General features: G+C 45.5%; 84 protein-coding genes. 59 read left to right on the forward strand and 25 right to left on the reverse strand.

The window, feature by feature from the left end; genetic code table 11:
• Positions 1-146: 146 nt before the first annotated feature.
• A complete protein-coding gene (locus ADIAL_RS04125; RefSeq protein WP_034300449.1) occupies positions 147-1,202 on the forward strand; it encodes an aldose epimerase family protein in 1,056 nt (351 codons plus the stop codon).
• Positions 1,203-1,427: 225 nt separating this feature from the next.
• Here the strand turns inward: ADIAL_RS04125 and ADIAL_RS04130 are convergent, their stop codons facing one another.
• On the reverse strand, positions 1,428-2,174 hold the full coding sequence (locus ADIAL_RS04130) for an NAD-dependent epimerase/dehydratase family protein (protein WP_034300451.1): 747 nt from the start codon (positions 2,172-2,174) through the stop codon (positions 1,428-1,430).
• A gap of 124 nt (positions 2,175-2,298) precedes the next feature.
• Positions 2,299-2,487 (reverse strand): CsbD family protein, encoded by a 189-nt coding sequence (locus ADIAL_RS04135; protein WP_034300453.1) that lies wholly within the window; start codon positions 2,485-2,487, stop codon positions 2,299-2,301.
• 166 nt (positions 2,488-2,653) lie between these two features.
• Here ADIAL_RS04135 and tsaB point away from each other — a divergent pair, with 166 nt between their 5' ends.
• From tsaB to tsaD, 4 genes are read left to right on the forward strand one after another with little or no spacing between them, the layout of a single operon-like run.
• Positions 2,654-3,382, forward strand: a complete 729-nt coding sequence (gene tsaB, locus ADIAL_RS04140) for a tRNA (adenosine(37)-N6)-threonylcarbamoyltransferase complex dimerization subunit type 1 TsaB (RefSeq protein WP_034300455.1) — start codon at positions 2,654-2,656, stop codon at positions 3,380-3,382.
• On the forward strand, positions 3,369-3,980 hold the full coding sequence (gene rimI, locus ADIAL_RS04145; RefSeq protein WP_155849176.1) for a ribosomal protein S18-alanine N-acetyltransferase: 612 nt from the start codon (positions 3,369-3,371) through the stop codon (positions 3,978-3,980). Before tsaB ends, rimI (ADIAL_RS04145) begins: the two co-directional genes overlap by 14 nt.
• A complete protein-coding gene (gene rimI, locus ADIAL_RS11025; protein WP_051503706.1) occupies positions 3,973-4,476 on the forward strand; it encodes a ribosomal protein S18-alanine N-acetyltransferase in 504 nt (167 codons plus the stop codon). The genes rimI (ADIAL_RS04145) and rimI (ADIAL_RS11025) overlap by 8 nt, the downstream gene beginning before the upstream one ends.
• Positions 4,448-5,458, forward strand: coding sequence for a tRNA (adenosine(37)-N6)-threonylcarbamoyltransferase complex transferase subunit TsaD (gene tsaD / locus ADIAL_RS04155; RefSeq protein ID WP_034300457.1), 1,011 nt, complete (start codon positions 4,448-4,450; stop codon positions 5,456-5,458). The genes rimI (ADIAL_RS11025) and tsaD overlap by 29 nt, the downstream gene beginning before the upstream one ends.
• 233 nt (positions 5,459-5,691) lie before the next feature.
• Here tsaD and ADIAL_RS04160 read toward each other — a convergent pair whose 3' ends face one another.
• Positions 5,692-6,138, reverse strand: a complete 447-nt coding sequence (locus tag ADIAL_RS04160; protein ID WP_034300459.1) for an Lrp/AsnC family transcriptional regulator — start codon at positions 6,136-6,138, stop codon at positions 5,692-5,694.
• Positions 6,139-6,195: 57 nt separating this feature from the next.
• A complete protein-coding gene (locus tag ADIAL_RS04165) occupies positions 6,196-8,160 on the reverse strand; it encodes an ABC-F family ATP-binding cassette domain-containing protein (protein ID WP_034300461.1) in 1,965 nt (654 codons plus the stop codon).
• A 413-nt stretch (positions 8,161-8,573) separates the two neighbouring features.
• Here ADIAL_RS04165 and ADIAL_RS04170 point away from each other — a divergent pair, with 413 nt between their 5' ends.
• A complete protein-coding gene (locus tag ADIAL_RS04170) occupies positions 8,574-9,263 on the forward strand; it encodes a redox-sensing transcriptional repressor Rex (protein WP_034300463.1) in 690 nt (229 codons plus the stop codon).
• 56 nt (positions 9,264-9,319) lie between these two features.
• Here ADIAL_RS04170 and ADIAL_RS04175 read toward each other — a convergent pair whose 3' ends face one another.
• Positions 9,320-9,523: a DUF4305 domain-containing protein gene (locus ADIAL_RS04175; protein WP_034300465.1), complete on the reverse strand. Its 204-nt coding sequence runs from the start codon at positions 9,521-9,523 to the stop codon at positions 9,320-9,322.
• 23 nt (positions 9,524-9,546) lie between these two features.
• A complete protein-coding gene (locus tag ADIAL_RS04180; RefSeq protein ID WP_034300467.1) occupies positions 9,547-10,209 on the reverse strand; it encodes a CPBP family intramembrane glutamic endopeptidase in 663 nt (220 codons plus the stop codon).
• Positions 10,210-10,458: 249 nt separating this feature from the next.
• On the opposite strand from ADIAL_RS04180, the gene groES reads away from it, so the two are divergent.
• From groES to ADIAL_RS04195, 3 genes are all read left to right on the forward strand, one after another.
• Complete coding sequence (gene groES, locus ADIAL_RS04185; protein ID WP_034300469.1) at positions 10,459-10,743, forward strand: co-chaperone GroES; 285 nt, start codon at positions 10,459-10,461, stop codon at positions 10,741-10,743.
• A gap of 47 nt (positions 10,744-10,790) precedes the next feature.
• The gene (gene groL, locus ADIAL_RS04190) at positions 10,791-12,416 is read left to right on the forward strand and encodes a chaperonin GroEL (protein WP_034300471.1); all 1,626 of its coding nucleotides are present in this window, start codon (positions 10,791-10,793) and stop codon (positions 12,414-12,416) included.
• Between the two features lie 216 nt (positions 12,417-12,632).
• Complete coding sequence (locus tag ADIAL_RS04195; RefSeq protein ID WP_034300473.1) at positions 12,633-13,415, forward strand: carbon-nitrogen family hydrolase; 783 nt, start codon at positions 12,633-12,635, stop codon at positions 13,413-13,415.
• A gap of 205 nt (positions 13,416-13,620) precedes the next feature.
• On the opposite strand, the gene ADIAL_RS04200 is transcribed toward ADIAL_RS04195, so the two are convergent.
• Positions 13,621-14,334, reverse strand: a complete 714-nt coding sequence (locus ADIAL_RS04200) for a CAP domain-containing protein (protein WP_034300475.1) — start codon at positions 14,332-14,334, stop codon at positions 13,621-13,623.
• Between the two features lie 189 nt (positions 14,335-14,523).
• On the opposite strand from ADIAL_RS04200, the gene ADIAL_RS04205 reads away from it, so the two are divergent.
• From ADIAL_RS04205 to ADIAL_RS04280, 15 genes are all read left to right on the forward strand, one after another.
• Positions 14,524-15,930, forward strand: a complete 1,407-nt coding sequence (locus tag ADIAL_RS04205; RefSeq protein WP_051503707.1) for an MATE family efflux transporter — start codon at positions 14,524-14,526, stop codon at positions 15,928-15,930.
• Between the two features lie 328 nt (positions 15,931-16,258).
• Positions 16,259-16,708, forward strand: coding sequence for a PTS sugar transporter subunit IIA (locus ADIAL_RS04210; protein WP_034300477.1), 450 nt, complete (start codon positions 16,259-16,261; stop codon positions 16,706-16,708).
• On the forward strand, positions 16,656-17,501 hold the full coding sequence (locus tag ADIAL_RS04215) for a nucleoside/nucleotide kinase family protein (protein ID WP_197017762.1): 846 nt from the start codon (positions 16,656-16,658) through the stop codon (positions 17,499-17,501). Before ADIAL_RS04210 ends, ADIAL_RS04215 begins: the two co-directional genes overlap by 53 nt.
• Positions 17,464-18,903, forward strand: a complete 1,440-nt coding sequence (locus ADIAL_RS04220; RefSeq protein ID WP_034300479.1) for a PTS mannitol transporter subunit IICB — start codon at positions 17,464-17,466, stop codon at positions 18,901-18,903. The genes ADIAL_RS04215 and ADIAL_RS04220 overlap by 38 nt, the downstream gene beginning before the upstream one ends.
• Positions 18,904-20,160, forward strand: coding sequence for a zinc-binding dehydrogenase (locus ADIAL_RS04225; protein WP_034300481.1), 1,257 nt, complete (start codon positions 18,904-18,906; stop codon positions 20,158-20,160).
• Positions 20,161-20,304: 144 nt separating this feature from the next.
• Positions 20,305-22,365 (forward strand): BglG family transcription antiterminator, encoded by a 2,061-nt coding sequence (locus ADIAL_RS04230; RefSeq protein WP_034300483.1) that lies wholly within the window; start codon positions 20,305-20,307, stop codon positions 22,363-22,365.
• Positions 22,366-22,461: 96 nt separating this feature from the next.
• A complete protein-coding gene (locus tag ADIAL_RS04235) occupies positions 22,462-22,950 on the forward strand; it encodes a hypothetical protein (RefSeq protein ID WP_034300485.1) in 489 nt (162 codons plus the stop codon).
• Between the two features lie 336 nt (positions 22,951-23,286).
• Entirely contained in the window at positions 23,287-23,940 is a 654-nt protein-coding gene (locus ADIAL_RS04245; RefSeq protein WP_331279800.1) for a glycosyltransferase family 32 protein, read from the forward strand.
• Positions 23,941-24,136: 196 nt separating this feature from the next.
• A complete protein-coding gene (locus ADIAL_RS04250; RefSeq protein ID WP_051503708.1) occupies positions 24,137-25,747 on the forward strand; it encodes an amidohydrolase in 1,611 nt (536 codons plus the stop codon).
• Positions 25,747-26,652: a YitT family protein gene (locus ADIAL_RS04255; protein WP_051503709.1), complete on the forward strand. Its 906-nt coding sequence runs from the start codon at positions 25,747-25,749 to the stop codon at positions 26,650-26,652. Before ADIAL_RS04250 ends, ADIAL_RS04255 begins: the two co-directional genes overlap by 1 nt.
• A 47-nt stretch (positions 26,653-26,699) precedes the next feature.
• A complete protein-coding gene (locus ADIAL_RS04260) occupies positions 26,700-27,380 on the forward strand; it encodes an ABC transporter ATP-binding protein (protein ID WP_051503710.1) in 681 nt (226 codons plus the stop codon).
• Positions 27,377-28,141: an ABC transporter permease gene (locus ADIAL_RS04265; RefSeq protein ID WP_034300492.1), complete on the forward strand. Its 765-nt coding sequence runs from the start codon at positions 27,377-27,379 to the stop codon at positions 28,139-28,141. Before ADIAL_RS04260 ends, ADIAL_RS04265 begins: the two co-directional genes overlap by 4 nt.
• A 229-nt stretch (positions 28,142-28,370) precedes the next feature.
• Positions 28,371-29,528: a 3D domain-containing protein gene (locus tag ADIAL_RS04270; protein WP_051503711.1), complete on the forward strand. Its 1,158-nt coding sequence runs from the start codon at positions 28,371-28,373 to the stop codon at positions 29,526-29,528.
• An 869-nt stretch (positions 29,529-30,397) separates the two neighbouring features.
• Positions 30,398-30,631, forward strand: coding sequence for a hypothetical protein (locus ADIAL_RS04275; protein ID WP_034300494.1), 234 nt, complete (start codon positions 30,398-30,400; stop codon positions 30,629-30,631).
• 62 nt (positions 30,632-30,693) lie between these two features.
• A complete protein-coding gene (locus ADIAL_RS04280; RefSeq protein ID WP_034300496.1) occupies positions 30,694-30,939 on the forward strand; it encodes a hypothetical protein in 246 nt (81 codons plus the stop codon).
• 80 nt (positions 30,940-31,019) lie between these two features.
• Here the strand turns inward: ADIAL_RS04280 and alr are convergent, their stop codons facing one another.
• Complete coding sequence (gene alr, locus ADIAL_RS04285; RefSeq protein ID WP_034300499.1) at positions 31,020-32,192, reverse strand: alanine racemase; 1,173 nt, start codon at positions 32,190-32,192, stop codon at positions 31,020-31,022.
• A gap of 195 nt (positions 32,193-32,387) precedes the next feature.
• Here alr and ADIAL_RS04290 point away from each other — a divergent pair, with 195 nt between their 5' ends.
• Positions 32,388-33,725, forward strand: a complete 1,338-nt coding sequence (locus ADIAL_RS04290; protein WP_034300502.1) for an aminopeptidase C — start codon at positions 32,388-32,390, stop codon at positions 33,723-33,725.
• A gap of 75 nt (positions 33,726-33,800) precedes the next feature.
• Here ADIAL_RS04290 and ADIAL_RS04295 read toward each other — a convergent pair whose 3' ends face one another.
• Together ADIAL_RS04295 and ADIAL_RS04300 are read right to left on the reverse strand one after the other, a co-directional pair.
• A complete protein-coding gene (locus ADIAL_RS04295; protein ID WP_034300504.1) occupies positions 33,801-34,082 on the reverse strand; it encodes a hypothetical protein in 282 nt (93 codons plus the stop codon).
• 126 nt (positions 34,083-34,208) lie between these two features.
• The gene (locus ADIAL_RS04300; RefSeq protein ID WP_034300506.1) at positions 34,209-35,744 is read right to left on the reverse strand and encodes an AbgT family transporter; all 1,536 of its coding nucleotides are present in this window, start codon (positions 35,742-35,744) and stop codon (positions 34,209-34,211) included.
• Positions 35,745-36,068: 324 nt separating this feature from the next.
• On the opposite strand from ADIAL_RS04300, the gene ADIAL_RS04305 reads away from it, so the two are divergent.
• The 4 genes from ADIAL_RS04305 to ADIAL_RS04320 all read left to right on the forward strand — a co-directional run bounded on the left by ADIAL_RS04305 (position 36,069) and on the right by ADIAL_RS04320 (position 40,766).
• The gene (locus ADIAL_RS04305; RefSeq protein WP_034300509.1) at positions 36,069-36,827 is read left to right on the forward strand and encodes an acyl-[acyl-carrier-protein] thioesterase; all 759 of its coding nucleotides are present in this window, start codon (positions 36,069-36,071) and stop codon (positions 36,825-36,827) included.
• Entirely contained in the window at positions 36,828-37,817 is a 990-nt protein-coding gene (locus ADIAL_RS04310) for a LacI family DNA-binding transcriptional regulator (protein WP_034300512.1), read from the forward strand. It begins immediately after the preceding gene.
• A 118-nt stretch (positions 37,818-37,935) separates the two neighbouring features.
• Positions 37,936-39,306 (forward strand): PTS transporter subunit EIIC, encoded by a 1,371-nt coding sequence (locus ADIAL_RS04315; RefSeq protein ID WP_034300515.1) that lies wholly within the window; start codon positions 37,936-37,938, stop codon positions 39,304-39,306.
• A gap of 14 nt (positions 39,307-39,320) precedes the next feature.
• The gene (locus ADIAL_RS04320) at positions 39,321-40,766 is read left to right on the forward strand and encodes a glycoside hydrolase family 32 protein (RefSeq protein ID WP_034300518.1); all 1,446 of its coding nucleotides are present in this window, start codon (positions 39,321-39,323) and stop codon (positions 40,764-40,766) included.
• A gap of 149 nt (positions 40,767-40,915) precedes the next feature.
• On the opposite strand, the gene ADIAL_RS04325 is transcribed toward ADIAL_RS04320, so the two are convergent.
• Both ADIAL_RS04325 and ADIAL_RS04330 read right to left on the reverse strand, forming a co-directional pair.
• Positions 40,916-41,887 (reverse strand): asparaginase, encoded by a 972-nt coding sequence (locus ADIAL_RS04325; RefSeq protein WP_034300521.1) that lies wholly within the window; start codon positions 41,885-41,887, stop codon positions 40,916-40,918.
• 16 nt (positions 41,888-41,903) lie between these two features.
• Positions 41,904-42,539, reverse strand: coding sequence for an MBL fold metallo-hydrolase (locus ADIAL_RS04330; protein WP_034300525.1), 636 nt, complete (start codon positions 42,537-42,539; stop codon positions 41,904-41,906).
• Positions 42,540-42,858: 319 nt separating this feature from the next.
• Here ADIAL_RS04330 and ADIAL_RS04335 point away from each other — a divergent pair, with 319 nt between their 5' ends.
• From ADIAL_RS04335 to ADIAL_RS04350, 4 genes are all read left to right on the forward strand, one after another.
• The gene (locus ADIAL_RS04335; protein ID WP_034300528.1) at positions 42,859-45,273 is read left to right on the forward strand and encodes a S8 family serine peptidase; all 2,415 of its coding nucleotides are present in this window, start codon (positions 42,859-42,861) and stop codon (positions 45,271-45,273) included.
• Between the two features lie 258 nt (positions 45,274-45,531).
• On the forward strand, positions 45,532-45,996 hold the full coding sequence (locus ADIAL_RS04340; protein ID WP_034300531.1) for a Dps family protein: 465 nt from the start codon (positions 45,532-45,534) through the stop codon (positions 45,994-45,996).
• A gap of 165 nt (positions 45,997-46,161) precedes the next feature.
• Entirely contained in the window at positions 46,162-46,626 is a 465-nt protein-coding gene (tsaE, locus tag ADIAL_RS04345) for a tRNA (adenosine(37)-N6)-threonylcarbamoyltransferase complex ATPase subunit type 1 TsaE (protein WP_034300534.1), read from the forward strand.
• Positions 46,613-47,143 carry a GNAT family N-acetyltransferase gene (locus ADIAL_RS04350; protein WP_034300537.1) on the forward strand — a complete coding sequence of 177 codons (531 nt, stop codon included), beginning with the start codon at positions 46,613-46,615 and terminating at the stop codon, positions 47,141-47,143. The genes tsaE and ADIAL_RS04350 overlap by 14 nt, the downstream gene beginning before the upstream one ends.
• A 45-nt stretch (positions 47,144-47,188) precedes the next feature.
• On the opposite strand, the gene ADIAL_RS04355 is transcribed toward ADIAL_RS04350, so the two are convergent.
• On the reverse strand, positions 47,189-47,713 hold the full coding sequence (locus ADIAL_RS04355; RefSeq protein ID WP_034300624.1) for a 3'-5' exonuclease: 525 nt from the start codon (positions 47,711-47,713) through the stop codon (positions 47,189-47,191).
• A 150-nt stretch (positions 47,714-47,863) separates the two neighbouring features.
• Entirely contained in the window at positions 47,864-50,491 is a 2,628-nt protein-coding gene (locus tag ADIAL_RS04360) for a calcium-translocating P-type ATPase, PMCA-type (RefSeq protein WP_034300539.1), read from the reverse strand.
• A 590-nt stretch (positions 50,492-51,081) separates the two neighbouring features.
• On the opposite strand from ADIAL_RS04360, the gene murB reads away from it, so the two are divergent.
• The 7 genes from murB (at position 51,082) to rpiA (ending at position 57,950) form a co-directional block, all read left to right on the forward strand.
• Positions 51,082-52,098, forward strand: a complete 1,017-nt coding sequence (gene murB / locus ADIAL_RS04365; protein ID WP_081757657.1) for a UDP-N-acetylmuramate dehydrogenase — start codon at positions 51,082-51,084, stop codon at positions 52,096-52,098.
• A 90-nt stretch (positions 52,099-52,188) separates the two neighbouring features.
• Positions 52,189-53,115: a Gfo/Idh/MocA family protein gene (locus ADIAL_RS04370; protein WP_034300542.1), complete on the forward strand. Its 927-nt coding sequence runs from the start codon at positions 52,189-52,191 to the stop codon at positions 53,113-53,115.
• Between the two features lie 224 nt (positions 53,116-53,339).
• Positions 53,340-54,473, forward strand: coding sequence for an ABC transporter ATP-binding protein (locus ADIAL_RS04375; protein WP_034300545.1), 1,134 nt, complete (start codon positions 53,340-53,342; stop codon positions 54,471-54,473).
• Complete coding sequence (locus tag ADIAL_RS04380; RefSeq protein WP_034300548.1) at positions 54,466-55,275, forward strand: ABC transporter permease; 810 nt, start codon at positions 54,466-54,468, stop codon at positions 55,273-55,275. The genes ADIAL_RS04375 and ADIAL_RS04380 overlap by 8 nt, the downstream gene beginning before the upstream one ends.
• Entirely contained in the window at positions 55,272-56,105 is an 834-nt protein-coding gene (locus ADIAL_RS04385) for an ABC transporter permease (RefSeq protein WP_034300551.1), read from the forward strand. The genes ADIAL_RS04380 and ADIAL_RS04385 overlap by 4 nt, the downstream gene beginning before the upstream one ends.
• Positions 56,105-57,175, forward strand: coding sequence for an ABC transporter substrate-binding protein (locus ADIAL_RS04390; protein WP_034300553.1), 1,071 nt, complete (start codon positions 56,105-56,107; stop codon positions 57,173-57,175). The genes ADIAL_RS04385 and ADIAL_RS04390 overlap by 1 nt, the downstream gene beginning before the upstream one ends.
• Positions 57,176-57,272: 97 nt before the next feature.
• Entirely contained in the window at positions 57,273-57,950 is a 678-nt protein-coding gene (gene rpiA / locus ADIAL_RS04395; protein WP_034300555.1) for a ribose-5-phosphate isomerase RpiA, read from the forward strand.
• A gap of 157 nt (positions 57,951-58,107) precedes the next feature.
• Here rpiA and ADIAL_RS04400 read toward each other — a convergent pair whose 3' ends face one another.
• Entirely contained in the window at positions 58,108-59,565 is a 1,458-nt protein-coding gene (locus ADIAL_RS04400) for an amidase (protein ID WP_034300556.1), read from the reverse strand.
• A 388-nt stretch (positions 59,566-59,953) separates the two neighbouring features.
• Between ADIAL_RS04400 and ADIAL_RS04405 the strand changes: the two genes are divergently transcribed.
• Positions 59,954-60,823, forward strand: a complete 870-nt coding sequence (locus tag ADIAL_RS04405; RefSeq protein WP_081757663.1) for a transporter substrate-binding domain-containing protein — start codon at positions 59,954-59,956, stop codon at positions 60,821-60,823.
• A 4-nt stretch (positions 60,824-60,827) separates the two neighbouring features.
• Positions 60,828-61,511, forward strand: coding sequence for an amino acid ABC transporter permease (locus ADIAL_RS04410; RefSeq protein WP_034300559.1), 684 nt, complete (start codon positions 60,828-60,830; stop codon positions 61,509-61,511).
• Positions 61,512-61,687: 176 nt separating this feature from the next.
• Here ADIAL_RS04410 and ADIAL_RS04415 read toward each other — a convergent pair whose 3' ends face one another.
• Together ADIAL_RS04415 and ADIAL_RS04420 are read right to left on the reverse strand one after the other, a co-directional pair.
• Positions 61,688-62,650, reverse strand: a complete 963-nt coding sequence (locus ADIAL_RS04415; protein ID WP_034300562.1) for an L-threonine 3-dehydrogenase — start codon at positions 62,648-62,650, stop codon at positions 61,688-61,690.
• Positions 62,651-62,719: 69 nt separating this feature from the next.
• The gene (locus tag ADIAL_RS04420; protein WP_034300564.1) at positions 62,720-63,913 is read right to left on the reverse strand and encodes a glycine C-acetyltransferase; all 1,194 of its coding nucleotides are present in this window, start codon (positions 63,911-63,913) and stop codon (positions 62,720-62,722) included.
• Between the two features lie 190 nt (positions 63,914-64,103).
• Between ADIAL_RS04420 and ADIAL_RS04425 the strand changes: the two genes are divergently transcribed.
• Together ADIAL_RS04425 and ADIAL_RS11440 are read left to right on the forward strand one after the other, a co-directional pair.
• Positions 64,104-65,405 (forward strand): pyrimidine-nucleoside phosphorylase, encoded by a 1,302-nt coding sequence (locus ADIAL_RS04425; RefSeq protein ID WP_034300566.1) that lies wholly within the window; start codon positions 64,104-64,106, stop codon positions 65,403-65,405.
• A 378-nt stretch (positions 65,406-65,783) separates the two neighbouring features.
• Positions 65,784-66,080, forward strand: a complete 297-nt coding sequence (locus tag ADIAL_RS11440; RefSeq protein ID WP_034300568.1) for an AzlD domain-containing protein — start codon at positions 65,784-65,786, stop codon at positions 66,078-66,080.
• 297 nt (positions 66,081-66,377) lie between these two features.
• On the opposite strand, the gene ADIAL_RS04435 is transcribed toward ADIAL_RS11440, so the two are convergent.
• The 5 genes from ADIAL_RS04435 to mvk are packed head-to-tail and all read right to left on the reverse strand — an operon-like array spanning position 66,378 to position 71,023.
• Complete coding sequence (locus ADIAL_RS04435; RefSeq protein WP_155849177.1) at positions 66,378-66,875, reverse strand: hypothetical protein; 498 nt, start codon at positions 66,873-66,875, stop codon at positions 66,378-66,380.
• Positions 66,876-66,927: 52 nt separating this feature from the next.
• Positions 66,928-67,977, reverse strand: a complete 1,050-nt coding sequence (gene fni / locus ADIAL_RS04440; protein ID WP_034300573.1) for a type 2 isopentenyl-diphosphate Delta-isomerase — start codon at positions 67,975-67,977, stop codon at positions 66,928-66,930.
• A gap of 23 nt (positions 67,978-68,000) precedes the next feature.
• On the reverse strand, positions 68,001-69,074 hold the full coding sequence (locus tag ADIAL_RS04445) for a phosphomevalonate kinase (RefSeq protein WP_034300575.1): 1,074 nt from the start codon (positions 69,072-69,074) through the stop codon (positions 68,001-68,003).
• A gap of 4 nt (positions 69,075-69,078) precedes the next feature.
• Positions 69,079-70,077: a diphosphomevalonate decarboxylase gene (gene mvaD / locus ADIAL_RS04450; protein WP_034300577.1), complete on the reverse strand. Its 999-nt coding sequence runs from the start codon at positions 70,075-70,077 to the stop codon at positions 69,079-69,081.
• A 1-nt stretch (position 70,078) separates the two neighbouring features.
• A complete protein-coding gene (mvk, locus tag ADIAL_RS04455) occupies positions 70,079-71,023 on the reverse strand; it encodes a mevalonate kinase (RefSeq protein ID WP_051503713.1) in 945 nt (314 codons plus the stop codon).
• Positions 71,024-71,229: 206 nt separating this feature from the next.
• On the opposite strand from mvk, the gene coaA reads away from it, so the two are divergent.
• The 10 genes from coaA to ADIAL_RS04505 all read left to right on the forward strand — a co-directional run bounded on the left by coaA (position 71,230) and on the right by ADIAL_RS04505 (position 80,809).
• On the forward strand, positions 71,230-72,153 hold the full coding sequence (coaA, locus tag ADIAL_RS04460; protein ID WP_034300579.1) for a type I pantothenate kinase: 924 nt from the start codon (positions 71,230-71,232) through the stop codon (positions 72,151-72,153).
• 18 nt (positions 72,154-72,171) lie between these two features.
• Positions 72,172-72,465: a DUF3221 domain-containing protein gene (locus ADIAL_RS04465; RefSeq protein ID WP_034300582.1), complete on the forward strand. Its 294-nt coding sequence runs from the start codon at positions 72,172-72,174 to the stop codon at positions 72,463-72,465.
• A gap of 130 nt (positions 72,466-72,595) precedes the next feature.
• Complete coding sequence (locus ADIAL_RS04470) at positions 72,596-73,582, forward strand: sensor domain-containing diguanylate cyclase (protein WP_051503714.1); 987 nt, start codon at positions 72,596-72,598, stop codon at positions 73,580-73,582.
• 80 nt (positions 73,583-73,662) lie between these two features.
• On the forward strand, positions 73,663-74,403 hold the full coding sequence (locus ADIAL_RS04475) for a WecB/TagA/CpsF family glycosyltransferase (protein WP_034300584.1): 741 nt from the start codon (positions 73,663-73,665) through the stop codon (positions 74,401-74,403).
• Positions 74,400-75,482, forward strand: coding sequence for a glycosyltransferase family 4 protein (locus ADIAL_RS04480; RefSeq protein WP_051503715.1), 1,083 nt, complete (start codon positions 74,400-74,402; stop codon positions 75,480-75,482). The genes ADIAL_RS04475 and ADIAL_RS04480 overlap by 4 nt, the downstream gene beginning before the upstream one ends.
• Positions 75,483-75,787: 305 nt before the next feature.
• On the forward strand, positions 75,788-77,272 hold the full coding sequence (locus ADIAL_RS04485; RefSeq protein ID WP_034300587.1) for a nicotinate phosphoribosyltransferase: 1,485 nt from the start codon (positions 75,788-75,790) through the stop codon (positions 77,270-77,272).
• A 41-nt stretch (positions 77,273-77,313) separates the two neighbouring features.
• Positions 77,314-78,141, forward strand: a complete 828-nt coding sequence (gene nadE / locus ADIAL_RS04490; protein ID WP_034300640.1) for an ammonia-dependent NAD(+) synthetase — start codon at positions 77,314-77,316, stop codon at positions 78,139-78,141.
• Between the two features lie 90 nt (positions 78,142-78,231).
• Complete coding sequence (gene nagA, locus ADIAL_RS04495) at positions 78,232-79,365, forward strand: N-acetylglucosamine-6-phosphate deacetylase (protein WP_034300589.1); 1,134 nt, start codon at positions 78,232-78,234, stop codon at positions 79,363-79,365.
• Complete coding sequence (locus ADIAL_RS04500; RefSeq protein ID WP_197017763.1) at positions 79,355-80,077, forward strand: glucosamine-6-phosphate deaminase; 723 nt, start codon at positions 79,355-79,357, stop codon at positions 80,075-80,077. Before nagA ends, ADIAL_RS04500 begins: the two co-directional genes overlap by 11 nt.
• Positions 80,078-80,098: 21 nt before the next feature.
• On the forward strand, positions 80,099-80,809 hold the full coding sequence (locus tag ADIAL_RS04505; RefSeq protein ID WP_034300592.1) for a GntR family transcriptional regulator: 711 nt from the start codon (positions 80,099-80,101) through the stop codon (positions 80,807-80,809).
• Between the two features lie 112 nt (positions 80,810-80,921).
• On the opposite strand, the gene ADIAL_RS04510 is transcribed toward ADIAL_RS04505, so the two are convergent.
• Entirely contained in the window at positions 80,922-82,007 is a 1,086-nt protein-coding gene (locus ADIAL_RS04510; protein WP_051503716.1) for an LCP family protein, read from the reverse strand.
• 131 nt (positions 82,008-82,138) lie between these two features.
• Here ADIAL_RS04510 and ADIAL_RS04515 point away from each other — a divergent pair, with 131 nt between their 5' ends.
• Positions 82,139-83,224, forward strand: a complete 1,086-nt coding sequence (locus ADIAL_RS04515; protein ID WP_197017764.1) for a glycosyltransferase family 4 protein — start codon at positions 82,139-82,141, stop codon at positions 83,222-83,224.
• 150 nt (positions 83,225-83,374) lie between these two features.
• Here the strand turns inward: ADIAL_RS04515 and ADIAL_RS04520 are convergent, their stop codons facing one another.
• Both ADIAL_RS04520 and ADIAL_RS04525 read right to left on the reverse strand, forming a co-directional pair.
• A complete protein-coding gene (locus tag ADIAL_RS04520) occupies positions 83,375-84,451 on the reverse strand; it encodes an LCP family protein (RefSeq protein ID WP_081757661.1) in 1,077 nt (358 codons plus the stop codon).
• Positions 84,452-84,572: 121 nt separating this feature from the next.
• Positions 84,573-85,217, reverse strand: coding sequence for a YigZ family protein (locus ADIAL_RS04525; RefSeq protein WP_034300594.1), 645 nt, complete (start codon positions 85,215-85,217; stop codon positions 84,573-84,575).
• A 123-nt stretch (positions 85,218-85,340) separates the two neighbouring features.
• Here ADIAL_RS04525 and ADIAL_RS04530 point away from each other — a divergent pair, with 123 nt between their 5' ends.
• From ADIAL_RS04530 to hpf, 4 genes are all read left to right on the forward strand, one after another.
• On the forward strand, positions 85,341-86,198 hold the full coding sequence (locus ADIAL_RS04530) for a DegV family protein (protein ID WP_034300597.1): 858 nt from the start codon (positions 85,341-85,343) through the stop codon (positions 86,196-86,198).
• A gap of 129 nt (positions 86,199-86,327) precedes the next feature.
• On the forward strand, positions 86,328-87,674 hold the full coding sequence (locus tag ADIAL_RS04535; RefSeq protein WP_034300599.1) for a DEAD/DEAH box helicase: 1,347 nt from the start codon (positions 86,328-86,330) through the stop codon (positions 87,672-87,674).
• A 266-nt stretch (positions 87,675-87,940) separates the two neighbouring features.
• On the forward strand, positions 87,941-88,363 hold the full coding sequence (locus tag ADIAL_RS11445; RefSeq protein WP_197017765.1) for a ComF family protein: 423 nt from the start codon (positions 87,941-87,943) through the stop codon (positions 88,361-88,363).
• 149 nt (positions 88,364-88,512) lie between these two features.
• Positions 88,513-89,079: a ribosome hibernation-promoting factor, HPF/YfiA family gene (gene hpf, locus ADIAL_RS04545; protein ID WP_034300604.1), complete on the forward strand. Its 567-nt coding sequence runs from the start codon at positions 88,513-88,515 to the stop codon at positions 89,077-89,079.
• The last annotated feature ends 42 nt before the right edge of the window (positions 89,080-89,121 follow it).

Here is an 89,121-nt window from a genome sequence, read left to right on the forward strand (position 1 = left end):
GAGGAATAGCAGTCTAAGAAGGTGTTTTATTAGTGTCTCAAATCAGCAGGTCAGTCTAGAAAAAAGTAAGCGTTTTTATTTTTAGCTGGACGAAAGCTTGAAGGTGTACTACACTAAGAAAGAAAAGCATTTTTTTGGAGGTAAACATGAAAATATCATCAGATTTTTATGGAAAGTATGAAAATAAAGACATCAAAGAGTATACACTGACCAACACACAGGGAGTTTCAATCAGCGCCATCCCATTTGGGGCGGTACTCACAAAAATCGTTACACCGGATAAAAGAGGCAATAGGGCTGCCATCACACTGAACGTAGACAATATTGAAGACATGATCAATTACAGGCCCTTTTATGGCGCTGTTATTGGCAGAACAGCCGGCAGAATCGCCCAGGGAAAATTTCAACTGAGTGGCCGTACAGTCCATGTTGATACAAATGAGGGGGGGAACCAGCTTCATGGTGGCCCTCAGGGACTGGATACCCAGCTATGGGCTATAGAGACAGAAGTAGAAGCTGACGGATCAGCTGGCCGTCTTATTTTCCGCTATAACAGTCCAGCCGGTGAAAATGGATTTCCAGGAAATATGGAGATAAAAGTCACGTATACGCTGACAGAAACCAATGACTGGATTATTGATTATTCCGCCAGTACAGATGCAAGGACACCATTCAATCCAACCCATCACGTCTACTTTAACTTAACAGGAGATGTCAGTCAGTCTGTTTTAAATCATGAACTAAAGCTGAATAGTCAGCAGTTTGCTCCTTTGACCCAGGATAATTTGCCGACAGGCAAGCTGGAGAATACCGAAGGGACTCCTTTTGACTTTAGTGAAGCTAAGTCCGTTGGAGAGGCTGTGCTGTCTGCTCATCCTCAAATCAAACCGTTGAATGGGCTGGATCATCCTTTTGTGATCAAAAAAAATGGAAAAAACAAAGTTGATGGGAGTCTGTACGATCCAATGAGCGGGCGTGAAGTGCAGTTTCAAACAGACCGGGACAGTGTCGTCATCTTTACCCATAACGAAGCAATCAATGATTTTAGTATTGAGGGTAGACCAGTCCGGCAATATGCAGGTATTACGCTGGAAACTCAGCAATTACCGGACGCCTTAAACCAGCCCGGATTTGGGAATATAGTACTGGAGCCGGGAGAGACTTATCAGTCACGAACGATTTATTCTTTCGGTCTGAGATAGAGCAACGAGCGTCAGCTGATATCTGGCTTCTGCTTGAGTGATCAATACAATACATAAAACCATGCATAGCGGGCCTTCATTTATTGCAGAAGGGCAGCTGCATGGTTTTATGTGTTGTGTAAAGGGCTGATCAAAGCTGGTCAGCTTGTTTCTTGTTATTCAGTTTAAGCAAAGCACAGGTATTCAGGCCCCGTTTCTGATGTCTCGCCCCTCAATAAGAAAAGCTTAAACCTTACCACATTTTTCAAAGGCATTATCCACAGGTGTATAACCTAAATGAACTCTGGCAGAATCGATATCCAGACGGGGGAAGCTGTTATTTGAGACACCATTGACCAAAAGGTAAGGTTCTGTCAGCTCAGCTTTTAAACAACAGTCAATCAGGTGATTCATGTCGCGAGCCGAAAAGTACATGCTCATGCCATAAAAGTCACTATCCGGATCCAGTTCAGAATCATCGGACTTGTAGTCCCCGATCCGAATGCCAATGGATTCTATACCCTTTTTGAAAGCGTAGTAGCTGCCGAGTGCTTCCAAATAGGCTTTGGAGACGCCATATAAGTCGTCAGGCCGGATCTGATCTGTTGTTTTGACTTGTACATTGTCTGGATAGGCGTCACTGGCATGAATCGAACTGGCAAAGATGATTCGCTTGACTGTGGATGATTCGGCAGCCTTTTTATACAGGTTTTGAGGCAGGACGTAATTCAAATCGACCAGGTCATCGTAAAAATCTGCATCCGGATCAGGGTTTCCAGCCAGTTGAATAACATACTCTACTCCGTCTAGGGCGTCTCCCCAGCTATCTAGCTTGGACAAGTCAGCTTCGACAATTTTTAAACCGTCTTTCAGTTCCTGTGGAAAGTCAGAAAAGTCAATGTCGCTCAGAACCAGCTCATGGCGGCCTTTTAAATGTCGGGTCAAGTTAGTGCCGATTGCACCGGTTGCTCCTGTAATCAATACTTTGCTCATAGTCTGTTTATCCCCCTGTTTCTTAATAGAATGATTATAATACTAGGCCCATTCTCAGCTACTGCTGAAAATGGGCCACTGTTTTTATATCAGCTCAACTGTCTGACAGCCAGCTAGTCTTTTTCTAGTCTTTTCTGTCTTCCTTTAGTTCGCCAACCTTTTCGTGACCGTGCCCTTTAGCTTTTTGAGCCTTCCCTTCGGCCTGTTTCGCTTTATCGTCGACTGCATCACCATATGCATCTTTGGCTCCTCCAACGACTTTATCTTTCAGCCCTTTGGCTTTCTCTTTCATACTTTCTTTATTTTCACTCATACTAAATCCGCCTTCCATATAATATATTTATTACGTTCAAAATTATTGTAAGACGGATAGGTAAATAAAGCAAAAGAAACGCCTGTAAGTCGCTCGGATTTCTTTCTCAAAAGCCTGCAAATATGCTAAACTGAAACCATATAGATAAACAATAAGGAGTACATGTATGAAAATTCTTGGGATCGATACATCCAATCAGGCCATGTCTATTGCACTGGTTGATGAGGATGGTCTAGTTATCGAAAAGACGGTCAATATTAAAAGAAACCACAGTATCCAGCTGATGCCATCGATAGAAGCACTTTTTGGGGAAGCAAACTGGGTTCCCAAGGATATAGACCGTGTAGCTGTAGCCAGTGGGCCTGGATCTTATACAGGTGTGCGTATTGGGGTCACGGTTGCCAAAACACTGGCCTATGCAGTGGGAGCTGAGCTTGTAGGAGTATCCAGTCTTCATGTTCTGGCAGGAAACGGGGAGCAGATTCCTGGGTCCTTTATTGTTCCGCTATTTGATGCGAGAAGAGGAAATATTTATACCGGTCTTTACCACTACCAGCAGGGTGTATGCCGACCGGTTCAAACAGATACTCATATTGCGATCGAAAAATGGGCTGATTTTTTAGAGGGACTGCAAGCTCCCGTTCAGCTTGTAGGTACCGATGTAAATAAACATATGGATGTACTGAATAATCGTCTCGGGGACCGTCTGCTTCTGCTGGCACCTTCACAAACGCTTCCGAGAGCAAGTGTGCTAGCTGAACTAGCACGGGATAAGAAGCCAGAAGTCGTGCATACTTTTGAACCCAGCTATCTCAAGCTGGCCGAAGCGGAACAGAAATGGATGGAAACACAGACAGAGGAGTCTCTAGGAGGCGGGTGGATTGAAAAACTTTAAAGAATGGTTTTCTGACAGGGTAGCAAAGACTACAACTAAAACCTTTGTACCGTTGACTTCAAGAATCAGGCTGGAACAGAGCATCTTCCCACTGTCCGACGAACAGTTTCTGCACACAAAGGTTGCTGCAGAAGCGGACGTCGACGGGATCCTGGCCGTCGAACGGGCTTGCTATGACGGGCTGACCCCCTGGAACCGCTCAGCGATCCTACATGAAATCCGTTTCAACAAGAATGCTTTTTATCTGATTGTTTACGACCATAAAGAACCCGTCGCCTTTATCGGGTCATGGTTTGTAGCCAAAGAAGCACATATTACCAATATTGCAACGATTCCAGCCTATCAGAAGAAAGGTATTGCCACTTATATGCTGAAAGAAATCATTAATATTGCAGAAAAAGAGGACATCAAAGAAGTCACACTGGAAGTTCGTGTATCCAATAAAACAGCCCAGAGCCTGTATGAGACGATCGGTTTTGAACGAGGAAGAATCAAAAAGGACTACTATGCTAACGACCATGAAGATGCACTGGAAATGCGGTATGAGCTTGATGTGCAGCAGGCAGAAAGAGAAGCATTGGATTCAGGCTATGAATAGTAAAGTGTTGACGATTCGTCCGTTTCTCCAGGCAGAAGAGCGGGCTCAAGATTTTTTTGATATGGCTGACCGAGCTTTTAAATATGGCTCTCCCTGGTCCCTTGAGCAGTTCAGTGAGACGCTTGTTCGAACCGATCTTATTTTTTTTGTAGCCGAGCAGAATAAACGACTACTGGGGTATATAGGCGGACAGCTGCTCGGAGAAGAGGCAGAACTTTATCTGCTAGTTGTTGATCCCCCTCATCATCAGCAGCAAGTAGCAAGTCAGCTGATGGAGGCGTACAAGTCCTGGTGTATATCAGAAGGAGTAAAGCTGATTTTTTTAGAGGTCAGAGCTTCTAATAACCGCGCACGCCGCTTTTATTCCAAGCAGGGCTTTTCGGAAATAGCTAGCAGAAAACAGTACTATACTAAACCGGCTGAAGATGCCATCATTATGAAATGTACCATTGGAAAGAAGGACCAACATGTCATCAAGAAAAATATTAGCAATTGAAACAAGCTGCGACGAAACGAGTGCAGCTGTAATCGAAGAGGGCAAAGTGATTTTGTCGAATATTGTGGCGTCACAGGTTAAAAGCCATCAGCGTTTCGGCGGAGTTGTTCCGGAAATAGCCAGCCGTCACCATGTAGAACAGATTACACTGATCATTGAAGAGGCGATGCAGGAGGCAGGTATAGCGTATGCTGATCTGGATGCCGTAGCGGTCACAGAAGGTCCCGGACTGGTTGGCGCTCTGTTGATTGGAGTCAATGCAGCAAAGGCCATCGCTTTTGCTCATGGCCTTCCGCTGATTGCAGTCAACCACATCAAAGGGCATATTTTTGCGAATCGGCTGGTGTCCGATATGCAGTTTCCACTGCTGTCGCTGGTCGTCAGTGGAGGGCATACAGAACTGATTTACATGTCAGCTCCAGACTCCTTTGAAGTGATTGGGGAGACCAGAGATGATGCTGCTGGTGAAGCGTATGACAAAATCGGACGCGTACTCGGGGTACCTTATCCTGGGGGCAAACATATAGATGAAATGGCGCACAAGGGTGCAGATACGTATCATTTCCCTCGAGCCATGATTCGGGAAGATAATTATGATTTCAGTTTCAGCGGCCTGAAAAGTGCGTTCATCAATACTGTTCATAACGCAAAGCAAAAAGGTGAACCCATTCACACAGATGACCTGGCTGCCAGTTTTCAGGCAGCAGTTGTGGAGGTACTGGTCGACAAGACCATTCGAGCCGCTAAAGACCGGCCTGTCAAGCAGCTGGTACTGGCCGGAGGCGTAGCTGCCAATCGGGGGCTGCGGAGCGCCCTCGAGAAAGCTGTGGCAGCTGAATTACCAGAGGTCAAGCTGCTGATTCCTCCACTGGCTTTATGTGGAGACAATGCTGCAATGATTGGAGCTGCGGCGCAAGTCAAGCTAGCTAAAGCAGAATTTTCAGATTATGCTTTGAATGGTCAACCGGGACTGTCCGTATAAAATCTGCTCATCCCAGATACTCGCGCCGATTGATATGTAAAGACTAGTGTAATCGGAGGTAGGCTCATTTTTCAAGTGCAAGGTAAAACAGGCTGTTTTGAGCAATACCTAGCTAGAGTAGAGGATACAAAAAAGGGTGGGGAACCGTTCCCCGCCCTTTTTTGTACGCTTTTGTTTTAATGTCTGATGTTCTAGCCACTCCTGAGATCAATGGATACGGCTACTTTTTTTCGTCAGTTTTCTTCACCATCAAGGGTCACCCCTCGGGCAGAAACAGGAGTGGAGAAAATGATTTGAGTATAGGTTTTTCCGAACTGCTGCAAGTCATTGATGAAATCATCCAGTTCAGTTGTGGTCGGATAAGCCACTTTGATTAGCATGGAAAATTCTCCGGTTACACAGTTGCATTCAATCACATTCGGGATGGCATCGATGTAAGGATAGAATTCTTTTTTCTGTCGAGGCTGCAAGTCCAGCTGAATAAAGGCCTGGATATGGTAACCCAGTTTTTTCAGATTCACTTGAGTCAAGTATTTTTCGATATAGCCTTCTTTTTCTAGCTTAGTTATACGATTGGAAATTGCCGGGGAAGACAAATACGTTTCACCTGCAATTTCCTTTAATGAAGCACGGCTGTTCTCCTGTAAAATCTGCAGTATTTTTAAGTCCATCTGGTCCATAAGTGTCCTCATTTCTATTATGTGAAAAAAGTCAAAGTAAGGTGATGTATGAGCTGTCTATACGTTATCAAGTTCGTCTTGTAGCGCTTCCCATTCATTTAAAAGCTCTTCCTGCTTTGAGGAAAGTCGGTCATTTTCTTTAGCCAGTATTTCTGCTTTTTCCACATCAGAAAACACATCAGGCTGACTCAATTCAAACTGCACCTTCTCCAGTTCAGTTTCGAGCTTTTCCAGTTGCTGTTCACAAGACTCAATTGCCCTGGAAAGCTTGCGTTCCTGCTTTTGCTTTTCTTTTTGCGCTTCAAAATCTAGTTTGTTCTGGCTGCTTGCCTTAGTACGGAAGGTGTCTTGTAGGCCAGTTTCTGACGCTGCATTTTCCTCATCTTCCAGCAGACGGAGCGCAACGAGCTCTGCTTTTTTTTGTACATAGTAGTCATAGTCACCAAGGTAAACCGTTGCACCATCTTCTGACAGCTCAATAATTTTGGTGGCCAGCCGGTTGATAAAATAACGGTCATGTGAAACGAACAGGAGTGTCCCTTCAAAATCAATCAGGGCATTCTCAAGTACTTCTTTGGAATCAATGTCCAGATGATTTGTCGGCTCATCCAGCAAGAGAAGATTGTTTTTTTCCAGAGCTAGCTTAGCCAGGGCCACACGGGATTTTTCTCCTCCGCTGAGGGAGCCTACGGTTTTATCCACATCGTCCCCACTGAAAAGAAATGAGCCTAGCAGAGTTCGGACCGATTGTTCAGACATAAGCGGGTGATCATCCCATACTTCGTTCAAGACTGATTTTTGCTCATTCAGTGTCAGCTGCTCCTGATCGTAATAGCCGATATCAACTTTGGCACCGTAACGGATGTCTCCTTCAAGTGGCGACAGATGACGAATGAGAGTCTTAAGCAAGGTAGTTTTACCGACTCCATTGGGGCCCACGATGGCTATAGATTCTTCTTTTCTTACATCCAAATCTATCCCTCTAGACAAGGGGGTATGCTTATAGCCGACGGCAAGTTCTTCTGCCTGCAAAACGACTTGACCGGAGTCACGCTCCACTTCGAACTGGAAGTGGGCACTTTTTTCATCTCCCTGAGGCTTGTTTAGCGGGTCCATTTTTTCCAGTTGCTTGCGTCTAGCTTGTGCACGCTTTGTAGTCGAGGCGCGAACGATGTTGCGGTTGACAAACTCTTCAAGTTTAGCCACCTTTTTCTGCTGCTTTTCAAATGTCTTCCATTCCGTCTTGATTCTCTCTGATTTTTCTTTCAAATACTGAGAATAGTTTCCGTGATAATGAGTGACGGATCCTCTAGAAACTTCATAAATTTCCTGCACAACTTTATCCATAAAATAGCGGTCATGAGAGACAATAAGCAGCGCTTTGGAATAGTTTTGGAGGTAGGTCTCGAGCCAGGACAGGGTATCGATATCAAGGTGGTTGGTTGGCTCATCTAGTATTAGCAGATCTTTTTTCTGCAACAGCAGCTTTGCCAAAGCCAGCCGTGTTTTTTGTCCTCCAGACAAGTTAGCGATCGGCATATCATAGTCTTCTTCATAAAAGCGAAAACCATGCAAAACCGAGCGGATTTCGCTTTCTATCCCGTATCCATTTGCTTGTTTAAATGTCTGCTGCAGGCGGTCGTAACGGTCAAGAAGGGAGCGGTAATCATTTTCTTCCTTGTCGAGTGTGTGATCAGCCAGTCGATGTTCGATTGTGTTCATTTCAGCTTCTAGCATGCGTGTGTGTTCGGTCAGTTTCGCCATTTCTTCCCAGATAGTCAGGTCCGACTCCAGGCCAGTGTGCTGATCCAGATAGCCGATGGAGCATTCTTTTTTCATGTGGATGGCGCCCTCATCAGGCTCTTCTTTGCCGGATAAAATATTAAGCAGGGTCGATTTTCCGGCTCCGTTTCTCCCGACCAAACCTATGCGGGATTTTTCCTGAATTTCAAGAGAAACATTGTCGAATAACTTGTCTGCCCCAAAGTAGCGGGCAATTTTCTGTGTCTGTAGAAGTATCATCTCTGGTCCTCATCTTTCTCATCATGATAAAAATAGTCTGCGACTAGATGTTGTCTTGTTTGATCATGGTTCTCTTCCAATAGTTTAGCATAGACACAAGGGCAGCTGACAGTCAATTTAAAATCTCCCTTTAGCTGAAAGAGAGAGGGTGTTCATGACACTTTTTAACTCTTTGTTCAAATTAGAGCCAATGTTCAGCTGCAAACATGGAATTGTTTAAAAAATTGATGATTATTTTTAGTATACAGCCTTATATACTTTATTTTCATAGGGATAATGGTATAATATGAAATGGTATCTTTCAACAAGTTTGTGAATGCACAAGTATGAATATACACGTGTTCTTTACAGGATTATAGTCAAACGGAGAAGATATGTAAGTTAAAAAAGTTAGATAACAAGGAGAATGAAAAATGGCTGACAAAAAAATTCCTAAAGCTACTGCGCGGCGACTACCGCTATATTACCGCTATTTGAGATTCTTGTATGAAGCCGGAAAAGAGCGCGTATCCTCTGCTAAGCTGAGCGAAGCAATCAAAGTGGACAGTGCTACTATCCGTCGTGATTTTTCATATTTTGGTGCTCTCGGTAAAAGAGGGTACGGTTACGATGTTGAAGCCCTCATGAATTTCTTCAGTAAAACGCTTAATCAGGATCGGTTGACTAACGTTGCCTTAATTGGTGTAGGAAACTTGGGACAGGCGCTTTTGAACTACAACTTCCGACGAAACAACAATATCCGGATCAGTGCCGGCTTCGATGTTAAGGAAGAGCTGATTGGAACCATTCATCAAGGCGTGCCGGTTTATGATATCAATGATATGGTTGAACAGCTAAAAATGCAGCAGATTGACGTAGCAATTTTGACCGTACCTTCGGAAATCGCTCAGGATATGGCAGACAAACTGGTCAAAGGCGGAGTAAAAGGTATTATGAATTTTACTCCTATCAGAGTTACCGTACCGAAAGAAGTGCGTGTGCATAATGTAGACCTGACTAATGAGCTGCAGACTCTTATCTATTTTATCAATTACTACCAGGATATGGACAAGGACAGTTTAGCAGCTAAGGATGACGATTCAGTAGATAATTTCGTCTTATAATACTTCAATATAAAAACGGTATTCACCTCAAGTGTAAGGTGGATACCGTTTTTTGTTTATTCGTCATTTTTCTTTTTGATTCGATAGTAGGCTTCCGCCATGCGAGTACCCTGAACAAAATCCTTGGTTGCAAAAACGGCAAAGAGGAAAGAGAAGAACCCCCATCCGCCGGAACCTACAGAATCAATAGTAAAAAACAGGAAAAGCAAAAAAAAGATGTATTTGAAGCCGATTTGAAACATAATTTGTTTTTCTGTCATAGTGTTTCCTTTCTTTAAGCTGATTACAGCAGATAGATATTAGCAAGCACCGCAAAAATATTCATCAGACAATGGGCAATGACCGGTGTCCAGATATTTTTGGTATGCATGTAAAGCCAGGCAAAGACCAGTCCCATGGATGAATAGACTAGAAACAGGCCATCCATGTGAATGAAAGCGAAGAGAAGAGAGCTAATCACTGCTGCACCGACTCCACCAATTTTACTGACCATCAAGCCAAAAAGGGCCTTACGAAAGACAAATTCTTCCATTACAGGTCCAGCTACACCAGCGACAAGAAGAAAGATAGGGTAGCTTCTAACGACTTCCACAATCATTTGAGTATTTTGAGACTCAAGGGTAGAACCGAGAAAGTTGAACTCAATAATGCTGGCTAAAGTCTGGACCACAATGGCCAAAACCATGCCCAGCAGTCCCCATGACAGCACACGCAGTCTTTGTTGCTTGAAAGGCGTCTCGAATTCAAAAACCATACCGTTTTTCTTTTGGAGCATGATCATGCCGGCTGCTCCAAGCGTAAACAGCAGCACTGAAGGCAGTATGAAGGCCAGTGTACCAAGTGATTCAGGCAGCAGCAAAGGCGCAACAGCAGCAAGAAGCTGAACAGCGATAAATAATCCAATCATCTGCAAAGCGATTTTCTTATTATTTTCAGTTGTAGACATTCGTTTCATCCTTTGATTTATATTCCCACAATACTAGTAATTTAACACAAAAACCATACGCTTTCCACAGCGGGAAAACATCCAAAAAAATTTGTACTAAATACTTGCAAGAAATTCTACTTTTGAATATACTAGGTAATGGAGTTAGCACTCAGGTGCTTAGAGTGCTAAGTCTCTGTTTCCCGCTGATTGAAAAGCGGAAGAGCAGTCAAATACAATAGTGATTACTTATTTTGGAGGGATTACATCATGTTAAAACCTTTAGGAAATCGAGTACTTCTTGAAGTGAAAAAAGAAGAAGAAAAAACAGCAAGCGGACTGGTACTGCCGGATTCTGCTAAAGAGAAGCCGCAGACAGCTAAAGTGATTGCTGTTGGTGACGGGAAGCTTCTTGACAATGGAGTCAAGGCAGCTGTATCTGTGGCAGTCGGAGATGAAGTGCTTTTCGAAAAATATGCGGGCTCTGAAGTAAAGTATGAGGGAACAGAGTATCTGGTCGTCAAAGACACCGATATCATTGCAATCATCGACTAATTCACTTGGCATCTAAATCATTACATTTATAAGGAGCGATTATTGATATGGCAAAAGAGATTAAATTTTCTGAAGACGCACGTGCAGCAATGCTTCGCGGAGTAGATAAGTTGGCGAATACCGTAAAAGTCACATTGGGACCGAAAGGCCGAAACGTTATTTTGGATAAATCTTTCGGAGCGCCTCAAATTACCAATGACGGAGTGACGATTGCGAAGGAAATCGAATTTGAAGACAAGTTTGAGAACATGGGAGCTCAGCTGGTTGCTGAAGTAGCCAGCAAGACCAACGAAATCGCTGGAGACGGGACAACAACGGCAACTGTTCTTGCTCAGGCTATTGTGAATGAAGGAATGAAAAATGTAACCGCTGGAGCCAATCCTGTGGGTATCCGCCGCGGAATTGAGCTAGCAACGAAAAAAGCAGTGGAGTCTCTACATGAAGTTTCTACAAAAGTGGAAGACAAAGAATCCATTGCTCAGATTGCTGCTATTTCATCCGGTGATGAAGAAATCGGAAAACTGCTGGCAGACGCTATGGAGCGTGTTGGAAGTGACGGAGTCATTACCATCGAAGAGTCTCAGGGCATCGAGACAGAGCTGGATGTGGTTGAAGGGATGCAGTTTGACCGAGGATATCTGTCTCAGTACATGGTAACGGATAATGAGAAGATGGAAGCCAACCTGGATAATCCATACGTACTGATTACAGACAAGAAAATCTCTTCTGTCCAAGAGATTCTGCCAGTTCTTGAAAACATCATGCAGCAGAACCGTCCGCTGCTAATTATTGCTGATGACATCGAAGGGGAAGCGCTACCTACACTGGTCTTGAACAAAATCCGAGGAACGTTGAACGTGGTTGCAGTCAAGGCTCCCGGCTTTGGTGACCGCAGAAAAGGAATGTTGGAAGACATTGCGATCCTCACAGACGGTACGGTCATTACAAGCGACCTGGGTCTGGATCTGAAAGATGTGACCATCGACCAGCTGGGTACTGCCGGCAAAGTAGTGGTGACTAAGGATGATACGACCATTGTTGAAGGTGCTGGTGAAAAGACGCATCTGGATCAGCGTGTAGCCATGCTTCGTTCGCAGGCAGAAGAAACCAATTCTGAATTTGATCGCGAAAAACTGCAGGAGCGTATTGCGAAGCTTGCCGGTGGTGTAGCTGTGATCAAAGTGGGTGCCGCTACTGAAACGGAAATCAAGGAGCGCAAGCTGCGTATTGAGGATGCTTTGAATGCAGCCCGTGCAGCTGTAGAAGAAGGCATTATCGCCGGTGGTGGTACAGCCTATATCAACATCCTGGACAAACTTGAGGGAATCGAAGTAGAAGGTGACGAGGCAACCGGTGTTAAAATCGTCCTTCGTGCGCTGGAAGAACCTGTACGTCAGATTGCGTCAAATGCCGGTCTGGACGGCAGCGTGATTGTTGAACGTTTGAAACATGTTGAACCAGGTATCGGATTCAATGCAGCTACAGGAGAAATGGTCAACATGGTACAGGCAGGTGTTATCGATCCAACTAAAGTGACCCGCTCTGCACTTCAGAATGCTGCATCAGTTTCTGCGTTATTACTGACAACAGAAGCAGCTGTTGCGGACATCCCATCAGAAAACGATGGACCAGCAAGTGGAATGGATCCAAGTGGCATGGGCGGTATGATGTAACCCATCTGACCTCAAATATTGAAACGTCAATACTTTAAAAGAACCTCTGAACCGGACTCACCCATTTCCTGGTTTCAGAGGTTTTTTGTCACAAAGCGGCGTCTGCTATTTTTCTGAAAAACTCTAGGAAGCAGAAACAATGAGATTTTTTCGTAATGGACTTCGGTTACTGTTACACTAAGAGGAGAAAAGATAAGTGAGAGGGGCATAAAAACGATGAGAGTGTCAGTTTTACAGTTGGATCTGCATTATAATGATCCAGACAAAAATTTTAGTGCCATCCTTAATAAAATCGTAGATTGTGCACAATCAGAAGAACCGGATGTGATTGTGCTCCCGGAAATGTGGAATGTTTCCTTCTTCCCAAAAAATTTGGAGAAGACAGCTGATGAAGACGGACACCGGACCAGAAAGTTCTTAAGTGAGCTTTCACGAAAATATCGCATCAATATTGTCGGAGGATCTGTAGCCGTCAAAGCAAGAAATGGTTTTTACAATACAAGCTATACGTACAATCGTCAAGGTGAACTGGTCCACACCTACAACAAAGTTCATCTGTTTTCCCTTGCTGAAGAGGATCGTCATTTTCAGGTAGGTGAGAGTTTAGGTGTTTTTGAATTGGATGGAGTTAAAGTCGGTGTGGCCACCTGTTATGATCTAAGGTTTGTTGAATGGATCCGCATGATGGCTCTGGAGGGGATTGAGATCCTTTTCGTGCCAGCAGCCTGGCCGCATCCCCGTCAGAAACCCTGGAAAACGTTACTTGAAGCACGGGCCATTGAAAATCAGATGTTCGTTGTGGGCGTAAACAGCAGCGGCAGAACAAATACACTTGATTTTTGTGGTCATTCTGTCGTTATCGACCCTCTCGGAGAAGTTCTTAAAGAAGCGCAAGAAGAAGAGGCAGTCTTGACTACAGACTTGGATCTGATTCGCCTGAAAGAAGTAAGAGAAGAGATAGGCATCTATCAGGACCGTCGGCCGGACTTGTACAGATAAAGGGTACAGTCTATGCTGTATAAAGGGGGACACCAAGGCCCTAAGCGGGCGAACCGAGTAGTGTTTGGACCATAAGTAAGCTAGCACGCTGTAGCCTCGTATAAGTACTTCAGCAGATCGCCATTGTTGAGTACTGCTTCAAGTGAATAAAGTAAAAAGGCTGGGGAAGGAACGTTCCAGCCTTTTTACTATGATTCGTTAGGTATCAGCGTTGTGTACCGAACAACTGAGTTGCATAAAGGAATTCCCCGTCAAAGTGCACACCAATTCCAATTTCCTCGTAATCAGGGCGAATCATGTTCTCATAATGGCCCTGGCTGTCGACCCAGCCATTAAAGAGCAGCTCGGCCATTGCTTCGTCTGACAAATGGTAGGTGGCCATACCTAGGTTTTCTCCTGCGATACGGTAAGGATAATGAATACCGTCTTCTTCAAATACAGTAAAGGCATCTGACCCGTCCGGGCGCGTATGCGAAAATTTTTCTTCCGTTTCGATAGCGCGGATGGTTGCTGCTGACCGAAGCATATCATTTGAAGCAACAGTCTGCACACCCTGTTCTTCACGCAGATCATTGACGAGTCTGATAATAGTCTGTTCGATCAGTTCGACATCGACAGCATCAGATTGTTCACTGTAAATGTTCGGCGCGGGCTGATCAGAATCAGCTGCTGAGTTTTCACTGGGGGACTCGGTCTGTGTATCGGGAGTGCTCTCATTTAGAGGCGGCTCACTAAAAAAAGTAGGCGTTTCAAAGGGCAGATTCAGCTGATTGAAGTCTGTAGAAGAGGAGGGAAGATAGCTGGTGATCGTTTCCAGCCAGTTTCCGGGGGTGGTTCCTGTCAATAGGCCGGTTGAACCTAGCCAGAAGCCGATAATCAGAGTCAGGATCAGACTGAGCAGTCTACTGATAAATTTCATTTTTTGTCCATCCTTTCTTTTCTATGGGTATTGTATCAGAAAGGTTTCCTCAGAAAAAGAATCAAAGTTCGAAGACTTCATGACTTTAATTAGGTCAAAGTGCTTCAAATTCATAGTACGGTTTTGTATAATGATATAGTTACTTACAGATAGTTAGTTAGCTAGCTAAGTCAGCTTAGGAGAATGTATATGAAAAATATGAACTCAGAACAACTGGGCAAAATGCCCATGAATAAACTGGTCCTGACCATGTCGCTTCCGATGATGTTGTCCATGTTTATTCAGTCGCTTTACAGTGCCATTGACAGCATGTTTGTCGCCCAAATCAGCGAGGAGGCTTTGACGGCTCTTTCTTTGGCTTTCCCGGTTCAGATGCTGATGATTGCCATTCAAATCGGTTCAGCTGTCGGGATGAATACAGAAATGTCTAAGCGCTTAGGAGAAGGAAAGCGGGGGATGGCAAGCGCTGCAGCCAACAATGGGGTCTTTATCTCTTTTTTCCATTATTTCCTTTTTCTGCTTTTCGGTTTGTTTCTAGTTCGTCCATTTTTTGAAATGCAGACCAGCAATCCTGAAATCGTGAATTACGGTATGGAATACACGGTGATTGTTACGACATTTTCTATCGGAAAAACAATGCAGATCATGTATGAGCGGATTCTGCAGTCATCCGGACGGACGTTTTATACCATGATTACCCAGGGTACAGGAGCAATTTTGAATATTATCCTGGACCCCATTTTAATTTTCGGCTGGTTCGGCGTGCCGGCACTGGGTGTGTATGGAGCTGCGATTGCTACTATAATAGCTCAGGTTACTTCAGCCATCATGGCAATTGTGATCAATGCAAAAGTAAATAAGGACGTGGACATGCAGTACCGTGGGTTCCGTCCAGACTTCCAGGTGATCAGACGTATCTATGCGGTAGGCATACCATCTATGGCGATGATTTCGATTACTTCCCTTGTGTCACTTATTTTCAATAATATTCTGATCCAGTTTTCTTCGACTGCCACAGCTGTGTATGGAGCCTATACCCGGCTTCAAGGATTTGCCTTTATGCCTGTATTTGGTCTGAACAATGGAATGATACCAATCGTTTCCTACAACTATGGAGCCAAGAATAAGGAAAGAATGCTGAAGGCCATCAAGATTTGCCTGATGTACGGAGTAATCGTCATGTTTACATGGATGGTCATTTTCCAGATTTTTCCTGAACAGCTTTTGGTTCTGTTCAATGCTTCAGATGAGATGGCTTCTTTGGGAGTAGCAGCACTTCGGACAATTAGTCTGAGCTTTGTATTTGCCGGTATAAGCTTTATGCTGGGAACCGTCATGCAGTCACTGGGCAATGCTGTACTAAGTTTATGGGTCCAGGTTATCCGTCAGCTCATCGTACTGGTCCCCGTTGCTTATGCCTTGTCGTTGACGGGAGATGTCAACATGGTCTGGTGGTCCAAGTTGATTTCAGAAGGGGTTACCGTCATTTTTGCCTTGTTGGCTATCCGCTATGTGTACAAGAAAAAAATCGAGCCGATGGCCAATCAGGTGGAGCCGAAGCACGCACAGCTGAAAAACCAGGTCGTGACTAAATAGGCCGGTACTTTAATGGAATGGGTGTATTGAATTGAGTGGAAAGTAAACAGCAGGATTAAATCAATAGGCAGCTGGTCTTTTCCGGCTGTCTTTTTTTGCTTGAAAAAAGCTGCAAAATATAATTAAAATCTATCTTTGTTGAAAAAGGAAGAGGCGAAGCTGATGAGCAGTTGCAGCAATAGCTATGCAAGCGTCTCTTTTGCCTTAAAAATAGCCTCAAAAATCTTGAGGGATATTTGAAATTTAAAATAAGCTGAGAAGAGGCTACAATAAAACCATAAAGAAAACGCTTACTAAACAGACGCATATAAACGAAAGGTGGATATTTATGATTAGTGCATATTTAAAAGATAATACAAGGTTTGCTGATGAGGTAGAAAATTGGGAAGAAGCCATCGCTCTCGCATCACAGCCATTAATCGAAAAAAACTACATCTCACCCCTCTATATAGAAGAAATGATTGAGAACGTCAAAGTCAATGGTTCCTATATCGTTATCGTACCGGGGTTGGCCATGCCGCATGCCTCCTCTGAAAAAGGCGTGCTGGAGACAGGGATTGCCTATCTGAATCTGAAGAAACCGGTCATGTTCCCTGATAATCAGGAAGTGAAAGTTCTGTTGGTGTTGGCAGCTAAAGACAGCACAACTCATCTCGATATTTTATCTGATGTCTCTTCTATTCTTATCGAAGATGAATTCAGTGACAAGCTGAAGGAAGCCACTAGTGAAGAGGAAATCATGGAGCTGGTTGAAACGGTTGAGATCTATGAAGGTTGAACTGGAAGTTAACGGCTTTAAGATGGAAGCTAGTTATACCGATAAAGAAATCGAGCAAGTATTTCAACCGCTACTAAAAAAGCTGACTCAGAAAAGGCAAGACAAGGGTAGCCGGCTGGTCGTCTACCTTGCGGCTCCTCCCGGAACAGGCAAAACAACGCTAAGTCTTTTTCTGGAAAAAATTTATCAAGAAAGTCAGTCGCCCTTCACTTTTCAGTCGATTTCTCTTGACGGCTACCACCATAGACGGGAGTACCTCCTGAATAATCATTTGACTCAAAATGGAAGAAAAGTGCTTTTGAATGACGTAAAAGGCTGTCCTGAGACTTTTGATTTAACAGCGCTTACACATAATGTGCAGGCTCTTCATAGTCAGGCAGTAGATTGGCCCGTCTATGACCGTAGGCTGCATGATGTCAGTGAAGAGACACTCAAAGTCGATGCAGATATTGTACTGGTGGAAGGAAACTGGCTCTTGCTCGATGAAGACAACTGGCGGCAACTTCAAAAGTACTGTGACTTCAGTATTTTTATACATGCCGAAGAAAAACTGCTTAAAAACCGTTTAATTGAAAGAAAAATGAGAGGAGGACTCAGTAGAGAGGAAGCCGAAGCTTTCTATAAGTCAAGCGATCGCATGAATGTCCTGCGGGTATTAAGTCACAATCTAGCAGCAGACTGGCCCCTTGAGTTGAGCAAAGATAAACAGCTAGTCCATAAAACTATAACCCAAAACAACACTGTAAAAGGAAAGGATGATTACATTGGAAAGCGTACACAATCAACACCTTAAATCGTCTAATCGTGCAAAAATTCAGGCATTTGGAGGATTTCTAACCAACATGGTCCTGCCTAATATCGGAGCCTTTATCGCCTGGGGGATTCTGACTGCCCTGTTTATCCCTACTGGCTGGCTCCCCAATGAGCAGCTTGAAACAATTGTTGGTCCTGCCATCACCTTTCTACTGCCTCTGCTGCTGGCCCATACCGGCGGGAAAATGGTCGGCGGACAAAGAGGAGCCGTCATGGGAACAATTGGTACAATCGGTTTGATCGTCGGTTCTGATATTCCAATGTTTTTGGGGGCCATGATTATCGGGCCATTTGGAGGCTGGCTGATCAAGAAGTTTGACAAGCTGATCGAAGATAAGATTCCGGCTGGCTTTGAAATGGTCATCAACAACTTTTCGATTGGCATCCTTGGTTTTCTGCTGATGCTGTTTTCCTTCCTGTTTATTGGACCTGTTATTGTAGTAGCGAATAATGGGGTTACTGTCGCCATTGAAACACTTGTTTCCACCGGCTTTTTGCCTCTTTTGTCACTGATCAATGAACCGGCTAAAGTATTGTTTTTAAATAACGTTATCGATCAGGGAATATATTATCCACTTGGTTTGCAGGAAACGCTGCAAGTGGGTCAGTCCATCTACTTTACCGTCGCATCCAATCCTGGACCGGGACTAGGTCTGTTACTGGCTTTCACATTTTTTGGAAAGAAAACAGCTAGACGAACAGCACCTGGTGCCATCATTATTCACTTCCTGGGCGGGATTCATGAGCTGTACTTCCCGTTCGTTTTGATGAAACCGATTACGATACTGGGAATGATTGCCGGCGGCATGTCCGGTATTGCGACCTTCCAGCTGTTTGATGCCGGACTAGTTGCCGGACCAAGTCCGGGGTCAATCTTTGCCTACCTGGCTTTAACACCGCGCGGAAGCTTTATCGGAATCATTGCAGGTGTAACCGTCGCCACCCTTGTTTCCTTTGTGGTCACTTCCATTATTTTGAAGGCAGACAGACGCAAGGAAGATGACTTTGAGGACTCTCTAAAAAAATCCAAGCAAATGAAAAGTGAAGGAAAAAATCTGAACAAAAATCAAGCGGTCAGTGTAGCTGAAGTGCCCACGAAAGTCAGTAAAATTTCTTTTGCCTGTGATGCCGGGCTGGGAAGCAGCGCTTTAGGTGCGACAACCTTCAAAAAGAGACTGAAGAAAATCAATGTCGAAGATATCGAAGTGAAAAATTACCGCATAGAAGATGTACCGAAAGATGCTGATATCATTGTCGTGCATAAAAATCTGCAGGATCGGGCCAAAAGGGCTCATCCCGATACGCGTATCGTAACCATCGACAACTACATCAATGATCCAAGTCTGCAGACTTTATTAAATGACTTGGAGAGGGAGGAATAAATGAAAACGAAAGCGGTCGCCTTATATGGAAAGAAAGATTTGAGAGTGAGGGAATTTGACCTGCCGGAAATAGGAGAAGAGGAACTGCTGGTAGAAGTTGTGAGCGACACCGCCTGCCTGTCTACGCTGAAAGCGACACTGCTAGCCGAAGAGCATAAGCGGGTGCCGGACAATCTGATGGAGCATCCGGTCATGATTGGCCATGAGTTTGGTGGCTATATCAGAAAAGTAGGCAAGAAAATTCAGGATCAGTTTACCGAAGGGGACAAGTTTGTCTTGCAGCCCGCTATGGGTCTGGAAAGCGGCTACTCGGCAGGCTACAGCTATGAGTATTTTGGAGGGAATGCCACGTACTGTATCATTCCCAAAGTAGCTATCGACCTGGGCTGTGTGTTGCCATACAATAAAAATTATTTCGCCAATGGGTCGCTTGCTGAGCCAATGTCAACGATTATCGGAGCCTTCAATGCAAACTATCATACCAGACCATATGTCTACACTCATGAAATGGGGGTAAAGAAAGGAGGTCAGCTGGCCTTGCTGGGCTGCGGTGGCCCAATGGGAATCGGTGCTTTGGATTACGCGGTCAATGGAGATCTGGGAATCCAAAGAATTGTTGCCACTGAAATCGACGAAGGACGACTGAACCGTCTGAAAAAACTGATTCCACCTGAAGTGGCTAAAGATAAAGGAATTGATCTTGTCTATGTAGATGCCTCTAAATCAGACGACCAGATCAAAGACTTGATGACCTTATCTGAAGGGAAAGGCTTCGACGATGTCTTTGTCTTTGCAGCGGTAGAGCCCTTGCTGGTACTTGGAGACAGTATTCTGGGTAACGACGGCTGTCTGAACTTTTTTGCCGGTCCGACTGACAAGCAGTTTAAGGTTCCGGTCAACTTGTATAATGTGCACTATGCCTCAACGCATTTTGTAGGCACGTCCGGAGGCTCAACAGATGATATGAGAAAATCGCTGGAGCTCACCGAAGAAGGAAAAATTAATCCGTCCATTATGATCACGCATGTTGGTGGATTGGAGTCTGTTCCAGACATGATACTGGGCATGCAGGACTCCTTGGCGGGAAAAAATGCCATATATCCGGGGGTTTCCTTGGAACTGACTGCTTTGGAAGAGTTCAGGGAAAAAGGAAAAGAGGATAAGCGGTGCAAAGAGCTGTACAGTCTGATTAAAAAACACGACGGAATCTGGAATGAAGAAGCAGAACAGTATCTGCTGACACATTTTACAGATTAAATAGCAGTTAGACGATAGACAGCGCTGACTCAGGAGGGTCCTATCAAGGATCCTCCTGTTCAGCTGCCTTATTGAAATCACAGCCTCACACTGATTTTTTATGATACACTCATCTGAAGAGTATTGAGAAAAGGGGGAGAAGCATTGCTGACATTAAGAGAAGTTATGGTAGCGCATCAGATTGCGACAAAACCGGACGTGACTCTGGAGGATCTGGCAGACCAGTTTGAGTTAAGTAAACGAACTATTCGGTATGATCTTGAAAATATTGAAGAAAATCTCTTCGCGCGTAAAGTCTTCCCTGAGTATATTGCGATACTCAAAGATATGGATGAACAGAAGCGAGTCAGTTTGAGGAGCTATATTGAAGAGCTGCATTTGTCAGAGGTCACTCTGGCGCCCCAGGAACGGTATCTGATCCTCAAATATACGCTTATTTTGTTAGGCAAGCTGAACTTGACAAAAATAAGTAAAGAACTTCAGGTTAGCCGAATGACGGTGAAAAATGATTTCAATCAGCTGCTCAAAGAACTGGCGAAAAGTCAACTTTCTACAAAGTTGAAATACAAAGATGGCTACATTCTTACTGGTAAAGAAGAGCGTGTTCGTCAGTTTCAGCGAGATATACTGGAGAATATTTCAAGTCATTCCTTTTATAATGAACTGCTTTTTTCCGACTTGCTGGACAAGTTTTTAGCTGAGCTGGACTTGTCGGGGATAACAGAGTTTTTGTATAATCTGCAGCAACAACTGAGAGGTATTTTTACAGATAGCTCCTATGCCCGCATGAAAAACAGTCTGATGGTTACCGTGATCAGAAACAAAGCCGGTAAGCAGCTCACAGCCGGTAACAGAACTGTTTCCAGCACGGATGAGCAGCTTGAAGCTTTAAAAGAGCTGAAAGTTGGACTGGAAGAAGCCTATGCCATTACAATAAGTCATGAAGATATTGAGGAGACGTGGGCCGTTTTAAAGCAATGCCGCTTTGTCCGTTCAGAGATCTTTGAAAAAGACTATTCGATTGAAATCGATCGGCTAGTCTACCAGCTGGTACAGGCGTTCGGTTACCGTTATGGTGTGGATTTAACGAAGGATAAAGAGTTGTTTGATGGTTTGAATAATCACTTGAAACCCCTAATGCGGCAAAGCAGTTTTGACGACAGTAGCAGCATTATGTTCGAGGAAATCCAAAGCGAGTATCCAGGTGTTTATGAAACGGTAGCCGAGGTTTTGCAGGAAACTCCACTGTCTGCCGGAGCCTGCCAGCTTCCTCAGCAGGCCGTTCCGCTGATTTCCGTACACTTTGCGGCTGCCCTGCATCGGCAGTCTGTCTACACAGGAGTATCCAAAAAAGTGCTAATTGTCTGCAGTCAGGGAATTGGGGTATCAAAACTGCTGGAGGAACAGCTGTCAAGCCAATTTAATGTGGACGTACAGGATGTCATTCCAGCACATTATCTGAAACATTATTCTGAAAAAGCAAATGTGGATTTGATCATTTCGACCGTTGACTTGAATGCTGATGAAAATCACGCTCCTGTGCTTAAAGTCAGTCCGTTACTGACTCAAAAGGACCTTAAGCAACTGGAAAGTGAAGGGATTATTCGGCACAGCAAGAAAATCGAATTGTCAAAGCTGCTTGCTATCCTCTCTGAAAATCTGAAAGAAGGGGACAGTCAAGATTTGATAACTGCCCTTAAACACAACTTTGGACGGTTTCTTGTAGATGATTTGTCAAATAGAGAAGTCAGAGAGTCACAACAGGTGAAGGAAGCGTTTGTTCAAGTAGCCGATCGGGCAGATTCTTTCAAAGAAGCCATCAGTCTGGCTCTGAAACCTCTTGTAGACCATAAATACATCGAGCAAGCATACGTCAGCGAAGTGATCCATGCATTTGCAGAAAACGGGTCTTACATGTTCGTAGCTGAGGGTATAGCCATTCCTCATGCCCGGTCTGAACAAGTCAAAGAAACGGGGTTTGGTATTTTGAAACTGCATGAACCGGTCCGTTATTCAGACAATCAGACTATCGACATGCTTATCTGCTTCTCTTCCAGAGATAATCTAGGACACTTGGATGCACTGATCAATATAGTTGATTATGTAAAGACACCGGAGTTTCTTTCAGCACTCCGGTCGATCCGGACAGCGGATGAACTGGCTCGTCATATTCTTTCTATAAATATAGAGACTGAGGAGTTATAGGTGATCAGTCAGTTAAAGAAGACAAGAGAAGGTCAGTAAATAATTTAGGAAAGGCCGGTCTGTAAGAGGCAGACAGGAAAATAAAGGAGGAAACCGATGGATAATTTACAAATAAATTTCAAACTGCTCGAATCAGTCATCAGTAATGTCATCAGAAGAGAAATCGATTGTTTTACTGATGAAGTGTATAAAGCCAAAGAGGTGTACCTGACAGCGGAGGAAGATCTAACAGAGTACATCAGACCCTTTATGCATAAACTAAATGCTAATGAACTGGATCTTCATGCGCTAAAAGAGGTATCCGATGAAGCCTTGCTTATTTGTGTAGCTGATAAGAAACTGAGTAAAGAAAGGGTTGAACATATTCAGCGTTTCAATTTAAAAGGACGTGTCACTCTGATCACAACTGATTATGAGTACGGTGAAGTCCTGAACAGCAGAGAAACAATCGGTATCAGTCTGCCGACTACTGTATCTTCGGATCGTCAAAGGTGTACGCTGTTCCGGCAAGCAGTCACCATGATCTTAGATGATGTCCTGCTGAAGCTTGACAGCAAGGGAAGCAGCCGATTAATCAGTTATTAGTTATCATGAAAGAAATGGACAGGCCACATAATCAATCATAGGGATCAGTGCTTGCAGCCGGCACTGATCCCTATTTCTTTGCAGGTCTAGGTAATCCTGTCGGTAAGAAGGCTGCGGGCACAACTGGTAAGGAAGACAGAACGGAAAGTGTGATTGAGCACAAGAAGGATCAACTATCTCAGCGCCTTGATGTAAAGACAGACAGTGAGGATACTTTGCGTTTTAAGAGGGAAAAATTGTGGCGGCTGTACTAGTTGAAAGGCAGCGATAGTTGCTCAGTAGCTATCAATCGTTTTTAGTTCTATCTTTTGGTACACTTAAAAAGAAGTCTCATAAATATCTAATCAAAAGGGGAGAGAGGATATGATACCAAAAATTATTCATTACGCTTGGTTTGGCGGCAATAAACTAGGTGAGCTGGAGCAGAAGTGTCTGGAAAGCTGGCAGAAATACTGTCCTGACTGGGAAATAAAGCGCTGGGATGAGTCCAACTTTGATCCGAAAGACCATGGCATCTATACAGAGCAGGCATATGAAAGAGAAGAGTGGGCCTTTGTATCGGATGTCGCTCGACTTTACGCGCTTAAGGAATACGGGGGCGTTTACTGTGATACAGATATGGAGCTGATCAAGCCTATCGATAAATTTCTTGAGCACCCGGCCTTCTTCAGTTTTGAAATCGAAACTGAAATTTCTACCGGAATCATCGGAGCGCAGCCGCATCATCCGTTTGTTGAAGAGTTGTATAAGGATTATGATGGGCGTGAATTTATTCTACCTGACGGATCCAGAGATGAGAAAACCAATGTATTAAGGATAACTGAAATCATGATTGACAGAGGGCTCAAACCAGACAACACATACCAAGAAGTCGAGAACTGTATCATCTATCCGAGAGAGTACTTTTCGCCGAAAGACTACTACACAAGAGAAGTAGACGATACACCGAATACACATGGTATTCACCAGTTTACTGGAAGCTGGCTGTGATCTATCAAAAGAAGTCAGGACCCTGTGTTCTGACTTTTTTCCGTCCTGGCCTCCTTTTACTTTCTGTATGCGATAGACAATCAAGGGAGGGCCTGTTTTTTTTTTGAGTAATTGACTGGGTGGGGTGTTAACAGTTGATGGGTATCGGTATAATATGCAGTGACGACACTAAACACACAGAAACGAGCGATGTAAAATGAAATGGTTTAAAAACGGCAAAATATACTTAGAAGAAGGCCAGTTTGTTGACAGTATGATTGTGGATGCCAACACAATCATATGGACGGGTGAGTCAGCGGCATGTTCCTATTCAGTGGCAGACAGTGAAATCATTGATTTAGAGGGGCGTACTGTCCTTCCGGGGCTGATTGATTCCCACCTGCATTTTCTGATGACAGCTGAGCACTTGTCGATGCTTCCAATTACAGGAGTGACGGCTTTAAATGAACTGGTTAAGCGCTGCGAGGAATACATAAAAGACAGGCAGCTGACTGCTGGAGATATTCTGTACTCAGAGGGTTGGAATCACACCCTGTTTACTGACAAACAGAAAATACCGGACCGTCACGACTTGGACCGGGCTTCTACAGAAGTCCCCATTGTACTGGTAAGAGTTGATCGGCACATGATGAGTTTAAATTCAGCAGCACTCAAATATTTTGAGATCAATGAAACAACAATCCCGGAAACGGGGGGAGAAATTTATAAGGATTCCAGCGGTCAACCAACAGGGGTTTTGACTGAAGGAGCACTGGATCTTATCAAGGCCAAGCTTCCTGAAGCCAGCAGAAGTGAACAGAAAGCGGCTCTCAAGAATGCTATGGCGCTGGCCAATCAATATGGGATTACATCGATGCACACTAATGACGCCAAGGACGACCGCTGTAAAGAAACCTTGTCGCTATACGAAGAGCTGGAAGCAGAGGGACAGTTGACTGTGCGTTTTTATCAGCAAATCTGGTTCAATAACGGTAAATATTTACCTGCTTTTCTTGCCAGTGGCTACCGTTTTCAGTCAGGGTCGGACTGGAATAAGATCGGGCCAATTAAGTTCTTTATTGATGGAACACTCGGATCCCGGACAGCAGCTCTGAGAGCTCCCTACACGGATGACCCGACGACCAGTGGTGTCCTGACTAAATCTCAGGAGGAACTCACGGCAGAAGTCAGGCAGGCGGTTGAGCATGGATATCAGGTTATCACTCACGGTATTGGAGACAGGGGAATCGACTATATCCTCAATGCCTATGACACGGCTCTTAACAACCAGGCCAATGACTTGAGACTGGGCATCAATCACATGCAAATCACGGACAAAGAACTGATTGACCATGTAGCTGAAAGAGGATATCTGACCTATGTTCAGCCGATTTTTCTGGATGATGACTTGCTGATTCTGGATGATCGTGTTGGAAAGGAGCGGGCTCGACAGTCTTATTTGTTCAAATCCATGATCAACAAAGGTGTTCACCAGTCATTCAGCAGTGACGCACCGGTTGTGTCATTTGATCCCTTTAAAAATATCCAGTGTGCCGTCACAAGAAACAGGCTGACAGCCCCGCTGTCAAAGCCTTATTTGCCAGATCAGGCAGTATCGGTAGCTCAGGCCATTGATGCCTATACTTATGAAGGGGCCTACGCCAGCTTTGACGAGCATAAGAAAGGCCGGTTGAAGCCTGGATTTTTAGCTGACTTTTGTGTACTCGACTGTGACATTTTTACTGTCAGTCACGACTGCATCAAAGATACTACGGTCCATTCAACATACGTCGATGGTCAGCTGGTTTATGCTAAAGGAGGGAGATGATGAAAAAGATGATTCTGACTAGAAAAAGAATAGAGAATTTAGTGTTGATTATTATTGGTTCTGTTCTATATGCAATAAGTGTCAATGTCTTTACCTTGCCCAATGATTTGGCAGAAGGGGGACTAACAGGATTCTCGCTGATCCTGTTTTATCTGATTGACATTCCTCCATCATACACAATATTTATTGTGAACATTTTTATTCTAGCCATCGGCTACAAGTTTCTGGACAAGCGGACACTCTACTATACCTTGATTGCCAACGGTATTATCTCAGTCATGTTACTTGCGGTAAGTGGCTATGCTTTTATCCCAGAAACGACCTTACTGGCTCCAATTGGTTCTGGAATATTTATGGGGGCAGGAATCGGGCTGATTATGCTAGGACACGGAACAACCGCAGGCAGTGATATCATTGCTAAGCTGATGGAAAAGTACCTAGGCATCAATATACCGACAGGCCTCTTGATGATTGATGTTTTTATTGTTCTGCCGAGTGCCTTTATTATCGGTGCTGAAAATGCCTTTCTTACACTGATCAATCTGTATATTCAAAGTAAGGTGATTGATTTTGTTCTAGAAGGTTTGAATCCAAGAAAATCTTTCTTTATTATTTCAAAAAAACACGTGGATATTGCAGAGGCTATTGAGAATCAGTTGGGCCGAGGGATTACGATTCTGGACGGAAGAGGCTATTATACTAAGGAAAAGAAAGACATTCTCTATATCATCATCAGTCGACGTGAGGTGCTGCCAATTAAACGTATTGTTGAAGCAATTGATCCGAATGCCTTCATGACTATTTCGCATGTACAGGAAGTTACGGGAGAGGGTTTTTCCTATCTGGCGCAGGAAGTTCAGGCTGAACGGATAACTGAAGCAGAGGAAGAGTGGATTACAGATTAAATCAATTGCTATTTTGTATCTTTAGTTTATAATTATTATCATATGATATGAATTATAAAAAGGAGCGGATTATCATCGAGGAGTATCAGCTATCTATAGAGAAAGTAACGTTCAAAGCCGATGAATCGACCATACTCGATGCAGTCAGCTTTCAGGTGAAAAAAGGTGAGCGGGTTACTGTCACCGGACCCTCCGGGGGAGGGAAAAGTACATTACTTAAAATTATTGGGAGTATCCAGAAGCCGACTGAAGGACGAATTCTGTTTAAAGGAAAAAACATCGCTGAAACAGATCCGCTGGCTTACCGGCAAAGCGTTTCTTATTTCTTCCAAAATGCATCGTTGTTCGGCAAAACAGTAAAGGATAATCTTATATTTCCTTTTCAAATCAGGGAACTACCATTCGACCAAAAAAGGTGCGAGCAGATGCTTGAACGCGTTAAACTGGACCGGTCTTATATAAATAAAGCTGTCAATGATTTATCTGGGGGAGAAAAACAACGGGTAGCTCTGGTCCGCAATCTGATCTTTCAGCCTGATGTTCTACTGCTCGATGAAGTAACCAGTTCTCTGGATTCAGATAATAAAGAAATTATCTTTGACATGCTGGCAGAACTAAAAGCCAACGACCAGATTACTGTGATATCTGTTACGCATGATGAACGGGAAATCAGTCAGGCAGACCGTGTGCTGCGAATCATTGACGGTAAATTGGAGGAGTCAGTATGAATGCGAACCTTGAAATCAACAACTTTTCACTTATTTTGTCAACCGGTCTTCTGATGATTGCCATCTTTATTGACTATAAAGAAAAGCTGAATCTGGGTAATGATATATTTATTGCCGGTGTGCGAGCAGTGATCCAGCTGTTTCTGATCGGATATGTCCTCAGCTACATTATCCGGCTGGACAATGTCCTGGTAACGCTGGCCATGGTTCTCTTTATTGTTTTTAACGCCGGCTACAATGCCCATAAGAGAAGTGAAGGCATCCCCCGTTCCTTTATGATTGCCATGACCGCCATTGGACTGGGAACAGCGATTACGCTTGGGATACTAGTAGTCTCAGGTGCCATAGAGTGGGTCCCCTCGCAGATTGTGCCCATCACGGGGATGATTGCCAGCAATGCAATGGTTGCTTTAGGACTGACTTTTCAGTCGCTTAATTCTAAATTTTCTGACCAGCGACAGCAAGTGCTTGAAAAACTTGCCCTGGGGGCTAATGAGAAACAGGCTTCCATGAGCATCATCAGAGAAAGTGTTAAAACAGGCATGTCGCCCTCGATTGACCGAACGAAAACGGTAGGGCTGGTTAGTTTGCCGGGCATGATGTCTGGCCTGATTTTTGCCGGAATTGAGCCGACTGAAGCTATCCGTTACCAGATTGTGGTTATGTTCATGCTTATTGGGGTCACCAGCATCGCCAGCTTTATCGCCAGTTACCTGGCATATCGGCAGTTTTTCAACGACCGGAGTCAGCTGACCGTATAATTTGCCATACTTGTCATGAAAATGAGATATAAGCGCGCTTTGACATCTTTTTGTAAGGATATAATAGAAAGATAACAAACGTGATAAAACAAGGTAACAGTTATCTAAAACCCCTTTTCTTTTTGTAAGTCCGTGGTAAGATACTGACAGTTATCCAAGCAAGGCTTAGGATAAATAGTTTAGTATAGTTGAAACCAAATGGACAACGATAATGAAAAGGGGTATAAACTTGTTTATACAAAAGAATCATTTAATTAAAGCCGGAGTCACTTTCTCAGCAGCAGCCTTTTTACTAATGGCCAATGAGATGGAAGCTAGCGCGAATCAGTACGATAGTGCTAATTGGGAGCCGCGAACGGTATCTGAAATTGAAAATGAAATTGCGGACCAGAAAAGTGACCAAGACGGAGATCACTTAAAATATACGCTAAGATGGGGCGACACGCTTTGGGGAATTTCTGAAGCGACTGACATTTCAGTGGACAAACTGGTAAAAGTCAATGAAATTGCGAATCGAAGTCTGATTCATGTAGGATCTACCCTTCATTTAAGCAATGACTTATCTATTCTTTCCGTACAAAATGGTGATGAAGAAGTAGTCAGCTACGACGTTTCTGGAGACGAAGTCGTGGAAACAGAGACACCTGCAGAAGTGGAAGAAGCAGCCGCTGAAGAGGAACAGCCTAACGAAGAACAGGCTAATGAAGAAGCGGTTGCTCAGGCTGTAGCTGAAGCAGAAGCTGTAGCCCAAGCAGCGCTCGAGCAAAGAGCCGCTGAAGAAGAAGCTAACGCTCAGGCAGCTGCGGAAGAAGAAGCCGCTGCTCAGGCAGCTGCTGAAGAAGAAGCCGCTGCTCAAGCAGCCGCGGAAGAAGAAGCTGCTGCTCAGGCAGCCGCGGAAGAAGAAGCCGCTGCTCAGGCAGCCGCGGAAGAAGAAGCTGCTGCTCAGGCAGCCGCGGAAGAAGAAGCTGCTGCTCAGGCAGCCGCAGAAGAGGAAGCTGCTGCTCAGGCAGCCGCGGAAGAAGAAGCTGCTGCTCAGGCAGCCGCGGAAGAAGAAGCCGCTGCTCAGGAGCCAGCTCCAGAAGCTTCAGCATCAAGTAGTGAAGGACGCTGGATGTCTGTTGAAGCAACAGCTTATTCCCGTAATCAGCCAGTACTGGGGAACATTACTTTTTCTGGTATTGACTTGAGAGAAAATCCTAGAGTCATTGCAGTCGATCCTGATGTTATTCCTCTTGGTTCAACCATTTATGTACCAGGTCGTGGTGAGTATATCGCCGGAGACACAGGTGGTGCCATTATTGGCAACCGCATCGATATCCACATCGAAGACTTAGACCAAGCAATCCAGTTCGGTAGAAGAAACATCGATGTTCAAATCATCGAATAAAAAATAATTTAAGAGAGGTTGAGGCCGCGGTCTCAACCTCTCTTCTTTTAATGTCTTTGTGAGGGTTGCTGCATAGTGGAGTGATCTGACGTACCAATCAAACTCAAATGCTATAAAAGTCACCTAATCACCCGTCTGTTTAATGAATTAAGTGGGATTATTAGAAATAGTACAGAATTGATTTTTGAAAAAGAAGGGATGTCTGTACTCTATCGACCGCTGTATTCGTTTAACTGAAGTACATATTATCATGACTATAATCTGGATAAAGCAAAACACCTTACTTTCTCAGATCACTTTACGTACCAAAGAGGTGTTTCTTATAAATCTATACGGCTGTGTCCATTCTTTGTAGAAGGGACTAAAAGATGAGTCGATAAAAGAACGTATAAATCACTGCTTTGACAAAGGTTTAGTGGCGTTTAAGATTACATCAAGTAAATGACAGAAGTAAACCTTTGTAAATAAATAGTATTATTTTGTAAATGCTTTATCTTTTGAATATAGCCCAATTCATGATAGGGTATTAAGTATAAAGCGTGTGTACAAAAAATGTTCAATTAATTGAACGATTTTGTTCACCAAATACCTGATCTGTTCGTTCGTTTAAAGGTGCAAGTCTTATTACTTTTATCTTAACTGTTAATTTGGTAGTCTATCTTTAGGCAAAAGATTAGCCAGTAAAGGAGAGCGGTGGATGACGTAATGTGTAGAATTTCAATTGAGTTTCCTTTTGATAAACTTTTTTCAAAGCTATTAGGAGACAAACTGAACACACAACAGGTCATTACAAACGAGTAATTTTGCTTGAACTTTCAGCGAAGCAGACACGATCAAAAATATTAAAATAGGATAAGGGAGAGGTTTTAATGAATAAACTAGCCAAACTTACCGCATTAACTATGACAGCAGGGATGCTGCTTGCAGCCTGTGGAGATGCCGGAGATACAAATGATGATCCAGCGATGGATGAAGGAATCGAAGACGACGGCATGATGGATGACGGCATGGAAGATGATGGTATGGGCGACGACATGTATGAAGATGACATGGACGACGACGGTATGGGTGATGACTTAGATGATATGGATGAAGACGAATAGTCTTCGCAATTATTTTATGTGATTAAACTAATTAAAACTAATTTGAAGGAGAGAAAGCAAATATGAATAAACTAGCTAAACTTACCGCACTAACTATGACAGCAGGGATGCTGCTTGCAGCCTGTGGAGATGCCGGAGATACAAATGATGATCCAGCGATGGACGAAGGAATCGAAGATGACGGCATGATGGATGACGGTATGGAAGATGACGGCATGATGGACGACGATATGGATGACGACATGTACGAAGACGACATGGAAGATGATGACATGATGGATGATGATATGGACGACACTGACGAGTAATCGTTCAAGTACGTATCTAAAAAAGGATGGGACTTAGTCCCATCCTTTTTTGTTTAAAAATTTTGAAGGGTAAGAGGAGATTATCGGTCTAGAAGAACATTTTGTTTCGCTTTAACAGCCTCCCCTTTAGTATACACCCGGGGAATACGTTTTCCTATGCCACAGAGAATCTCATAATGAAAACTATCTGTTAAATCCGCCATTGTGTAGATGGAGGGGTGACCCTTGTCAGGATCGCCTATGAAGACCAACTCGTCTTCATAGGAAAAATCGGGAATATCTGTCACATTAACCATCAGCTGGTCCATGCAAATTCGTCCAACAATAGAAGCTTTGTGCTTTTTAGAGGTCAGGTACCAGCGGTTGGAAAGCTCTCTAGGAATGCCATCTGCGTAACCCAGCAAGAGGGTAGCAATGGTTTCTTCCTTTTCCGTTTTATATGTCCGGCCGTAGCCAATTGTTTGCCCAGCTGGGACAGACTTGATCATCGCAGCATGGGTCGTTAGCGTCAGAGCCGGTTTCAAATCGAGCAATTGCTTTAAAGCTGGATCAGGATGGTAGCCAAAAAGAGAAATACCTGTCCGAATCATGTCCAAATCGAATTCTGGATAAAGCATGGCTGCAGCTGTATTGCTGCAGTGACGAAGACTGAAATTGAAGCCTTTGTCCTGAAGATAATCTACCGTTCCAATAAAGGCCTTGAACTGTTTTTTTGTGAATGAAGGGTCTGCTGTGTTTTCAGCTTCAGCAAAGTGGGTAAAAATACCTTCACAAAAAATGTTGTCAGCGTTCAAAAGCTGACATAGGCGTAAAGTTTCTTCTTCGGTACGTGCACCAATCCGTCCCATTCCCGTATCGACTTTAACATGAACTTTGACGGTTTTTTTAGTAATGCGAGCAAAAGCCTGAACGGCTGCTGCGATTCTCTCCGAAAAAATTGTAAGGGTGATGTCCCAACGGACTGCAGTAGGAATTGTATCCGGTTCAATTGGGCTCAACAGCAGAATCGGACAAGTTATACCTGCCGATCTGAGTTCTATTGCCTCATCCATGACAGCTACTGCCAGGTAGTCAACGCCCTGCTTCTCCAGGTGTCTTGCAACTTCGACTGCACCATGACCGTAGGCGTCGGCTTTAATGACAGCCATCAGTTGAGTTCCTGCTGAGATATGATTCTGCATACTTTTAAAATTGAAGGTAATTTTATCTAAATCAACTTCCGCTTTAGTATATCGGTAACTTCCGTAACTCATCTTTTCCATCTCCTTTCCATCTCTTAGTTTAACATGAAGTAGCAGAGCTGTGGAACTTTGAAGGCAGAAAAAGCTAAAAGCCCTGAAGTCTTCCAGAGGAGTTCAACTATAGATAGAGAACTGGAAATGACAGCTTGTCATAGCTAGTCATTTTCTGTATGATATCTGTATTAATAAGAAAAGGATGAGAAAAAGATGAATATAACAAAAGAACTGCTGAGTCAGTTTCAACGCGCATTTGATGCCGACCCAGCTAACCATGCAGTAAAAAACGCCATTTCTAAAGTTGGGCTGAATCAGTCTGCAATAGACAACAATCTGATGCGTCGCCATTCCTTTGTTTTCTCGAATGAAACTAAAAAAGGAGAAATTACCAATCAGCAGTCCAGCGGCCGTTGCTGGATGTTTGCAGCACTAAATACTGCCCGGGTCGATACAATGAAAAAGTTGAATGTTAAAACGTTCGAATTTTCTCAGAACTACACGCTGTTCTGGGATAAACTGGAGAAGGCGAATTATTTTCTTGAAAATATTATAGAAACGGCCGACTTGCCCCTAAACTCAAGACTGGTTCAGCATCTGCTGTTTGATCCCATTCAGGATGGCGGTCAATGGGACATGTTTACGGGTCTTTTAGAGAAGTACGGAGCTGTTCCCAAATCAGTCATGCCTGAAACCTACCACTCGTCTAACACGCGGGAGCTGAATCAGCTGTTGACAGCTAAGTTGAGAGAGTTTGCAGCCAGGCTGCGACAGAGTCAGGCTGCAGGTAAATCTGCTGAAGAGCTTACGGCACAAAAAGAAGAAAATCTGGCCTTTGTCTACAGCCTATTGACTAAAACGCTAGGCGAAGTGCCTGATACTTTTTCTTATGCCTACCGTGACAATCAGGATAACTTCCATAGGCTGACAGATATCACCCCTCAGGAATTTTTTGACACTTATGTGGACTGGGATCTGGAGGAACGGATCTCACTAATCAATGCACCAACTGAAGACAAGCCCTTCGGCAAAGCTTACACAGTTAAATACCTCGGTACAGTCAAAGAAGGCAAGCCGATCAACTATGTCAATGCACCAATCGAAGCTTTAAAAGAGGCAGCTATTGCGTCCATTAAAGATGGCGAACCCGTTTGGTTCGGCTGTGATGTGGGTAAGATGCTTGACCGGAAAGCCGGGATTATGGATGATCAGGCCTACGACTATGAAGCAGTTCTGGGTGAAGGGGTGAATCTTTCAAAGGCTGAGCGTCTCGACTATGGAGAAAGCCTGCTCACGCATGCCATGGTTTTTGTCGGTGTTGACCTGGATGCTGACGGTAATCCGATAAAGTGGAAGGTCGAAAACAGCTGGGGAGATAAAGGTGGAGATAAAGGCATTTACTCCATGAGTGACAAGTGGTTTGATGAATACAATTACCAAGTGGCGGTTAAAAGAAAGTATATCGATGAACAGTGGCTCAAAGCATTGGATGAGCCAGTAACCGAGCTAGAGCCATGGGACCCAATGGGCTCACTGGCCCGTGTCCAGTAAGATATAAACAAAGGAAGTGAAAAATCCTCTTTTCAGGCGGCATCTCAAAATGCTGCGTTTGAAAAGAGGATTTTTTTAGTTTGTGTAAAGTTCGATCATCAGCACAATAGTAGAGCTGACGGCTCCACCAATGACAAAATACATCAGCATCTGGACAGGGATGAACCAGGACACATCATCCAATGAACGTTCTTTGTCGGACGCAATACCGATCAAAATGAAATAGCCGATCCCGACACCGATACCAAGAATCGGATACATCTGTTGGATCTGCTGCGGACGGATTAGACCAAATATCAGACCAGTCAGCAGGCCGACAAGCTGAAGTAGCCGGCGCTTGGTTTTTCTTGACATCATAGAATTCCTCCTTAGCGTTAAGTTTACTGGCCGCTTCGTTCTGTATCCCTATCATAAAAGATTGAAAATAAATAATAAAGAAAAAGACATGCTCCCTTTTTAGGAAGCATGTCTTGAAGTGTTTGTTTAAAGCATGACGGGTGCGCCAGGACCTAACGGCAGACCTAAGACATACCATACGACTAAAAGCAGTGACCAGGTAATCAGGAAGGCAATCGTGTATGCAAGCATGGTAGAGATAATTGTCCCGATTCCACTGTCCTTGTCGTAACGCTGGGCAAACACAAGGATCATGGCGAAATAGCTCATCAGTGGTGAAATGACGTTGGATGAAGAATCCGCAATACGGTAAGCCATCAATGTCATTTCAGGAGCAATGTTGACCTCATAAAGCATCGGTGCGAATACCGGCCCCATGATAGCCCATTTAGCTGAAGCTGACCCCATAAACAAGTTGATGAAGGCTGTCACGATAATGAAAGCCAAAATCAATGGCAGTCCCACAAAACCGATGGCATCCAGGAATTCAGCTCCGCTGACAGCCAGGATGAAACCAAGGTTAGTGTATGAGAAATAGTTGATGAACTGAGCAGCAAAGAAAGCCAGCACGAGGTAGCCGCCCATGGAGCTCATGGATTCTGTCATACCCTTAACAAAGTCATGTGACGTTTCAATTTTTCCTGTTGTTTTACCAAAAACGTAACCCGGGATGGCAAAGAGGAGGAAAATCAAGAACAGCAGACCCTGTGACAGGAAGTTGTTTAGTGTCATGGCTCCAGTTGCTTCGTCAAGCGCTCTAAATGGTGCATTTTCGGGAACCATCAGGAAAGCCATAACAGCAAGGAAGACGATTAAAGCAATTAGGGCATTACGCATTCCTTTATTTTCCAGGTCAGTAATCGGCTCGTCACTTGGCTTGTAGCTTCCAGTGTATTCACCGAGACGCGGTTCAACAAAGCGCTTGGTGACGACCGCACCAACAAAAGTCAGGACAAAAGTGGAAACAATCAGGAAGTACCAGTTAGCTGTAACGGCTACTTCATAATTGATCCCTGCAGATGCCAGGGCTTCATTGGTGATGCCGACCAGCAAAGCATCGGTCGGGCCAAAAATCAGGTTGGCAGAGAAGCCGGCAGATACTCCGGCGAAGGCAGCGGCGAGACCGGCAATCGGGTGTCTGCCTGCTGCAGCGAACATAATAGCCCCCAAGGGGACAACAACAACATAACCTGCATCAGAAGCTATGTTAGACAGGATACCGGCAAAGACAACAGTAGCTGTCAGCAGATTTGCAGGAACGTTGCTCAGCAGTTTCTTCAGTGAGACCGAGATAAGACCGGTCCATTCAGCTACTCCTACTCCGAGCATGGCTACCAGCACAGTACCCAACGGTGCAAAGCCAGTAAAGTTAGAGACGGCACTATTGAAAATGTGCGCGATCCCTTCGCTGTTCATTAGAGAAATAGCTTCAATTGTTACGTCCTCTCCAGCGTTGGCATCAAAGTAGTTTACAGTGACTCCCATGCGGAAGACAAGTTCGGATATCAGGATGACGAAGAGTGCCAGGGCGATAAAAATCATGACAGGATGCGGAAGCTTATTTCCGACACGTTCGATCATACCTAAAAATCCTTTATTTGAGCGTTCATTTGATTCACTCATAAATGGTTTTCCTCCTATATAATTATTGAGCTGAGAATAATCTTACTAATGACTAACTAATGGGATAATCATTAGTAAGATTAAAATTTGGCTCCATTAATTATTGTACTATGGAATCTATTCTAATACAAATACCATTTTTATTTCAATGGAATATAATCAATTGTATGCGATGAAGTTATTTTCTTTTTGAAGTAACGGAGCAGCAGGCTATTATGCAGGTGAACATCTCATGATCCAGCGGATAGTCAATTAAAATTGTAATTCAGCAGCTTAGAATTTATAATTCAATTATAGTATATAAAGAGAGCAGGAATATAAACCGTGAGTTTAGTATATAAAAGTGAGAAAACCATTACCCATTACATGTGCGACCGGAGTAGAAGTCTGACCCTTCCGATGCTGGTTAATCTGCTGCTGGAAGTGTCTGAAGAGCAGTCCTCAGAATTAAGTAGGGACGAGTCTTATCTGAAAGCCAGAGGGGTGAATTGGATCATTCTTCGTTATGAATTTTCTGTCAGTAGGATGCCTAATTTGAAGGAAACAATAAACATAGAAACACGTGCCTCGGAGTACAATAAACTGTTCACCTACCGTGAATTTGTTGTCAAAGATTCATCAGGAAAGGTACTGCTGACAGTCGACACGACCTTTGCTCTTATGGATTTATCTACAAGAAAGATGGTCCGGCTGACGGATGAGATAGTCTCTCCCTATCAGGCAACTGCTTCCAGACGAATCAGGAGAAGTGATAAACCGAAAGAATTGACTGATTTTGATGACTGCAAGCAACGGACTTTTGACGTCCGGTATTTCGATATTGATGGTAATGGACATGTCAATAATGCCCATTACATCAGCTGGCTTCTAGACAGTCTGCCAAGCGATTTTTTAAAAAGTCATGAAGTTAGCTGGGGAGTGATTGCCTTCGATAAAGAAGTCAGCGAACACCAGAGCATTGACAGTCTGTCGATGCGCCGAAAAGAAAGAGGGACAGCTACGGACCATCAGATTAAGTCTGAAGCTGCGGTACATTGCAAAGCCAGTTTTACATGGAAGAAGTTGAATAAGGAGGAGCATTGAATGGTCACAATCAATGACATTGCAAAAAAAGCAGGTGTAGCTAAAAGTACAGTCTCGCGTTACCTGAATAAGGGGTCAGTGAGTGCAGAAACACGCAGTAAAATAGAGAAGATTATTGACGAGACAGGGTACACACCCAACACCTTTGCGCGCAGTTTGAAAGCACAGAAAACGCACATGCTGGGAGTAATCATTCCCAGGTTAAATTCGGCATCCACGAATGAAGTGCTGGAAGGAATCGACGAGCGGGCCAGGATGCTCGGCTATCAACTCGTCATCACCAATTCTGACCAGGATACAGACCGGGAATTTGAAAATATCAGCATGCTTGCCAGACAGAAAGTGGAAGGAGTGATTATGTTTGCCCGAGAAGTGACCGAGGACCAGGTTCTGGCAGTACAGAAAACGCAAACGCCTTTTCTCTTTATCGGACAGAAAGCTCCCGGTATAAACAGCATGATCCATCAGGACTATGAGGCTGGACAAAAAATGGGGACCTACGCACTGGAATCGGGGCACCGGCATTTTCTCTATGTAGGCGTTCCGGAAAGTGATCAGGCGGTGGGCGTCGACAGAAAACAGGGGTTTCTGGATACTGTCGGGTCAGTAAAGGGCAATATTATTGAAACGGTAGAAACTGATTTTTCTCGGACGGCAGCCTATCAGAAAGCGCTGACCTTCATCCCTAAAACAGAGGCCTCTTATATTGTCTGTGCAACGGATAATATAGCGATTGCCGTGCTGAAAGCAGCCAAGGACCTGGGCTATGATGTGCCGGAAGATTTTTCACTGTCTGGATTTGGGGGCTATGAAACGACAGCTTATGTCTCTCCGACCATTACAACGATCAGTTATCCTTACCGACAGATGGGATACGAAGCTGTGGAGAAGCTATTGCAGCTGGTCAGTGGAGAAGCCGTACCGGAAGTCATCGATATGCCTAATGAACTGGTCATTAATCAGTCGACTAAACCATTTGAAAAAAAATAAAGAAAGTGCTTACTTTTTTCTTGCTATTAGAACCGGTTCCTGTTATTCTTTAGGGGAACCGGTTCTAATAGAGGAGCAGGTATAAAATGAAAACGGTTAAAAGAAAGGATGACAAACAATGAAGTATCAAAAGTCTTTAGATGCTCTATTCGAGGCAGTCGGTGGAAAAGACAATATAAAGAATTTCGAACATTGTGCAACACGACTGAGAATTATACTAAAAGATGATAGTAAAGTGGACAAGGAAAAAGCAGAAAATGTACCAGAATCAAGAGGGTACTTTTTCAATACAGGACAGCATCAGTTTATTTTCGGTACAGGCAAAGTGAATGCCGTGTATGGTGAAATGGAACAAATCATAGGTGAGACCTCAAGTGGCGACTCCGGCGATTTCAAAGATGATGTCTATAAAAATCTGAATCCTGCTCAGCGCTTAGTCAGAATTCTGGCTGATATATTAGTACCGATTATTCCTGCCCTTGTTACAACTGGTTTGCTGATGGGACTAAGAGGTCTTTTGCTAGAGCTCGGGGTGAATATGGATGAAAATACGCTGACACTATTCCAGATGCTGACAGATACTGCTTTTGCATTCTTACCTGTTCTAATTGCTTACAGTGCAACCAAAAAATTTGGTGGCAATCCTATTTTGGGTATCGTTGTCGGACTGATGATGGTAGCACCTCAGTTGCCTAATGCTTGGGCAGTGGCAGGTGGAGATGCTGAACCTCTCCGGATTTTTGGAATAGGTATAGTCGGTTACCAGGGCTCTATTATTCCAGCTATTCTTGTTGGTTGGATGATATCAAGACTTGAAAAATGGTTTAGAAAATTTGTGCCTCAAGTAATGGATCTGGTTGTTACACCTTTCTTGGCAATTACAATTACACTAGCAGTCATGCTGTTTGCACTCGGACCCGTTTTGCAAGTTACAGAATCGGCAGTCATAAACGGCTTAGCTGTCTTGCTTGAAGCACCCCTAGGTATAGGATACATCGTATTTGGAGCTGTTCAGCAGTTGATTGTAATTACCGGCCTTCATCACTCCCTAAGTATTGTGGAAATTGGACTGCTGAATAATACTGGACAAAATGTTATTCAAACCTTGATTACAGTAAGTATGGCAGGTCAGTTTGGTGCAGCAATCGGTGCAGCTTTCCTTTTCAAGGACAAAGTCAAAAAGTCCAATGCCATAAGTGCCGCTGTTCCTACACTGTTTGGAATAACTGAGCCGCTATTGTTTGGTGTAAATCTTCGTGCTGTGCGTGTTTTTGCATCAGGAATGATTGCTGGTGGAATTGGTGGATTTGTAGTCTATCTATTTAATTTATCAGCTACTGGTATGGGTATTACATTTGTTCCGGGGCTGCTCTTGTATACCGATCCAATTGCGCTTGTTCAATATATCAGTGTGATCATCATCGCGTTTGTCATTGGCTTTTCCTTAGTAAGAGTTCAAGGCGCAGCTATTCGCGAGAGCTTTAGATAAATAGGAGGATACTGATGAGTGAACTAAATCAAGCCTATTGGGATAAGCTGGCTGACGTACAGTCCGAGCTTAAAGAAAAAATCGAACAGGACCCGTGGAGACTGGCCTTTCACCAGATGCCAGTCACGGGCTGGATGAATGACCCGAACGGAGCAGTCCAGTTCAAGGGGGTCTACCATCTGTATCATCAGTATGTACCGGATGATCCTAATGGAGGTCTGGTTCATTGGGGACACAAAACTTCTACAGATATGGTCCATTTCGAAGAGCAGGAACTGTTTCTTTCGCCAGACAAGGCCTATAACCGCAGTGGCGTTTATTCCGGTAGTGCCTTTGTTAAAGATGACGAGATCCATTTCTTCTATACAGGTAATGTCAAGCAACCTGGAGATCATGATTACACCTTCAGCGGACGTGAACAGAATACAGTACACATCGTCAGCAAAGACGGGTTTAGTGTAGATTTTGAGGAAGTGATCATTCCTCACGCAGACTACCCGGAGGGCTTCACTGATCATATTCGTGATCCGAAAATATTTGAAAAGAACGGCCAGTTTTATATGGTCCTGGGTGCTCGGGCTTTAAATCACCGCGGAAAAATCCTGCTGTACACTTCTCCTGATCTTTATAAGTGGGAGTACAAAGGTGTATTCGCTGAAGGTGAAAAAGAGATGGGGTACATGTGGGAATGTCCGGACTTTTTTGAAACGGAAGAAAAAGATGTTCTGATTTTTTCTCCGCAAGGTCTGAAAGCAACCAAGTATGAATTTGAAAATACGCATAATGCCGGCTATTATTTGGGTCGCACTGACTGGGAACAGACACAGTTCATTCCGGAATCGGAATTTTATGAACTGGACCGCGGCTTTGATTTCTATGCGCCGCAGACTTTTGAAGACGAGTCCGGCAGACGTATTCTCTGGGGATGGATGGGACTGGGAGATACCAGCCCTGAGTACAGCAATCCGACAGTTGCCAGAGGATGGCAACATGCCATGACTCTTCCGCGGGAACTATCTGTAGAACAGGGGATCCTAAAGCAGCGGCCTTTAAAAGAGTATGAAATGCTCCGCTCCAACCATCAAGAAAAAACAGTGACTATCGAAGGGAAGTTTGAGATGAAAACAGACAGTCAGCAGACCTTTGAGCTGCTGCTCAGTCTGGACGATGTCAAGGACCAGATTGCTTTACATCTGAAAGAAGACACGGTTCTCTCATACGACAAACAGGTGTTTACCTTGTCGCACGGGCCTTCCGGTTATGGACGGTCAGAGCGGTCGGTTGAAATTAAGGATCTGAAACAAATTCATGTTATTGCGGATACGTCGTCACTTGAAATTTTCCTCAACGACGGGGAATATGTTCTGAGTACCCGAGTTTATCCAAAGCAGGAACGTCCAGGCTTTCTGTTTGAGGGGAATGCAGCGGTGACCATCAACAAGTGGGATCTGGGCAAGTAAATAAAACTGTAAATAGTAGTCTATACAAAAAAGAGCATGCGACCTGATAAAGGGGTCGCATGCTCTTTTTGTGCAAGAATGAATGTCAGTCAGATCCTGGATCAAAAGGAGCAGCACTTCACTATGAGTAATGCGGCTACTGTGCATGCTCACAGCTGAAATCGGTTGTTCATCTCGTCAACTGTCATAGACTGCTCCAGCAGGACCATCAGCTTGATCCGGGCTTTGGGTCCGGTCAGACCGGGGGCGAAAATAAGGCCCAGTTCCTTCAGGTGTTTGCCGCCGCCAGTATAGGCGTAGATGTCCTGGGCGATGCCGTTAAACGCCCGGGAAGTGATGACAATCGGTATTCCTTGTTGAGTAAGCTGTCTGATACCGTCAAGAGTATCAGGCGGCATATTACCGGCGCCCAGGGCTTCAATGACTAGACCATCGATATCTGATCTGCTTAGAGCATCAAAGAGAGTGTTATCCATCCCGGCGTATGCTTTAAGCAGGCAGACGTTGCTGCTGATTTGGGTGACAGGATAAGTTTCGCTGAATACCAGTTTCTGGAAAAAGCGAACTTCGTGCTTGGAGACAATGCCGATTGGTCCGAAAGTCGGGGTCCTGAATGTGGCAACATTAGTGGTATGGGTCTTGGTCACATATCGGGCAGTATGGATTTCTTCATTCAGAACAACGAGGACCCCTTTATTTCGGGCATCAGACGACAGGGCAGTCCAGATGGCATTTTGAAGGTTGCGTACCCCGTCAGATCCTAATTCGTCAACTGGGCGCATGGCCCCGGTTAGCACAACAGGAAAAGGAACGTGAAGAGTCAGGTCCAGAAAATAAGCAGTCTCTTCAAGCGTGTCTGTTCCATGAGTAATGACGACCCCGTCGAAAAGGTGCTCTTCTGCAGCCCTTGTGATTCTCTGTTGCAAAAGGAGCATGTCCGACGGTGTGACATGGGGAGAGGGCAACTGAAAAATTTCTTCTTCAATGATCTGTAAATTTTCTTCAAACAAATGACTGTACTGATTCAGAGGATGCTCGCTGCTCGGCTTGACCGCACCCGTCCGCTGGTCCGTGCTCATCGATATGGTTCCTCCGGTATGCAGAAGTAAAATACGTTTCATGATGGAGTCCTCCTTTCTAATAAGCGTAGGGATTAAAATAAGGGTTGTACTTTTTTTCGTAGCCGACAGTCGTCTGCATGCCGTGTCCCGGGTGCACGACTGTTTCGTCTGGCAGGGTGAAGAGATTTTCTTTGATTGCCGGTATCAGCTTTTCCGGTTCGCTGCCAGGCAGGTCGGTCCTGCCGACGCTTCCTTTGAACAGGGCATCGCCTGATAGGACAAAGCCGCCTTCGGGAAAAACAAAGCTTACGCTCCCGGGGGAATGACCGGGCGTCGGGCGGACCTGACAAGCAAAAGGGCCGATTTCAAGAGTTTGATCCACTTCAAGCAGGTGTTCGGCAGGCTCAGCTGTAACTGGATCAACTCCGCCTTTAGAAAGGTTTTTAGCGGGGTCGCCCAGCCAGTCCTGTTCTTCTGGACTGACATAGACAGGGATCTGATATGTTTTTCGGATCATATCCAGAGCGCCGATATGATCGAAATGAGCATGAGTCAAAAGGATCGCCATAGGCTGGACATTCAAGTGAGTGACAGTCTGAATGATTTTTTCGGCATCGTTTCCGGGATCCACAATCAGTGCCTGGGCTTCAAAATAGACAATATAGCAGTTCTCCTGGATTGCTCCAGTAATGATTTTTTTGACTTGAGTCATGTGTTTCTCCTCCTTGTTTCCATTTTTAAGTATAACCGATTGAACCGAAACTGTCGAAAAGATTTGACTGTTTCGGTGTGAGCTGTATTTCTGCTAAGGCCGATGGCAAAAGGCTAGAAGTGATTTATAAATGGTTATTTTTTCGAATGGGATTAATTGTGGAATTGTTAAAATGGATAAATTAATCTTAAAAAGTGCTTGTCTAGGGATAGGAGATATGCTAAAGTTTATTAATATAAAATGAGAAAAGCGGTTGAGGTGATTAGAGTAAACTAATTTTAGGGTCCGCTTAAAGCACAAATTATAGGAGGAAATGCTTATGAAAAAACCGGTGTACAAGGCACTGACGGCATCCATGTCTGTTCTGATGGGGCTTTCAGCTGTCATGCCTGCTTCAAGTGTAGTGGCAGAGGGAAATGGGGAGAAAGACGAACCTTCAGAACCAACGCTCCATTTGGATGCTGATCTGCTTTCTGATGAGGCCATCTCAGTTATTGTTGAGATTGAAGAAGAAGCTATGCTTCAGGCAAAGCAAAAGGGACGTTCTCAGTCTGAACAGCTTCTTGCTAGAGAAAGAGCACGTATCCTTGAAGAACTGGAAGCGTTCGGTGCTACGGCTGAATTGAACCATGAGTATGATCAGGTGTTTTCGGGCTTTTCCATTGAGCTGGCTGAAAATGAACTGGGCAAACTGCTGGCTATTGACGGTGTCAAGTCGGTCTTTCCTAATCAGCAGTATGAAGTAGAGGCTATCGAACCCTTCGATCCGTCAGAAATCAGTTTTGAAATGCTGGATACGGCTCCTTACATAGAATCCGGAAAAGCTTGGGACGCTGGTTTTACGGGTGAAGGGGTTACAGTAGCCGTAATCGATACGGGTGTCGACTATACTCATCCCGACCTGGCCCATGCTTTTGGAGACTATCTTGGCTGGGACTTTGTTGACGGGAATGACGATCCTCAGGAAACACGACTGGGAGATGTTGATGATCCAAGCGATATCACGACGCACGGCACGCATGTAGCAGGTACGATTGCCGCTAACGGGGAAATCAAGGGTGTAGCCCCCGATGCCTCACTGCTTGCTTATCGTGTACTGGGGCCGGGGGGCAGCGGAACGACTGACAATGTGATTGCCGCGATCGAACGAGCTGTGGAAGATGGAGCCGACGTGATGAATCTGTCTCTTGGTGCCAGTTTGAACAATCCGGATTTCCCTACATCGATTGCTTTGGATACTGCTATGGGCGAAGGTGTAGTCGCTGTGACGTCAAACGGAAACTCCGGTCCATTTAACTGGACTGTCGGTTCTCCGGGAACATCTAGAGAAGCGATCTCTGTAGGCGCAACACAGCTGCCGTATAATGTGTTCAGGGCCGCAATCGATACCGCCTCAGATGCTGAGTTCTCATCGGCAGAAGTTATGGGCTTTCCGAATGAAGAAGATCTGCTAGCTTTAAATGGGGAAACGTTTGAATTTGCCTATGCCGGACTGGGGAGTGCAGAGGAGCTATCTCAAGTGGACGTTGAAGGCAAGATTGCTTTAATTCAGCGGGGAGCATTCCCATTTGTAGAGAAAGCTGAGAATGCGAAAGCAGCTGGAGCAGCCGGTGTGATTCTGTTCAACAATGCGGCAGGGCGCCAGCCGGAAATTCCAGGTATGGCCCTCCCGACCATCATGACCAGCCTCGATGACGGGCAGCAGCTTCTGGCTGATCTGGAAGCGGGCAACAATGAAGTCAGTTTTGATATTGCCTTTAGCCGTGAAGTGGGGGAGACCGTTGCAGACTTCTCATCCAGAGGACCTGTCATGGACAACTGGATGATCAAGCCGGATGTCATCGCACCGGGCGTCAATATCATCAGTACAATGCCTTTTAATGAAGCAACAGGAACGTATGGCTATGCAGCCAAACAGGGAACCAGCATGTCGGCTCCTCACGTGGCTGGAGCAGCTGCGTTAATTCTGGAAGCTCACCCGGACTGGGGCGTGGATTTTGTCAAAGCCTCTTTAATGAATACAGCTGAGCGTTTGACCGATCCAGAAGGGGACTATTACCCGCACAATACGCAGGGAGCCGGAAGCATACGTGTTCTGCAGGCCATACAGGCCGAGACACTGATCCTTCCAGGTAGCCATTCCTTTGGTGTATTTGAAAAAAGTAACGGGAGAGAGGTACGCAGACAAAGCTTTGATGTGATCAACCTGACAGATTCTAGAAAGCGTCATTCCGTTGACTTTACAGGCAATGAAGGAGTACGAGTCAGTACGAGCAATAATTTGAATCTGCCGGCAGGTAAAACTTCTTCGTTCAACTTCAATGTTCAAGTGAATGCCTCCAATCTGGAAAGCGGATATAATGAAGGAACTTTCACGATCAGTGACGGCAGCCGGACCTATGAAATGCCGACGATCCTGTTTGTTCAGGAGCCGGACTTCCCGCTACTGAATGATGTCCAGTTTTCATTGCTGGGGGACTTGCTGATTGGTATTGCCAGCCTGACGACAAATGTCGACCAGTTTGCCTTGCGTGTCCGCAATGCTGATACCGGTGAACTGCTGACCGAAGCAGCTGTGTCTGATAATGTACCAGCAGGAGACCACTTCTTTATGTGGGATATGCTGATTGATGGACAGCCGCTTCAACCGGGCCGCTATGAACTGAATCCCACTGCTTTCCTTGGCGGACGGGTGACAGAACTGCCTGGTGGTGTTCTGACCGTTACACCTTAAAGGACTGTTGAAACATATTCAATCAGGTAGAGTAAATGCTATGAGAAGTCGGGTCACTTGACCCGACTTCTTTTGTTGTGGCTGCTGCAATCAGTCTGATTAAGAGGCAAATAAAAGACTAAGCTGACTTTAGGGCAAACCTCTGTATGTAGATGCTGACAGGCAGGCGTATCAGTTGAGATTGTGAGAAGAGTATCATACAATGAAGGCAACATAAAAAACATCCGGAAAGAAACTTTAATGGGAGGCGTTTTGTTTATGGCAACAGAATCCGTCACAGCTTCATTGAACAAGCTGGTCGCAACACAGGGGCTTTTATATATCAAGCTTCACCAGGCTCACTGGTACATTAAAGGACCCAATTTCTTCGATCTTCACGTCAAGCTGGAAGAGTATTATGATGAACTGACTGCTCAGATGGATCTAACAGCTGAAAGGCTGCTTCAGCTGGGTGGAGAACCCTATTCTACCCTTCAGGAATTTATCGAGCATTCAGTAATAAAAGAGTCTGCAGGAGATAAAAATAAGAAGCCCGAAGACATGATCGAAGCGGTAGTATCTGATTTTGAAATCTATAGAGACGAACTGGGAGAGGGAATTGACTTGTTCGATGATGCCAGCGATGATGTGACCGTCGATATACTGACTGAACAGAAGCGAGAGGTAGACAAGGTGATCTGGATGCTCTGGGCTTACCTGGGTAAAGATGCACTCGGGAACTGAATAATTAAGAAAGGCCGGGAAATAGATCCCGGTCTTTTTTTGTATCATACCCTGTACAGGCCAGCTTGTTGCATTGTGAAGAGCGACTGCTAAGCTTGATTTTTTCTGCCCAAACAGTGAATTATGTGGTACGATAGAGTATATTTTTAACGAAGAGGGTATTTTATGAAGCTGATCACCAAAAACGAAGAAGAAACAAGAAAGCTGGCGGCCTACTTGGGTGACCAGCTGGAAGGGGGCATGACCGTCCTACTTGAAGGACAGCTGGGTGCAGGAAAAACAACCTTCACCAAAGGTCTGGCTGAAAGTCTGGGAATCAGGCGGGCAGTTAAAAGTCCTACGTATACCTTGATCAAGGAGTATACTGACGGCAGACTGCCGCTTTACCATATGGATCTTTACCGCATGGAAGATGCAGAAGATGAAGATTTGGGACTGGAGGAGTACTTCTTTGGTCAAGGGGTAACGGTTGTTGAGTGGGGGAAGTTCATGCAGGAAGATCTCCCGGAGGACTACCTTTATGTAGAATTGAAAGCTTCTGAAGCACTCACGGAAAGAGAAATAACGGTGACGGCTGTTGGTGAAAAGTACAAGAAAATTATGGAGCGGTTGGAATATGACTATAAATGAAGAAATGGACTGTATCATAAGAGAAGCAGTGCCTTCTGATGCAGAGGGTGTAATCAATCTGATCAACCGAACGGCGACTCAGACCGGATTTATGACGCAAGGAGATGAAGGGTTTTCTTTGAGTGTGGCAGAAGAGGCAAAAGAGCTCGACAAGATATATGCGTCCGAAAATAATTCAGTAATCGTAGCTGTAGTCAATGGACAAATTATCGGTATCGCTTCGATATCCGGCTCCTCTAAACCTAAAATCAGGCATATCGGAGATATCGGGATTGTCATCGACCAGCCTTTCTGGGGAATGGGACTGGGACGGATGATGATGACCGAATTGCTGGAGTGGGCTGAATCCTCTGATGTGCTCAAGCGTTTGCAGCTGCAGGTGCAACGTCGGAACACGCGGGCGCGTAAATTATATGAAACACTGGGATTCAAACTGGAAGCGATTCTCGAATACGGGGTCAAGGACAACGGCGAATATCTGGATGTCTGTCAGATGAGTAAGTTGATCAACCTGTGAACAAAGAAAGCACGGCACTGGCGGTCAAGCCAGAGCCGTGCTTTCTTATTTAATGAAACGGGTCAGAGAAGATGGACCGAATTCGTGTTCTTGATTCAGTAAGATTTTAGCACAGGCCCGGGCATCATCCAGAGCGTGGTGGTGATTGAGTTGGATACCGTAGTAATCCGCCACCGTATTCAGCTTGTGATTTGGCAGACTTTTAAGCAAGGCACGGGAAGACCGGACAGTACATAAGGTTCTGAAATCAGGGATCATCAGCCCGTAATGGGAGAGTGTCCCGCTTAAAATACGCTTGTCAAATGGCATGTTATGCGCAACTACCAGCTGGTCAGCTGAGAAAAATTGCTGGAGATCTCTCCAGACTTCCGGAAATTTTGGTGCGTCGATCACATCGTTTTCCTGGATACCGTGAATACGGGTGTTGATTCGGTCGAACCAGGTTTCTGGCTGGATGAGTGAGTAATACTCGTCCACAATCTCGCTGTTTCTGACTATTGTCATAGCGACCGAACAGGCACTATGCGTCTGACGGTTGGCTGTTTCAAAATCGATTGAAGTAAAGTCCATGTCGTGCTCCTTTTTTAGTCTAAATAGGTGCAGGTTTGTGTCTGTATAGTATAGCACGTGAGCATCAGCTTTCAAGAACAGCTTTGTCAACCGTCTCCATCCTGAAGGGATTGAGCCAGCCAAAAGGGTATAAAGGTCTATTCGGCTGGCTCAAGCTTTGCGCCAAATTTTACGCAGTTCCATAATGACGGTCGTCGTTAGAGCCAGACTGACTGAAATCAGCCACTGGGTCAGGCCGAAGTCTTGAGGGATGGAGAAGATGGGCCGTACACTAGGTAAGAGTGTCAGTCCGTAGAGAAGGGAACAGACGGCAAAAGCGAGCAGGACCATTTTGTTTTTATAGAAGCCGGCACCAAAACTGGTTTGGGTAGTGGAGCGAGCCGGAAATACCTGCAGAGTCCGGGACAGAATTAGAACAGTAAAGGCCATGGCGACACTGATTTCTGGTGAGTACAAAAGAAGGCCTAAAAACTGGGCAACAATGACTGCTGTACCGATCAGTCCACCTCTGAATATGACCGTGTGTAAGGTTTGTCTTGAAAAAATATTTTCATGGGGATCCCGAGGAGCCTCATCCATGACATTGGGTTCTTTGGGTTCTAGACCGAGCGCAATTGCCGGTAGAGAATCATTCACTAGGTTGATGAATAGCAGCTGGAGGGCTGTAAATGGGCTGACCCAGTCCATGATCAAAGCAAACAGGATTGCGATGACCGCCCCCAGATTACCGGAAAAGAGATAGGTAATTGATTTCTTGATATTTTTGTATATCGTACGTCCGACAGAGACAGCTTTTACAATCGATACAAAGTTATCGTCGGTCAAAATCATGGCAGACGCGTCCTTGGCCACATCCGTTCCACTGCCCATGGCAATACCGATATCGGCCTGTTTTAAAGCCGGTGCATCATTGACTCCGTCACCAGTCATGGCTGTGACCTGATTTTTTTTCTGCCAGGCATCCACGATGCGAATCTTATTGTCGGGCGTGACGCGGGCATACACTGTAATCTTGTCCAAGTTTGCCATCAGTTCTTCATCTGACAGGGTATCCAGTTCCTGACCGGTCAAAGCCAGATCTGCTTCACTTGAAATATTCAGGTTCCTGGCAATAGCCTTGGCTGTAGTTTTGTGATCGCCTGTAATCATGACTGTCTTTATTCCAGCTCGGGCAGCATCTTCAACCGCATGGTAGACTTCAGGACGGGGAGGATCGATCATGGCCAGGAGGCCGATAAAGATAAGGTCTGTTTCATCCTCGGAAGTAAGCTCTGTCTGGTCAAAAGGTTTATAGGCGAAAGCTAGCACACGCATGGCCTGACTGGAGAAAAACTCAATTTTTTCAGCCAGTTCCTGTTCCCGTTCTTCTGTCAGGTAGACTGTTTCATTATTGATTCTGATGCGGGAGCAGAGCGACAGAATCACATCCGGCCCCCCCTTGACTAATAAACGCTTTTCACCATCAATTGTGTGAACCGTCGACATACGTTTACGGCTTGAATCGAAAGGGAGTTCTGCTAATCTTGGATAAGTGCTTCGAATCTGAGTATAAGGCAACTGCTGTTTTTCGCTGTAGGCGATGAGAGCTACCTCTGTCGGATCCCCATTAGATCCTCCATTTCCATCAAGAGTCGAGTCATTGGTGAGAGCTGCAATCTGCATCAAAATTTTTTCTGATTCACCCCAGGCTTTAGGCTGTCCCGAAAATAGAGTAGAAGGACCTCCTGGAATATAAGCATCAACGACGGTCATTTTGTTTTGAGTCAGTGTACCCGTTTTATCTGTACAGATTACACTAGTGGCTCCTAGAGTTTCAACAGCGGGCAGCTTGCGGATGATTGCATGCTGTCGGGCCATTTTATTGGTTCCGACGGATAAAACAATAGTGACGATCGACTGAAGGGCTTCTGGTATGGCGGCTACGGCTACAGCAACTGCAAACATGAAAGCGTTCAAAAGAGGCTCTGTCATAGCGGGTGTATCCTCCAGGAACAGGCGACCAGCCTGAACACTGAATATAAGGATAGAAAGCATCAGTATGACCCATCCCAGATTTTTGCTAAACTGCTCAAGTTTTTTCTGCAAGGGAGTTTGTCTGGCTTCCGTGCTTTGTATCAGCTGGGCGACCTTACCTACTTCTGTCTGCACACCTGTATGGGTAGCAATGAATGTTCCCCGACCGTATGCGACCAGCGTTCCGCTGTAGACCATATTGAACCGGTCAGCCAGAGGGGTGTCCTGATTGATGGGAGCAGCTGATTTGTCGGAAGGAACAGATTCACCAGTGATTACACCTTCTTGCACCTGCAAAGACTCTGCCTCGAGGAGGCGGCCATCTGCAGGTATACTGTCTCCGGCATCCAGCAGAACCAGGTCTCCGACAACAATCTGTCTGGCCTCCAGAGACACTGGGTGACCATCCCTTAAAACAGTGGCGGTAGGGGCCGCCATTTTGCGGAGAGAATCCAGTGAACTTTCAGCTTTTCGGGTTTGAACAACACTCAAAATAGAATTCAGAATCAGTACGGTAAAGATAATAGCCGATTCCAGCTGATCGCCAAGTAAAATCTGGATAAGTGCGACAACCAGCAGAACAATGACCATAGGGTCTTTGAAGGCTTCCACAAATAAAGACAGGAGAGAACGCTGATCCTGCTGGCTGATTTCATTCCAGCCGTATCGGCTGCGCTTTTCCTCGATCGCTGGCGTAGTCAGTCCTTCAGGAGATGACTGAAGGGCCTCTATAACACTGGAATCTTTCATTTTATAGTAGTCCATGATAAAATCCTCTCTTTTTCCATAGAAAGCTGAAGATAAAAAAAGACGTATACGGAAATCACATTCCGTATACGTCTCACAATTTAATACAGCACCAGCAGATGGATGATCTGCGATTGGTGGCGCTGCAGCAGATTAGTGTCTGCCTGTTACTCCCGTATGGTATTCTGTTTTCAATAATTATAGTCTTCGGTAAGGCAAAAAGCAACTGGAGCGGCTTCACATAATCACACATATTTTTTCCCGCATAGTCCATCCAGCTGAACTGATAAGCGAGGCTTGTCTGGATAAGGCGGCATCACCAAGGAAAAGGATGTTTATTCAAGGAAGTCCCTTTTATTCAGAAGCTTTTTATCTACTTTTTTATCATTTTTTGTTACACTTAGAGCAAATAAGGTAGCGCATAAAGTAAAGAACACCGAAAAAACAGGCAAGTTCATATTATATAAAGATAATTTCAGACTTGACGAATACGTGACAATTTAAAACGGGCCTACACATTGTGTATCGATAGTGTTACTATTAGTATGATTTGCCCCTATAGTAACGTTAAACGACAGTGATTCAAGATATCGATGAGAGGACAGTACATGAAAATGAATACTCAAATCAAACAATTAAAAGCACAGTTTCCCGAAACAGTGATTAAAGTACACGAGCCGCTATCCCGTTATACTTACACTAAAACCGGCGGACCGGCGGATGCTTTGATTTTTCCTAAATCAAAAGCAGAAGTCCAGCAATTGATTCAGTGGCTAAATGAAAAAGACTGGCCAGTGACAATCCTTGGAAATGCGAGTAACCTGATTGTCAAGGATGGTGGTATCCGCGGAGCAACGATTATCCTAACAGACATGAATCAAATGACAATCGAAGACCGTTCCATCAAAGTGCTGACAGGTGCAGCTTTGATTGAAGTCAGCCGTCGGGCTTATCAGGCTGGACTGACGGGACTGGAATTTGCCTGCGGAATCCCTGGAAGCATCGGGGGAGCGGTATATATGAATGCCGGAGCTTATGGAGGCGAAGTGAAGGAAGTCATCAAGGAAGTCACGGTCCTAACACGCACAGGTGATCTTCTAGTGCGTTCTAGAGAGGACATGGAATTTACCTACAGACACAGCAAACTTCAGGAGACCGATGAAATCGCGCTTGAAGTTGTGTTTGAGCTTGAAACGGGAGATCAGGCGGTCATCAAGGAAAAAATGGATGAGTTGACTTATCTGCGGACTTCAAAGCAGCCGCTTGAATATCCTTCCTGTGGATCGGTCTTCAAAAGGCCAACGGGCTACTTTACGGGTAAGCTAATCCAGGATGCGGGTCTTCAAGGTCTGACCTGGGGTGGAGCACAGATTTCAACCAAGCATGCGGGTTTTATTGTAAACATCAATAAGGCGACAGCAACGGATTACATTGAACTGATTGAGTACATCAAAGAAGTGATCCTAGAAAAAAATGGGGTCCAGCTTGAAACGGAAGTGAAGATTATCGGTGAAGAGCACCCAGCAGCGATGGGGACCCGAGAAGGTTTGCTGAGAAAAGCAGCCAGCACCTTCCGTGAAAAAATGAAGCAGGAACAGATTATACCATTGACAAAAGAAGGCTGATCATCTGATCAGAGAACAGCAGGAAGTAAGCCGGACCTAACAGACCGGCTGTCTGCTGTTTTTTTGTGTTTAAACCGACAGGAGGAGCTAATGATGAAAATAGGAGTTATCGGCTTGGGTACCATTGCGCAAAAAGCATATCTGCCCGTCTATACAAGAGAATTTCCCGAACACGAATGGCACTTTTGCACCAGGGATGCTGACAAACTGCGGATGCTGGGGAAAACATATGGTCTGCCTAAATGCCGGCTGCATAGAGAGTGGAAAGCGTTAAGTGAAATCGTCGAGGCAGTCTTTATTCACTCGCCGACCGCAACGCATTATGAAATAGTGTCTTATTTTCTCAAGCGCAACATTCCAGTTTTTGTAGATAAGCCTTTGACGGAATATATACGACAAACGCAGGCGCTCCTGCAACTGGCTGAAGCTCAGCAGGTACTGCTGATGACGGGTTTCAACAGGCGGTTTGCCCCGGCAATCAGTGAACTGGCCAATGTCGAAGGCAAAAACAGGCTAACGGTCCAAAAAAATCAGGTGAATGCAACTGATTTTCCAGTCCGCAATCGGGTATATGACATGATGATTCACCCCATAGATACAGCCGTCTATCTCATGGGCGAGAAGTCAGTTCGCTTGGTGGACTCAAAGGTGGAGGGAGCAGATGGTGACTTCCGTCAAGCTTGGGTTCTGCTGGAATCTCCGGAAATGACTGCCATGGTATCAATCAATAATCAGTCTGGAGCAAAGCGGGAAACGGTGGAACTTCAGAGCACATCAGGCACGTATACTGTCAATAATCTAACGGAAGTCTCCATCTTTAAGGGTACGGCCAGAACAGACCAGTCAGCTGGAGACTGGACTCAGACACTGGAGAAAAGAGGATTCATTCCCATGGTCGGGCACTTTCTCAAAGCGGCAGAAGAAGGAGGTGAGACACCGGTATCGAATACTTCTACTCGGCTCAGTCACGAAATCTGCGAAGGTGTCTGCTTGAGACACGAAGAGCGGGTTAAATGAATAACTTTCTTTATTGAGGGCACCTGAGAGATGCTAGCTGTCTTTTTTTAGAGGCTTGCTTGGGTCTTGACCAAGTCTTGTAGGCTCATCAGTAAAGACGGGTCATATTTTGAACACATGCCTTGTAAATTGTAATGAAAACAACTGAATATTTATTGCTTTTCCCCCTTCAATCGCTATAATTATAAAGGTTAATCAAATCGATTTTGAAGGGGTGTTTTTTATTGACTGAAGAAATCATTGTATCTTTCGATCAAGTTGAAAAAAAATATGAGAAAGAGACAGTGTTGAAGACTATTTCTTTCGACTTGGAAAAAGGAAAGTTCTATACTCTGCTAGGGCCTTCGGGATGCGGTAAGTCCACAATTCTAAATCTGATTGCCGGTTTTGCCTCTCCAAGCAGCGGGACCGTGTCAATCCTTGGTAAAGACACCAGAGACACGCCTCCAAACAAGAGAAAAATAAACACAGTGTTTCAGGACTATGCGCTGTTCCCGCACCTGAATGTGTTTGACAACGTAGCTTTTGGACTGAAAATGAAAAAGATGAATAAAGAGAAGATAAAAAGCAAAGTAACCGAAACACTGAAACTTGTCCGTCTGGAGGGGTTTGAGAACCGTGACATAGCAGAGATGTCCGGTGGGCAAAAACAGCGGGTAGCGATTGCCCGGGCCTTAGTCAATGAGCCAGATCTTCTGCTTTTGGATGAACCTTTGTCCGCTTTGGATCTGAAACTCCGAACAGAGATGCAGTATGAGCTGCGTGATTTGCAGCAGCGTTTGGGCATTACTTTTCTCTTTGTCACTCATGACCAGGAAGAAGCGTTGGCGATGAGTGATGAAATCATGGTCATGAAAGAGGGACGTATTGTACAGACCGGAACACCGAATGCTGTCTATGATGAGCCGATAAACCGCTACGTTGCTGATTTTATCGGAGAAAGCAATATTGTAAGAGGACGGATGGTCAGAGATTATGCAGTCTCTTTTGCCGGAAAAACCTTTACTTGTGTGGACGGCGGTATGCAGCCGGACGAGCAGGTGGATGTGGTCATCCGCCCGGAAGATCTTGTACTGACGGAGGCAGAGGCTGGAGATATTCAAATATTCGTTCAAACTCAGCTGTTTCGCGGAGTGCATTACGAAATCATGGGCCAGGATGATGCAGGCAATGACTGGATGGTTCATTCCACTAGACAATCAGAGCCAGGCAGGCGAGTGGGGCTGACTTTTGATCCTCAGGATATCCATATCATGCGCATCAATGAGACAGAAGAAGCCTTTGACGAACGGATTGAGCAGTTCGCCACAGCTGCCTATGAAAAAACCTCAAAGGGAGGAGCAGGCCAAGATGACTAAAGAAAGAAAATGGCTGGCGGTTCCTTACCATCTCTGGATTGTGCTGTTCGTTATCGTACCGGTAATGCTACTGCTGTTTCAATCCTTTAGAGGACTGGACGGCAGCTTCACCCTAGTAAACATTCAGACTTATTTTACTTCCCGGGTCTATCTTACAATGACCCTGCAGTCTTTTTTCTATGCTTTTCTGATTACGGTGTTGACTTTGCTAATCAGTTATCCGGCTGCTTACTTTCTTGCGCAGACGAGACACAAGCAGTTTTGGCTGCTGGTTTTAATCTTGCCGACCTGGATGAATATCCTGCTGAAAACCTATGCCTTCATCGGTATCCTCAGTCAGACTGGTTTTGTGAATCAGGGGCTGAATTTTATCGGAATAGGTGCTCAGCAGTTGCTGTTCACACCGCTAAGTTTCCTTATCGTAGCGACTTATATCGAGGTTCCATTCATGCTGCTGCCGGTTTTCAATGCTATCGATGAGATTGACGGATCCATGATTAAAGCCAGTCGTGACTTGGGTGCGGGCGAATGGCAGACTTTCGCTTCGGTTATCTTTCCCTTGTCGCTGTCAGGTGTCAGAAGCGGCATTCAGGCTGTGTTTATTCCCTCCCTGTCCCTGTTCATGCTGACCAGACTAATTGCCGGCAACCGTGTCATTACGCTGGGAACCGCCATTGAACAGAACTTTCTTGTTACACAAAACTGGGGTATGGGCTCGACAATGGGAATCGTACTAGTTCTTATTATGTTCGGCGTCATGTTTTTGACCCGCAGACGCAGAAAAGGGGTGACGGTAAGATGAAACAGAAACAAAAATGGGCCACCGTGTACCTTGTTTTAGTCTTTATTCTGCTGTATACGCCAATCTTCTATCTTATTTTCTATTCTTTCAATGAGGCAGGGACAATGAACCAGTTCAGCGGCTTTACACTAAATCATTACTCGGCACTAGCAGAAGACGCTCGCTTGCTGATTATTGCTTTGGATACCGTTCGGATTGCGCTGTTATCGGCTTTGATTGCGACTGTGATTGGAACGGCGGGAGCCATTGGAATTTATTATACCAGGCAGCGCAGAGCTCAGAATGTGCTACTGAGCTTGAATAATATCTTGCTAGTGTCTCCGGATGTCATTATCGGTGCGAGCTTTCTCCTGCTCTTTACACTGGTGGGCTTTCAGCTGGGCTTTTACTCCGTTTTGCTGGCTCACATCGCTTTCAGTATTCCTATTGTGGTCCTGATGGTTTTGCCTAAGCTAGAGGACATGAATGCAAATATGATTACAGCAGCCAGAGATCTGGGGGCCAGTCCGATTCAAGTTTTGACTTCAGTTATTTTACCGAGTATCACTCCCGGGATTCTGGCAGGCTATTTCATGGCCTTTACTTTTTCAATTGATGATTTTGCGGTCACCTTCTTTGTGACAGGCGGCGGCTTTGCGACGCTTTCAGTAGAAATTTACTCCCGTGCCCGTCAGGGTGTGAGTCTGGAAATCAATGCCTTGAGTACTCTGTTGTTTCTCGTAGCAGTCAGCCTAGTATCGGGCTACTACTTTATTCAGCAGCAGCAGCGTAACCGTAAAAAGCTCTCCCAACTTGATCCGACCGTCCATGAGAAAGCGGTGACCCCATAATGAAAAAACTGACGAGTCTCGCTCTGATCATTACTGTACTGAGTATTGCAGCCTATGCTGGCGGACTACTGCTGGAGCAAGCGCAAGGCACCAGTGGACAAGATGTCTTCCATCTGTATAACTGGGGGGACTATATAGACAGTGACCTGATTGACCAGTTTGAGGAAGAGACCGGCTACCGAGTCGTTTACGAAACCTTTGACTCCAACGAAGCGATGTATACCAAAATTCAGCAAGGGGGAACCGGCTACGATTTGGCGATCCCCAGTGAATACATGATTGAACGTATGATTGAGGAAAACCTTGTCGTTGAGCTCGATCATACTCAAATCCACGGTTTGGAAAATATCGATCCGGCCTTTCTCGATTTGAATTTTGATCCGGGAAACCGTTACTCGATTCCCTATTTCTGGGGAACACTGGGCATTGCATACAATGAAGAGTTACTGTCGGACTTTGAGTTCAGCAGCTGGCAGGACTTGTACCAGTTGGAACTCGAAAACAGTATCCTGATGATTGATGGAGCCAGAGAACTTATCGGGATAGGCCTGCAGACGCTTGGTTATTCTTTAAATTCGCGTGACGAAGCAGAACTGGCGGCTGCTGCAGACGTTCTGAGCGACCTGGCACCTAATATCAAGGCTTTAGTCGCTGATGAGATTAAGATGTATATGATTCAGGAAGAAGCAAGCATTGCGGTTACCTTTTCAGGAGAAGCGGCAGATATGATGTGGGAAAATGAGTCAATCGTCTATGTTCTACCGGAAGAAGGATCCAATCTCTGGTTTGATAATATGGTGATTCCACATACTGTACAGAATGAAGAAGCGGCTTATGCTTTTATTAACTTTATGCTCGATCCCAACATTGCTGCCCAGAATGCGGACTACGTCGGCTACAGTACACCTAACGAGGCGGCTATGGCTTTTCTTCCGGATGAAACAGTAGAAGACAAGCAGTTTTATCCAAGCCCCGAGATGATGGAAAACCTCGAAGTCTATCAGGATCTCGGTCTGGAATTTACGGGTTTGTATAATGATCTGTTTCTTGAATTCAAGATGTTTCGATAAATCGTGCAAAAAGAGGCTGTCCAATTTTTGGACAGCCTCCTTTTTTTCTATGCTATAATTGGAAGTGTTGGATATTCCAAAAAAGGGAGCTGAAGAGATGAATTTAAAAAAAATGGTAGGCTACAAGGCAGCTGAATTTATTGAAGACGGCATGACCGTCGGACTCGGCACAGGATCGACAGCCTTTTATATGGTGGAAGCTCTAGGAAGGCGTGTAGAGGAAGAAGGGCTGAAGGTGACGGGGGTAACGACTTCTCATCGAACAACAAAGCAGGCCAGCGAACTGGGTATACCGCTGAAAGATATAGATGAAGTGGACTCCATTGACTTGACGATTGACGGTGCAGATGAAATATCTGAAGATTTCCAGGGAATCAAGGGAGGCGGAGCCGCTCATCTGTTTGAAAAGATGGTCGCTGATCTCTCTGATGAAGTGATCTGGATTGTTGACGAAAGTAAAATGGTTAAACGACTCGGAGCGTTCCCGCTGCCAGTCGAGGTTGTCAAGTTCGGTCATGGGCAAGTTAAAAATCTCTTTGAACGCAAAGGACTGAATCCACAAATCAGACTGGATCAAAATGGGCAGAAAGTTGAAACAGACTCTGGCAACTATGTGATTGATCTAAAGCTTGAAATAATCGAAAAGCCCCATGAACTGGCCGCCTTTTTGGATTCCGTCACTGGAGTAGTCGAGCACGGTCTGTTCCTTGACTGTGTATCAAAAGTCATCGTTGGCAAAACAGGTGGGCCTGAAGTGATCGAGGTCATGCGTTAAATTTATGTAAAAAGAACAAAGATAGGCGCCTGCTTTAAATATAAGCAGAAGCGCCTGTCTTTTCTTTAGGTGAAACAGTGTTCAGGTTGAACTTGAAGATTCTATTAATGAAACAGGACCTTTTTCATAGGGGCCTCTTTTCTTTGTAGACCTGAATTTAGATAAACAACCCCTCTTGTTCCATCTGCTGTCCTATCTTGAGTAACCAGTCTTCCCGTCCCTTGGGTGCGGTCAGCTGGATTCCCAGTGGTAAACCTTCTCTGGTCATGTAAGTAGGGAGACTGATTGCCGGTTGTCCCGTGAGGTTTGCCTGCTGAGTGAATGGAGTCAAGTCCAAACTTTCTTCCCACATGTCCCAGATCAGCTGCTGCTGTTCAGCAGCTGAAAGGGTATCAGCCTGCTTCATTCGCTTGACAAAGGCGTTTGACCAGTAGACCTTGTCATTTCTTGGAGCAGGGTGGGCAGTAGCCGGCTGCAGATAAAGATCGTAGGTTTTATTGAAGTGCCACATGCGCTCAGCGGCATCATCCCATAGTGTTAGGGCGTTGGCGTATTCTACGGCAGTAAGCTTTTTGCCTGACTCTTGTAGGACCCACGTCAGCAGCTCCATATCATCCGGTCCAAGGGGCCGGTCCAATACAGTTTCCAGGCGGCCCATCATGGCAGCACTTTCCCCGGCATTCATGGCATAGTAAGCTTGCATAAGTCGACGACCATCGATATCCGGGCAAGCTTCCTCCACTGCATAACCCTTGTTTTCCAGCCAGTCCACAGCTTGAAGAACAGCCTGTCGGGCGTCATTACTTACCGGGCCGCCAATGGGGGAGGTCAGAGAAAAAGCGACAGTCAGCGGCTTCTCAAAAGCCTGGTCTAAACTATTTAAAAAGCCTTCTGTGAAGAGAGGAGTTGAAAACGCGGCAGCAGGCTGCAGGACCTGCATCTGATCCAGCAAAGCGGCTGTGTCACGAATCGTTTTGGTCAGAGCAAAGCTAATCGCAGCTCCCTGCCAGGCGCGACCACTTCCAGGTCCAATCGGAGTCCGTCCCCGTGTCGGTTTTAACCCGACTAGGCCCGTAAAAGAAGCCGGGATGCGAATTGATCCGCCACCATCACTGGCTCCTGCCAGCGGGACCATTCCTGAAGCGACTGCTGCTGAGGCGCCACCGCTTGAGCCGCCTGCACTCAAAGCAGTGTCAAAGGGATTGCGTGCCGGACCATACAGTTCAGAATGCGTGATATTGGTAAAGCCGAATTCTGGTACATTCGTTGAGCCGATTGGAATAAAACCGGCGGCCTGCAGCTGGCTGACAAAATAGCTGGTCTTGTCTGCCCGGTAATGCTTGAGAAGTTTGGAACCGGCAGTGGCTGGAAAGCCGGCCAAATTCTGTCCCAGGTCCTTGAGCAGGATGGGGATACCCTTAAAAGGTGTGTCTGCCCAGTGTCGTGATTGAGCCTCTTTCAAAGCCTCTTCCTTGCGCGTATGGATAACGGCATTCAGTTTTGGATTTTCTTGAGCAATCCTTTTGAAACTGGCGTGGATCAGTTCCTCGGAGGAACAGTCTCCTGTCTTAAGCTTGCTGGCATAATACAGCGCATCTCTGGTGCGGTCTATCATTTAGTCTCTCTCCAATCTGTATACTGAAATAGGCTGTGTTCATTATAGCAGGAATGTATCAGGCTGCCAGGCCATTCACTCTGGTAGGAGACTTTAGAGATAATCAGTTAGCTGAGACAAAAGTCAAAGTTGCAGGCGAGGGCAAAGCAAGCTGAATGACAGCTGTTCGCTTTAATCAGTCAGTGGATACATATATACAAAAATGTTTATTTCACAAGCTTACCTAAGCTTGATTTTACAAGCTTCCTGAATAGTGACGGTAAACAGTGTTGAACAAAACAAACACTTTTTCCCCATAATTTTGACTGAGCTTTCAAACCTTGCTATGATTTCTGAGGATAAACGAAAGGGGAAAATAATAGTGAAAAAACAAAGAAGAATCAGCAGTATGGTGTTAAGCGGAGCGTTTATGCTAGCAGCCTGCAGTTCTCAGGAACCGACTGAAGACAATCAAGCACAAACAGAAACAGACAATGTGTCTCAAGAAGTGAGCGAGGGCAACTGGGAAGATATTGAAGCCGCCGGTGTCATTCGGGCAGCCACTTCTGGGACCTACTACCCTAATTCCTATCATGATGGAGATACAAATGAACTGACCGGCTTTGAAGTGGAAATTCTACGCGAAATCGGCGAGAGGCTGGAACTGGAAGTGGACTTTACAGAAATGGGTGTTGATGGCATGCTGACTTCTCTCAACAGTGAGCAAATTGATGTTGCGGCGCTCAGTATCAGTCATAATGGTGAGAATGCGGACCGTTATAATTACACCATTCCTTACAAGTACTCTTATATGTCGATGATTGTCAGGGAATCGGACCGATCGGGGATTGAAACGATGGAAGATTTGGACGGCAAACGCGCGGCGGGGGCAGCGACCACGACTTACATGAGAATTGCGGAACAGTTTGGTGCTGAGCGAGTTGTCTATGATAATGCGACCAACGATCAGTACCTGTGGGATGTAGCGAACGAACGGACTGACCTGATCATCAACGACTACTACGGTCAGACGATGGCACTTAATGCCCAGCCTGATATACCGGTCAAGATACATGAAGATCTGTTTTTCAATCCGAGCTATACGAATTTTTCAATGAAATTAGGTAATGACACACTTACCGCTAAGTTTGACGAAGCGCTGGAAGATATGCATGCTGATGGAACATTAAGCGAATTGTCCGAGACCTTTTATTACGGGGAAGATGTGACAGTCGAAGATGAAGACCTGGATGTTATGATCATAGAATTAGAGGATTGAGGATATGCAAGCAATACAGTGGGAGTACATTTTTGATCCTCAGCTGGCATGGGAATCCTTGCCCTTTTTGATTCAAGGCATACCCAGTACCCTTGGCATCGCACTGACCAGTACGGCTATCGGAATTCTGATCGGCCTGGTCCTGGCGTTGATGAGATTGTCTGGACTGAAAGCGGTACAGTGGACAGCTAGAGCCTACGTATCCTTTATGAGAGGCACTCCAGCGCTAGTCTTTTTGTTCCTGATTTATTTTGGCCTTCCTTTTGCGGGTATACAGTTCAGTGCACTGACGGCAGCCATCATTTGCTTTAGCTTGAATGCGGCAGCCTATATATCAGAAATTTTCCGGTCCAGCATTGCTTCGGTCGACAAAGGGCAGTGGGAGGCAGCTGCAGTATTGGGATTAAGCCCTTACCGTTCAGTCAGACGGATCATTCTGCCACAGGCTATCCGAATTGCCATTCCCCCTTTGAGCAGTGTCTTGCTCGATGTGATCAAAGGGACGTCTTTGGCGGCTATGATTACTGTTAATGAGATTTTTCAAAATGCACGAATCGTCGGTGGTCGGGAACATGACTACATGACCATGTACATTCTGGTGGCAGGTATTTACTGGCTGATCTGCAGTATATTCAGTGTGCTTCAGGACTATCTGGAGCATGTATTTTCCAGATACATCACTGGCTGAACAAGGAAGCTTTTTCAGACAGGCAGGGACAATGTAAACAGAGTGCTCTGCTGACATGATAAATACACGCACGGCCTACTAAGCCAGGACATGTCCTGGCTTAGTAGGCCGTGCGTGTGTGTTTCAGGCTTTTTTGGGAGCTTATTGTTCCAGCAGAAATAAATCAGTTATACCGTTCAGACAAAAGCTGGGAGTCCTTTTTTCTTCAGCTGAGTGAGCATATCAGCGGTCATCTGATCCAGATCATATTTAGGTTTGAACCCCCACTCCTGACGAGCAGCTAAGGTGTCGATGGCATTTGGCCAGGATTCAGCAATACGCTGTCTTACCGGATCGACAGCATAAGTCAGTTTAAAGTCAGGCAAGTGCTTTTGAATCGCTCTTTCCACATCTTCAGGTGCAATGCTCATAGCACTGACATTGTAGGCATTACGGTTAATCAGCTGATCGCCTGGTGCTTCCATCAGCTGAATGATTAAATCAACGGCATCGGGCATATACATCATGTCCATATAAGTCCCTTTGTCGATAAAGGATGTATAAGTGTTATGCTTCAGAGCTTCATAGTAGATATCGACAGCGTAATCAGTCGTCCCGCCGCCAGGCAGCGTCTCATGTGAAATGAGACCGGGAAAGCGAACACTGCGTGTATCTACACCAAATTTTTGGAAGTAATAGTCACCAAGCAGTTCTCCACTGACTTTAGTGACCCCATACATGGTCGTTGGCCGTTGAACGGTGACCTGAGGGGTCTGGTCCTTAGGTGTCTGGGGACCAAATGCCCCGATCGAGCTTGGGGTGAAAAACTTCAGTCCATATTCACGAGACACTTCCAAAGCATGCATCAGGCCACCCATGTTCAAATTCCAGGCCAGAAGCGGTTTGGCTTCCGCAACAGCAGATAAAAGGGCGGCCAGATGGATAAAGGTATCCACCTGATACTGCTCAACCAGTTCTCTCATGCGGACGCCATCGGTGACATCTAGCAGTTCAAAAATTCCTTCCGTTACGACAGCAGAATCTTCGGGCTGTCTGATATCGGTAGCGACTACATTGTCTTTACCATAAAGTTCGCGCATTTTTAAGGTCAGCTCTGAACCAATCTGTCCGAGAGCGCCTGTAATGATAATTTTTTTCACGTTTAATCCTCCGATTATTTCCTGGTCAGCTGGCAGTGAGAAGAGAGAGGCCTTTTCCCAGCAGAGTGATTAGCTGATCACGTTGAGTTCTTTTCCGACTTTTTCATAAATGGCCAGTACTTTATCGAGCTGGTCACGGGTATGAGCAGCACTTGGCATGTTTCTGACTCGGCCGGTTCCACGCGGAACAGTAGGGAAGACGATCGATTTGGCGTAGACCCCTTCTTCTGTCAGACGTTTGGAGAAGGTTTGAGTCAGTTTTTCTTCCCCGATAATGCAAGGGGTAATCGGAGTTTCTGATTCACCAATATTGAAGCCCAGCTCCTTCAGTCCTTGCTTCAGGTACCGCCCGTTGTCCCATAGACGGTCATGTTCTTCCGTAGAACGGGTCATGATGTCGATGGCTTCCATGCAGGCAGCGGCTGCTCCTGGAGTCAGGGAAGTAGAGAAGAGGAAGGGACGGGCACGAACTTTAAGCCAGTCGATCAAGTTCTGGCTGCCGGCAACATAACCGCCGACTACACCGACTGCTTTGGAAAGGGTTCCCATCTGCAGATCAATTTTGTCCTGCAGGCCAAAGTGCTTGACCGTACCGGCTCCTTTACCCATGACACCTGAACCGTGGGCATCATCCACGTAAGTGATCAGGTCAAATTCTTCTGCCACTTCAACAATCTCGGGCAGCTTGGCTACATCGCCGTCCATTGAAAAGACGCCGTCAGTGATGTACATGATTTTTTCATATTGACCACTCTCGACTGCTTCTTTCGCTTTGGCACGTAAATCATCCATATCCTGGTGCTTGACACGAATCACTTTGGCACCGGACAGGCGGCAGCCGTCGATGATGGAGGCGTGGTTCAGTTCATCGGAAAGAATGGCATCTTTTTTGGTCATCACTGCTGAGATAGCGCCCATATTACAGTTAAAACCAGACTGGAAAGCGACAGCCGCTTCTGTATGCTTAAATTCAGCAATTTTTGCTTCCAGTTCATCGTGAATGGTCTGTGTACCGTTAATTGTCCGGACAGCACCGGCTCCGACCCCGTACGTATCGGTGGCTTCATTGGCTTTTTGCTTCAGGCGCGGGTCATTTGAAAAACCAAGGTAATTGTTGGATGACATATTAATCAGTTTCTGTCCATCGATTTGGATCTCTGAACCGTTGGGTCCTTGGATCGTATCGATTTCGTTGTATAGGCCCTGTTCTTTCAGTTCCTGTAGGTTGTGTTCTAAAAAGGTGTTCAGTTTATGACTGGTCATGAAAACGCTCCTTCTTCTATATAGTCATACAGTCCCCTATAATTTTACCATTCTTTTAAAAAATCGTGTAGGTCATGGAAGGTTTATTTGAATATTCTTATAATCTTTCATTTGAAAATACCGCCATTGTCTAGCAGATGTGATAAAATAAGGCTTACACAAGTACAGATGAATGGAGCGGATGACTACTATGAGAATGATTGATCTGATTGAAAAAAAGCAGCATGGTGAGCGCTTGACAGACGAAGAAATAAAATGGATGATTACTGGATATACGAATGAGACTATCCCGGATTATCAGATGAGTGCAATGGCTATGGCCATATATTTCAAAGGAATGAACGATGACGAGCGGAGTGCCCTAACGATGGCGATGGTCGAATCCGGCGATCAGATCGACTTGTCGGAAATCGAAGGGATCAAGGTGGACAAGCATTCGACAGGCGGCGTCGGGGATACGACTACCCTAGTTCTTGCCCCGCTAGTGGCGAGTGTCGGTGTGCCCGTGGCCAAGATGAGCGGTCGGGGGCTGGGACATACTGGTGGAACCATTGACAAGCTCGAGTCCATTCCGGGCTTTCATGTAGAATTATCTCAGGACGAATTTTCTGATCTAGTCAACCGGAACAAGGTGGCGGTTGTTGGACAGTCCGGCAACTTGACACCAGCAGACAAAAAATTGTATGCGCTGAGAGATGTCACGTCTACAGTTGAATCCATTCCGCTCATTGCCAGTTCAATTATGAGCAAGAAAATTGCTGCAGGAGCAGATGCCATCGTCTTGGACGTTAAGACTGGAGCCGGGGCTTTTATGAAAAACCAGGACCAGGCCAGAGAACTGGCAGAAACGATGGTCAAAATCGGTGATTCCGTGGGCCGAAAAACAATGGCCGTCATTTCAGACATGAGCCAGCCTCTGGGCAACGCCATCGGCAATGGGCTGGAAGTCAAGGAGGCTATCGATACGCTTAAAGGACAGGGACCGAAAGATCTGACTGAGTTGTGCCTGGCTTTGGGAAGCCAGATGGCTTACCTTGGCGGGGCAGCGTCATCTCTGGAGGAGGCCCGTTTGAAGCTGGAGGCCAATCTGCATAACGGTAAGGCACTGGAAGCCTTCAAAACCTTTGTTTCTTCTCAAGGTGGAGAGGCAGCAGTGGCTGATGAGCCGGAAAATATTCTGCCCAAAGCGGCCCACCAGCAGGATGTAAAGGCTGAAAAGAGCGGTAAAGTGTCTGAAATTACTGCTGATCAGCTGGGGATTGCGGCTATGATGCTTGGTGCCGGCCGTGAAACAAAAGACAGCCAGATCGATCTGGCAGCCGGCCTAGTCCTGCATAAAAAAGTCGGTGACACGGTCGAGTCAGGAGACATCATGGCTTCTCTGTATTCAAATAAGCCAATCAATGAAGAGATAGTCAGCAAAGTCCGCCAGAATATCATACTGTCAGACCAAGCAAAAGAACCCGCTTTGATTTATGATGTGATTCAGTAGGCAAATAGCTTGGGAAAGGTTCAGCGTTTCTGAAGGCCCGCTTTCAGCTGGTGTAGCAGAGACGCTGCCTTTTTTTGCATACATTCTACATCAGATTGCTTTGGAAATGAGCTGTTCAGACAGTCTTTTGTATTGGGGGTGGACTGGACAGGTTGTGCTGTTTAGACTGAAGTGAAAGAGGTGAACAGTGTGAAACAGGAAACAGTAATGAACGGACTGAAAGCCAGCTCTCCGGTCATGAGCAGCTATGCAGCGCTTGGAGCGGTTCTTTTTGATGCAGGTTTTACCTTGGGAGAATTTTTTTAATGAGCCTGCTTGTATATGCCGGGGCGGCCCAATTTCTGGCAGCCAGGTTCATAAAGGAGGAAGCCGACATGTTTGAGCATCCATTATTTCTTATTGCCGGTATGGCGGTTGTCACCTTTATTCTTGTTCAGCAAGCTGGATATTTCGCCGGCCTTGAGACGCTGGCTGACTTTTGTTCCGGTTTCTGTTTTTGCAGCCTTGATTGCTTCAGACATATTTTTCTGGGAAGGGGAGTTCAATATCGACCCGACTGTCAATCTCAGCCTACTGCCTTCGGTTCTGGTTTTGCTTACGGCTATTAAAACCCGCAGCCTGCTGTGGTCCATGACGGTCGGCATTTCTGTCCTGGCACTGCTGGTATTACTCTAGGGACAGTTTTCAGATCATACGGGCTGAAGTAAGACTTATAAATGAGAGTCGAAAAAGGCGTATAAATAGATAAGGCAGCTGCCCCGGTAGCCAGTCTTTTAACACAGGGGAGGAAGTTTAAAAGGGATGAAACAGTACTGAATGGGTGCTTTTGCTCGACATTTAATTAAAGCAAAAACAGGCTCTGCTTATTTTCTGAAAAGACAAATAAGCAGAGCCTGTTTTTTTCCTGTAATACCGTACACTGGGTGTCTAGAAAGCCAGGAGGAAAACGCGTATCCAGTTTGAAAAACCGGGTCAGTTCCAGATAGCGGGTTCCTTTAGCCAGTGTTCACCGAGAACATTAGCCCACCGTTCAGTCCAAAGAGAAGTGTAAGCTATACGGTATGTCTGGCGTTTACGCTTGAAATAAGAAGAACGGGCCCAAGTGAAAGAAGGTACTCCGATAACCAGCAAATATAGTGGCCCGAGCATCAGGGACTGAATAGCGTGCCCGAATTCATGGACAGCAATACGGGCACACGCATCTTTTCGTCTAATATAAGCGGACGGTAATTCTGACGGGCGCTGTAAGCCAGGATAGGGAGTGAAAATGAACAGGCCAAGAGATACGCCTGACGAGTATTTCCAGCGTGTTCTTAGGCAGCCGTGATACCAGTCGTGCGGAGAGCCGACATGCAGTAAATACAGAATCAGCCCCAAAAGAGTCTGAAGTCCTCCCCATGTGCACTGAGTAATCAGGAAAAGCCCTTTCCACCTTACCGAAGCTGTTGAAAGGCATCGTCTGCTTGGCATATCCGGTCACCTCACTTCACAAGAATTGACAGCCTAACGAACTAGTCAGGCGTCAGCTGCGGAAAGCATACCGCTGGATATCGATTTGTCTGGCCGCACACCATGCTGCTGTCTCACCGGTCAAGACAAGGTCTGTACGCTGCAGATCAGCTATTGTATGTGCACCGAGCAAAGTCATCGTATGGGCGAGTTCGGTTTTCCACTGTTTAATTGTTTCAACCGCTTGGTCAACGTCATCCAAAGCCATATGCATGAACTGGCTCGACAGGCCGTTGAGGGAAGCGCCCAGTGCCATGGCTTTGACCATGTCGATGGGACGTCTGATACCTCCAGAGGCAATGATGTGGGCACTGGAGGAAACTTCTGCCGCTTCCAGCAGAGAAATGACGGTAGACTGGCCCCAGCTTTCCAGATCATCAAGCTTAAAATCCGCCCGCCTGTAATTTTCAATCTGGGCAAAATTCGTGCCCCCTTTTCCACTGACATCGATATACTGCACCCCAACACTTTCCAACTGCCGAATGGTTTCTCTGCTCATACCAAAACCGACTTCTTTGGCAATCACAGGGACTCTGAGCCCCTCAACAATTGACTCGATATTTTTTAGCCAGCCTCTAAATTCACGGTCACCTTCAGGCATAACCACTTCCTGCGGAGCATTGATATGAATCTGAATAGCATCCGCTTCAAGCAAATCCACGACTTTTTTGGCGTTTTCCAGACCGTGTCCGGCCCCTAAATTAGCAAAGACCAGTCCATTGGGGTTGGTCTGACGGACAATTTTAAAGGAATCCTGCTGGGAGGGATCTTTAAGTGCGGCACTGACAGATCCAGTTGCCATAGCTAGATCTGCTTCTCTGGCAAGATAAGCCAGCTTTTCATTTACACGCTTGGTCCAGTCACTCCCACCTGTCATCGCATTGATAAAAAAAGGCGATGTGAAAGTCAGGTCTCCCAGAGAAACAGACAAATCGACGTCTTTGACATCCATTTCAGGAAAAGAATGGTGAACAAATGTAATATCATTAAAAGCCGGAGCTTTTTCAGCATAAAATTTCTCGGAAAGGGAGACATGTTCATTTTTTCGATTGTTTTTAGACATAAAGACACTCCAGTAAGTAGATTTTAATTAAGGGTATAAACAGTGAGAGACAAAGGAGTAATACCGGCTGCTGCCCATTCAGCTAGTAGACGGTCTGGACGGTTTTTCCGCCAGGCAAGAGCGATTCCGCAGTCACCGCCTCCTGCTCCAGATGTTTTTGCAGCAGCTTGCCGGTTTTCAGCTATGCTACAGAGATTTTCTAGAAGCGGGGTTTCAAGTTGAATCCCCTTTTTTCGACTCATAGCCAGCAGCAACTCCCGATTTTTTCTGATTAAGTCCATAATTAGCTGGCTGTTTTGCTGTTTGAAAGCCTGCAATAAGGCAAGCGTGCAGGCTTTACTCGATGCCAGGAAAGGTTCGTAGTCCATCGGCTTGCCTGACTGGGCTATATTCTTGATCATGGACTCCGTTGATGCAGGTGAGCCGGTCCAGCCAACTAGCAACTGAAGCTCTTCAGGCAAGGCGAGGGGCTCGATCATAAGGCCTTCCCAGCTTTCATTCAGCGCTTCTGTCACTGACCGGCAAGTGTACAGTCGTTGCACTTGGGTTTTGTTGAAACTTGAATAGGCAATCCAGCCGCCAAAGCTCGCCGCTGCCAGGTCACCGAAAGACCCCCGGCTATTTAGTGACAGGTGAGTCAGGGCAGCCAACTTATAAAGGTGAAGTGGCGAACAAGAAACGGAAGCAGCCTGTAGCAGACTGTTGATTACAGCAACCGTTACCGCACCGCTGGAGCCGAGTCCATATTTTCTTCCATCCGCACTGACTAGGCTGGACTGGATGACAATATCATAGTAGGGCAAAGTAATGCCCTGTTCTTGTAAATAAAGTTCGGTCAACTGCAAAGCTTCTATCAAAACAGCAGCTTTGGGGTCTTCTTCGTGAATGCGTATGCCATTTGCTGTCCGCTCAAATGAGGCCAAACCACCGTCTAAAACTGTTGAATGGATCTGTCCGAAATTATTATCGGACGGAGTTACCGTTACTTCAATAAAACGATTAACAGCAACAATAACAGCAGGATGACTCGGTTCAACGACCGCATATTCTCCAGCAATGTAAAGTTTTCCAGGAGCTTTAGCCCAGGCTGTTTTCATCAGTTTAGTCTCCCTTTTCTTGAAGTGCTTCAGATGGGTCAAGAGTGCGAATCCCGGGACCCGGACGAGCTTCAATAAGCTGGCTCTCAGCGAACTGTTCTGAAAGCAGGTCTTTCAGTTCTGCCAGCTGACTTTGCCTACAGATTATTTTGACGTTTGGGCCGGCATCCATCGTAAAGTAGGCGGTATAGCCCTGACGTCTCAGCGAACGTACTGCTTCCATCGCTGTCATGCTTTCTGCCGTCCAGTAAGTGAAGGGCGGCTGCGCACCTAATGTCGTAGCGTGCATCTTTAGCGCATTGCGTTCAGCGATTTGACCGACTCGTTTTAGGTCTTGGTCTTTCAGTGCCTGCTTCATTGCCGAAAGATCGCCGTCGAGGGACTGCAGCCAGCCCTCATAAAAAGGTGAGGTGTCGACAGTCCGTTTCATGCCGTCACGACTAGAGACTTCCTTCTTTGCATCATTGACAATAATGAACAGCATTCCAATATCCCAGTCGGCTTTGTCTACAGGTACAGCATAGGAAGTATCGTGATCCACTCCTTTGAGCCATTCAGCAAAACCACCGTAGATGCTTCTAGAAGCTGACCCTGAACCAATCCGAGCGAGCTTGGACAGCTCTTCAAAAGGCATATCCAAGCCGGCTGCCTGACTGGCTGCTCCAGCCAGGGCTGCCAGCCCGGAAGCGGATGAAGCTAGCCCGGCAGCGGTCGGGACATAATTGATACTGTCGACTCGGGCTCGGGTCTGAATGCCTGCTTTATCCCTGACAGCATCCAGTACTTTTTTAACTTTGTCTAAAGCAGCAAGATTCTGCTGCTGACCGTTGAGATAAAGCAAGTCTGTTTCCAGACACTGATCAAAGGTGACTTTTGTATCTGTGTAAAAGGCATCCAGTGTCAGCGACAGGGAGTTGTTCTTCGGAAGGATAAGGTCATCGTTGGCCTTTCCCCAGTATTTAATCAGTGCAATGTTAGTGTGTGCGCGTACCCAGTTAGTCATGTTAGTCCTCTCCTAATGCATGAATCCATGTTTCGACCGCTCCGCTTTTCATCAGCTCACGGGCGATAGTTTGTGCCTGTTCGGCTGTATCTGCCAGTGCAATCATGCAGCCTCCACGTCCTCCACCAGTCAGTTTCGCTCCTAATGCCTTGTGTTTTAAGGCGGTTTCAACCAGAAGGTCCAGCTTGTCGCTGCTGACGTTCAACTCTTTAAGGCAGGCGTGTGCCTCTGTTAAAAGGGCACCCAGCTGTCTGAGCTGTTCCTCTTCAATGGCTAGCTTGGCTGCTTCGCTTAATTTACCGATGTGACAAATCAGCTTTTTTGTACGGACATAGGATTGCTTCAACTGCTGAGCGACCCCCTCAACTGCTTGCCGGGTCTGTCCTTTGACTCCAGTGTCAGCAGCAACGAGGTAGCCGTCCAACTCAAGACTGATAGGTTGATAGGGGCAACTTTTTTTGAAATACAAGGGTTGCCGGCTGCCGGTCACTCGTGCATCCAGTCCACTCGGATTTCCGTGAGCAATTTTTTCTGAAATATCTACATATTTTATTAGTGTTTCCTGCTCCAAAGACCGCTCAAAAAAAGCAAAGAGCGCCCGAACAGTAGCCGTTGCCACAGCGGCACTCGATCCCATCCCTCGTTCAGGAGGGATCAGACTGGAAATGGACAGGCTGAGACTGTCTGAAGGTTTCCCCAAATCTACACAGACTGTTTCAATTAAAGTTTTTAAATTTAAAAGGTTGTCCGGAACGGTGTCGACAAGCCCCTTATAGTAACTCGACATCAGTTGGCTGTCACCTTGGATCTGTTCTACTCTTACTTCTACTGGAGCTGCCAGAAAAGGCATAGCGATGGCCGGTTCGTTATAAACGGCGGCATGTTCGCCAATAAGTATGAGTTTACCGTGGGCAGTACCGACGGCTTGATTAGACAGTGTCTTCATGATTCACCTCTGTTTCAACAAAAATATAACATCGTTTTTATCATAACGCATTTTACACAGGAATTCTAACCTATCGTACCAACTTATCTTTAAATTTCATTAAAGAATGAATGGGCATATGCAGGAAATAACAGTGATCTGTTGTGAAAGCGGATGAAAGTTTGGTAAAATGTAAAGAATGATTACCGGGAAACGGAGGGAACCACATGAAAGAGTCTGACTCATTTTATATTATCAATCGGGAAGAATGGAAAAAACTGAACAAATACACAGAAATTGCCCTGTCCGACCAGGAAGTGGAATCACTCCGGTCTTTAAACGATCAAGTATCTGTAAAAGATGTGAAAGAAATTTATCTGCCGATGCTGCAGATTCTCAATCAATACATCAAACATTACTTGAACCGGCAGAAGGACATCAAAAAGCTGCTAGATCGTCCGCAGACTAGGGAACCTTACATTATCGGGATCGCCGGAAGTGTAGCTGTGGGTAAAAGTACCTTAGCCCGTTTTCTTCAGACCATGATGGCCCGTGCCTATCCGAAGAAAAAAGTCAGCATGATTACAACTGATGGTTTTTTGCATCCAAATGAAATTCTCAAAAAGCGCGGTATTTTAAGCAGAAAGGGTTTTCCGGAAAGCTATGACATGCACCGTTTGATTACCTTTATGGGAGATGTCAAGAGTGGCAAGCGGCATATACAGGTTCCGGTGTATTCCCATCGTCTGTATAATATTGTACCTGACACGTTTGAAACGATTGATCAGCCGGATATACTAATTGTTGAGGGCATCAATGTACTGCAGTTGCCGGCTAACGAGAAGATATTCATGAGTGATTTTTTTGACTTCAGTTTTTATGTTGATGCCGAGCCGGACCGGATTGAAAAATGGTATCTGGAACGTTTCGGTCTGCTTCTACATACGGCCTTCAAGGACCCGACCAACTACTATTATCCTTATGCCGTGGGGGACAGGGAAGAGGCCTTTAAAATGGCGCGGAATGTCTGGCGCACAGTCAATTTAAAAAACTTAGAGGAATTCATATTACCTACCCGTTTCAGGGCAGACATGATTATCCATAAAACAACAGACCATTATATCGATCAACTGTTGCTGAAAAAACACTGAAGAGTGGAGAGTGTGTGAATGAAACGTCTGCTTATATTTATTACAGTTCTGCTGCTTGCAGCTGCCGGATGCGGGTTGCCAGACGAGCATGCTCATTTTTCCGGAACGGTGACGAATGTCGATGGACAGCAGCTAATTGTCGAACCGGATGCTGAAGAGGCAATCAGAGACTCGGGAGCCGCTGTAGCCATTACAGTGCCAGACAGTCAGCACTTTCAGACGGGAGACCGGGTAGTTGTGACGTATGAAGGAGAGATCATGGAAAGCTATCCTCTGCAAATTAGGCTAATAGCCATAGAAAAAGAACAGTAGCCTGCAGGGGGTAAAGGGAACAAAGATGACAATTCTGTGAAATCGTCTATAAAATCATCAAAAGGTTATCGGCTGAGATACAAATGTACAAGTGTCTATATTATACTGGTAAAATAGAGGAGACGATAATATGATGGACGAGCAGCAGGAACTGCAGCAATTGAAAGAAGAGCTGGAGACGGTCAAGAGGCTGAACAGAGAGCTTCTGACTAATCAGGAAAATCAGGATTCACTTGATTTTGGTTGGACAGGCAATCTCGGCCACTGGTACTGGGATTTTCCAGCCAATAAAGTGACATTCAATCCGATGAAAGCCACGGCCCTCGGCTTTACAAAAGAAGAACTGCCGGAAACCGTTGATTTCCAGTTTTTTACGGAAAGGCTGCACCCGGATGATTATGAACGGGTCATGGACGCTATGCGGGACCACCTGGCCGGCACCTCTCCTGTATGGGAAGTCAAGTACCGGATAAGGGCTAAAGATGGCTCTTATAAGACGTATTATGACAGAGGAAAAGTTACTCAGCGTGCAGAAGATGGACGTCCGCTTTTTTTATCGGGCATTGTGTTTGACATTTCCAAACATGAACAGGAAAAAGAAGATTTACTGAGAAAAAATAAGGAATGGGAAAACCAGTCCAAGCGTGATCCGATGACAGGGCTGTATAACCGGTCCAATATCCTTGTCAAGTTAGGACAGACCGTGTCAAGAATCAGTAGCGGCAAGCACAGCACGGTCTCTTTAATTGTTTTTGATATAGATAATCTCGTGCATCAGAATTCACTGTTTGGCCCTCTTTTTGGTGATCAGCTAATTAAGCAGGCGGCCGAAGTCATTAAAGAAACCCTCGCTGACACACATATTGCCGGTGTTTTTGCAGGAGGGAAATTTTTGATTATTTTGCCGGATGTGGCGAGAAAAGAGGCACTGCACGTGGCAGAAGCTATTCGTAAGAAGTTTGCCGGCCTGGAATTTTCAGAGCCTGCAGAAGTCACGAGTAGCGCAGGCGTGGCCGAATATCTTCCGTCAGAGACCGTCAGTCAATTTTTCAACCGTGCAGATCGTCTACTCAATAAGGTGAAGAGCAACGGTAAAAACCAGGCGATTTCCGAATAATACGGTAAGGTTCTTAAACAGATGCATGCAATGGAAGACAAGCAGACTCAGCACATATCGCAGTAGAATGGATGGACAGAATGATGCAGAAGAAAGTAACGATTCTCGGTATTCCTTTTGATAATTTGACGCGCAGAGATTTTCTAAGTGAATTGTATCAGCGCATGCAAAACAAACAGAAAACCTTTCTGGTGACAGCCAATCCTGAAATCGTCATGTATGCCAGGGATCACCGCTCTTATCATGACCTTTTGCTGCAAGCAGATTTTATTGCTCCAGATGGGATTGGGATTGTCCAGGCTTCAAGGCGGCTGGGAACGCCTATCAAAGAGAGGGTACCTGGTTTTGAGCTGATGATGGGCTTGCTGGAATTGGCTGATCAGGATCAGAAGCGGGTGTACTTTATCGGTGCAAAAGAAGAAATCGTCAGTCTGGCAGTCGACAATGTCAGTAAGAAATGGCCCGGTCTGAAAATCGCGGGCTATCATCATGGTTATTTTAATCACGAAGATCCTGAAATGATTGAGACGGTTAGACAAACTCAGCCGGATATTATTCTAGTCGCATTTGGCTTTCCCTTGCAGGAAAACTGGATCAAAGCTTACCTTGATGAGGCGGATTATGGGATAGCTGTTGGGGTGGGAGGCAGCTTTGACGTTCTTTCGGGCCGAACCAAAAGAGCCCCACGCCTGGTGCAAAAACTGCATATTGAATGGCTTTACCGCCTGCTGAAGCAGCCTTCAAGATACAAGCGTATGTCAGCATTGCCGTCCTTTATCCGGGCTGTCTACAGGCAACTCAAGGACGGGTCGGCAGGATGAAAGTCGCTCATATCAATGCCGGAAATGAATACGGCGGGGGACTTGTACATATCGTTTCCCTGCTGGAAAAGATGAATGCAAAGCAGCCAGTAGCCGAGCTGCTGCTGATGGAAGAAGGGCCCGTAGCCAAGGCGGCAAGAGAGAAAGGCATACCTGTAAAAGTATTTGAACAGCAAAGCCGATACGATCTGCTGGTCCTAAAACGGCTGCTCAGTTATGTCAATGAAGAAGGGTTCAGTATCTTGCATTCACATGGACCCCGGGCGAATATGCTGATGAAACTGCTGCAGCCTCTCATCAAGGCGAAATGGGTTGCAACGGTTCACAGTCACCCACTGCTGGATTTCAAGGAGCGCGGATTCTTTGGCAGAGTGTTTGAAAAGGTGAACACAAGCAGTCTGCTCAGAGCTGACGGGCTGATTGCTGTATCGGAAGAAATTCGAGACGTCCTTATTGAACTGGGCTGTCAAGCGGACAGGGTGTGCACCATACATAATGGCATCGACTTCAAGGATCCGATCAGTGGACATTTACAGACAGAGAAATTGACTCTGATTATGATAGGCAGGCTACACCCTATTAAGAACTTTGCCCTTGCGCTGGAAGTTTTGAGCCAATGGGAGCAAACAAACTGGCAACTGCTTATTTGCGGAGAAGGTCAGGAAAAAACCGAACTACAGCAGCTGGCTGTCAGCTATGGGCTGAGCGATCAGGTTTGCTTTCTAGGCTGGCTAAACAGTCGGGAACTGAAAATGAGAGTGCATCAGTCGGATCTGATGATCCACCCTTCTTTGAGCGAGAGTTTTCCTTTAGTCCTGCTGGAGGCAGCTGAACAGCAAGTGCCGGTTATTGCAACGGATGTTGGGGACGTGCGCTGCTTATTAAGCAGAAAGGACCTGGGCTGGCTGATTTCGCCGGCAGATAGTGCCAGTCTGCTTGAAGCTCTTGAGGCCGCATACATTGATTGGCAGTCAGGTGAGTTAAAGCAAAAAGGAGAACGTTTAAGAAAGCAAGGACAGCAGTTTTCCCTCACCGCTCAGGTCGACCAAGTGAGATCTTTCTACGAACAACTCAATTAACTGAACAGGGCGCTAATCAACAAAAAGGCGAATGGAAAGTTAAGGAAAAGAGTGGATTAACTTCCGCTCTTTTTGTGTTTTTGAAGAGGGGGATAAACCATTATGTTGGGTCTGTGTATTGAAAGTGGACAGGCAAAAGAGTTGACCTCTGGTTGACTCTGGCTGAAAAGATAAACTAGATCCGCTCTTATAGTGCTGCTTTGAGCTACCGGAAAAGTACCGGAAAAATCAGACACCACCCGGAAAGTAAGAAATTATGTTATACTGCTATACAGAAGAATGGCCCGTTTTAAGGAGGAAAAAACATGTACCAAACTTATGCCGATGATAGCATGGCATTGCACACGGATTTTTATGAATTAAATATGATTTATACCCACTGGAAAAAAGGCAACCACGAGAAACAGTCAGTTTTTGAAGTCTATTACAGAGAGAATCCTTTTGGGATGGGCTATACAGTGTTTGCCGGACTGGAAAGAGTTGTAAACTACATCGAAACAATCCGGTTCACGGAAAGTGATATCGCCTACCTTAGAGAAATAAAGGAATTTCCGGAAGCATTTTTAGATTACTTGAAAAACTGGCGTTTCAAGGGCACGGTGCGTTCATTTAAAGAAGGAGAAGTAGCTTTTGCAAACGAGCCGCTCATCCAGGTGGAAGGACCGCTAGCTGACTGCCAGCTAATCGAGACAGCTTTGTTGAACATCATCAATTTTCAGACACTGATTGCCACTAAAGCTTCACAGATCAAAAGTGCAGCCGGGAATGATCCCGTTTTAGAATTCGGCGCACGCCGAGCTCAGGAATTTGATGCTGCTTTGTGGGGGGCACGTGCCACTTATATTGGCGGCTGTGACTCGACGAGCAATACCCGGGCTGCAAAAGTATTTGGCATCCCGGCTTCCGGTACGCATGCCCATGCACTGGTTCAGGCATACCGAGATGAATATCAGGCTTTCAAAGCTTACGCTGAAACACACCGAAACTGTGTTTTTCTGGTAGATACGTACCATACTTTAGATTCGGGCGTGCCAAATGCCATCAAAGTCGCTAGAGAAATGGGTAATAAGATTAATTTTGTCGGAGTGAGACTGGATTCAGGAGACTTGTCCTACTTGTCTAAGCGAGTTAGGCAGCAGCTGGATGAAGCGGGCTTCCCTGATGCTAAAATATTCGCTTCCAATGATCTTGATGCAGAAACGATTTTGAATTTGAAGATGCAGGGGGCTAAAATAGATGTATGGGGTGTTGGAACCAAGATGATCACTGCCTTTGATCAGCCGGCGCTGGGGGCAGTCTATAAAATCGTATCGGTTGAAGGCAAAGATCAGGAGATGCATCCCACACTCAAGTTAACAGCCAATGTGGCCAAGATATCCACACCAGGCAAGAAACAGGTCTGGCGAATCCGATCAGCGAATAATGTCAAACCGGAAGGGGACCTCGTCACGCTCCACAGCGAACGTCCCGACAAGGAAGAGTCCCTTTACATGTTTCATCCCCAGTACACCTATATCAATAAAACAGTCGAAGACTTTACTGCCCGTCCGCTGCTGCAGGACATTATTGTAGACGGCAAACGAGTATATGAACTGCCTGCTTTGGAAGCAATCAGAGATTATGCTAAGAAAAGTCTGTCAGAGCAGTGGGAAGAAAACAAGCGCCTGCTGAATCCGGAGCCGTATCCGGTCGATCTGTCTCAGGAACTGTATGATGCCAAAGTAGAGACGATTAGAGTGTTTAAGGAAATAGCCAAGAACAGCCAGGTTGATGAACATATTGTATTTTAACCTTTAAAAATCTCATGCATAAGAAAGGAAGACAAGAGATGATGTCTGAATTGCAGAAAATAATTGTTGAGGAAATGAGAGTAAAGCAGACAATTGATCCAGCTGAAGAAATCAGAAAATCGGTCGATTTTATGAAAGTCTACATGCTGAAGCATCCTTTTTTAAACAGTCTCATTTTGGGCATATCCGGAGGGCAGGACTCGACACTGCTGGGTAAAATGGCTCAGATGGCTGTTGAAGAATTAAGAAAAGAACAAAATGATGATCGCTATCAGTTTATTGCAGTCAGGCTGCCTTATGGAGAACAGGCAGATGAAGTGGATGCCCAGGCGGCTGTTGACTGGATTTCACCTGACAGAGTGATACGGGTGAATATCAAGCCGGCTGTTGATGCTATTGAAAGCAGTCTGTCTGCCAGTGACTTTTCATTGAGTGACTTCAATAAAGGAAATGTCAAAGCCAGGGAACGTATGGTCGTTCAGTATGCCATTGCCGGCGATGCAGCAGGGGTTGTGTTAGGGACGGATCATCCGGCTGAAGCGGTTACAGGGTTTTTCACTAAGTATGGAGACGGGGGAACGGATATTTTGCCACTTTTCCGTCTCAATAAGTCTCAAGGGCGTCAGCTGCTTGAGGAGCTGGGGGCACCTGAGGAAATGATTGGCAAAGTACCGACTGCCGATCTTGAAAGCGACAATCCTAGCCAGCCCGATGAGGTAGCTTTGGGAGTAACCTATGAAGAGATTGATCGTTACCTGACGGGAGAAAATGTATCAGAGCAAGCACAGCAGACTATTGAAAACTGGTACACTAAAACACAACACAAGCGTCATCTGCCTATAACTATGTTTGATGATTTTTGGAAATAGCACGATGAAGAGACTTTTCGTACAAAACCCTTTGCCTGTAAGCAGCAGAGGGTTTTGTCTACGGGTCAGATGTATTCGGGAGGAGATCATGTGAGTAAAGTATTCATACATGCGCATTTGTTTACAGGTGAGAAAGAAATTGAAAGCGGATATATTCGCTTTGATCAAGTGGTTGTTGAAACTGGAGAAATGCAGAACTTTGTCCCGGCTGCAGGAGATGAAGTGACTGACATCAAAGGGGATCTTGTTATTCCAGGTTTCATAGATGTTCACAGCCATGGAGGATATGGTGTGGACTGCATGGATGCAGATGCAGAAAAAATCAGTATCATGACCAAAAAGATGCTTCAGGAAGGCATTACGACTTATTTTCCGACGACGATCACGCAATCTGATGAGAAAATCGAAGCCTGTCTGACAGCCATAGCGGAGGCAGCCGAGTTGAACCCGATGATTCAGGGAATTCATGTTGAAGGACCATTTATTTCCAGAGACTATAAAGGGGCGCAGCCGGAAGCCTTTATTCGCCCGGCACAGCTGGATACACTCAGAAAATGGCAGGAGCTCAGTGGCAATCGCATCCGTCTGATTACTTATGCGCCTGAAACAGGAGACGTGAAAGCATTTGAGCAGTACTGCCAAGAGAATCGGATTGTCCTTTCAGCTGGACATTCAGGAGCCACTTATGCACAACTCAAGGCTTCACCAGCAACACACGTCACGCATTTGTTTAACGGCCAGAAAGGGCTGCACCACAGAGAAATAGGTGTTAGTGGGTACGGTTTACTCGAAGATAAAGTAGCAGTAGAAATGATTGTAGACGGCTATCATATCTCGGAGCCGATGGTCAAACTGGCCTATAAAACCAAGGGTGCGGGCGGAATTCAGCTGATAACCGACTCGATGCGGGCAAAGGGTCTGCCAGAAGGAGAAAGCGAGTTGGGGGGGCAGCCTGTAAGGGTCAAGGATAAGCAAGCCCGTCTGCCTGACGGAACTCTGGCGGGCAGTGTGCTTACCTTTATTGATGCGTTTAAAAATATGATTACCTATACCGGCTGTTCTATAAGCGAAGCGGTACAAATGAGTGCAACCAACCAGGCAAAAGAATTCGGATTGGACCGTAAAGGTCGGCTTAAGGCCGGATGCGATGCAGATTTTATCGTATTAGACCAAAAGCTGTCTATAAGACAGACTATTTCAGGAGGGACTATGCATGAGTTTTGAGGCATTTGACAATATCAGAGTCATTAAGGTGAAAGACAAAAGAGAAGGCGGAGAGAAAGCTTTTGAAATCGTGAAAGAAGCCCATGAGAGCGGAGCGGTAGTTTTTGGCTTGGCAACAGGAAGTACGCCGGAAACGTTGTACCGGGAAATCAGAAAAAGTGACTTGGATTTTTCTGACAAAACGGCTATCAACCTGGATGAATATGTCGGATTGTCACCCAAGCATCCTCAAAGCTATCACGTCTTTATGGACGAGCACCTTTTTTCGGTCAAACCCTTTAAGGTGTCTTTTATTCCCAATGGAATGGAAGATGAAGAAATTGAAATTGCCCGCTATAATCAGGTGATCAGAGAGCATCCTATCGACTTGCAAATACTGGGAATTGGAACTAACGCACATATCGGGTTCAATGAGCCGGGGACTTCATTTGATACTCATACGCATAAGGTTAAACTCACACAGGAGACAGTAGACGCCAACAAGCGCTATTTTGAATCTGAAACAGATGTCCCCGGTTATGCTTATTCGATGGGCATCCAATCCATCCTGTCGGCAAAGAAAATTCTGTTAATGGCTTATGGCGAAAATAAAGCAGAAGCGATTGAGCAGACATTGAGAGGACCTGTGACAGAAGATGTACCGTCCAGTATTCTTCAGACCCATCCGGATGTAGTTATCATTATTGATGAGGCAGCGGCAAGCCGGGTGTAAAGCACACAGAAAAGGTGAAACATGACAAAGAAAATACCTGTTTACATTGAAATGCATAATCAGATCCGCAAGTTGATTGTTTCAAAAGTCTGGAAGAAAGGAGAAAAAATACCTTCGGAGCGAGCGCTGGCAGAAGAGTTTGGGGTGAGTCGGATGACGGCACGACAGGCGGTCAGTTCATTAGTCGATGAGGGGATGCTGGAAAGACGGCGGGGAGCAGGGACCTTTGTAGCTTCAGACAAAGTACAGGAAAATCTGATTGGAATCCCCAGTTTTACAGAAACAATCGAAAAACTGGGCAAAACACCGTCAAGTCGTCTGGTCTCCTATCATGCCAAACAGGCTAGCGAGAGTGAAGCAACTAAGCTTGCTATCGGTAAGGATGAACAAGTTATTGTCATGGAGAGGATTCGGTATGCAGACAAGGAACCGATTTGCTATGAGGTAGCAACACTCCCGCAGACGATTGTCAGACCGTTCAGCAAAGAGCAGCTGACTCAGCACCTTTACCGTACATTGTCAAAGAGCGGTTACGAAGTGGCACGTGCGGAACAGACTATATCGGCCACCTGGGCTTCAGAGAAAGTAGCTGAACTTCTGCAGGTCAAGAGAGAATCTCCCATCCTCCGACTCAAGCAAGTCAGTTATACAAAAGAAGGTCATCCTTTTGAGTATGTCCGGGCCCAATATGTCGGTTCCCGGTATGAATTTTTTCTGGAAGCAACAAACTAAACGAGTCTTGCTGACAGGCAGTTAAAAAGCTGTTCACCTCGGGAAATGAGTATAAATTCCCGCAGGTGAACAGCTTTTTTGAAGTTTGGTAGAACTTGTCCATTGAAAGACATTAGTCAAAACTATCCAGTTCGTCAAGAATTTCCTGCTCATTTTCATCTCCGCTTTCAAAGGGAGGAATGAAATCTGCTGCACTGTCATCCTGAACAGAGAACTCATCCAATTCCAAGTGGGCTCTTAGTTCTTTTTGAAGCTCATTCAGGCTATCTTCATCCGGGACAAAGAAGTACAGCTCTTGATTGTAGGCGGGGACAAAGTGGAACTCTTCGGTACCTGCTATTTCAACTGACTCAACTGTTTCGGCTGCATCAGTATAGCTGGTTGCGACGGCCATGATTTGAGAGGCCGTCATATTAGTCTGGAGATTCGGACGAATGGCATTTAAAATAGGTGTCAGCCGGGTGATAGAGCTGAAAGAGAGCATTTCGTCGAGGAGACTCTCGATGACTTCCCGCTGTCTTTCTTGTCTGCCAAAGTCTCCACGCGGGTCCTGCTTTCTCATTCGGGCATAACCCAGGGCCTGTTCACCATCCAAGGTCTGGATGCCCTCCTCAATTTCAATGGCGCCCATGTTCTCCTCACTATCCTGAACGGTAAAAGCCAGCGGAGAATCCACAGTAATACCACCAACAGAATCCACGAGATCAACGAGTCCTTCAAAGTTGAGGGTAGCGTAGAACGAAATCGGTATATCAAGATAATCTTCAAGGAAATCAATCGTTCCACTGAGTCCATATTGAGAATAGGCATAAAGAGCATTTATTTTCTCGATCTGACCATTATGCGGCAGGGTGATCATGGTATCTCTGGGTATCGATACCAGCTTGGTAGTGCCTTTTTGAGGATTGATTGTTGCAACCATAAGGGAGTCTGCCCTTCTGGGTCCGTCATCTTCATCGAGTCCAAGGATTAGAAAAGACAGCGGGCGCTTATCTCTGATTGACTCGTCACTTTCAGACGTATCTCTTAACTCTTCTGGCGTTTCTTCGGAAACATCAGCAAGCAGCTGGGTGATTTGCTGGCCGTAATAGCCCGTGACTGTCCCGATGACAAAAGCTGCAAGCAACAAAACGGCCAGTAGGATACGTTTACTCCATTTGTTTTTAATTCTCTTGTTTTGTCTTGAATCTTTGCGCATGAGGGCCTCATTTCACTGTCCATGTATTAATAGCTAGCCTAATTTTAAGTGAAGTTCTTGTAAATTGCAATTATGATTTTAACTGCTAAAATGCTATAATTGAAGAAATGCTAATAGAAATGAGTTCGCCTATGTATAATATGTTTCTTGTGCTGCTGGTCTGTATTTTTACGATGCTCAGCTCACTTGTACTCACACCTGTTTATAAAATAGTAGCAAAAAAACTGAATATTCTGGATGAGCCCGAAGCCAGGCGGGTACACACGTCGGTAATGCCGACTATGGGGGGAATAGTGATCTACCTATCCTTTTTCTTTTCCTCTTTCGTCCTGCTGCCGATACCCGATTATCAGATCCTTCCCCTTTTTGTTGGAGCGACACTCATTGTTTTAACGGGCATCGTCGATGATCTTTTTGAATTGAAGCCTTTGGCGAAACTGGCGGGTATCCTTGTTGCAGCAACAACGATTTATCTGATTGGGGATGTATCTCTGGAAACGATGACGATTCCCTATTTCGGGACTCTGTCTTTCGGATCCTGGCAGATGCCGTTTACCATTTTATGGATAGCGGGGCTGACCAACGCCATTAACCTTATTGATGGACTGGATGGACTAGCCAGCGGGGTCTCTATGATAGCTCTGACGACAATGGGGATCATCGGGTTCTTCTTCTTGACTATTGCGGAAGTTTCAGTTTCTGTAATGATTTTTGTACTTGTGGCTGCCATTGCGGGCTTCTGGCCATATAATTTCCAGCCGGCAAGTGTCTTTTTGGGCGATACAGGTGCGCTTTTTCTTGGCTTTATGATTGGCGTGTTCTCACTGCAAGGCTTGAAGAACGCCACGCTGATCTCACTTATTCTGCCAATCATCATACTAGGTATACCGGTCACGGATACTTTGTTTGCCATGATCAGAAGGAGACTGAACAGACAATCCATCTCGACGGCTGACAAAAATCATATCCATCACCGCCTGATGAGTATCGGACTGTCACATCGGCAGACGGTTCTGGCAATTTACTGTGTCTCGGCCATTTTTTCTGTTATTGCACTTTTATATAATTTCTCTACCTTGATTGGTTCAGTTCTGCTGACCTTGTTCGTTTTGCTGGGCGTGGAACTTTTTGTTGAGATCATCGGGCTGGTAGGTGAAGATCGGCGACCGATGCTGGACAAACTCAAAGCGTTTGGCCGCCGGCTAAACAGTCAGTAACTACCAGTTACTGCAGGGTAAGCTGTGTAAAAAGACTGAAACAGCCATTGAGATTTTTCGTTCAGACTAGAGCCCGGCAGCATAATGAAAAACAGCCCACTTTTCCATGGCTATGGAAAAGTGGGCTGTTTTTACGCAGTGATCAGCCTGTCAGTCTGTCGAAAGAGAAGATTCCTCGCTGGACTTGGAGCTGCTGGTGCTGGTCGGTTTTTCATCTTCGGTCAGTGTCTGTTCGTTGCCTGTTACAGTTTCGTCTAGAGAATCTTGAAGAGAAGTCTGAATGGAAGCAAAGCTGTCGGGCTGGATGCGGACAAGGTCCATTCCACGTTCCGTAAAGCTAGACCACTCAAAAACATGGGATTCGACAGCGAAGGACTGATTCAGACCAGTCTGAGCAATGGCACTCATATCACTCATGCGCATGTTGGTCCGCATGTTGCTGCCGACTGTTTCTGCAATCGCTGTGTATCGGCTGACAGATTGGAATTCCAAGGCCCTGGAAATAATAGCCTCAATAATTAACTGCTGGCGGTGTCCTCTAGCGACATCGTCATCCAGCTTTCTTGTCCGTGCCAGAGCCAGAGCCTGTTCACCATCAAGCACCTGCAGGCCTTCTTCCAGGTAAATAGCATCAGCCTGATCATTGGAATCCATTTCACTGATTGAAACCGGGACATCCATTTCAATTCCGCCCAGTTCATCGATAATGTCCAGGAAAGCGTTAAAATTGAACGTAGCATAATAATGAATGGGTACATCTAGCCATTCTTCTACGGTCTGGACCATCACGCTTTCTTCACCCACCGCATAGGCAGCGTTGATTCGGTCTTTTCTGATCATCTGCCCGTTCCGCATAATTGGAACATAAGTATCTCTTGGAATGGAAAGCATATTCATTTCATGAGTATGGGGATTCAAAGTCGCATAAATGATTGAATCTGCCCGGGTGGAACCCAGCTGGCGGTCGTCGTCATTGTCTATACCTAAAAACAGGAAGGAGACTGGCTGTTCGATTGGGTTCACTTTCTCAACCGGTTCAGGCCGGTCAATCTCTACAAAGGAGGCGTCGATTTGATTACCGATGGTGGCGACCAGGTGCGCGCCGTAAACCGCAGCTATTAGGACAGCTGTAAAGACGGGAATAAGAATAGACAAAATGATTCGTTGCTTTTTCTTTTTTTTCCTCTGATTTGAGTACATTCTTGAGTTCATTTTGTATTTTCCCACTGTACGGTCTCCTTTGTATCAAAACATTATGTAATCCTGTACTATTATCGAGGTTCTAACAGACGGTGTCAATAGTCAGGAAGTAAAAGTGAAAGACGCAACAGGAAAATTCACCTTTTGTTCAAGATTGATCAAAAGTAACAGGCACCTCAATCCAGGCCTGGGGCCCCTTTTCGATGCGGTACTGGTCGCTGGTCCAGTCTATAACGGAGGCTTTAAAGGGTTCGATATGGTCCGAGCCTACCAGACAAGTGAAGGAAACTTGATCGGTATAGTCGATGGCTTCGATACGGTAAGGAGACTGTTGGAGAGCATTTTGTATCTTACCGCTAACAGGATAGGCAACAGTGACATCGAAGTACTGGTGCAGCTGTTTTTCAACGATGCCGATCGCACTCAACGTTTCAGACACTGCCTTGCCGTACGCGCGAATCAGTCCACCGGCTCCAAGTTTTGTACCGCCAAAATAACGCGTAACGACCGCCGTCAGGTCAGTTAGATTGTTTTTCTTTAAAACTTCCAGCATAGGGATTCCGGCTGTGCCGCTCGGCTCACCATCATCGGAGGCTCTTTGGATCAGGCCGTCTGGTCCAACTATATAGGCGGAGCAGTTGTGACTGGCTTTCCAGTGTTCTTTTTTAACCGTATCAATAAAACGCCGAGCTTCTTGCTCTGTTTGTGTCCGTTTGACTGCACAGATAAAGCGGGATTTTTTAATAATAATTTCATGTTGACCCTCTTGACTGACGGTTCGATGATTTTTCATAGCTAAGCACCTTTCATTTCTTTTGTCAATTAGTGTATAATTAAAATCAGCCTTTTACCATCACCCGGAACACTAAAATAAAGCATACCAGAAAAACCGTATAAAGGCGTGGAGGTGAAAAATATGCGTATTGCAATTGTAACAGATAGTACAGCCTACTTAAATGACGAAGACTACAAGCGTGATGATCTTTATTTTGTCCCGCTGTCCTGTATTTTCGATAAGGAGGTCTACAAAGAAGGAGTAGACATTTCTACGGAAGAATTCTTTGGAAAGGTCAATGATTCCGCCCAGTTGCCGACCAGTTCGCAGCCGACTGTAGGGGAATTTACGGCCCTTTATGAAAGCTTGAAAGACAACTACGATGCGGTGATCAGTATCCATTTGTCCAGTCGCATCTCCGGTACCTACCAGAATGCATTCAGTGTGGCAAAAGGGATAGATGGCCTGATGGTCTACCCGATTGATTCCGGTCTGGCTGGAGCCGGTTTGGCTTTCCAGGTAAGAGAAGCCGTTCGACTGGCAGAAGCCGGGGAATCAGTCAATTTTATCATTGAAAGGCTGCAAGACCTGAAGGATGCCACTGAAATCTATTTTGTTGTAGATGACTTGACTAATCTGGTTAAAGGCGGACGTTTATCCAAGGCGGCAGGAGGCGTGGCTACTATGCTCAAAATCAAGCCTGTCTTGACTTTCAGAGCTGGAGAGATAATCCCTCACGATAAAATCAGAACAAAGAAAAAAGCACTGCGAAAAATTGAAACCTTGCTTGAAGAAGCGGTCAAGGCCAGTCCTTATCCGATCCAGGCGACGGTCGTTCATGCGTTCTGCGAAGAAGAAGCCAGCCGCTTCATGCAGGAACTGGAAGACAAATTCCCAACCGTACGATTCAACCTTAGCTATCTTGGACCCGTTGTGGGCGTTCACACAGGTGAAGGGGCCATCGGGGTATCATGGACTAAAGATTACGGCCGTATGTAATGATTCAGCTATTTTCATATTATTATTTTAGGACATCTGCTTAGGCGGGTGTCCTTTTTTCGTGAGAATAAGCGTTTTTAATCAATATATGAAGTAGTAGAAAAAATATAACTGGGAAGGAAGCAAGGAATGGAAAAATGGATCAACTGGCTGGGTAGAGACCAGCTGCAAAGTGAGCTGTCGCCGGACTTGAGAGATGAGATGCCCTCGGGTCTGGAATCCCGACCGGCTTTTGTCAAGGAAGGATCACGCTACAGATGTGGCCGATGTGGCAGTATCTGCTGTCTGCGGCAGGCCTATCCCTGCATATGCAAACAGCACTGTTATTACTGCCGTGAGTGTATTCAGCTTGGTAAAGTCAGAGCCTGCGATCGGCTCATCAGCCTGCCTGAAACAGGTGGGTTCAAACCACTTGAGCAGCCCGTGCTGAAATGGAAAGGTATCCTGTCTCCCCAGCAGGAAGAGGCATCCAAAGATATTCTTCAGACGGTTCGGCAAGGGGGGACTCGTATTGTCTGGGCTGTAACTGGAGCTGGAAAGACAGAAATGCTGTTTGAGGCAGTCGCAGAAGGTTTGGCGGAGGGGAAAAGAGTCTGTATTGCTTCACCGCGGATTGATGTCTGTCTGGAACTGTCACCAAGATTACAAGAGGCATTTGATCAGGTCGACATGACGACGCTTTATGGAGGGTCCGGAGAAGTTTACCGGCGTACACAGCTGGTGATTGCGACCACCCACCAGCTGCTGCGCTTTAAAGAGGCTTTTGATGTCATGATTGTTGATGAAATCGATGCTTTCCCTTACTATCTCAATGAGGCTCTTTACTACGCCGCAAAAAAGGCACTGGTTTTAGGCGGCAGTCAGATTTTTTTGACAGCTACGCCTGACCGACAAATGCTCAAAGCCATCAGAAGTGGCAGAATCGATGCAACAATCTTACCTGCCCGCTATCACAAGCATCCACTGCCAGTACCTGAAGCGAGGCTACTTAAAGGAAGCTTAGGCCATGGATTAGCGGGCAGTTGCAATGCTTCAGCGCATTTGCTCAGATTATTGCAGAAGAAAAGGCGGTGCTTGGTGTTTATCCCCACTATTTTATACATGGAAATACTGCTCCCGGATTTTGAAAGGCAGTTCAAAGACTGGCGCTTTGCCTGGGTTCACTCCAAAGATCCTGAACGCAAGGAGAAGATACAGCAGATGCGTCAAGGGGAATTGGATTTTCTGCTGACAACGACCATCCTGGAAAGAGGGGTTACTTTTGCTGATATAGATGTCATTGTTGTCAAAGCTGACCATGCAGTCTATACGGAAGCCGCACTGGTTCAAATTGCCGGCAGAGCCGGAAGATCATCGGCTTATCCCGAAGGAGAAGTTACTTTTTACTGTGAACATTGGACCCGACCAATCAAGCGGTCTATTAGACAGATAGAAGCCATGAACCGTACTGCCCGAAAGAGGGGGCTGCTGCAATGAGCTGCTGTGGCTGGTGCGGAACAGTTGTTACCCCTCCAATTAGTGTGTCTCGCCTACTTACTTTCGATACTCACCCGGACAAACTGTGCACGCTCTGTCGAAACAAGATGATTGTTTTGTCGAGCTGTAAGAGATGTTCAGAATGCTGCCGTATCGTCCAGGAAATAACAGTATGCAGTGACTGTCTTATGTGGCGTAGTCTGTATCCAAAGCTCAGTAGCGGACACACAGCTCTATATGCCTATAACGAGAGGGCCAAAGACATAATGACTGCATTCAAGCTCAAAGGAGACTGTGAGCTGGCCTATCTTTTTAGCGATGACATCCGACGGGCATTGAAAATCTTTCCTGCGAACACCTGCTTTGTTCCGGTTCCATCTGCTGAGGAAAGTCTATCCATTCGAGGATTTAACCCGGTCGAACTTCTTCTGGAAGCTGCCGGGGTTAACTATGATAAAGCACTTACCGCTAGCCGGGACACGGGTCGGCAGGCTAAAAAAAATAGAAAGGAACGGCTAAGAACCAGGCAACCGTTTACTCTGTGTCCAAAGAGATCAAAGGCCATTGCCGATAAGCCGGTCGTGATTGTGGATGATGTCTATACAACGGGTAGGACACTTTACCATGCTCTTGAGGCGATCAGTCCGTGTCAGCCGTCATCGCTTCAGACCTTTTCCCTTTTCAGGTAATCAGATAAAGGCAGATTCAATTTTATTGTGAAAGCAATCGCTATCATGTATAATAAATCTAAGCAATGAAGTAGTGTTGCTTGGAGATAGTACTGCCTTGAGCGAACGTCAGAGACAGTATTATACTAGATTTGGAAGGGTGAAGTATTATGCTTAGATACAATGTTAGAGGAGAAAACATTGAGGTGACTCAAGCTATTCGCGAGTATGTAGAGAAAAAGGTTGGTAAGATCGAAAAATATTTCAATGATGTGCCTGAAGCCAATGCGCACGTCAATTTGAAGACATACTCTGACAAAACGGCTAAAGTAGAAGTCACGATACCACTTCCGTATGTTGTTTTAAGAGCGGAAGAAACTTCCCCAGATTTATATGGCAGCGTCGATCTGGTCGTGGATAAACTTGAGCGCCAAATGAGAAAATATAAAACTAAAATAAACCGTAAAAACCGCCGCACCCAGGGTGTGGAAGTGCCTCAGCCGGTCGATCAGGACCTGTGGGCTGACCTGAAAGAGGATGATGAATCAGAAGAACTGGGCGCATCTATTGTGAGAACCAAACGCTTAAGCCTGAAGCCGATGGACGCCGAAGAAGCAGTTCTTCAGATGGATATGCTGGGTCATAACTTCTTTATCTTTGAAGATGCGGATACTAATGGAACAAGCATTGTCTACAGACGTAAAGACGGCAAATACGGTCTTATTGAAACAGACTGATTTTCAAGAAAAAATTCAGGAAAGAGGCTGGGACAAAAGTCC

This window comes from Alkalibacterium sp. AK22, from assembly GCF_000585255.1.
Lineage (GTDB): Bacteria > Bacillota > Bacilli > Lactobacillales > Carnobacteriaceae_A > Alkalibacterium.

Coding starts and splice junctions, on each gene's coding strand:
- ADIAL_RS04125 (WP_034300449.1), top strand. CDS start 147: ATGAAAATATCATCAGATTTTTATGGAAAGTATGAAAATAAAGACATC.
- ADIAL_RS04130 (WP_034300451.1), bottom strand. CDS start 2,174: ATGAGCAAAGTATTGATTACAGGAGCAACCGGTGCAATCGGCACTAAC.
- ADIAL_RS04135 (WP_034300453.1), bottom strand. CDS start 2,487: ATGAGTGAAAATAAAGAAAGTATGAAAGAGAAAGCCAAAGGGCTGAAA.
- tsaB (WP_034300455.1), top strand. CDS start 2,654: ATGAAAATTCTTGGGATCGATACATCCAATCAGGCCATGTCTATTGCA.
- rimI (WP_051503706.1), top strand. CDS start 3,973: ATGAATAGTAAAGTGTTGACGATTCGTCCGTTTCTCCAGGCAGAAGAG.
- tsaD (WP_034300457.1), top strand. CDS start 4,448: ATGTCATCAAGAAAAATATTAGCAATTGAAACAAGCTGCGACGAAACG.
- ADIAL_RS04160 (WP_034300459.1), bottom strand. CDS start 6,138: ATGGACCAGATGGACTTAAAAATACTGCAGATTTTACAGGAGAACAGC.
- ADIAL_RS04165 (WP_034300461.1), bottom strand. CDS start 8,160: ATGATACTTCTACAGACACAGAAAATTGCCCGCTACTTTGGGGCAGAC.
- ADIAL_RS04170 (WP_034300463.1), top strand. CDS start 8,574: ATGGCTGACAAAAAAATTCCTAAAGCTACTGCGCGGCGACTACCGCTA.
- ADIAL_RS04175 (WP_034300465.1), bottom strand. CDS start 9,523: ATGACAGAAAAACAAATTATGTTTCAAATCGGCTTCAAATACATCTTT.
- ADIAL_RS04180 (WP_034300467.1), bottom strand. CDS start 10,209: ATGTCTACAACTGAAAATAATAAGAAAATCGCTTTGCAGATGATTGGA.
- groES (WP_034300469.1), top strand. CDS start 10,459: ATGTTAAAACCTTTAGGAAATCGAGTACTTCTTGAAGTGAAAAAAGAA.
- groL (WP_034300471.1), top strand. CDS start 10,791: ATGGCAAAAGAGATTAAATTTTCTGAAGACGCACGTGCAGCAATGCTT.
- ADIAL_RS04195 (WP_034300473.1), top strand. CDS start 12,633: ATGAGAGTGTCAGTTTTACAGTTGGATCTGCATTATAATGATCCAGAC.
- ADIAL_RS04200 (WP_034300475.1), bottom strand. CDS start 14,334: ATGAAATTTATCAGTAGACTGCTCAGTCTGATCCTGACTCTGATTATC.
- ADIAL_RS04205 (WP_051503707.1), top strand. CDS start 14,524: ATGAAAAATATGAACTCAGAACAACTGGGCAAAATGCCCATGAATAAA.
- ADIAL_RS04210 (WP_034300477.1), top strand. CDS start 16,259: ATGATTAGTGCATATTTAAAAGATAATACAAGGTTTGCTGATGAGGTA.
- ADIAL_RS04220 (WP_034300479.1), top strand. CDS start 17,464: ATGATTACATTGGAAAGCGTACACAATCAACACCTTAAATCGTCTAAT.
- ADIAL_RS04225 (WP_034300481.1), top strand. CDS start 18,904: ATGAAAACGAAAGCGGTCGCCTTATATGGAAAGAAAGATTTGAGAGTG.
- ADIAL_RS04235 (WP_034300485.1), top strand. CDS start 22,462: ATGGATAATTTACAAATAAATTTCAAACTGCTCGAATCAGTCATCAGT.
- ADIAL_RS04250 (WP_051503708.1), top strand. CDS start 24,137: ATGAAATGGTTTAAAAACGGCAAAATATACTTAGAAGAAGGCCAGTTT.
- ADIAL_RS04255 (WP_051503709.1), top strand. CDS start 25,747: ATGAAAAAGATGATTCTGACTAGAAAAAGAATAGAGAATTTAGTGTTG.
- ADIAL_RS04260 (WP_051503710.1), top strand. CDS start 26,700: ATGAATTATAAAAAGGAGCGGATTATCATCGAGGAGTATCAGCTATCT.
- ADIAL_RS04265 (WP_034300492.1), top strand. CDS start 27,377: ATGAATGCGAACCTTGAAATCAACAACTTTTCACTTATTTTGTCAACC.
- ADIAL_RS04275 (WP_034300494.1), top strand. CDS start 30,398: ATGAATAAACTAGCCAAACTTACCGCATTAACTATGACAGCAGGGATG.
- ADIAL_RS04280 (WP_034300496.1), top strand. CDS start 30,694: ATGAATAAACTAGCTAAACTTACCGCACTAACTATGACAGCAGGGATG.
- alr (WP_034300499.1), bottom strand. CDS start 32,192: ATGAGTTACGGAAGTTACCGATATACTAAAGCGGAAGTTGATTTAGAT.
- ADIAL_RS04290 (WP_034300502.1), top strand. CDS start 32,388: ATGAATATAACAAAAGAACTGCTGAGTCAGTTTCAACGCGCATTTGAT.
- ADIAL_RS04295 (WP_034300504.1), bottom strand. CDS start 34,082: ATGATGTCAAGAAAAACCAAGCGCCGGCTACTTCAGCTTGTCGGCCTG.
- ADIAL_RS04300 (WP_034300506.1), bottom strand. CDS start 35,744: ATGAGTGAATCAAATGAACGCTCAAATAAAGGATTTTTAGGTATGATC.
- ADIAL_RS04310 (WP_034300512.1), top strand. CDS start 36,828: ATGGTCACAATCAATGACATTGCAAAAAAAGCAGGTGTAGCTAAAAGT.
- ADIAL_RS04315 (WP_034300515.1), top strand. CDS start 37,936: ATGAAGTATCAAAAGTCTTTAGATGCTCTATTCGAGGCAGTCGGTGGA.
- ADIAL_RS04320 (WP_034300518.1), top strand. CDS start 39,321: ATGAGTGAACTAAATCAAGCCTATTGGGATAAGCTGGCTGACGTACAG.
- ADIAL_RS04325 (WP_034300521.1), bottom strand. CDS start 41,887: ATGAAACGTATTTTACTTCTGCATACCGGAGGAACCATATCGATGAGC.
- ADIAL_RS04330 (WP_034300525.1), bottom strand. CDS start 42,539: ATGACTCAAGTCAAAAAAATCATTACTGGAGCAATCCAGGAGAACTGC.
- ADIAL_RS04335 (WP_034300528.1), top strand. CDS start 42,859: ATGAAAAAACCGGTGTACAAGGCACTGACGGCATCCATGTCTGTTCTG.
- ADIAL_RS04340 (WP_034300531.1), top strand. CDS start 45,532: ATGGCAACAGAATCCGTCACAGCTTCATTGAACAAGCTGGTCGCAACA.
- tsaE (WP_034300534.1), top strand. CDS start 46,162: ATGAAGCTGATCACCAAAAACGAAGAAGAAACAAGAAAGCTGGCGGCC.
- ADIAL_RS04350 (WP_034300537.1), top strand. CDS start 46,613: ATGACTATAAATGAAGAAATGGACTGTATCATAAGAGAAGCAGTGCCT.
- ADIAL_RS04355 (WP_034300624.1), bottom strand. CDS start 47,713: ATGGACTTTACTTCAATCGATTTTGAAACAGCCAACCGTCAGACGCAT.
- ADIAL_RS04360 (WP_034300539.1), bottom strand. CDS start 50,491: ATGGACTACTATAAAATGAAAGATTCCAGTGTTATAGAGGCCCTTCAG.
- murB (WP_081757657.1), top strand. CDS start 51,082: ATGAAAATGAATACTCAAATCAAACAATTAAAAGCACAGTTTCCCGAA.
- ADIAL_RS04370 (WP_034300542.1), top strand. CDS start 52,189: ATGATGAAAATAGGAGTTATCGGCTTGGGTACCATTGCGCAAAAAGCA.
- ADIAL_RS04380 (WP_034300548.1), top strand. CDS start 54,466: ATGACTAAAGAAAGAAAATGGCTGGCGGTTCCTTACCATCTCTGGATT.
- ADIAL_RS04385 (WP_034300551.1), top strand. CDS start 55,272: ATGAAACAGAAACAAAAATGGGCCACCGTGTACCTTGTTTTAGTCTTT.
- ADIAL_RS04390 (WP_034300553.1), top strand. CDS start 56,105: ATGAAAAAACTGACGAGTCTCGCTCTGATCATTACTGTACTGAGTATT.
- rpiA (WP_034300555.1), top strand. CDS start 57,273: ATGAATTTAAAAAAAATGGTAGGCTACAAGGCAGCTGAATTTATTGAA.
- ADIAL_RS04400 (WP_034300556.1), bottom strand. CDS start 59,565: ATGATAGACCGCACCAGAGATGCGCTGTATTATGCCAGCAAGCTTAAG.
- ADIAL_RS04405 (WP_081757663.1), top strand. CDS start 59,954: ATGGTGTTAAGCGGAGCGTTTATGCTAGCAGCCTGCAGTTCTCAGGAA.
- ADIAL_RS04410 (WP_034300559.1), top strand. CDS start 60,828: ATGCAAGCAATACAGTGGGAGTACATTTTTGATCCTCAGCTGGCATGG.
- ADIAL_RS04420 (WP_034300564.1), bottom strand. CDS start 63,913: ATGACCAGTCATAAACTGAACACCTTTTTAGAACACAACCTACAGGAA.
- ADIAL_RS04425 (WP_034300566.1), top strand. CDS start 64,104: ATGAGAATGATTGATCTGATTGAAAAAAAGCAGCATGGTGAGCGCTTG.
- ADIAL_RS04435 (WP_155849177.1), bottom strand. CDS start 66,875: ATGCCAAGCAGACGATGCCTTTCAACAGCTTCGGTAAGGTGGAAAGGG.
- fni (WP_034300573.1), bottom strand. CDS start 67,977: ATGTCTAAAAACAATCGAAAAAATGAACATGTCTCCCTTTCCGAGAAA.
- ADIAL_RS04445 (WP_034300575.1), bottom strand. CDS start 69,074: ATGAAAACAGCCTGGGCTAAAGCTCCTGGAAAACTTTACATTGCTGGA.
- mvaD (WP_034300577.1), bottom strand. CDS start 70,077: ATGACTAACTGGGTACGCGCACACACTAACATTGCACTGATTAAATAC.
- mvk (WP_051503713.1), bottom strand. CDS start 71,023: ATGAAGACACTGTCTAATCAAGCCGTCGGTACTGCCCACGGTAAACTC.
- coaA (WP_034300579.1), top strand. CDS start 71,230: ATGAAAGAGTCTGACTCATTTTATATTATCAATCGGGAAGAATGGAAA.
- ADIAL_RS04465 (WP_034300582.1), top strand. CDS start 72,172: ATGAAACGTCTGCTTATATTTATTACAGTTCTGCTGCTTGCAGCTGCC.
- ADIAL_RS04470 (WP_051503714.1), top strand. CDS start 72,596: ATGATGGACGAGCAGCAGGAACTGCAGCAATTGAAAGAAGAGCTGGAG.
- ADIAL_RS04475 (WP_034300584.1), top strand. CDS start 73,663: ATGATGCAGAAGAAAGTAACGATTCTCGGTATTCCTTTTGATAATTTG.
- ADIAL_RS04480 (WP_051503715.1), top strand. CDS start 74,400: ATGAAAGTCGCTCATATCAATGCCGGAAATGAATACGGCGGGGGACTT.
- ADIAL_RS04485 (WP_034300587.1), top strand. CDS start 75,788: ATGTACCAAACTTATGCCGATGATAGCATGGCATTGCACACGGATTTT.
- nadE (WP_034300640.1), top strand. CDS start 77,314: ATGTCTGAATTGCAGAAAATAATTGTTGAGGAAATGAGAGTAAAGCAG.
- ADIAL_RS04500 (WP_197017763.1), top strand. CDS start 79,355: ATGAGTTTTGAGGCATTTGACAATATCAGAGTCATTAAGGTGAAAGAC.
- ADIAL_RS04505 (WP_034300592.1), top strand. CDS start 80,099: ATGACAAAGAAAATACCTGTTTACATTGAAATGCATAATCAGATCCGC.
- ADIAL_RS04510 (WP_051503716.1), bottom strand. CDS start 82,007: ATGCGCAAAGATTCAAGACAAAACAAGAGAATTAAAAACAAATGGAGT.
- ADIAL_RS04515 (WP_197017764.1), top strand. CDS start 82,139: ATGTATAATATGTTTCTTGTGCTGCTGGTCTGTATTTTTACGATGCTC.
- ADIAL_RS04525 (WP_034300594.1), bottom strand. CDS start 85,217: ATGAAAAATCATCGAACCGTCAGTCAAGAGGGTCAACATGAAATTATT.
- ADIAL_RS04530 (WP_034300597.1), top strand. CDS start 85,341: ATGCGTATTGCAATTGTAACAGATAGTACAGCCTACTTAAATGACGAA.
- ADIAL_RS04535 (WP_034300599.1), top strand. CDS start 86,328: ATGGAAAAATGGATCAACTGGCTGGGTAGAGACCAGCTGCAAAGTGAG.
- ADIAL_RS11445 (WP_197017765.1), top strand. CDS start 87,941: ATGACTGCATTCAAGCTCAAAGGAGACTGTGAGCTGGCCTATCTTTTT.
- hpf (WP_034300604.1), top strand. CDS start 88,513: ATGCTTAGATACAATGTTAGAGGAGAAAACATTGAGGTGACTCAAGCT.